This is a genomic window from Halorubrum ruber (assembly GCF_018228765.1).
GTDB classification, from domain to species: Archaea; Halobacteriota; Halobacteria; order Halobacteriales; family Haloferacaceae; genus Halorubrum; species Halorubrum ruber.
In genome coordinates, this window is sequence record NZ_CP073695.1 from 227,385 (window position 1) to 339,077 (window position 111,693).

At 69.2% G+C, this 111,693-nt stretch carries 105 protein-coding genes, 2 tRNA genes, 3 rRNA genes and 4 pseudogenes (2 of these 114 running past the window's edge); 61 read left to right on the forward strand and 53 right to left on the reverse strand.

Translation table 11 applies throughout. The annotated features are described in order from the left end of the window. Positions 1-761 carry the end of a glucodextranase DOMON-like domain-containing protein gene (locus J7656_RS01065; RefSeq protein ID WP_211554537.1) on the forward strand. It extends 3,058 nt beyond the left edge of the window, so 761 of the gene's 3,819 nt are visible here — the last part of the coding sequence; its start codon lies beyond the left edge, outside the window; the stop codon is at positions 759-761. Between the two features lie 307 nt (positions 762-1,068). After that, positions 1,069-2,217, forward strand: a complete 1,149-nt coding sequence (locus tag J7656_RS01070) for a glutamate-cysteine ligase family protein (RefSeq protein ID WP_044965269.1) — start codon at positions 1,069-1,071, stop codon at positions 2,215-2,217. Positions 2,218-2,277: 60 nt separating this feature from the next. Here the strand turns inward: J7656_RS01070 and J7656_RS01075 are convergent, their stop codons facing one another. From J7656_RS01075 to J7656_RS01085, 3 genes are all read right to left on the reverse strand, one after another. Continuing rightward, positions 2,278-2,613 carry a NifU family protein gene (locus J7656_RS01075; RefSeq protein WP_004599172.1) on the reverse strand — a complete coding sequence of 112 codons (336 nt, stop codon included), beginning with the start codon at positions 2,611-2,613 and terminating at the stop codon, positions 2,278-2,280. Positions 2,614-2,777: 164 nt separating this feature from the next. Next, positions 2,778-3,116: a hypothetical protein gene (locus tag J7656_RS01080; RefSeq protein WP_017341807.1), complete on the reverse strand. Its 339-nt coding sequence runs from the start codon at positions 3,114-3,116 to the stop codon at positions 2,778-2,780. A gap of 90 nt (positions 3,117-3,206) precedes the next feature. Continuing rightward, on the reverse strand, positions 3,207-3,821 hold the full coding sequence (locus J7656_RS01085) for a 2Fe-2S iron-sulfur cluster-binding protein (protein ID WP_017341806.1): 615 nt from the start codon (positions 3,819-3,821) through the stop codon (positions 3,207-3,209). Between the two features lie 145 nt (positions 3,822-3,966). Here J7656_RS01085 and J7656_RS01090 point away from each other — a divergent pair, with 145 nt between their 5' ends. Continuing rightward, positions 3,967-4,449: an RNA-binding protein gene (locus J7656_RS01090; RefSeq protein ID WP_017341805.1), complete on the forward strand. Its 483-nt coding sequence runs from the start codon at positions 3,967-3,969 to the stop codon at positions 4,447-4,449. A 491-nt stretch (positions 4,450-4,940) separates the two neighbouring features. Then, positions 4,941-5,792: an endonuclease/exonuclease/phosphatase family protein gene (locus tag J7656_RS01095; RefSeq protein ID WP_211553817.1), complete on the forward strand. Its 852-nt coding sequence runs from the start codon at positions 4,941-4,943 to the stop codon at positions 5,790-5,792. Between the two features lie 10 nt (positions 5,793-5,802). Here J7656_RS01095 and J7656_RS01100 read toward each other — a convergent pair whose 3' ends face one another. Further along, a complete protein-coding gene (locus J7656_RS01100; RefSeq protein WP_017341803.1) occupies positions 5,803-6,549 on the reverse strand; it encodes a DUF1028 domain-containing protein in 747 nt (248 codons plus the stop codon). A gap of 433 nt (positions 6,550-6,982) precedes the next feature. Here J7656_RS01100 and J7656_RS01105 point away from each other — a divergent pair, with 433 nt between their 5' ends. The 5 genes from J7656_RS01105 (at position 6,983) to J7656_RS01125 (ending at position 15,739) form a co-directional block, all read left to right on the forward strand. After that, on the forward strand, positions 6,983-9,055 hold the full coding sequence (locus J7656_RS01105; protein ID WP_017341802.1) for a PrkA family serine protein kinase: 2,073 nt from the start codon (positions 6,983-6,985) through the stop codon (positions 9,053-9,055). Position 9,056: 1 nt separating this feature from the next. Then, positions 9,057-11,489, forward strand: coding sequence for a kinase anchor protein (locus J7656_RS01110; protein ID WP_211553818.1), 2,433 nt, complete (start codon positions 9,057-9,059; stop codon positions 11,487-11,489). Further along, positions 11,480-12,865, forward strand: coding sequence for a DUF444 family protein (locus J7656_RS01115; RefSeq protein ID WP_211553819.1), 1,386 nt, complete (start codon positions 11,480-11,482; stop codon positions 12,863-12,865). Before J7656_RS01110 ends, J7656_RS01115 begins: the two co-directional genes overlap by 10 nt. Further along, complete coding sequence (locus tag J7656_RS01120) at positions 12,862-14,946, forward strand: SpoVR family protein (protein WP_211553820.1); 2,085 nt, start codon at positions 12,862-12,864, stop codon at positions 14,944-14,946. Before J7656_RS01115 ends, J7656_RS01120 begins: the two co-directional genes overlap by 4 nt. Positions 14,947-15,025: 79 nt before the next feature. Further along, positions 15,026-15,739: a hypothetical protein gene (locus J7656_RS01125; RefSeq protein ID WP_017341798.1), complete on the forward strand. Its 714-nt coding sequence runs from the start codon at positions 15,026-15,028 to the stop codon at positions 15,737-15,739. Positions 15,740-15,764: 25 nt separating this feature from the next. On the opposite strand, the gene J7656_RS01130 is transcribed toward J7656_RS01125, so the two are convergent. From J7656_RS01130 to J7656_RS01175, 10 genes are all read right to left on the reverse strand, one after another. Further along, positions 15,765-16,460, reverse strand: a complete 696-nt coding sequence (locus tag J7656_RS01130; protein WP_017341797.1) for an alpha/beta hydrolase — start codon at positions 16,458-16,460, stop codon at positions 15,765-15,767. Between the two features lies 1 nt (position 16,461). Further along, entirely contained in the window at positions 16,462-17,076 is a 615-nt protein-coding gene (locus J7656_RS01135; protein ID WP_017341796.1) for a VOC family protein, read from the reverse strand. 124 nt (positions 17,077-17,200) lie between these two features. Continuing rightward, a complete protein-coding gene (locus tag J7656_RS01140) occupies positions 17,201-17,407 on the reverse strand; it encodes a hypothetical protein (protein WP_026046095.1) in 207 nt (68 codons plus the stop codon). 76 nt (positions 17,408-17,483) lie between these two features. Further along, positions 17,484-18,308, reverse strand: coding sequence for a hypothetical protein (locus tag J7656_RS01145; protein ID WP_211554539.1), 825 nt, complete (start codon positions 18,306-18,308; stop codon positions 17,484-17,486). Positions 18,309-18,412: 104 nt separating this feature from the next. Then, a tRNA-Cys gene (locus J7656_RS01150) sits at positions 18,413-18,488 on the reverse strand. Between the two features lie 130 nt (positions 18,489-18,618). Then, positions 18,619-18,740 (reverse strand): 5S ribosomal RNA (gene rrf, locus J7656_RS01155). A 142-nt stretch (positions 18,741-18,882) separates the two neighbouring features. Further along, positions 18,883-21,799: ribosomal RNA gene (locus J7656_RS01160) — 23S ribosomal RNA — on the reverse strand. 272 nt (positions 21,800-22,071) lie between these two features. Next, a tRNA-Ala gene (locus tag J7656_RS01165) sits at positions 22,072-22,143 on the reverse strand. A gap of 175 nt (positions 22,144-22,318) precedes the next feature. Further along, positions 22,319-23,788 (reverse strand): 16S ribosomal RNA (locus tag J7656_RS01170). The 16S, 23S and 5S rRNA genes sit together here with 2 tRNA genes alongside, the layout of an rRNA operon. A gap of 522 nt (positions 23,789-24,310) precedes the next feature. Continuing rightward, entirely contained in the window at positions 24,311-24,640 is a 330-nt protein-coding gene (locus J7656_RS01175; protein WP_044965795.1) for a non-histone chromosomal MC1 family protein, read from the reverse strand. 344 nt (positions 24,641-24,984) lie between these two features. Here J7656_RS01175 and J7656_RS01180 point away from each other — a divergent pair, with 344 nt between their 5' ends. Next, complete coding sequence (locus J7656_RS01180; RefSeq protein ID WP_004599199.1) at positions 24,985-25,188, forward strand: hypothetical protein; 204 nt, start codon at positions 24,985-24,987, stop codon at positions 25,186-25,188. A 97-nt stretch (positions 25,189-25,285) separates the two neighbouring features. Beyond that, positions 25,286-26,341 carry a quinone-dependent dihydroorotate dehydrogenase gene (locus J7656_RS01185; RefSeq protein WP_017343482.1) on the forward strand — a complete coding sequence of 352 codons (1,056 nt, stop codon included), beginning with the start codon at positions 25,286-25,288 and terminating at the stop codon, positions 26,339-26,341. A 30-nt stretch (positions 26,342-26,371) separates the two neighbouring features. Here J7656_RS01185 and J7656_RS01190 read toward each other — a convergent pair whose 3' ends face one another. Together J7656_RS01190 and J7656_RS01195 are read right to left on the reverse strand one after the other, a co-directional pair. Continuing rightward, complete coding sequence (locus J7656_RS01190) at positions 26,372-29,080, reverse strand: valine--tRNA ligase (protein WP_211554541.1); 2,709 nt, start codon at positions 29,078-29,080, stop codon at positions 26,372-26,374. Positions 29,081-29,173: 93 nt separating this feature from the next. Next, complete coding sequence (locus J7656_RS01195; protein WP_017343484.1) at positions 29,174-29,428, reverse strand: DUF7967 family protein; 255 nt, start codon at positions 29,426-29,428, stop codon at positions 29,174-29,176. Between the two features lie 418 nt (positions 29,429-29,846). On the opposite strand from J7656_RS01195, the gene J7656_RS01200 reads away from it, so the two are divergent. Further along, complete coding sequence (locus tag J7656_RS01200) at positions 29,847-30,089, forward strand: ferredoxin (protein ID WP_017343485.1); 243 nt, start codon at positions 29,847-29,849, stop codon at positions 30,087-30,089. Positions 30,090-30,445: 356 nt separating this feature from the next. On the opposite strand, the gene hemB is transcribed toward J7656_RS01200, so the two are convergent. From hemB to J7656_RS01215, 3 genes are all read right to left on the reverse strand, one after another. Continuing rightward, a complete protein-coding gene (hemB, locus tag J7656_RS01205) occupies positions 30,446-31,426 on the reverse strand; it encodes a porphobilinogen synthase (RefSeq protein WP_211553821.1) in 981 nt (326 codons plus the stop codon). A gap of 84 nt (positions 31,427-31,510) precedes the next feature. Further along, positions 31,511-31,675, reverse strand: a complete 165-nt coding sequence (locus J7656_RS01210; RefSeq protein WP_004599205.1) for a DUF6757 family protein — start codon at positions 31,673-31,675, stop codon at positions 31,511-31,513. A gap of 25 nt (positions 31,676-31,700) precedes the next feature. Then, positions 31,701-32,636, reverse strand: a complete 936-nt coding sequence (locus J7656_RS01215) for a PHP domain-containing protein (protein WP_211553822.1) — start codon at positions 32,634-32,636, stop codon at positions 31,701-31,703. A gap of 147 nt (positions 32,637-32,783) precedes the next feature. On the opposite strand from J7656_RS01215, the gene J7656_RS01220 reads away from it, so the two are divergent. Further along, positions 32,784-33,068: a DUF5789 family protein gene (locus J7656_RS01220; RefSeq protein WP_008444580.1), complete on the forward strand. Its 285-nt coding sequence runs from the start codon at positions 32,784-32,786 to the stop codon at positions 33,066-33,068. A gap of 93 nt (positions 33,069-33,161) precedes the next feature. Here the strand turns inward: J7656_RS01220 and J7656_RS01225 are convergent, their stop codons facing one another. Then, positions 33,162-34,211, reverse strand: a complete 1,050-nt coding sequence (locus J7656_RS01225) for a DUF5784 family protein (protein WP_017343488.1) — start codon at positions 34,209-34,211, stop codon at positions 33,162-33,164. Between the two features lie 125 nt (positions 34,212-34,336). Here J7656_RS01225 and J7656_RS01230 point away from each other — a divergent pair, with 125 nt between their 5' ends. After that, positions 34,337-34,504, forward strand: coding sequence for a DUF5786 family protein (locus tag J7656_RS01230; RefSeq protein ID WP_004599209.1), 168 nt, complete (start codon positions 34,337-34,339; stop codon positions 34,502-34,504). A gap of 133 nt (positions 34,505-34,637) precedes the next feature. On the opposite strand, the gene J7656_RS01235 is transcribed toward J7656_RS01230, so the two are convergent. Both J7656_RS01235 and J7656_RS01240 read right to left on the reverse strand, forming a co-directional pair. After that, complete coding sequence (locus J7656_RS01235; RefSeq protein WP_026046237.1) at positions 34,638-35,306, reverse strand: DUF7530 family protein; 669 nt, start codon at positions 35,304-35,306, stop codon at positions 34,638-34,640. Next, on the reverse strand, positions 35,303-36,247 hold the full coding sequence (locus tag J7656_RS01240) for an NAD(P)H-binding protein (RefSeq protein WP_017343490.1): 945 nt from the start codon (positions 36,245-36,247) through the stop codon (positions 35,303-35,305). The genes J7656_RS01235 and J7656_RS01240 overlap by 4 nt, the downstream gene beginning before the upstream one ends. 128 nt (positions 36,248-36,375) lie before the next feature. Between J7656_RS01240 and J7656_RS01245 the strand changes: the two genes are divergently transcribed. The 4 genes from J7656_RS01245 to J7656_RS01260 all read left to right on the forward strand — a co-directional run bounded on the left by J7656_RS01245 (position 36,376) and on the right by J7656_RS01260 (position 39,145). Further along, on the forward strand, positions 36,376-37,290 hold the full coding sequence (locus J7656_RS01245; RefSeq protein ID WP_017343491.1) for an MBL fold metallo-hydrolase: 915 nt from the start codon (positions 36,376-36,378) through the stop codon (positions 37,288-37,290). A 126-nt stretch (positions 37,291-37,416) separates the two neighbouring features. Further along, positions 37,417-38,022, forward strand: a complete 606-nt coding sequence (pspAB, locus tag J7656_RS01250) for a PspA-associated protein PspAB (RefSeq protein ID WP_017343492.1) — start codon at positions 37,417-37,419, stop codon at positions 38,020-38,022. A 14-nt stretch (positions 38,023-38,036) separates the two neighbouring features. Continuing rightward, positions 38,037-38,516, forward strand: a complete 480-nt coding sequence (locus J7656_RS01255; protein WP_017343493.1) for a hypothetical protein — start codon at positions 38,037-38,039, stop codon at positions 38,514-38,516. Continuing rightward, positions 38,513-39,145, forward strand: coding sequence for an IMPACT family protein (locus J7656_RS01260; RefSeq protein WP_211553823.1), 633 nt, complete (start codon positions 38,513-38,515; stop codon positions 39,143-39,145). Before J7656_RS01255 ends, J7656_RS01260 begins: the two co-directional genes overlap by 4 nt. Before the next feature lie 27 nt (positions 39,146-39,172). Here J7656_RS01260 and J7656_RS01265 read toward each other — a convergent pair whose 3' ends face one another. Next, on the reverse strand, positions 39,173-41,089 hold the full coding sequence (locus J7656_RS01265) for a DNA-directed DNA polymerase II small subunit (protein WP_425490623.1): 1,917 nt from the start codon (positions 41,087-41,089) through the stop codon (positions 39,173-39,175). On the opposite strand from J7656_RS01265, the gene J7656_RS01270 reads away from it, so the two are divergent. After that, entirely contained in the window at positions 40,972-42,045 is a 1,074-nt protein-coding gene (locus J7656_RS01270) for a S24/S26 family peptidase (protein WP_017343496.1), read from the forward strand. The two genes, J7656_RS01265 and J7656_RS01270, sit on opposite strands and share 118 nt — an antisense overlap. 45 nt (positions 42,046-42,090) lie before the next feature. Here J7656_RS01270 and J7656_RS01275 read toward each other — a convergent pair whose 3' ends face one another. After that, positions 42,091-44,040, reverse strand: a complete 1,950-nt coding sequence (locus tag J7656_RS01275) for a Cdc6/Cdc18 family protein (protein WP_211553824.1) — start codon at positions 44,038-44,040, stop codon at positions 42,091-42,093. Between the two features lie 848 nt (positions 44,041-44,888). On the opposite strand from J7656_RS01275, the gene J7656_RS01280 reads away from it, so the two are divergent. The 3 genes from J7656_RS01280 to J7656_RS01290 are packed head-to-tail and all read left to right on the forward strand — an operon-like array spanning position 44,889 to position 47,775. Further along, positions 44,889-46,196, forward strand: coding sequence for a CaiB/BaiF CoA transferase family protein (locus J7656_RS01280; RefSeq protein WP_211553825.1), 1,308 nt, complete (start codon positions 44,889-44,891; stop codon positions 46,194-46,196). Further along, the gene (locus J7656_RS01285; RefSeq protein ID WP_211553826.1) at positions 46,196-47,392 is read left to right on the forward strand and encodes a thiolase C-terminal domain-containing protein; all 1,197 of its coding nucleotides are present in this window, start codon (positions 46,196-46,198) and stop codon (positions 47,390-47,392) included. Before J7656_RS01280 ends, J7656_RS01285 begins: the two co-directional genes overlap by 1 nt. Continuing rightward, positions 47,389-47,775 (forward strand): PhlB family protein, encoded by a 387-nt coding sequence (locus J7656_RS01290; protein WP_211553828.1) that lies wholly within the window; start codon positions 47,389-47,391, stop codon positions 47,773-47,775. The genes J7656_RS01285 and J7656_RS01290 overlap by 4 nt, the downstream gene beginning before the upstream one ends. A 121-nt stretch (positions 47,776-47,896) precedes the next feature. Here the strand turns inward: J7656_RS01290 and J7656_RS01295 are convergent, their stop codons facing one another. After that, positions 47,897-48,568 carry a TetR/AcrR family transcriptional regulator gene (locus J7656_RS01295; RefSeq protein ID WP_017343501.1) on the reverse strand — a complete coding sequence of 224 codons (672 nt, stop codon included), beginning with the start codon at positions 48,566-48,568 and terminating at the stop codon, positions 47,897-47,899. A 138-nt stretch (positions 48,569-48,706) separates the two neighbouring features. On the opposite strand from J7656_RS01295, the gene J7656_RS01300 reads away from it, so the two are divergent. The 3 genes from J7656_RS01300 to J7656_RS01310 all read left to right on the forward strand — a co-directional run bounded on the left by J7656_RS01300 (position 48,707) and on the right by J7656_RS01310 (position 51,405). Further along, positions 48,707-50,062, forward strand: coding sequence for an amidohydrolase family protein (locus J7656_RS01300; protein WP_017343502.1), 1,356 nt, complete (start codon positions 48,707-48,709; stop codon positions 50,060-50,062). 60 nt (positions 50,063-50,122) lie between these two features. Further along, positions 50,123-51,007 carry a fumarylacetoacetate hydrolase family protein gene (locus J7656_RS01305; RefSeq protein WP_211553830.1) on the forward strand — a complete coding sequence of 295 codons (885 nt, stop codon included), beginning with the start codon at positions 50,123-50,125 and terminating at the stop codon, positions 51,005-51,007. 125 nt (positions 51,008-51,132) lie between these two features. Then, positions 51,133-51,405, forward strand: coding sequence for a hypothetical protein (locus tag J7656_RS01310; protein WP_211553832.1), 273 nt, complete (start codon positions 51,133-51,135; stop codon positions 51,403-51,405). A gap of 89 nt (positions 51,406-51,494) precedes the next feature. Here the strand turns inward: J7656_RS01310 and J7656_RS15055 are convergent, their stop codons facing one another. Together J7656_RS15055 and J7656_RS01315 are read right to left on the reverse strand one after the other, a co-directional pair. After that, entirely contained in the window at positions 51,495-51,623 is a 129-nt protein-coding gene (locus tag J7656_RS15055; protein ID WP_283091179.1) for a hypothetical protein, read from the reverse strand. A 249-nt stretch (positions 51,624-51,872) separates the two neighbouring features. Beyond that, positions 51,873-52,886 (reverse strand): TatD family hydrolase, encoded by a 1,014-nt coding sequence (locus tag J7656_RS01315; protein WP_211553834.1) that lies wholly within the window; start codon positions 52,884-52,886, stop codon positions 51,873-51,875. Positions 52,887-52,965: 79 nt separating this feature from the next. Here J7656_RS01315 and J7656_RS01320 point away from each other — a divergent pair, with 79 nt between their 5' ends. From J7656_RS01320 to J7656_RS01345, 6 genes and pseudogenes are all read left to right on the forward strand, one after another. Further along, on the forward strand, positions 52,966-54,027 hold the full coding sequence (locus J7656_RS01320) for a WD40/YVTN/BNR-like repeat-containing protein (protein ID WP_211553836.1): 1,062 nt from the start codon (positions 52,966-52,968) through the stop codon (positions 54,025-54,027). Beyond that, positions 54,028-54,495, forward strand: a complete 468-nt coding sequence (locus J7656_RS01325; protein ID WP_017343510.1) for a DoxX family protein — start codon at positions 54,028-54,030, stop codon at positions 54,493-54,495. A 320-nt stretch (positions 54,496-54,815) separates the two neighbouring features. Beyond that, complete coding sequence (locus J7656_RS01330; protein WP_017343511.1) at positions 54,816-55,457, forward strand: Era-like GTP-binding protein; 642 nt, start codon at positions 54,816-54,818, stop codon at positions 55,455-55,457. After that, the gene (locus J7656_RS01335) at positions 55,457-55,879 is read left to right on the forward strand and encodes a DUF2073 domain-containing protein (protein ID WP_017343512.1); all 423 of its coding nucleotides are present in this window, start codon (positions 55,457-55,459) and stop codon (positions 55,877-55,879) included. Before J7656_RS01330 ends, J7656_RS01335 begins: the two co-directional genes overlap by 1 nt. Continuing rightward, on the forward strand, positions 55,880-56,548 hold the full coding sequence (locus tag J7656_RS01340) for an OapC/ArvC family zinc-ribbon domain-containing protein (RefSeq protein WP_017343513.1): 669 nt from the start codon (positions 55,880-55,882) through the stop codon (positions 56,546-56,548). It begins immediately after the preceding gene. 343 nt (positions 56,549-56,891) lie between these two features. Next, positions 56,892-58,072 (forward strand): annotated as a pseudogene (locus J7656_RS01345) (aspartate kinase). A gap of 18 nt (positions 58,073-58,090) precedes the next feature. On the opposite strand, the gene J7656_RS01350 reads toward J7656_RS01345, so the two are convergent. Continuing rightward, positions 58,091-58,534, reverse strand: coding sequence for a hypothetical protein (locus J7656_RS01350; protein ID WP_017343516.1), 444 nt, complete (start codon positions 58,532-58,534; stop codon positions 58,091-58,093). An 88-nt stretch (positions 58,535-58,622) separates the two neighbouring features. Here J7656_RS01350 and J7656_RS15210 point away from each other — a divergent pair, with 88 nt between their 5' ends. Together J7656_RS15210 and J7656_RS01355 are read left to right on the forward strand one after the other, a co-directional pair. Next, a complete protein-coding gene (locus J7656_RS15210; RefSeq protein WP_017343517.1) occupies positions 58,623-58,712 on the forward strand; it encodes a hypothetical protein in 90 nt (29 codons plus the stop codon). Beyond that, the gene (locus J7656_RS01355) at positions 58,712-59,575 is read left to right on the forward strand and encodes a DUF7089 family protein (protein ID WP_017343518.1); all 864 of its coding nucleotides are present in this window, start codon (positions 58,712-58,714) and stop codon (positions 59,573-59,575) included. The genes J7656_RS15210 and J7656_RS01355 overlap by 1 nt, the downstream gene beginning before the upstream one ends. A 31-nt stretch (positions 59,576-59,606) precedes the next feature. Here J7656_RS01355 and J7656_RS01360 read toward each other — a convergent pair whose 3' ends face one another. Continuing rightward, positions 59,607-60,185 carry a DUF7090 family protein gene (locus J7656_RS01360; protein WP_017343519.1) on the reverse strand — a complete coding sequence of 193 codons (579 nt, stop codon included), beginning with the start codon at positions 60,183-60,185 and terminating at the stop codon, positions 59,607-59,609. 252 nt (positions 60,186-60,437) lie between these two features. On the opposite strand from J7656_RS01360, the gene J7656_RS01365 reads away from it, so the two are divergent. Further along, positions 60,438-61,010: a magnesium transporter gene (locus J7656_RS01365; protein WP_017343520.1), complete on the forward strand. Its 573-nt coding sequence runs from the start codon at positions 60,438-60,440 to the stop codon at positions 61,008-61,010. Further along, positions 61,007-61,582 carry a magnesium transporter gene (locus J7656_RS01370; RefSeq protein ID WP_017343521.1) on the forward strand — a complete coding sequence of 192 codons (576 nt, stop codon included), beginning with the start codon at positions 61,007-61,009 and terminating at the stop codon, positions 61,580-61,582. The genes J7656_RS01365 and J7656_RS01370 overlap by 4 nt, the downstream gene beginning before the upstream one ends. A 46-nt stretch (positions 61,583-61,628) precedes the next feature. Here J7656_RS01370 and J7656_RS01375 read toward each other — a convergent pair whose 3' ends face one another. After that, positions 61,629-62,072, reverse strand: a complete 444-nt coding sequence (locus J7656_RS01375; RefSeq protein ID WP_017343522.1) for a DUF2391 family protein — start codon at positions 62,070-62,072, stop codon at positions 61,629-61,631. 66 nt (positions 62,073-62,138) lie between these two features. On the opposite strand from J7656_RS01375, the gene J7656_RS01380 reads away from it, so the two are divergent. The 5 genes and pseudogenes from J7656_RS01380 to J7656_RS01400 all read left to right on the forward strand — a co-directional run bounded on the left by J7656_RS01380 (position 62,139) and on the right by J7656_RS01400 (position 69,591). Then, positions 62,139-62,816: a class I SAM-dependent methyltransferase gene (locus tag J7656_RS01380; protein ID WP_017343523.1), complete on the forward strand. Its 678-nt coding sequence runs from the start codon at positions 62,139-62,141 to the stop codon at positions 62,814-62,816. 567 nt (positions 62,817-63,383) lie between these two features. After that, a pseudogene (locus J7656_RS01385) lies at positions 63,384-65,839 on the forward strand (ATP-dependent DNA helicase). Next, positions 65,836-66,453 (forward strand): KEOPS complex subunit Cgi121, encoded by a 618-nt coding sequence (cgi121, locus tag J7656_RS01390; RefSeq protein ID WP_211553838.1) that lies wholly within the window; start codon positions 65,836-65,838, stop codon positions 66,451-66,453. Before J7656_RS01385 ends, cgi121 begins: the two are co-directional and overlap by 4 nt. Before the next feature lie 343 nt (positions 66,454-66,796). Next, positions 66,797-67,390 carry an IMP cyclohydrolase gene (locus J7656_RS01395; RefSeq protein ID WP_211553840.1) on the forward strand — a complete coding sequence of 198 codons (594 nt, stop codon included), beginning with the start codon at positions 66,797-66,799 and terminating at the stop codon, positions 67,388-67,390. A 96-nt stretch (positions 67,391-67,486) separates the two neighbouring features. Then, positions 67,487-69,591, forward strand: a pseudogene (locus J7656_RS01400) (S9 family peptidase). Positions 69,592-69,607: 16 nt separating this feature from the next. Here J7656_RS01400 and J7656_RS01405 read toward each other — a convergent pair. The 4 genes from J7656_RS01405 to J7656_RS01420 all read right to left on the reverse strand — a co-directional run bounded on the left by J7656_RS01405 (position 69,608) and on the right by J7656_RS01420 (position 71,465). Further along, a complete protein-coding gene (locus J7656_RS01405; protein WP_211553842.1) occupies positions 69,608-69,982 on the reverse strand; it encodes a helix-turn-helix domain-containing protein in 375 nt (124 codons plus the stop codon). 55 nt (positions 69,983-70,037) lie between these two features. Continuing rightward, complete coding sequence (locus J7656_RS01410; RefSeq protein WP_017343532.1) at positions 70,038-70,277, reverse strand: DUF8001 family protein; 240 nt, start codon at positions 70,275-70,277, stop codon at positions 70,038-70,040. Positions 70,278-70,390: 113 nt separating this feature from the next. Continuing rightward, on the reverse strand, positions 70,391-71,077 hold the full coding sequence (locus J7656_RS01415) for a DUF5828 family protein (protein ID WP_017343533.1): 687 nt from the start codon (positions 71,075-71,077) through the stop codon (positions 70,391-70,393). A 127-nt stretch (positions 71,078-71,204) separates the two neighbouring features. Further along, the gene (locus tag J7656_RS01420; protein ID WP_017343534.1) at positions 71,205-71,465 is read right to left on the reverse strand and encodes a DUF8007 family protein; all 261 of its coding nucleotides are present in this window, start codon (positions 71,463-71,465) and stop codon (positions 71,205-71,207) included. 171 nt (positions 71,466-71,636) lie between these two features. Here J7656_RS01420 and J7656_RS01425 point away from each other — a divergent pair, with 171 nt between their 5' ends. Beyond that, the gene (locus J7656_RS01425) at positions 71,637-72,017 is read left to right on the forward strand and encodes a cupin domain-containing protein (protein WP_017343535.1); all 381 of its coding nucleotides are present in this window, start codon (positions 71,637-71,639) and stop codon (positions 72,015-72,017) included. Further along, positions 72,010-72,699, forward strand: coding sequence for a DUF8052 family protein (locus tag J7656_RS01430; protein ID WP_017343536.1), 690 nt, complete (start codon positions 72,010-72,012; stop codon positions 72,697-72,699). The genes J7656_RS01425 and J7656_RS01430 overlap by 8 nt, the downstream gene beginning before the upstream one ends. A 58-nt stretch (positions 72,700-72,757) precedes the next feature. Here J7656_RS01430 and J7656_RS01435 read toward each other — a convergent pair whose 3' ends face one another. Then, complete coding sequence (locus tag J7656_RS01435) at positions 72,758-74,614, reverse strand: carbon starvation CstA family protein (RefSeq protein ID WP_026046240.1); 1,857 nt, start codon at positions 74,612-74,614, stop codon at positions 72,758-72,760. Between the two features lie 398 nt (positions 74,615-75,012). On the opposite strand from J7656_RS01435, the gene J7656_RS01440 reads away from it, so the two are divergent. Then, positions 75,013-76,323 (forward strand): RNA-guided endonuclease InsQ/TnpB family protein, encoded by a 1,311-nt coding sequence (locus tag J7656_RS01440; RefSeq protein ID WP_017343538.1) that lies wholly within the window; start codon positions 75,013-75,015, stop codon positions 76,321-76,323. On the opposite strand, the gene J7656_RS01445 is transcribed toward J7656_RS01440, so the two are convergent. The 3 genes from J7656_RS01445 to J7656_RS01455 form a co-directional block, all read right to left on the reverse strand. Then, entirely contained in the window at positions 76,306-77,274 is a 969-nt protein-coding gene (locus J7656_RS01445; protein ID WP_211553844.1) for an ArsA family ATPase, read from the reverse strand. The genes J7656_RS01440 and J7656_RS01445 overlap by 18 nt on opposite strands. Before the next feature lie 28 nt (positions 77,275-77,302). Continuing rightward, on the reverse strand, positions 77,303-77,599 hold the full coding sequence (locus tag J7656_RS01450; protein WP_017343540.1) for a DUF7990 family protein: 297 nt from the start codon (positions 77,597-77,599) through the stop codon (positions 77,303-77,305). Positions 77,600-77,696: 97 nt separating this feature from the next. After that, the gene (locus J7656_RS01455; protein ID WP_017343541.1) at positions 77,697-77,903 is read right to left on the reverse strand and encodes a hypothetical protein; all 207 of its coding nucleotides are present in this window, start codon (positions 77,901-77,903) and stop codon (positions 77,697-77,699) included. Positions 77,904-78,049: 146 nt separating this feature from the next. Between J7656_RS01455 and J7656_RS01460 the strand changes: the two genes are divergently transcribed. Continuing rightward, a complete protein-coding gene (locus J7656_RS01460; RefSeq protein WP_211553846.1) occupies positions 78,050-79,417 on the forward strand; it encodes a CobW family GTP-binding protein in 1,368 nt (455 codons plus the stop codon). Between the two features lie 27 nt (positions 79,418-79,444). Here J7656_RS01460 and J7656_RS01465 read toward each other — a convergent pair whose 3' ends face one another. Both J7656_RS01465 and J7656_RS01470 read right to left on the reverse strand, forming a co-directional pair. After that, complete coding sequence (locus J7656_RS01465; protein ID WP_017343543.1) at positions 79,445-79,684, reverse strand: hypothetical protein; 240 nt, start codon at positions 79,682-79,684, stop codon at positions 79,445-79,447. 168 nt (positions 79,685-79,852) lie between these two features. Beyond that, complete coding sequence (locus tag J7656_RS01470) at positions 79,853-80,179, reverse strand: hypothetical protein (RefSeq protein ID WP_211553848.1); 327 nt, start codon at positions 80,177-80,179, stop codon at positions 79,853-79,855. Positions 80,180-80,237: 58 nt separating this feature from the next. Here J7656_RS01470 and J7656_RS01475 point away from each other — a divergent pair, with 58 nt between their 5' ends. The 4 genes from J7656_RS01475 (at position 80,238) to thrC (ending at position 82,933) form a co-directional block, all read left to right on the forward strand. Beyond that, on the forward strand, positions 80,238-80,483 hold the full coding sequence (locus tag J7656_RS01475; RefSeq protein ID WP_211553850.1) for a DUF8107 family protein: 246 nt from the start codon (positions 80,238-80,240) through the stop codon (positions 80,481-80,483). A 91-nt stretch (positions 80,484-80,574) separates the two neighbouring features. After that, positions 80,575-81,252: a uracil phosphoribosyltransferase gene (gene upp / locus J7656_RS01480; RefSeq protein WP_211553852.1), complete on the forward strand. Its 678-nt coding sequence runs from the start codon at positions 80,575-80,577 to the stop codon at positions 81,250-81,252. A 74-nt stretch (positions 81,253-81,326) separates the two neighbouring features. After that, entirely contained in the window at positions 81,327-81,542 is a 216-nt protein-coding gene (locus J7656_RS01485) for a DUF7569 family protein (protein ID WP_004599263.1), read from the forward strand. A 107-nt stretch (positions 81,543-81,649) separates the two neighbouring features. Beyond that, positions 81,650-82,933 carry a threonine synthase gene (gene thrC, locus J7656_RS01490; RefSeq protein ID WP_211553854.1) on the forward strand — a complete coding sequence of 428 codons (1,284 nt, stop codon included), beginning with the start codon at positions 81,650-81,652 and terminating at the stop codon, positions 82,931-82,933. 84 nt (positions 82,934-83,017) lie between these two features. On the opposite strand, the gene J7656_RS01495 is transcribed toward thrC, so the two are convergent. Continuing rightward, complete coding sequence (locus J7656_RS01495) at positions 83,018-84,331, reverse strand: hydroxyacid-oxoacid transhydrogenase (protein ID WP_211553856.1); 1,314 nt, start codon at positions 84,329-84,331, stop codon at positions 83,018-83,020. Continuing rightward, positions 84,328-85,134 carry an N-acyl homoserine lactonase family protein gene (locus J7656_RS01500; protein ID WP_211553858.1) on the reverse strand — a complete coding sequence of 269 codons (807 nt, stop codon included), beginning with the start codon at positions 85,132-85,134 and terminating at the stop codon, positions 84,328-84,330. The genes J7656_RS01495 and J7656_RS01500 overlap by 4 nt, the downstream gene beginning before the upstream one ends. Before the next feature lie 176 nt (positions 85,135-85,310). Here J7656_RS01500 and J7656_RS01505 point away from each other — a divergent pair, with 176 nt between their 5' ends. After that, positions 85,311-87,080, forward strand: coding sequence for a sensor histidine kinase (locus J7656_RS01505; protein WP_211553860.1), 1,770 nt, complete (start codon positions 85,311-85,313; stop codon positions 87,078-87,080). Between the two features lie 21 nt (positions 87,081-87,101). On the opposite strand, the gene serA is transcribed toward J7656_RS01505, so the two are convergent. Further along, positions 87,102-88,706, reverse strand: a complete 1,605-nt coding sequence (gene serA / locus J7656_RS01510) for a phosphoglycerate dehydrogenase (RefSeq protein WP_211553862.1) — start codon at positions 88,704-88,706, stop codon at positions 87,102-87,104. A gap of 169 nt (positions 88,707-88,875) precedes the next feature. On the opposite strand from serA, the gene J7656_RS01515 reads away from it, so the two are divergent. Further along, positions 88,876-90,171, forward strand: coding sequence for a hemolysin family protein (locus tag J7656_RS01515; RefSeq protein ID WP_017343552.1), 1,296 nt, complete (start codon positions 88,876-88,878; stop codon positions 90,169-90,171). A 112-nt stretch (positions 90,172-90,283) separates the two neighbouring features. Beyond that, positions 90,284-91,114, forward strand: coding sequence for a DUF7504 family protein (locus tag J7656_RS01520; RefSeq protein ID WP_017343553.1), 831 nt, complete (start codon positions 90,284-90,286; stop codon positions 91,112-91,114). Between the two features lie 96 nt (positions 91,115-91,210). Here the strand turns inward: J7656_RS01520 and J7656_RS01525 are convergent, their stop codons facing one another. From J7656_RS01525 to J7656_RS01540, 4 genes are all read right to left on the reverse strand, one after another. Next, a complete protein-coding gene (locus J7656_RS01525) occupies positions 91,211-92,629 on the reverse strand; it encodes a HEAT repeat domain-containing protein (RefSeq protein WP_211553864.1) in 1,419 nt (472 codons plus the stop codon). An 89-nt stretch (positions 92,630-92,718) separates the two neighbouring features. Continuing rightward, a complete protein-coding gene (thpR, locus tag J7656_RS01530) occupies positions 92,719-93,294 on the reverse strand; it encodes an RNA 2',3'-cyclic phosphodiesterase (RefSeq protein ID WP_211553866.1) in 576 nt (191 codons plus the stop codon). 102 nt (positions 93,295-93,396) lie between these two features. Then, on the reverse strand, positions 93,397-93,804 hold the full coding sequence (locus J7656_RS01535; RefSeq protein ID WP_211553868.1) for a hypothetical protein: 408 nt from the start codon (positions 93,802-93,804) through the stop codon (positions 93,397-93,399). A 432-nt stretch (positions 93,805-94,236) separates the two neighbouring features. Further along, positions 94,237-96,036 (reverse strand): excinuclease ABC subunit C, encoded by a 1,800-nt coding sequence (locus tag J7656_RS01540; RefSeq protein ID WP_211554542.1) that lies wholly within the window; start codon positions 96,034-96,036, stop codon positions 94,237-94,239. Between the two features lie 167 nt (positions 96,037-96,203). Between J7656_RS01540 and J7656_RS01545 the strand changes: the two genes are divergently transcribed. The 3 genes and pseudogenes from J7656_RS01545 (at position 96,204) to J7656_RS01555 (ending at position 99,554) form a co-directional block, all read left to right on the forward strand. After that, entirely contained in the window at positions 96,204-97,826 is a 1,623-nt protein-coding gene (locus J7656_RS01545) for a methyl-accepting chemotaxis protein (RefSeq protein ID WP_211553870.1), read from the forward strand. 115 nt (positions 97,827-97,941) lie between these two features. Then, a pseudogene (locus J7656_RS01550) lies at positions 97,942-99,365 on the forward strand (cytochrome P450). A 3-nt stretch (positions 99,366-99,368) separates the two neighbouring features. After that, positions 99,369-99,554: a hypothetical protein gene (locus tag J7656_RS01555; protein WP_017343560.1), complete on the forward strand. Its 186-nt coding sequence runs from the start codon at positions 99,369-99,371 to the stop codon at positions 99,552-99,554. Between the two features lie 376 nt (positions 99,555-99,930). On the opposite strand, the gene J7656_RS01560 is transcribed toward J7656_RS01555, so the two are convergent. From J7656_RS01560 to mdh, 3 genes are all read right to left on the reverse strand, one after another. Beyond that, a complete protein-coding gene (locus J7656_RS01560) occupies positions 99,931-100,488 on the reverse strand; it encodes a 2'-5' RNA ligase family protein (RefSeq protein ID WP_211553872.1) in 558 nt (185 codons plus the stop codon). A 13-nt stretch (positions 100,489-100,501) separates the two neighbouring features. After that, positions 100,502-100,690, reverse strand: a complete 189-nt coding sequence (locus J7656_RS01565) for a DUF7554 family protein (RefSeq protein WP_017343562.1) — start codon at positions 100,688-100,690, stop codon at positions 100,502-100,504. 67 nt (positions 100,691-100,757) lie between these two features. After that, complete coding sequence (gene mdh, locus J7656_RS01570; RefSeq protein WP_017343563.1) at positions 100,758-101,672, reverse strand: malate dehydrogenase; 915 nt, start codon at positions 101,670-101,672, stop codon at positions 100,758-100,760. Between the two features lie 132 nt (positions 101,673-101,804). Between mdh and J7656_RS01575 the strand changes: the two genes are divergently transcribed. The 3 genes from J7656_RS01575 (at position 101,805) to J7656_RS01585 (ending at position 105,788) form a co-directional block, all read left to right on the forward strand. After that, positions 101,805-102,398 carry a DUF7474 family protein gene (locus tag J7656_RS01575; RefSeq protein ID WP_017343564.1) on the forward strand — a complete coding sequence of 198 codons (594 nt, stop codon included), beginning with the start codon at positions 101,805-101,807 and terminating at the stop codon, positions 102,396-102,398. A 46-nt stretch (positions 102,399-102,444) separates the two neighbouring features. Beyond that, a complete protein-coding gene (locus J7656_RS01580; protein WP_044965945.1) occupies positions 102,445-103,875 on the forward strand; it encodes an MFS transporter in 1,431 nt (476 codons plus the stop codon). 65 nt (positions 103,876-103,940) lie between these two features. Next, positions 103,941-105,788 carry a histidine kinase N-terminal 7TM domain-containing protein gene (locus J7656_RS01585; protein WP_017343566.1) on the forward strand — a complete coding sequence of 616 codons (1,848 nt, stop codon included), beginning with the start codon at positions 103,941-103,943 and terminating at the stop codon, positions 105,786-105,788. Between the two features lie 53 nt (positions 105,789-105,841). Here the strand turns inward: J7656_RS01585 and J7656_RS01590 are convergent, their stop codons facing one another. From J7656_RS01590 to J7656_RS01600, 3 genes are all read right to left on the reverse strand, one after another. Continuing rightward, positions 105,842-106,585, reverse strand: a complete 744-nt coding sequence (locus J7656_RS01590; protein ID WP_004599283.1) for a DNA polymerase sliding clamp — start codon at positions 106,583-106,585, stop codon at positions 105,842-105,844. Between the two features lie 61 nt (positions 106,586-106,646). Next, on the reverse strand, positions 106,647-107,012 hold the full coding sequence (locus J7656_RS01595; protein ID WP_017343567.1) for a hypothetical protein: 366 nt from the start codon (positions 107,010-107,012) through the stop codon (positions 106,647-106,649). A gap of 137 nt (positions 107,013-107,149) precedes the next feature. Further along, positions 107,150-108,559: a phosphoglucomutase/phosphomannomutase family protein gene (locus tag J7656_RS01600; RefSeq protein ID WP_017343568.1), complete on the reverse strand. Its 1,410-nt coding sequence runs from the start codon at positions 108,557-108,559 to the stop codon at positions 107,150-107,152. Positions 108,560-109,117: 558 nt separating this feature from the next. Here J7656_RS01600 and J7656_RS01605 point away from each other — a divergent pair. The 4 genes from J7656_RS01605 to rio1 form a co-directional block, all read left to right on the forward strand. Beyond that, entirely contained in the window at positions 109,118-109,696 is a 579-nt protein-coding gene (locus J7656_RS01605) for an NADPH-dependent FMN reductase (protein WP_211553873.1), read from the forward strand. Positions 109,697-109,799: 103 nt separating this feature from the next. Beyond that, on the forward strand, positions 109,800-110,171 hold the full coding sequence (locus tag J7656_RS01610; RefSeq protein ID WP_017343570.1) for a rhodanese-like domain-containing protein: 372 nt from the start codon (positions 109,800-109,802) through the stop codon (positions 110,169-110,171). A gap of 90 nt (positions 110,172-110,261) precedes the next feature. Beyond that, on the forward strand, positions 110,262-110,816 hold the full coding sequence (hjc, locus tag J7656_RS01615) for a Holliday junction resolvase Hjc (protein ID WP_017343571.1): 555 nt from the start codon (positions 110,262-110,264) through the stop codon (positions 110,814-110,816). 73 nt (positions 110,817-110,889) lie between these two features. Then, a protein-coding gene (gene rio1, locus J7656_RS01620) for a serine/threonine-protein kinase Rio1 (RefSeq protein ID WP_017343572.1) crosses the window boundary here: on the forward strand, positions 110,890-111,693 show its 5' portion. 174 nt of this gene lie beyond the right edge of the window; the window shows 804 of its 978 coding nt (coding positions 1-804); it begins with the start codon at positions 110,890-110,892; the stop codon falls past the right edge of the window.

The window sequence follows — 111,693 nt, forward strand, 5'->3', positions numbered from 1 at the left end:
TCAGCACTGCGCGGATCGGTACCTTCGACGTCGTCGTCCGCGAGGCCGACGGCGGGACCGAACTCGGCTCCGAAACCGTCACGGTCGCGCCCGGTGACCTCGTGGGGCAGCTGAGCGATCCCGCGGGCGACGACGACGGACCCGGCGAGTACGTCTATCCCACGGACGGCGCGTTTCAGGACGGCGCGTTCGACCTGCGCTCGTTCCGCGTGTTGGAGACCGACGAGGAGTACCGGTTCGCCTTCGGCGTCGAGAACCTGTACAGAGGGTTCGGCGGGACGTTCTCGCCCCAGTACTTCGTCGTCTACCTGCGCGATCCCGACGGCGACGGCGGGCGGACGACCGAGCTCGGTGACCTGAGCGTCACCGCCGAGTTCGACGACCCGTGGCAGTACCGGGTTAGCTCCGACGGCTTCGGCGGCGGGACCGTCGTCGACGACGAGGGCACCGGGCTCGGCTCGGTGACCCGGTTCGCCGACCTCGAATCGAACGTCGCCGTCGTCTCGATTCCGAAGACGGCGCTCGGCGGGACAGACATCGCCGACTGGGAGGTCCTCCCGGTCGTTGGCTCGGCGAACTTCGGCGCGTTCCGCGACGTACAGGTCGAGGCCGGCGGGTTCGTCTTCGGTGGTGCCAAAGAGGGCGCGGCCGGCAACGCGCCTCGGGTGATCGACATGATCACGCCGGAGGGAACCTCGCAGGCCGAGGCGCTCGCCTACGACGCCGACACGCTCGCAACGCTGCCGTTCACGTCGCTGTAGGCGGTCAGGGCGGGGTGAGCCGAGAGAGCCGGAAGCGTCGCTCTCACCGGAACGCGCTCGTCCGCTTTTTCCGCGGATCGGGAGGTTTGGCACGAATAGATAAAACTGGTTCAAAAAGAGAGTATGCCAGCTGTTTGTGCGCTTAATTCACGTATTCTTAATCGGAGCCAAACATATCTCACCATTTTTCCGGTGATATTGGCACAAACGTTATTACAGCACAGTGATGATTCGATGGCGTGCTAGTTAATATCACACACTTGCGATCGGACGAGTGGGAGGGAGACGACGGTCCGGCCGGCGAGCCGTGAGCGACGCGGCCGAGGCGGACGGGTCGGGGCGCGGATCGACGGGCGGGACCGGCCCGACGCGACGCAGCGTCGAGGTCGAGTACTGGGTGATCGACGACGACGGGCGGCTCACCGATCCCCGCGGGCTCGTCGACGCGTCTCCCGGGGTCGAGCGCGAGTTCGTCAGCCCGCTCCTCGAGATCAAGACGACGCCGTGCGAGTCGACGGCGGAGCTCCGCGAGGAGCTGTTCGACCGCGTCGGCCGGGTCCTGCGACGGGCCGACGAGCTCGACAAGGGGCTCGTCCCGCTGGCGACGCCGATCCACGACGGCGAGATCGCCGACCGAGAGAGCGAGCGGACGCGGATCCAAGACCGCGTGGTCGGAGACCGCTTCGAGTACGTCCGACACTGCGCCGGCACGCACGTTCACATCGAACAGCGGCCGGGGCATGCGGTCGACCAGCTGAACACCCTCACCGCGCTCGACCCGGCGTTGGCGCTCGTCAGCTCCTCGCCGTACTTCGAACGGGAGCCGCTCGCCGCCAGCGCCCGATCGGTGCTGTACAGGCGGCTCGCGTACGAGCACCTCCCGAAGCAGGGGAAACTGTGGCCGTATCTCGAAGATACCGAGGAGTGGGCGAGGCGGCTCGAACGGCGGTACGAGGCCTTCGTCACCGAAGCGATCGCGTCCGGCTGCGACCGGGAGACGGTCGAGGGCTGTTTCATCCCGGAGGGCGCGGTGTGGGTCCCCGTCAAGCTCCGGGCGGCGTTCTCGACGGTCGAGTGGCGGTCGCCGGACACCGCGCTCCCGAGCCAGGTCGTTCGGCTGGCGGACGACCTCGTCGAGGCCGTCGACCGCGGCGTGAGAACGGAGGTACGGATCGAGGGCGACACGGGGCGTGTGACGGACGACGCGGTCGTGCTTCCGTCGTTCGACGCGGTCGAAGAGCACGTCGAGGCCGCCGTCCGCGACGGGCTCGACTCGGAGGCGGTGCGGTCGTACCTCGGTCGGATGGGGTTCGACGTGGACGCGTACGACCCGCTCTCGGCGGAGCTACGAGGGGCCGGGGCGCTCTCGGCGGCGGAAGCGAGGGAGACGCGGATCGACTACGCGGACCGGTTAAAACGCGACATCGGTCGTCGACAAGCGGTGAGCGGGGACTGAGGCGAGAGACTCGCGCCCGCGCCGCCGAGCGTCACGCGGAGAGACCCGGATAAGTCGCGCTCAGAAGTGGTTCGCGGACTCGGTCTCGTGTTTGAGTTCGCCGCCGCGGCCGCCCTCGACGGTGGAGGCGCCGTTGTCGCCGGAGGAGGCGGTCCGCACGGTGACGTTGTCGACCTCCTCGAAGTCCATGATGAGGTCGCGGCGGATGTTGTCGGCGGTGATGTTCGAGATGCCGCAGCCGGAGCAGGTGCCGCCGAGCTCGACGACGACCTCGCCGGTCTCGGGGTCCGCCTCGCGCACGACGCTCGTGCCGCCGTGCATCTGGATGATCGGCATCTGCCCGACCATCCACTGCTCTACCCGGTCCGCGAGGCTTTCGTCGCTCTCGTCGCTCATTACCTCCAGTACAGCGCCGACGGTATGGAAAGTTGCGGTTTAGGAGCTTTCGAGCGCGGCGAAAGGAACTGTGTCATCGTCGATGAGACGGAACGGCGCCAAGTGGGGCCGCGATCTGTCGGCGGGAGCGTCCGCCGTCGATTCCGGTCGCCGGCGTCGAGCGACTACCGGTCCGGGTCGTCGCCCGAGTCCGCCGACTCGCCGGACTGGCTCGGGAGCCGGGTGGGGTCGGCCGCGTCGTCGCCGTTCATCGAGTCGTCGCGTTCGAGCAGGTACAGCAGGGGGCCGAGCGCGGTCAACACGAGGACGCCGGGCAGGGGCGCGTCGGGGACGAGGACCAGCGTGACGAGGCTCGCGCCGCCGGTGCAGACGACCAGCGCGGCCCAGGCCGCCGGCGAACCGAGGTCGACGCCGACGCGGACCGCGTCGCGGTAGACGGCCGCGGCGATCAGCGCGACGGCGACGCCCCCGCCGCCGGCGACGAGCGCCGTGGTGACGGACATACGATGGGTTGGGACGAGACGCGAAAAAGGGTGTCGCGAGCGAACGCGGTGAGAGAAGACGGGAGCGAGGGCGCGGACGCGCGACCGGCGCTACGGCGCCTCGCCCGTCTCGATGCTGAAGGAGTCGCGGGGGTAGGCGACGCAGGTGAGCGTGTAGCCGTCGTCGATCTCGGCCTCCTCGAGCATCTGCTGGTTGTCGTGCTCGACGAAGTCCTCCGAGGGGCCGTCCGTGATTTGGCCGGCACAGGAGACACACTGGCCCTGCCGACAGGCGTACGGGAGGTCCCACCCCTCGTCTTCGCCCTGTTCGAGGATGGGCTGGTCGTTGGAGAGCTCGACCGTCTCGCCCTGCTTGACGAACTCGACCTCGAAGTACTCCACCTCGTCTTCGGGGATGTCACCGGGGCCAGAGCTTCCGGTGCCGCCCTCCTCGAGCTCGCCCTCCTCGCCCTCGGCGCCGCCGGCCGGGATGGCGCCGCCGCCGCCACCGCCGCCGACCGCGCGGTTGCCCGGCTCCGGGAACTCCGTCTCGGGGACCGCGGACGCGCGGTGTTCGAGGACTTCGTCCGAGATGTCGGTCGTGGGTTCCCACCCCGTCCCTCGCACCGAGGTGACGAGGACCATGAGCAGCGTCGCGATCGCCGCGAGCACGATCGCGGGCGGGTTCACGATCGCCGCGAACACGATCGCCAGTGGGTTGAGCATACGAGGGGATATGGAGAGGTGGATTAAGACCGTTTTGATCGGTCCAACCGGACGAGACCGGCGTGAGGCCGAAACCACGGCGCGATCGCCCGCGCCCACGCCGCGGAGCGGTCCATTTATCGGCCGAGCGGTCGACGGGACGCGCATGGAAGTGAAATCCCGGCACCACCTCCGGAGCGACGAGATCACGGCGATCCAAGAGGCGGTCGCCGACCACCTCGGGGTCGACATCGACGGGGACACCTTCGAGTTCGTCGAGTTCGTCGACGCCGGCTACGAGCTCGTCTTAGTCGACGGCGACCCCGCCGTCTTCTACGTCGACGACGACGAGCCGTTCCTCACGGTTCGGGGCGCGAACGACTACGAGCCGGAGACGGGGGTCGTCACGGTCGACGCCGGCGCGATCTCCTTCGTCTCCGACGGCGCCGACGTGATGCGCCCGGGGATCGTCGAGGCCGACGAAGCGATCCGCGAGGGCGACCTCGTCGTCGTCGCCGAGGAGACCCACGGGAAGGTGCTGGCGGTGGGCCGGGCGATGGTCGACGGCGACGAGATGGTCGGCGACAGCGGGAAGGTGGTCGAGTCGATCCACCACGTCGGCGACGACCTCTACGAGTTCTCGGTCTGAGCGCAGGCGGCGGCGCTATTTATAAATAGAACCGCGGTGGCGCGTGCCTGCGAGGCCGCTTCGCGGCCGAGCAGCACCGCGCGAGGGAGTTAGTCGCCTGAGCGGAGCGAAGGCGACTGACGAGGCTGGGGAGGCGTGAGGTGCCGTGCGGTGCGGGGTGGGACTCGAAGGGGCAGCCGGGAAGCGGCCGTAGGCGACGAAAGCACCACAGCGAGTGAGCGAAGCGAACGAGCGAGGAGCGCAGCGAGCGTACGGCCGCTTCCCGGCTGGGGCTTCGGAGCGGTTTTCGGACCTCGTGGTCGGGGCTTCGAGGCGGTTCTTGGGAACGGTATCGGTCACGTATCGCCGAGCGGCCGGGGCTTCGGGGTGTTCGCCGCTGATCCGAACGCACTCAATTATACATAATCGACAGCACACCCACCGATGACGACCCGAGCGAACGCGTGATCCCTCCGCGCCTTTTAATCGCCTCGCCCGCGACCCCAGAGGTAATGACCGGGATCCGGGTGCTCAGCTACAACGTCCGCTACGCCAACCGCGGCGACCACCACGACGCCTGGCACGACCGCCGCGACGCCGTCGCGCGACTCGTCCGGTTCCACCGCCCCGACGTCGCCGCGTTCCAGGAGCCGCTCCCCGAGCAGCGCGAGGACCTCCGCGAGCGGCTCCCGGCGTACGAGTTCGTCGGGCGCGGCCGCGAGGCCGGCGGCGAGGGCGAGGGGTGCCCGATCGCGGTCCGGAGCGAGCGCTGGGAGATCGTCGACAGCGACACGTTCTGGCTCTCGGAGACCCCGGGAGAGCCCTCGACCGGCTGGGACGCCTCGCACCCGCGGATCGCGACGTGGGCCCGAGTGCGCGCCCGCGACGGCGACGCGAGACTCCTCGTCGTCAACACGCACTTCGACCACGTCAGCGCGCACGCGCGACGCAAGTCCGCCCGCCTGCTCCGCGAGCGGGTGCCGGAGATAGCGGCGGCGAACGGGATCAGCGGCGACTCCGACGAGACGCTCCCGGTCGTCCTCGTCGGCGACCTCAACTGCACGCCGGGGTCGGAGCCGCACCGGGTCCTCGCCGGCGACGACCCGAAACGAGACGAGAAAGACTCCGCGACGCCGGCCGACGACGCCCGCTCGCTCCGCGACGCCGCTGCCGCCGCCGACCTCCGGCACGGCCCGGAGACGAGCCTCACCGACTTCGCTCGCCTCATCGACGGCCGCCGGATCGACCACGCGCTCGTCTCGCCCGATATGGCGGTCGACGCGTTTGCGACACTCGCGGACCGGGACGACCGCGGCCGGTACCCGTCCGACCATCTGCCGATCCTCGCGCGGCTGTCGATGTAGGGAAAGGTCGTTACTCCGTGTCGGCGTCCGTCCCCTCGTCGCCCTCGGCGGCCTCGCCGCTGTCGTCCCCGCCGTCCTCCTCCTCGGCGTACTTCTCCAAGATCGTCTCGTAGCCGCGTTTCGCGGTCTCGTACGTCTCGCGGAGGTCGGCCACCGGCGTCTCGCTCGCGTCGACCCGGAGGTCGTTGTAGTACGGGTCGTCCGCGTCCTCCTCCGTGTTACGCACGAGCAGCGCCGCGGACTGGACTTCGAGGTCTTCCCGTTTGTCGCCGCCCGCTGCGTGCCCGGCCGCGAGGGCGTCGATCAGTCGCTCGGCGAGCGGCGCGTCGCCGTGGGCGTCGGACTCGTAGGCGGCCGCGGTGTCCTCGATCACGTCCTCGCCGGTCAGGAGATTGCCCGCGACGGTGTAGTTCTGTCCCTCGCGGTGGCCATACCAGTCGTTACACTCGTCGCCGGAGAACGCGAACGTCCCGTCGGCGTCGACGCCGTGGAGCTGGCGCTGGGCGCTCCCCTCGTCGGCGTTCAACAGGGCCTCCAAGGCGTCGTCGACCGCGAGCCCGTCGCCGAGGTACTCGATCCCCTTCCGACCCAACTCGACGTTGACGAGCGACTGGGTCGCCACCGCGCCGTCGGACGACGCGAAGGGACACAGCGTGCCGACGCCGGGCAGCCGGGTGGTCACCCCCACGCCGAACCGGACCTGGTCGCCGCCGTCTTCGTCGGTGTACCGCTCGCGAACGCAGATGCTGAACGTCACACGTCCACTGGGTCGGCGTCCCGCAAAAGGGTGGGTTCCGGGGGCGAGCTTTCCGGTTCTCGGGCGGGGGAGCGGCGGAGTGAAACGGCCGGCGCGCGCGAGCGATTCGCGGGGACCCACGCCCGCCGTGGATCTCACGAACCCCGGATAAAACCGGCCGACGGACCGTCACCGATCGGGGCGAATCCGGGGACTGCGACGGTACCGAACGGATCGAGTGGGATGTGAACAGGCGACATACTTATCCGTGGCAATCCCTCTCACATATATAGCCTCGGATACGGGCGAGGCGTTCACCGGCACCGACGCGCACCCCGACGACGCGCCGCTCGGGGGTCGACGAGCTGCCGACACGCGCACGGAGAGCGACAGCTCCGTGCGGCGCGACCCGCGCCGGCGACGCCGACCCCGCCGTCCGAGCGAACGTGATACGATGGCAGACCAACACACGCTCGAACGGCTCAGCGAGGAGTACCGGACGGCGGTCCCCGACGACCTCAGAGCCGCGCGCTCGTTCGACTGGTACCTCGACGCGCTGTACGACGACCCCGAAATCGCGCGGAACGCGCACCAGCGCGTCGCGGACATGTTCGACCACTACGGGACGCGCTACGACGAGGAACGCGGCGTCGTCGAGTACGCGCTCGCCGCCGAGGACCCGCTCCACGACGGCGAGAACGTCTTCTACGGCCGCGAGGTACACGAGGCGATCCACGAGTTCGTCAACAAGGTGAAGTCCGGGGCCCGCGGGCTCGGCCCCGAAAAACGGATCAAGCTCCTCTTGGGGCCGGTCGGCTCCGGCAAGTCCCACTTCGACTGGCTCGTCCGACGGTACTTCGAGGCGTACACCCGCGAGGACGCCGGCCGCATGTACACCTTCCGATGGGTCGACCTCTGTTCGGTGATCGACGATCAGGACCCCGACGACGACGCGGTCCGCTCGCCGATGAGCCAGGACCCGCTCGTCCTCCTCCCGAAGCCGCAGCGACAGGCGGTGGTCGACGACCTCAACGAACGGCTCGATGCCCCCTACACCCTCCGGAACGACCAGCACCCCGATCCGGCCTCGGAGTTCTACCTGAACGAGCTGCTCGCGCACTACGACGACGACTTGGAGCGCGTCCTCGACGAGCACGTCGAGGTCGTCCGGCTGGTCGCCGACGAGAACCGCCGGGAGTGTATCGAGACGTTCGAGCCGAAAGACAAGAAGAACCAGGACGAAACGGAACTCACCGGCGACGTCAACTACGCGAAGCTCGCCGTCTACGGCGAGTCCGACCCGCGCGCGTTCGACTACGCCGGCGCGTTCTGCAACGCGAACCGGGGGCTGTTCTCCGGCGAGGAGCTGTTGAAGCTCCAGCGGGAGTTCCTCTACGACTTCCTCCACGCCTCCCAGGAGTCGACGATCAAGCCGAAGAACAACCCGCGTATCGACATCGACCAGGTGATCGTCGGCCGGACGAACATGCCGGAGTACCGCGAGAAGACCGGCGACGAGAAGATGGAGGCGTTCAACGACCGCACCAAGCGGATCGACTACCCGTACGTGTTAGAGTACGAGAGCGAGGCGAAGATCTACGAGAAGATGCTCGCCAACGCCGACGTGCCCAACGTCCACGTCGAGCCCCACGCCTTGGAGATGGCCGGGCTCTTCGGCGTGCTCACCCGCTTGGAGGAGCCGACCGACGAGACGGTGACGCTCGTGGAGAAGGCGAAGGCGTACAACGGGGAGTTAGAAGACGAGGAGATCGACCGGCGGAAGCTCCGCGAGGACGCCGCCGAGTCCGCCGACGTCGGCGAGGGGATGGACGGCATCTCCGCGCGGTTCGTCGGCGACGAGATCGCGGAGGCGATCATGGACGCCACCCACCGCGAGCGGGGGTACCTCTCGCCGCTGTCCGTCTTCGACCACTTCGAGGCGAACCTCGGTGGCCACGGCTCGATCGCGGCCGAGGACCTCGACCGCTACGAGCGCCTGCTCGACCGCGTCCGCGAGGAGTACCGCGAGCGCGCCATCGAGGACGTGCGCCACGCGTTAGCGTACGACGTCGACGAGCTCCGCCGCCAGGGCGAGAAGTACATGGACCACGTGATGGCGTACATCGACGACGACACCGTCGACGACGAGCTGACCGGGCGGGAGACGGAGCCGGACGAGACGTTCTTACGCGCCGTCGAAGAGCAGCTCGACGTCCCCTCCGACCGGAAGGACGACTTCCGACAGGAGGTGTCGAACTGGGTCTCCCGGCGCGCCCGCGAGGGGCGCGGCTTCGACCCGCGGGAGAACGACCGGCTCCGCCGCGCCCTCGAACGGAAGCTGTGGGAGGACAAGAAGCACAACATCAACTTCTCGGCGCTGGTGTCCGCGACCGACCTCGACGACGAGGACCGGAGCGCGTGGGTTTCGGCATTGGTCGACCGCGGCTACTCCGAGGACGGCGCCGCCGAGGTGTTGGAGTACGCGGGCGCGGCGGTCGCGCGTTCGGAGATCGAGGACGGTGGCTGAGATGAGCGACCGCACCCGATCGGACGGCGAGGGGTTCCTCGACGCGGCCGACGAGGCGCTCCGGGGGGCGTACGACCCGCCGATGAGCCTCGCCTCGTACGTCGACCGCGTGTTGGAGAACCCGACCGCGGCCGCCTCCGGCGCGGGGTACGTCCTCGCGGCCGTCGAGTCGTTCGGAACCCGCGAGGTCCACGAGCGCGGCGAGACGCTCGACCGGTACCGCTTCTTCGACGACCCGGCGAACGACGGCGAACACGCCGTCCTCGGCAACACCCGCGCGCTCAACGGGTTCGTCGACGACCTCCGCGCAGCCGCGACCGGGCGGGGCGGCGACGAGACGATAGTCTGGGTCGACGGGCCGACCGCGACGGGGAAATCGGAGTTCAAGCGGTGCCTAATCAACGGGCTCCGCGCGTTCTCGAAGACGGACGCCGGCCGGCGGTACACCGTCGAGTGGAACGTCACGGGTGCCGGGGCCGGCGTCGGCGGGGGCGGCGGCGCGGGCGCGGCGTCGCTCTCGTACGGCGACGGCGGCGACGCCGGGGAGTGGTACCGCAGTCCGGTCCAGTCGCATCCGCTGTCGGTGTTCCCCGCGGGGGTCAGGGAGTCGATCGCCGACGCGGTCGGCGGCGACGCCTACCCGATCGCCGCCGACGTGGAGCTGGATCCGTTCAGCCGCGAGGCGTACGACCACCTGGAGTCGGCCTGCCGCGAGCGCGGGCGCCGCGACCTCTTCTCGGCGATCACCGACCGGGACCACCTCCGGGTGACCAGCTACGTGGTCGACGTCGGCCAGGGAGTGGGGGTCCTCCACGCCGAGGACGACGGGACGCCGAAAGAGCGGCTCGTCGGCTCGTGGATGGGCGGCATGCTGCGCGAGCTCGACTCGCGCGGCCGGAAGAACCCGCAGGCGTTCAGCTACGACGGCGTGCTCTCGCAGGGGAACGGCGTCGCTACGGTCGTCGAGGACGCGAGCCAGCACGCGGACCTGCTCCGGCGGCTGCTCAACGTCCCCGACGAGCGGCGGGTGAAGTTAGACAAGGGGATCGGGATGGACCTTGACACCCAGCTGATCGTCATTTCGAATCCAGACCTCGACGCGGAGTTAGACCGGCACGCCGAGCGCGGCGACGCCGACCCGCTGAAGGCGCTGAAGCGCCGGCTCTCGAAACACGAGTTCCGCTACCTCACGAACCGCCGGCTGGAGGCGCGGCTCCTCCGCAGAGAGATCGCCGGCGCGACGGCGGTGGAGGGGGCGGGCGACGCGGACGACGCGACGGTCGGAGCGGGCGCCATCGCGGGGGGCGACAGCGGCGACGACGCGGCGGGCGCGCGCGCCGACCCCGGCGCGGCGCCGCTGTCGATCGAGGTCCGGGAGTCGGACGGCGCGGCCGTCGAGCGCGAGATCGCGCCCCACGCGGTCGGGGCCGCCGCGCTGTACGCGGTCGTCACGCGGCTCGACGCCGACGACTCGCCGGGCGACCTCGACCTGATCGAGACGGCGGAGCTGTACGAGACGGGCGAGGTCCGGCGCGGCGACGACGCGGTCACCGTCGACGACGTCACCCTCGCCGCGGGGGACGGCCGTAACGGGATCCCCGTCACCTACGCCCGCGACGCGGTCGCCGACCTGCTCGCGACGACGGCCGACCGCAGCCATCCCGACCTCCCCGTCGAGCACGTCGTCACCCCGACGGACGTGCTCGACGCGATGGCGGACGGGCTCGCCGACGCGCCGGTCTTCTCGCGGGCCGAGGCCGCGGAGTTCGAGGGGCGCCGCGGACCGGTCGCCGAGCGGGTCCGCGAGCGCCAGCGCGAGGACGTGATCGACGCGATACTCGCCGAGGAGACCGTCTCGACGGAGACCGTCGCGGAGTACGTCGAACACGTGTACGCGTGGGACGAGGACGACCCGACCGACCGCGAGCGCGCCGACGAGGCGCCGGACCCGCTCGCGATGAAGGTGTTCGAGACGGAGACGCTCGGGCGGTTCGACGAGAGCGACTACCGCGGGACCGACCCGACCCGCGACGTCGAGCGCTTCCGGCGCGAGCGGGTGATCCGCGGACTCACGCGGTACGCGTGGCGCAACCGCGGCGAGGAGTTCAGCGTCGACGACGTCGACCTCGCAGAGGTGCCGGAGCTGAAGGCGGTGATCGACGCGAACGACCTGGAAGACGTGAAGCGGCGGTTCCCCGACCTCGACCCCGCCGCGTGGGCCGACCCGCCGACCGACACAGAGACGGAGCGCGTGAAGGCCGAGACGGTCGAGCGGCTCCGCGAGCGCGGCTACAGCCGCGCGTCGGCGGAGCTGACGAGTCGGGCGGTGATGGTGGACGTGCGCGAGGAGTGGCCCGACGTCGACGCCGGCCGCGCCGGCGACGAGGGGCCGGACGACGCCGACCGGAACGGGGGTGGTGACCCGTGGGACTGACGGAGGACCGCGAGCGGTTCCGCGAGGTGGGCGAGAGCCGTCGGGAGGACCTCGCGGAGTTCATCAGCCACGGCGACCTCGGCGGCTCCGACGCCGACCGGGTCAAGATTCCGGTGAAGGTGGTCGACCTCCCCGCCTTCGAGTACGACCAGCGGTCGGCCGGCGGCGTGGGGCAGGGCGGCGACGGCCAGCCCCAGCCCGGCCAGCCGGTCGAGCCAGAGCCGGGCGATGGCGACGAGGAGGGCGACCCGGGCGAGGAGGGCGGCGACCACGAGTACTACGAGATGGACCCCGAGGAGTTCGCCCGCGAGCTCGACGAGGCGCTCGGGCTCGACCTCGAACCGAAGGGGAAGCGGGTGGTCGAGGAGGTGGAGGGCGACTTCACCGACACCGCTCGCTCCGGGCCGCGCGGCACCCTCGACGTCGACGAGTTCTTCAAGCGCGGACTGAAGCGGCACCTCGCGACCGACTTCGACGGGGAGTACGTCCGCGAGGGGCTGTTCGTCGACGGCGCCGACGTCGACGACGTCTTCGCGTGGGCGCGCGACCAAGGGATTCCGGTCTCCCGCGCGTGGATCGCCGACGCCGCGGCGACCCTCGAAGACGAGCGGGCCGAGCCGGTCGCGGCGCTCGACCGCTGGGAGAGCTTCGACGCGCTCGACGCCGAAGTCGACCGGGAGCCAGTCACCCACCGGATCCGCCGGGAGGGGCTCGACAGCGTCCCCTTCCGTCGCGAGGACGAGCGGTTCCGCCACCCGGAGGTGATAGAGAAGCGCGAGCGTAACGTCGTCGTGATCAACGTGCGCGACGCCTCCGGCTCGATGCGGGAGACGAAGCGCGAGCTGGTCGAGCGGGTGTTCACCCCGATGGACTGGTACCTCACCGGGAAGTACGACGCCGCCGAGTTCCGGTACGTCGTCCACGACGCGGAGGCGTGGGAGGTCGACCGCGAGGAGTTCTTCGGGATCCAGTCCGGGGGCGGCACCCGGATCTCCAGCGCGTACGAGTTAGTCGAGGAGATCGTCGAGGAGTATCCGTACGACGAGTGGAACCGGTACGTGTTCGCCGCGGGCGACTCCGAGAACGCCGGCAGCGACACGACGGAGAAGGTGATCCCGCTGATGGAGTCGATCGACGCCAACCTACACGCGTACGTGGAGACCCAGCCCGGCGACGGCGCCGCGAACGCCCGCCACGCCGACGAGGTCGAGGCGGCGTTCGGCGACGCCGACGACGTAGCGGTCGCGCGCGTCTCCGAGCCGGACGACGTGACGGACGCGATCTACGAGATCCTCAGCACCGAGGCCGAAGCCGACGGATCCGGGACCGCCGACGGCCGCGCGACCGGGCGGACCGACGGGGGTGAGCGGCGATGAGGAACGACCGGATCGAGGCGAAACGCGAGGCCGAGTCGCTGGACGAGCCGGCCCGCGAGGCGCGCGACCTCGCCGAGCGGCTCGGGTTAGAGCCGTACCCGGTGCGCTACTGGGTGGTCGACCACGACCAGATGAACGAGCTGATCGCCTACGGCGGCTTCCAGCGCCGGTACCCGCACTGGCGGTGGGGGATGAACTACGAGCAACAAAAAAAGAAGGACCGCCACGGGTTAGGGAAGGCGTTCGAGATCGTCAACAACGACGACCCGGCGCACGCGTTCCTCCAGGAGTCGAACTCGACGGCCGACCAGAAGGCCGTCATCACCCATGTGGAGGCGCACGCCGACTTCTTCGCGAACAACGAGTGGTTCGGGCTGTACGCCGACCGCGGCGAGGACGGCCCGAACGCGGCGGCCCGGTTAGAGCGCAACGCCGACCGGATCGCGGCGATCGCGGAGCGGACGGACGTCGACCGCGACGAGGTGGAGCGCCTGATCGACGCCGTGACCGCGTTGGAGGACACGATCGACCAGCACAGCCCGGTCGACGCCGCCCGGTCGGTCGAGGAGCCGGGCGTCGCGGCGGACGTGAGCGACGGGGACGACGACCCGCTGGCGGCGATCGAAGCGCGGATCGACGACCTCGACCTCTCCGAGGAGGTGCGCCGCGACGTGTTCGACGACGAGTGGCTCGAAGCGCGGGGCGAGGGGATCGAACCCGAGGAGCCGCGCCCGGACGTGCTCGCGTTCCTGCGCGACCATGGAAAGCGGTACGACCCGGAGAGCGGCAAGGCGGTCGACCGCGAGCCCTGGGAGACGACCGTCATCGACGCGATCCGCGAGGAGGCGTACTACTTCGCCGGGCAGAAGCAGACGAAGGTGATGAACGAGGGGTGGGCGACGTACTGGGAGTCGGTGATGATGGGCGGCGAGGGGTTCGCCGGGCCCGACGAGTTCCTCACGTACGCCGACCACATGTCCCGGGTGCTCGGCTCGCCCGGGCTCAACCCGTACAAGCTCGGCTTCGAGCTGTGGACGCACGTGGAGCTGCGGGCCGCCCGCCGAGAGGTAACCGACAAGCTGCTCCGCGTCGAGGGGGTGACCGCCGAGAACTTCCACTCGCGGGTCGACCTCGACGAGGTCGCGGCCCTGCTCGAACCGCACCCGGCGATCGCGGGCGCCGGTCCGGCGACGCTCGACGAGCTCGCCGATCTGGCCGCCGCCGGCGACTCTCGCGTGGACGCCGAAGCGGTCGACCGGGCGCTCTCCGCTCGGGACGGCTCCGGCAGCGGTCCCGGTGAGGGCGAGACGGGCGGCGACGGCGACGAGATGGACGTCGAGCGCTACCCGTGGAAGCTGCTCACCCGCGAGGGACTCGCGGAGCGACACTACGTCCTCTCGCGTCCGGAACACAGGGGCGCGCTCCGGAACGTCTCCCGGGAGGCGCTCGAAGAGCAGGCCCGGTACCTGTTCGACGTGGACCGGTACGAGACGGTCGCGGAGGCCGTCGCGGACGTCGACCGCACGGCCGGCTGGGAGCGCATGTTCGAGGTGCGCGAGAGCCACAACGACGTGACGTTCGTCGACGCGTTCCTCACGGACGAGTTCGTCCGCGAGGGGAACTACTTCACCTACGAGTACAGCCGCGCCGCCGAGGAGCACCGCGTCGCCAGCGTCGACGCCGACGACGTGCGGAAGAAGCTGCTCCTCCGATTCACGAACTTCGGGAAGCCAACGATCGTCGTGTTGGACGGGAACTTCCGGAACCGGGGGGAGCTCCTCTTGGGCCACCGGTACAACGGCGTCGCGCTCGACGAGGAGCGCGCGAAGGCGACCCTGAAGCGCGTATTCGAGCTGTGGGGCCGCCCGGTGAATCTCGCGACGATCCGCGTCGAGTACGACGACGGCGAGGTCCGGCGCGCCAAGCGGCGCGGCGAGGAGCCGGAGGGCACCGAGGTCGGCGTGCGGCTCCAGTACGACGGCGGCGAGGTGACGGAACACGACCTCGACGCCGAGACCGAATCCCGGATCGCGGCCGACGACGTCGACTACGACACGAAGCCCGACGACTGGCTGGCGTGAGGCGGCCGCGGGCGGCCCCGATATTCGCCGCTCCGGCCTTCGGACCGACACTTATGGCCGGCGGGCGACAAGGACGGACATGGACGCTCCGGAGACGGAGGCCGCCGAGCGCGGCGCCGACGGATCGCGCCCGCTCCCGGAGGGGACGCCGCTCGCGTTCGCGGACCGGGACCCGACCGCGATCGACGACGCGACCGAGCTGTACCTGCTGGACCGGCACTCGGCCGCGGACGGCACCGTCAGGGTCCAGGTGGTAGACTGGGAGCGCGACGGTGACCTGGTCCGCGTCGCCTACGCGCTCCCGACCGGCGAGCGCCTGCGCGACCGCTACCGCTGGCCGACCGCGGGCCGGTACGACGAGAGCGACTTCCTCGCGTTAGTCCGCGGGCTCGGCTACCCGCCGGGCGCCGCCGACCTGATCGCCGGGGAGTTCGCCCGCGCGCGCAGCGAGAACGGCCGCTGGCGGATCGTGACCGGGCGGCGGTCGGCCGGGGAGCGGGACTCCGACGCTGCGAGCGGCGCGAGCGGCGGGGAGCGGGCCGAACCCGCGACCGTGGCGGGCGAACGCGCCGGCGCGTCCGACGCGCCGTCCGCACTCGGGGAGCGCGTGCGGCGCCTCGACCCGATGGTGACGGGGAGCGCCGCGGTGGTCCTCCTCGTCCTCGCGGTCGTGATCCCGGCGACGCTGGCGACGCTGACGGGGGGACTCACGGCCGCGTCGGCCGCACTCGGCGGAGTCCTCGGGGCCGCCGCGCTGGCGACGCTGCGACTGTCGATCGCCGCGGTGTCGTGACAGGCATTCGAGAAACGGAGCGCGGCTACGGGAGCGACGCGATCAGCTCCGACACCGCCGCGACCTCGTCGTCGTTGATCCCGTGGCCCATCCCCTCGTAGATCCGCTCGTCGACGTCGGCGCCGAGCGCCTCCAGCACCTCGGTCGTCTCGTGGACCCGCTCCTCGGGGATGTGCGGGTCGACGTCGCTGCAGCCGAGGAACGCGGGAGTGCCGGCGAGCGGGCCGTCCCCGTCCGCCGCGTCGCCGTCCGAGAGGTAGTCGTCGACGGCGACCGTCTCGCCGATCAGCCCGCCGCTGAAGACGGCGAGCCCGCCGTAGCGGGTCGGATTGCGGGCGACGAACTCGCTCGCGAGGCAGGCGCCCTGCGAGAAGCCGCCGACGAGGACGCGCTCACGGGCGATCCCGGCGTCGACCGCGCGGTCGACCGCGGCGCCGACCGCCCGGAGGCCGGAACTCCGACCCGGCTCGTTGTCTTCGACCGGGGCGAGGAAGGAGTTCGGATACCAGGTGTTGCCGGCCGCGGCAGGCGCCAACAGCGCGACGTCGCGGTCGCCGGCCAACTGTTCACCCAGGTCGACGACGCTCCGAGCGGTCGCGCCGCGGCCGTGAATGAGTACGAGCGCCGCGTCGGCGTCGGCGAGCGGCGTCCCGGCCGTGACCAGCGGCTCGTCGCCGTGGGGGTCGTCGCCGGCGTTCGGGTCCGGAGCGCTGCCGGTCATCTCAGACCCCCACGCCGGCGTCGGCGTCGGGCAGGTCGTGTTTGTTCACCGGGAGTCCGAGCTCCTCGAGGGCCCCCTCCATGTGGCGGTCCTGCGCGAAGTCGGCGCCGTCCTCCTCGCGGAGGCGCTGCGCGGTCGCGAGCACCTCGCCCTTCCGGTCGTCGGGGATCTCGTACTTGTCGGCCGACAGCTCGATGACGAGCCCGTTGTTGTCCTGGGTGTAAATCGAGTGGAAGATGCCGCGGTCGAACACGTTGTACCCCTTGCCCGCCTCCTCAAGCGCCGCCATGATATCCTCGTACTCGTCGGGCTCGACGCTGAAACACAGGTGGTGGACGGCGCCCGTGTTGACGCGCTGACCGCGCGCGGACGCCCGCTCGTCGCTCACGAACACCGTGAGAATCCGGCCGTCGCCGGTGTCGAAGAAGAGGTGCGTCTGCGAGGGGTCGTCGAGGTTCGGCTGGCGCAACACGAGCGGCATCCCGAGCAGGTCGCGGTAGAAGGCGAGCGTGTCCTCCTCGTTGCTCCCCCAGACCGTGATGTGATCGGTGCCGCTGGTGTGGAACGGTGCGTCCGGGAGCTCCGACGTGACCGGAGCCGGCTTCTCGTCGCTCATACCGATCGAAAGGCGACCGAGGCGTATAAAAGCGAGAGGGACGGGACGGTGACCGGCTGACACCGGTGTTATCCGGCCGACTTCCTCCGAGGAGGTAGCCATCGGACTCCCCTCGGGACCGCCGTCACCGCTGCCAGACGGGCGGGGCGACGCCGAGCGCCCGAACGACGACGGGATACGCGACGGCGATAGCCAAGACGATCAGCAGCGACGCCGCGAGCCCGAGCCCGCCGAGGACGCGCTCGACGACCGCCAGCGCGGCGAACATAGCGACGAACATCACCGCCCAGTGGGGTGCGAGCTGTCGCACCTTCTCCATTGCCGAACTCATGGTCTCGGTAGCGGTCCCGACAGGTAGTGACTGTCGGTTGAACGGAGCGGACCCGAATGAAAACGCCGGTCGGCGGTCAGTACCGCGACGGGATGAACGCCATCCCGGCGAGCATGATCGACGACAGGACCGAGAGGACGAGGACGCGCGAGAGACCGCTGTTGTACTGGTTGAACCGTTCTATCTCGGTGACCTGCGCCTCGTATGCCTCGATGTCGGTCGACATCCGAAGCGTCGACGCGTCGGGGAAGTGCGCGACGTACTCCGTGTCGCCGATCGTCACCGTCGACTGCTGGGCGAGCTCGACCGTCTCCGTCTCGGTGGTCTCCCACACGAGGACGGCCCCGTCGGCCGTCACGTCGTCGATTGTGACCGTCTGCCCGTCGTACTCGAGCGTCTCGCCCGTCGCGTACGACCGCTCTTCGGGCGCGGGGAAGTACTCGTCGACGGGCACCAGCGTCCGATCGCCGTTCTCGTCGGTCACCGCGACATACTCGCCGTCCTCGAGGGTGACCGTCTCGTTTTCCGCATCGTCGTCGGCCTCGAGGATCGCCTGCCGGTCGAGCACCTCGACGAGCGTGAACTCGCTGGCGTTCTCCCCGGCGATCTCGACGCGCCACTCGCGGTCGTCGACCGAGACGGTCGACTCGTTCGCCCACGTTTCGGATGTCTCCGCCGTGAACTCGCGTTCGAGCGTGCCCGAGATGACCATCTGGCCATCGTCGTTCTCGCTTTCAGAGATGCCGGCCACGACGTACGTCTCGTCGCCGACTTCGATCGAGTCGTTTTGCGAGGCGTCAATTTCCGGATTTTCGAGCGCTATCTCCGGACTCTCGGCCGTCGCGGTCAGCGCACCCGCCACGCCCGCAACGGCGAGGAACAGCGCGACAAACACGGCCACAGCGCGTCGTTGCATAGTTCACGCATGGGTCACCCGGTGTTTAACGGTTACTAAGCGGGTCAGTTCGTGGGACCGATCGGCCGGTTCGTCTCGAAAAAGTCGAAAGCCAAGGGCCGGATTTGAACCGGCGTTGGGCGGCTCTGCAGGCCGCTGCGTCTGACCAGACTCTGCCACCTTGGCGCCAAGCGAAGGTACCGCTGTCGAGCGTTTAAGTTTAGCGGTCGGATGCGAGCGCGGTGGCTCGCTGGATATGAAAAAAGCCCACGGACACAACGTCCGTGGGCTTGGTGGGATGGGTCCCGTATGAGTGGGCAGGCGGCGACTCGTGGTTCCCAGAGGATCGCTCACTCCAGTACTTCACGATACGCTGGTGGGCTTAACTTCCGTGTTCGGAATGGGTACGGGTGTTTCCCCACCGCTCTGGCCGCCTTTATGCCGACTCTCGGAGTTGAACCGAGACCCGCTGTAGCCTCTACAGCGAGACGCCTGTGTCGGTCTGGTTCGATACCAACCGTGTATACGTGCGATCCAGATACCGCCTGAACTCATGCGAGTCGTGGCGCGTCAGCGCCAATGAATGTGGCTCGGTCTGTTAGTTCTCGTGGGCTTAACACCTCGTTGCCTCGGTGCGTACACCCCGAGTCTATCGAACTCGTCTTCTACGAGTGACCTCTGTGGTACCTCTTTTCCATGTGGGTTTCGAGCTTAGATGCGTTCAGCTCTTACCCCGTGTCGCGTGGCTACTCGGCATCTGCCCTCTCGGACAACCGATACACCAGTGGCGACCAAACGTAGTTCCTCTCGTACTATACGTTCGTTCACGTCAGGTACCTCACACCCCCAATAGATAGCAGCCGACCTGTCTCACGACGGTCTAAACCCAGCTCACGACCTCCTTTAATAGGCGAACAACCTCACCCTTGCCCGCTTCTGCACGGGCAGGATGGAGGGAACCGACATCGAGGTAGCAAGCCACTCGGTCGATATGTGCTCTTGCGAGTGACGACTCTGTTATCCCTAAGGTAGCTTTTCTGTCATCTACGGGTCCCATTCCGGAACCTCGTAGGTTCGCTAGACCACGCTTTCGCGTCAGCGTTCCTCGTTGGGAAGAACACTGTCAGACCATCTTGTGCTCTTGCGCTCTTCGCCGGATTCCCGACCCGGCTGAGATGATCTTCGGGCGCGCTCGATATCTTTTCGAGCGCGTACCGCCCCAGTCAAACTGCCCGGCTACCGGTGTACTCCTCCCGGAGTGAGAGTCGCAGTCACCGACGGGTAGTATTTCAATGCTGACTCGGTGGCGCGCTAGCGCGCGTACCTGTGTAATGTCTCCTACCTATGCTGCACATCGGCGACCACGTCTCAGCGACAGCCTGCAGTAAAGCTCTATAGGGTCTTCGCTTCCCCTTGGGGTCTCCAGACTCCGCACTGGAACGTACAGTTCACCGGGTCCAACGTTGGGACAGTGGCGCTCTCGTTTATCCATTCATGCAAGCCGCTACTGAAGCGGCAAGGTACTACGCTACCTTAAGAGGGTCATAGTTACCCCCGCCGTTGACGGGTCCTTCGTCCTCTTGTACGAGGTGTTCAGATACCCGCACTGGGCAGGATTCAGTGACCGTACGAGTCCTTGCGGATTTGCGGTCACCTGTGTTGTTACTAGACAGTCGGAGCGCCCGAGTCACTGCGACCTGCTCCGTCGAGAGCAGGCATCCCTTCTTCCGAAGGTACGGGACTAACTTGCCGAATTCCCTAACGTCGGTTCTCCCGACAGGCCTTGCCTTGCGCTGGCAGAGCACCTGTGTCGGATCTCGGTACGGACATCATGCTTGCCTTTTCACGGGCCCTATGTACGGCTGACTTTCGCTATCTCGCGTTTCGCTCGCTTCGTGCCGTGACGGCGTCCACGAGTTTCCACGATTCGACCGGGCGAGTGCCCGGCTCAGCGTTCCACACGGCGTCGGCGTTTACTGCACGATGGCGCTGGAATATTAACCAGCTTCCCGTCGGTGTAGTCAAGTTGTGGTACACCTTAGGACCGGCTAACCCTCGGCTGAACGGCAGTGCCGAGGAACCCTTGCTCTTCAGGCCGTCGAGGTTCTCACCCGACTATCGCTGCTACTGTGACCAGGATTGTCGTTACTGGACGGTCCACACGAGCTCTCGCCCGGGCTTCCATCCGACCAGTACGCCAACCTACGCGGTTGCCCCTGTCAAGGGCACGGCCAGGTCTCGGTGGTAGATTTGAGCCCCGATCATTTTGGGCGCCTCAAACCTCGGCCGGTAAGCTGTTACGCTTTTCTTAGCGGGTAGCTGCTTCTAAGCTCACCTCCCGGCTGTTTAGGGCTTGAGACCACCTTCGAATCGCACTTAATCTACACTTTGGGACCTTAACCCGGCTCTGGGTTGTTCCCCTCACGGTACACAGGCTTACCCCGCGCACCGGACTCCCTTCGTCTGCGGCGCCTGCGGGTTTGGAGTTCGACAGGATGGCCGACTCCTCTCGGAGGCGGGTCATCCAATCGGTAGCTCTACCCCGCGGGCTACCTCGGAAGAGGTCATGCTTCGACATGTTTCGGTTGGAACCAGCTGTTGCCAGGCTCGATGGGCCTTTCACCCCTACACACGAGTCACGAGAGGATATTGTAGAATACCAACTCTAACAGGCCTCCACGTGGCTTTCGCCACGCTTCACCTTGCTCGCGCGTAGATCGCCTGGTTTCGGGTCGCACCCGATTGACTCCCCGCGCTTGAACACGGTGGCCCTCACACGAATGTGCTGCGGCCGTATCGGTTTCCCTGCGCCTTCCCCGGTTCACGGGTTAGACTCGCCAATCAAGTGCACTCCCTGGGTCGTTTTTCAAAACGCACGACACGACGCCGGCTCGTCTCTCTTCCTACTAGAGGATCGCTCCTCGGTCGTTTCGAGAGACGCCTTGTACGCCCTGTCGCTCGATCGCCAGCTGATTTCAGGCCCTATTGCACCGCCCTTCTCGGGGTGCTTTTCAGCGTTCGCTCACGCTACTTGTTCGCTATCGGTCTCGAGGAGTGTTTAGCCTTCTCAGGGGATGCCTGAGATGTTCACAGAGGATATCCGACCCCTGCTACTCTGGATTTGACGCCATCCGTACTGCTCTCTCATACGGGGTTGTCACCCTGTTTCACGCTCCGTTCCAGGAGACTTCTGAGAGAGTGTCGAGATTTGATTGTCAACCCGAACACCACATTGGTCCGAAGACCTTCGGTTTGGGCTGTGTCGCGTTTACTCGCGGTTACTGACGACATCGCTGTTGCGTTCTTTTCCTGCCCTTACTGAGATGTTTCAATTCAGGGCGTTCCCTATTGCGCGTGGCAATTGTTGAACGGATTCCGATTGGGAGATCTCATGTTCTTTCCCTCCATGCGGGTCCCATGAGCTTTTCGCAGCTTGGCACGTCCGTCGTCGGCTCTCGAGCCGAGCCATTCACCAGCTGGCACAGTAGCCAGTAGTGTGTCAGCCAACTCTCCAGAAGAGAGTGCTGACGGTGTCAAGTGACATAGTGTCACCCGACTGTATATGGTTCACTGACGTTCCACGAACTCGGATGAGTTCAGTGGACGTCTGGATCGCACGTATACACGGTTGTCATTGAATCGCCCCGGGTGTGACGGGGCGTTCGTCGAACCCTTCCCATCCGCGGTTTCCCGGGATGGTGCATCGGTCGTCGTGTTCGATCCGAGTCGCGTCTCCCATATAAGGGGACGGATTCGGACCGAACGGACATGGACTCACTGGGATTCGAACCCAGGGCATCCTCCTTGCAAGGGAGGCACTCTACCGCTGAGCTATGAGCCCACCTTCCCGCGAGGGGAAGGTCTGGTGTGTGTCGCGTTTGTGTTGCGAGCCGTGGTCGTTCTAAGGTGTCCAAGCCGGTGGATGGGCGGACGGTACACAGTCCAATGCGAATGAGTAGTGACCGTCGTGGTGACGGTCTAAGGTGAGCTCGCCCAGAGGGCGAGTCTCGGGTCGGTGGAGGTGATCCAGCCGCAGATTCCCCTACGGCTACCTTGTTACGACTTAAGCCCCCTTGCGAAGCCCAGATTCGACGTTCGTGGAACGCCTCATCCGGACCTCACTCGGGTGCTTTGACGGGCGGTGTGTGCAAGGAGCAGGGACGTATTCACCGCGCGCTTGTGACACGCGATTACTACCGAATCCAGCTTCATGTGGGCGAGTTGCAGCCCACAATCCGAACTACGATCGAGTTTCTGAGATTACCGTCTCCTTTCGGAGTAGGAACCCTTTGTCTCGACCATTGTAGCCCGCGTGTTGCCCAGCACATTCGGGGCATACTGACCTACCGTTGCCCGTTCCTTCCTCCGTGTTAGCCACGGCGGTCCCCCTACTGTCCCCAGCTACCTCGCGGTACTGCTGGCAAGTAAGGGTGCGGGTCTCGCTCGTTGCCTGACTTAACAGGACGCCTCACGGTACGAGCTGACGGCGGCCATGCACCTCCTCTCTGAGGCTCGGATAAGGTCATCAACCTGATCGTCATTACCACAGTCGATGCTGGTGAGATGTCCGGCGTTGAGTCCAATTAAACCGCAGGCTCCTCCGGTTGTAGTGCTCCCCCGCCAATTCCTTTAAGTTTCATCCTTGCGGACGTACTTCCCAGGCGGTCTGCTTAGCGGCTTCCCTACGGCACAGCACCCACTCGTAGTGGGAGCCACACCTAGCAGACATTGTTTACGGCCAGGACTACCCGGGTATCTAATCCGGTTCGAGACCCTGGCTTTCGTCCCTCACTGTCGGATCCGTCCTCGCGACGTGCTTTCGCCATCGGCGGTCCGTCCAGGATTACGGGATTTCACTCCTACCCCGGACGTACCCGTCGCGCCTTCCGGTCCCAAGCCACGCAGTTTCTACCGGGCGCCCACCTGTTGAGCAGGTGGATTTCCCGATGGACTTGCGCGGCCAGCTACGGACGCTTTAGGCCCAATAAGATCGGCCATCACTTGGGCTGCCGGTATTACCGCGGCGGCTGGCACCGGTCTTGCCCAGCCCTTATTCTGGTACCACCTTACGGTACCGAAAAGCACAGGCGCTATGCCTGTGCACTTGGGATCCCCCTATCGCACTGTCGTGCAGTGTAAAGGTTTCGCGCCTGCTGCGCCCCGTAGGGCCCGGAATCTTGTCTCAGATTCCGTCTCCGGGTTCTCACTCTCATGACCCGTACCGATTATTGGCACGGTGGGCCGTTACCCCACCGTCTACCTAATCGGCCGCAGCCACATCCTTCGGCGCCGGAGCGTTTGGCACATCACTCATTCCAGTGGTGATGTGGTATACACTATTAGCCTCAGTTTCCCGAGGGTATTGTGTTCCGAAGGGTAGTTTGGCCACGTGTTACTGAGCTATTCGCCACGAGTCTGAACTCGTGCGACTAGCATGGCTAAATCGGATCCCAATAGCAATGGCCTCCGGCAGGATCAACCGGAATGAATATCCTTCGAGCCTGATTCCCGGCTCGAAGGGGGTGTTGGCGGGTGTCAATCTCGTCGAAGACGAGGGTTGACACACCATTGCATTGGTCTGTGTGGTGTCCGGGCCATCCAACGGCTTGGATGACACCGAACGACCACGGCTCACATCAGATCACCGCTTACGCCGGAGCGCAGGGGGCGTGATCCTCATCCTTCGCGGACCTGAACGTACCGGACGACGGGACATAAACCCATCGGAACGGTACGGGTCCAGCGAAACCGGGCCGAGTTGAACGGCCCGAGTCCGCGATGCGTTCTTCGCATTTCTTCGAATGGCCGGGTTGTATTTAACCCCGTCGAACTACCGGCGCCACGTCATGCGATTTCATGCCGAGAGAAGCGGGACAACTGACCGGATCGAGTCGAAGCGAAGGCGAGCCTACCCGGGACAGTAGCTCTGTCGCGACAGGGTGATCAACTCCGAGGTGTTCCGGCCGGTCGACGGCGAAAACGAGAGATCGGAACCGGCGGCCCGAGGGTTACTCGTCGTCGAGGTACTCGATGCCCTGCTTCGAGACGTTGGCCTTGGTGATGTCGTCAAGGTCGTTGAGCCAGAAGTCGTCGTCCGCGTCGTCGACCTCGGGAGCGCCGTCCTTCCAAGCCCATCCCTCGTACTCGTGGACCTTCTGGGTCCCCTTCTCCCGGAGACGAAGCGTCGTTCGCTCCGCCTCTTCCTCGGAGGGTGCCGGCTCGAGCGTCCGAGCCGCTTTGAGCGCCGCCTGACGCGGCATGTTGCCCGAGAACTCACTCGGTTCCGATCCGTCTTCCTCTCGCAGGGCAAAGTTTCGCTTACCGTCTTCACGTACCATGGTTTTGCCTCCGTGTGACACCAGCACACAGTGTGTAATAAATATATCGGGGAAATGAAAGCTGTGCGCCACAATTTTTATATACTACCTCGGTGGCGGCTGGCGATTTGGGGCCTCGAAGCGGAAGCGAAACGGGGTATCGACGACGATTCGCGGAGCGTTCAGCGCGCGCGACACGTCGATTCGGGGGTCGCGAGGCAATTTTGCTCCCCCGTGTCACCGGGAGATCGGTCTCGCCGCCCGTCGTCGGTCGCGACGTGCGCACCCGCGATTCACCGGCGAGCGAGTGCGTGTAAACAACACTTATGTGTCTGCTATGGCGAAGGGCGACAAGCACACCCGCGATGGTCCGCAAAAAGAAGCTCAGCCCCAGTGGCGCCAAGGACGACGACGGGGAGTACCACAACGTCCACGTGAACCTCCACGAAGACGAGCTCGCCGTCGCCGGCATGGAGATCGGCGACGAGGTGTTCGTTCGAGTCCGAGACGGGAAGATAATCATCCAGAAGGCGGACGCCAACCCGGAGCAGCTCGAACACGACTTCTGACGCGGACCGCGGGAGTCCGACGTATGTTCGCCGCCGAGCGATCGCCGCGCGGACCGCGGTCGGCGGATTGATTGTCGCTCGTGACGAGGCCCAGACGATGGGCGCGTACGACCTGTTGAAGCCAGCACTGTTCCGACTGCCGCCGGAGACCGCACACGGACTCGTTCACCGACTGCTCGGCGGCGTCCAGGGGACGCCGGTCACCGACGCGCTCGCCGAGCGGTACGCGGTCGACGACGAGCGGCTCGCGGTCGATCTGTTCGGGTCGACGTTCCCGAACCCCGTGGGCGTCGCCGCCGGGTTCGACAAGAACGCGCACGTCCCGCGGGCGCTGGCGTCGCTCGGGTTCGGACACGTCGAGGTCGGCGGCGTCACCGCGGAGCGACAGCCCGGGAACCCGCGCCCGCGACTGTTCCGGCTGAAAGAGGACGAGGCGCTCGTCAACCGGATGGGGTTCAACAACGAGGGCGCCGACCGGGTGGGCGAACGACTCGACCGCGACCCGCTCCCCGAGGTGCCGGTCGGGATCAACATCGGGAAGTCGAAGTCGACGCCCCTGAGCGAGGCCCCGGACGACTACCTGTACACGTACGAGCGCGTCGCGGACGCGGGAGACTATTTCGTGGTCAACGTCTCCAGCCCGAACACCCCCGGCCTCCGCGAGCTACAGAACCGCGAGGCCTTGGAGCGCATCCTCGGGACGCTCGCCGACGCCGGCGCGGATCCGCTGCTCGTGAAGCTCTCGCCGGACCTCCCGGAGCCGGCGGTCGAAGACGCGCTCGGCGTCGTCGACGACCTCGACCTCGACGGCGTCATCGCGACCAACACGACGACCTCCCGGCCAGATTCGCTGCGGAGCCACAACCGGGCCGAGCGCGGCGGGCTCTCGGGGAAGCCGATCGAGTCGCTCGCGACCGAGCGGGTGCGCTTCGTCGCGGAGCGCACCGACGTCCCGGTGATCGGCGTCGGGGGAATCTCCGACGCCGCGGGCGCCTACGAGAAGATACGGGCGGGCGCTTCGCTGGTCCAGCTGTACACAGGGCTCGTCTACGAGGGGCCAGGACTTGCGCGCGACATCAACGAAGGACTCGTCGAACTGCTCGAGCGCGACGGGTTCGACTCGGTCAACGAGGCCGTCGGCGCGGACCTGTGACCGAGTCGGGAATCGAAATGAGAGACCGGGCTACGCGTCGTTGCGGACGATGACGACGACATCGTCGGCCTGAAGCAGCTCGCCCTCGCCCTGGTACTGCCGCTCTTCCTCGACCGCGAACTCGTCGTCGACGAGCGTGACGCCCGCGACGTGGAGCTCGTCCCCGTCGATCTCGTACTCCTCCCGCGCCAGCGCGGCCTCGATGTCGCCGACCTGGTCGCCGTACTTCGGGCCGACAGTGGCGTAATCGAGGTCAATACCCGTGATCACCGTCTCGACGGGCGCGTCGCCGTCGGGGTGGACCGCGAGGTCGTCGACGTGCATCACGCCGGTGATGTCGTCCTCGAAGCCGCGCACGTCGGCGTACACCTCCACCGCGTCGAGCGTCGCGGTGAGGGGGAGCTGGTTCTCGCTCTTGTACTTCCGGAGCGCGCCCACGACGGCCGTCGCGGCGGTCCCGGCGTCGCGGTCGGCCTCGATACCCAGCGGCTCGGGCCAATCCGTGAGGTGGATCGAGTCGGCCGCGCCGTCGGCGAGGGCAGTCGCCTCCGTATCGGCGGTCGCGGCGTCACTGCTGCCGGTCGCGTCCGCGACGGCGTCCGCGTACATGTCGTGCCACAGCTCCTCGGTGACGTGTGCGAGCAGCGGCGCGAACAGCTTCAGGAACCGGCGGTGCGCGGTCCGGAGCGTGTACGCGGCCGCGTCGTCCTCGCGCTGTTTCGCGATCTCGAGGTAGTCGTCGCAGAACGTGTTCCAGAAGAAGCTCCGGAGCTCGTCGCGGGCCTTCGAGAACGCGCGGTCGTCGAGCAGCTCGGTGAGCCGCTCGACCTCGGCGTCCAGCTCCGCGAGCAGCCAGCGGTCGAGCTCGCGGAGCCCGCCGTCGGGCTCGGCCGGGAACGGCTCCGGCGCGAGCGACTCGACCAGCTTCGAGGCGTTCCACAGCTTCCGGATCAGCTTCTCGCCCGCGCGGAGGTCCTTCTCCTTGAACGGGAAGTCGTCTCCGACGGCGGTGCCGGCCGCCCAGTAGCGCGTGGCGTCGACCGGGAACTCCTCTAAGACCGCCTCCGGCTCGACGACGTTGCCGACCGACTTCGACATCTTCTCGCGGTTCTCGTCGAGGACGTGGCCGTTGATCATCGTCTCCTCGAACGGGACCTCGCCGGTGTGCTCGTAGCACTTGACGAGCGTGTGGAACAGCCAGAAGCTGATGATGTCGTGGCCCTGCGGCCGGAGGTCGAACTGGTACAGCTCCGGATGCTCCATGGTAAACTCCTCGGCCTCCTCGTCCCAGTCCCAGCCGGCGTTGATCAGGGGGGTGAGGCTCGAAGTGGCCCACGTGTCGAGCACGTCGTCCTCGGGCTCGAACCCGTCGTGCCCGCACTCGGGGCACGCGTCGACCGGCGGGTCGTCCGAGAGCGGGTCGACCGGGAGGTCGGCCTTCTCGGCGATGATCTCCTCGCCGCAGTCCTCGCAGTACCACACGGGGAACGGAATTCCAGAGGAGCGTTGCCGGGAGATGAGCCAGTCCCACTGGAGCCCCTCGACCCAGTGCTCGTACCGGGTGAACATCTTCTCGGGGGACCACTCCATCTCCCGACCGACCTCGAGGTACTCGTCGGTCTTGTCGAGCATTTCGATGTACCACTGCTCGGTGACGAGGAACTCGACGCTCGTCCCGCAGCGCTCGTGGACGTTGACGGTGTGGGTGATGTCGCGGCGGTCGAGCAGCGCGCCAGCCTCGTCGAGGTCCTCGACGATGGCCTCGCCGGCCTCGTCGGCGTGGAGCCCCTCGTACCCCTCGGCAACGTCGGTCATGTGACCGGACTCGTCGATGGCGACACGGAGGTCCAGGTCGTGGACCTGGTACCACTCGATGTCGTTCTGGTCGCCGAACGTACAGCACATCACGATCCCGGAGCCCGTCTCCCTGTCGACGCGCTCGTCCGCGATGATCGGCACCTCGTGGCCGAACAGCGGCACCTCGGCGGACTCCCCGACGAGGCCCTGGTTCTCGTCGTCCTCGGGATGGACGAAGACGGCGACGCAGGCCGGGAGGAGTTCGGGGCGCGTCGTCGAGATGACGAACTCCTCGGGGTCGTCGCCCTCGCCGTCACCGCCGCTTCCGGCGACGGAGAACGCGATGTCGTTGAAGTGGCTGGCCTGCTCGTCGTCCTCGGTCTCGACCTGCGAGATGGCCGTCTCGCACTCGGGACACCAGATTGCGGGCGCCTTCTCGCGGTACTCGCGGCCCTGGTCGTAGAGGTCGACGAAAGAGAGCTGGGAGACGCGCTGGACGCGCGGCTCGATCGTCTGGTAGGTGTGGTCCCAGTCGACCGACACCCCGAGCGACTGGACGTTCTCGGTGAACTGCTGCTCGTAGTCGGCACAGACCTCTCGGCACTTCCGTTGGAACTCGCGGCGCTCGAACTCCTGATGGCGGATGTCGAGCTCGTCCTCCGTCAGGCGTTCGGAGGCGATCCCGTTGTCGTCGTAGCCGAACGGGAAGAACGTCTCCCCGCCGTTCATGCGCTCGAAGCGCGCGACGAAGTCCTGGAGGGTGAACCCGTACAGGTGGCCCATGTGGAGGCTCCCCGATACCGTCGGCGGGGGCGTGTCGATGGAGAAGACGGTGTTCGGATCGACCGGGTCGTCGGCGGAGTAGGCGTACGTCTCCTCGTCGACCCAGCGCCGCTGCCAGCGCGGCTCGACGGCGTCGGGGTCGTACTCACCACTGGGCATTTCGGTCACACGTTCCGCCGGTTCCCCCTTAACGGACTCGGTTGTGTGGGGCGGGTTTGCGCGGTCAGGCGCGGGGAGGTGCGGAGCGCGGCGTCAGACCCGATCGTCGAGGTCGTGTTCGGCCGCCATCTTCGACGCCTCGGACGCGAACCGCTCGACCTCCTCTGCCGGGCTCTCGCCCAGCGCGTTCTCCTCGACCTCGCGGCCGGCGGTGATCCCGTCGCCCGTGACGAGCCGCTGTTCGGCCAGCTCCTTCGTGTGCATCCGCTCGCCGTCCTCCGTGGCGTAGGTGAGCCGCACGAGTCCCTTCGAGTCGAACTGCCGGTCGACGAGCCAGACGGTGGGCATGGGCGGGGATGGGTGCCTGCGACGCTTAAAAAGGGCGGTCGAGATCCGAGAGAACGCATGACAACAAGGAGCGATTTGAATGCCGATGCGGTTGGCGCGTGCCGACGAACGCCCGGTAGGGCGTGAGTCGCACGCGCGAGGGAGTCGGTCGCCGAGCGAAGCGACGGCGACCGACGAGGCTGGGGAGGTGAGAGGTGCGGTTGCGGTGCCGTGCGGGGCGGGACTTAAAGGGGCAGTCGCGAGGCCGCCGTAGGCGACGCAAGCACCGCAGTGAGTGAGCGGAGCGAACGAACGAGGAGCGCAGCGAGCGTACGGCGGCCTCGCGACTGGGGCTTTGGAGGAAGTCACCGGCGATCCCTTTCAGATCTCCACACCTCTCGTCGCCACGGCTTTGTACCGTCTCATCTAACCGAGAGCCATGTACGTTGAGTTCGACCGCGACACCTGCGTCGGGATGTACCAGTGCGTCGCCGAGTGGGACGCCTTCGAAAAGGACCTGAACGACGGGAAGGCCGATTTAAAAGGGAGCACCGAGGAGGAAGACGATCTGTTCGTCGTCGAGGTGCCCGACGGCGAGGAGTTCGACGCGAAGTTCGCGGCGCGCGTCTGCCCGGTCGACGCCATCGAAGTGTACGACGACGACGGCGAACAGGTGGTGTAGACGGATCGTGACGATTGGGTTGCCGTTTATAAATATCCGTCTGCGGGTCGAACGAGAACACCATCAAAGCCCCAGCCGTGAGGGCTCGCGCGCCTCGCTGCGCGCCTCGTTCAGTCGCTAACGCTCCTTCACTTCGGTGCTTGCGTCGTCGGGCTTCGCCCTCACGGCTGCCCCTTTGAGTCCCGCCCCGCACAGCACCTCACGCCTCCCCAGCCTCGTCAGTCGCCGTCGCTTCGCTTCGGGCGACTGACTCCCTCGCACGCGCTGCTTCGCGGCCTCCGCTTCGCTCCGGCCGCTCGCAGGCGCGCGCCGGGGTAAATGGTTGAGAAAGAGCGTCTGCTCCCGCCCGATCCTATTTATAAGTGATCGGCAACGTCTTCGGCGAAGTACGTGATGATGAGGTCCGCGCCCGCGCGCTTGAGCGCGGTGAGCGACTCCAGCGCGGTCGCCTCCAGGTCGAGCCACCCCTTCTCCGCGGCGGCGTGGAGCATCGCGTACTCCCCGGAGACGTTGTACGCGGCGATGGGGCGGTCGAACTCCCGCCGGAGGTCGCCGACGATGTCGAGGTACGGGAGCCCGGGCTTCACCATCAGCACGTCGGCGCCCTGTTCGGCGTCGAGCCGCGCCTCGCGGAGCGCCTCGCGGCGGTTCGCGGGGTCCATCTGGTAGTGCCGGCGGTCGCCGAACTCGGGCGCGCCGTCGGCCGCGTCGCGGAACGGGCCGTAGAAGGCGGACTCGTACTTCGCGGCGTAGCTCAGGATGGCGACCTCCTCGTGACCCGCGTCGTCGAGCGCCTCGCGGATCGCCCCCACCTGCCCGTCGGTCATCGCCGAGGGGGCGACCACGTCGGCGCCCGCGTCCGCCTGCGAGACGGCGGTCCGCGCGAGCAGGTCCAGCGTCTCGTCGTTCTTCACGGTGAGCGTCGGGTCCGACTCGGCGGTCTCCTCGATGACCCCGCAGTGACCGTGGTCGGTGTACTCGCAGAGGCAGACATCGCCGATCAGGGTGACGTCGGTCTCCGCGGAGATCCGCCGGATCGCGCGCTGGACGACGCCGTCGTCGGCGTACGCCCGGCTGCCGGACGCGTCCTTCGACTCGGGGACGCCGAAGAGGATGACGGCCTCGACGCCGGTCTCGCGGATCTCGGCGACGCGGTCGACCGCCTCGTCGACCGGGACGCGCTCGTGGCCGGGCATCGTCTCGATCGGCACGCGCTCGTCGGTCGTGGCGTCGATGAAGACGGGCGCGACCAGGTCCGACGCCGAGAGGTCGGTCTCGGCGACGAGCGGGCGAACGCCGTCGGTCCGGAGGCGGCGGGGCCGGTCCGTGAGGTCCATGGAGGGGGTTGGCCCCGCGCGGCCTTTTACCGTTCGTCTCGGCCGCGGGGGACTATCGACGGAGAGAAGCGTCCGGCCGGGCGACTACTCCGAGGACTCGATGTCGATCCGGTCGCGGAGCTCCGCGAGCTCGTCCGACTCGGCGAGCTCCTCGACGCGCTGTTTGAAGTGGGACTCGCAGAGCCCGACGACCACGCCGCCCTGCTCCGCCTCGTACGTGGCCTCCCGGTCGCAGTAGTGACACCGCATACGCCGTACTCCGTTCGGCGCGGGCTTAATCTTGTTCGTCGGGCGCCGCACCGGGGGAGTCCCCGGCCGCGAACTCCCCGACAGAAACCGGCTCGGGTAGCCGCTCGCGGACCGGATCGAACGCCGATTCCGTCAGCCCCGCGACGCCGAGCGTCCGCTCGTGCGCGTCCGTCCCGCCGGTTCTGAGCAGGTCGTTCTCGGCGGCGAGACGGTCGATCCGCGCGTCGTCGACGGCGCGGCCGTACGGGTAGAAGCGTTCGATCGCGTCGATCGCGGCCGACTCGCGGGCGACGTCGAGCGCCTCGTCAACATCCTCGTACCGGAACGGGTGCGCGAGCCCGACGAGCGCGCAGGCGTCCGCGAGCAGATCGAGCCCCTCGTCGAGCGGCGTCACGTCGCGCGCGACGTAACACGGGCCGTCGTTTCCGATCAGCTCGTCGAAGGCCCCGGCGTAGTCGTAGGGCGCGTCCGACGCGTCGATCGCCCGCGCGATGTGCGGGCGCCCGAGCCCGGCGCGGGGCTCGACGTCGAGGTCGACGCCGAGCCGCTCCTCGATCGCGTCGAGGATGGCGGCGCCGCGCTCGCGGCGGTCGCGCTGGAGCCGATCGATCTCCGCGTCGAGCGCGTCGGTGTGCTCGACGCCGTACCCGAGGAGGTCGAGGCGTTCGAAGCCGGCGTCGACGCGCAGTTCGATCCCGCGGACGACCCGGACGCCGTCGCGCTCGACGACCGGCGCGTCGAGCCCGGGGTGAATCCGGTCGTGGTCGGTGACGGCGACCCAGTCGACGCCCGCGTCGCGGGCGGCCGCGGGCACCTCGTCGAGCGTTAAGGTCCCGTCCGAGACGGTCGTGTGCGCGTGGAGGTCGGCGACGACGGGATCGCTGGAGTCGGGGGAATCGTCGGTGACAGCGGAATCAGAAGATTCGGCGGAATCGGCGGAGTCGGCGGGGTCAGCGGACATGGAGGTGAATACCTGCGCCCGACACTAAGCCGCGGCGGTTCCGGGAACCACCGGATTCGAGACGATATAAGGCGATATAAGGTATCCCCTCCGACTAAGGTCGTACATGGACAATCATTAAGAACCATCGGCGGTTTTCATCTGTCGATGCGCTTGAACGGCGTCGACGACCGACTCGAACGGCACCAGTACCCGACCACCTCTGAGGAGATCATCGCGGCTCACGGCAACGCGACCGTAGAGCTCGCGAACGGGTCCGAGCGGCTCGGCGACGTCTTAGAGCGGTTCGGCGACCAGACGTTTGAGGACGCGGAGGACGTGTTCACCACGCTCCGCGCCGGCGTCTGCCACCGCGGCGTCGGGCGCCGGTTCTACTCGGACCGCGACCCGACCACCGACGCGGAGGAGGGACCCTCGCCGGTCTCCTTCTGACGCGCCGAACCGACCAAGGTCCATACCCTTCTTTCGGAGCTCGACCGCGGAGCGGCGGCGCCGCGCGGACGGACTCCCGTGCGAGCGACGCGGCTACGACACGCCGTCGACGACCCCGGAGAGGTCGATCGGGATCGACCCCTTCCGATACCCCTCGATCGAGCCGTCGGGCTCGGCGCGGTAGACGACCGCGGGCTTGTGTCGGACCGCGGGTTCCGCCTCGCGCACGGCGGCCCACTCGTCGGTCGGGAACGACGAGCAGTCGACGAACAGCGTGACGCCGCCGGCGTGGGCCGCGAGCTGGCCGCTCGTCTTCGTCTCGGCGGTGTCGCGGACCGCCGCCACGGGGTCGTTCGCGGAGCGCCCGGCGGTCGGCTGCGGGCGCGTCACCTCGACGAGGTGACCGGTGCCAGTCTCCGGGTCCGTCGCGCGGAAGTCGAGCGAGTGACCCGTCGTCACCTCGATCTCCGGGGTGACCTCGTACCCCGCGTCCGTGAGGATCCGGGCCGCGGTGAACTCGGCGATGGCCGCGCTCATGCGGACGAGGTCCCGCGAGGCGGAGGTCCCGAGCTTCCCGGCCATGACCTCGCGGTACTCGTCGAGCGTTCCCGGCCGGAGCGTCTCCTCGACGAACCCGGTGCCGTCCTCGCGCGTCGCGTCCGGGAACCCGGCCGCGTGGTCGCGGAAGAACGCCCGGCTCGTCGCCGCGCCGTCCTTCGAGCAGAAGACGGGCAGGAAGTACCACGAGACGTGCGGGTAGTCGGCCAGCCACGGCTCGTCGTCGTGAAGCCCGGCGAGCAGCTCCCGCTGCGCCCACCGCGAGACCGGGTACGGCGCCTCGTCGAACCCGTACTTGTCCGTCCGCCAGAGCTCGCTCGGCGTCTCCGTGTTGCCCAGCCAGTACCCGACCGGGCCGCCGTCGGCGCCGGCCGGGGGGTCCGCGTCGTCGTCGGTCCAGCAGAACAGCGCGAACGAGCCGTCGTCCATGTCGAACCGGCGCGCCTCGTAGCCCGGCGGCGGCGCGAACCACGGATCGCCGGCCGTCGCTCCGAGGTTCTCGTCGAGGGGGCGACCGATCTGCGACCGGACCCGGTCCGCGGTCCACCGGCCGGGCGAGCGCCTGAAGCGGAGCGGTTGTGCCACGGGCGTTCGGTATCACGCCGCGGGGTTAATCGATTCCGGTGGACTGACCCGATCGTTCACGGTTTATGATACCTTTGCCGACAGGTATATAACAGGAAACGGCCAAGTGTTGGTGTACCATGTCAATGGGTGCCTATGACGAGGCCGAACACGAGCGTCGGGAGAAGAAGACCAGCGAAGTCGACGCCGACTTCGACGCGGAGCGCCCCGAGTACTCCGGATCGCTGACCTACGACTCGGGCGACTCCACGGAGGCACTCCTCGACAAGTTCGAAGAGCTTCAGGGCAAGTGACGCGGCCGCGGCGACGCCGCGCCTTCTAATTCCATTCTCGACGCCGGTAGCGACGGGTAACGGTCGCGACAGCGGGGAGCGACAGGTAACGGTCGCGACAGCGGGGAGCGACGGTCCGAACGGAACCGAGAGCTCAGGTGAGTAGGATCGCCGCCGTACAGACGAGCGCGACCGCGAGGACGTGACCGACCACCGCGCCGAGTAGCACGGGTTCCGTGAGCAGGAACGGCACGAGCGCCAGTTGGACCGCGGAGAAGCCGATGTTCTCGGCGTCGAGCCGCCGGACGGTCGCCCGCTCCTCGGGCGAGAGGTCGACGTGGACCGCGCGCCACAGCGCGACGACGGCGCTCCACCAAGAGGTGCCGATGCGGTAGGTGAGGTCCCAGAGGACGAGCAGCGTGAGGTAGACGACGGGGATCGGCGGCTGCGAACCGAAGAGCCGGTCGAGGAGGGTGTTCTCCCACGCGAACAGGTACGTCACGAGGGCGATGAACGCTAACACGCCCAACACGATCTCGATGCTCGACCCGAACAGCAGCCGCTTGTGTTCCGGCGGGGTCCCGAGCAGCCGGTTCTTCGCGCCCAACCGGTGCATTTCGACGCTGCCGACCGCCGCGACGACGACCGCGACCGTCCCGGCGGCCACGGCGTTCCAGACCCCGTAGTACCAGCCGAGCGCGACCACGCCGACCTCGAAGATCGCGAACTGGAGCGCGACCGCCAGCGTCCGCGAGATCCCTAACCCGGGGATCCCGCCGACGAGGCTCTCGTACACCCACGTCTCGCCGTACTCGCGGCTCACGACCGGAGCCCCCGGAGCGTCGTCAGCCACGGGCGCTGCGCGTTCGGCGAGTCGGTCAGAGCGCGCGCGACCGCGAGCTCGAACGGGGTTCGCTCGACCGGGACGAGGTCGCGGATGCGGTCGTCCTCGACGATCACGGTGTTCCGGAGCCCCTCGACCAGCGACCGGGCGAGGTAGGGGTTCACGTCAGTGACGAGCCGGAGCCACCGGGCCGACAGCTCCGGGCTCAGCACCGGCACCCTGACGATCCGGAGCCCGCCCCCGAGCTGGCGCCTAGTCCGCCGCAGGATCTCCCCGTAGGTCAACACCTCCGGCCCGCCGATCTCGAAGGTCTCGCCCGCGGTCTCGGGGACGTCGAGCACGCCGGCGAGGTACGCGACCACGTCCGCGATCGCGATCGGCTGGCACAGCGTGTCGACCCACTTCGGCGTGACCATCACCGGGAGCCGCCGCGCGAGTCCGGCGATCACCTCGAAGCTCGCGCTGCCGGCGCCGATGATGATCGCGGCCCGCAGCGTCGTGAGCGCCGGCTCCCCATCTCCCAGGATCCGCTCCACCTCGCGGCGGGAGCGGAGGTGTTCGGAGAGCTCCTCGCGGTCCTCCCCCAGCCCGCCGAGGTAGACGATCCGGTCGACCCCCGCGTCGGACGCGGCCGCGGCGAAGTTGGACGCGCAGTTGCGGTCGCGCTCCTCGTACCCCGGGCCGCCGTCCATCGAGTGGACGAGGTAGTACGCGGCGTCGACGGTCTCGCCGTCGAGTTCGAACGCGGGCGGGAGCGTCTCCGGTTCGAGGAGGTCGCCCTCGACGACCGAGACGCCCTCGGGCGCGTCGTAACCGTCGGCGTCGCGGACGAGCGCGACAACGTCGTGGCCGCGCTCGCGGAGCGTCGGGACGAGCCGGCTCCCGACGAACCCGGTCGCGCCGGTGACGAGCACTCGCATACAGTCCCCTCGGGCGGCGCGACCATAAGCCTCGGCCCGCGCGGCCGACCTCTCCGGGCCCCGAGGTCGCCGCGAGCGCCGGGGGCGCGGACCGATCGCTAGAAGTGCCCCCGGGTCCCTCCTCCGGTATGCGCGCTGGCGAGTTCGAACCGGTCCGCGGCGTCGAGGACCTGTACGTCCACGACACCGGCATGTTCGACACCGACGAGTACGGCGCCGTCTACGTGTACGACGCCGAGCGACCGATCGTGATAGACACCGGAACGGGAGCGAACCGGGAGGCGCTCTTCGAGAGCGTCGAGGAGATCGGAATCGGCCGCGAGGAGCTCGGGTGGATCCTCCCGACCCACGCCCACCTCGACCACGCCGGCGGCGCCGGCTACCTCGCGGAGCGCTACCCGAACGCCGAGGTCCGCGTGCCTGAAAAAGGCGTCCGCCACCTCGTCGACCCCGGGGCGCTCGTCGCGGGCACCAAGTCGGCGGTCGAGGAGCAGTGGGAGTACTACGCGGAGCCGAAGCCGGTCCCCGACGACCGGATCGAGGGCGTCGCCGAGGGCGACCGGATCGACCTCGGGGACCGCGAGCTCGTCGTTCACGACGCGCCCGGACACGCGCCCCACCACGCGGTGTACCACGACCCCGACGCGGACGTCGTGTTCGCCGCCGACGCCGCCGGCATCTACGTCCCCGAGATCGACGCGGTGACCCCGACGTCGCCGCCGCCCCAGTTCGACTTCGAGCAGTGTCTTGACGACATCCGGCTGATCGAGGAACTCGACCCCGACACGCTCTGTTTCGGCCACTTCGGCCCGCGCGACTGCGACGCGGACCTGCTCGGCGAGGCGAAGCGCGCGTACGTCGAGTGGGTCGAGCGCGTCCGCGAGAAGCGCGCCGAGCTCGACGACGACGAGGCGGTCGTCGACCACTTCGAGGCGGCGAGCCGCGACATCGACTACTGGAACCCCGAGCGCGCCAGAGCGAACACGAGTCTGAATGCGCGTGGCGTGTTGACGTATCTCGATCGCGTCGACAGCGAGGAGTGACCCGCGCGGCGAGACGCGGCGGGGACGTGGACCCGCCGATGAGCGCAGACGTGGCCGGACGATGAGCGCGGATACGGACCCGCCGAGAGAAACGCCCTAAACCCCGCCGCACGTAGGCCCGACCAGATGGGCATCTTCGACACGATCCGGGCCGTGCTCGGGACGAGCGCCGAGACCGACGCGACCCGCGAGGCGGACCCCGAGGACCTCTTCGGGATGTCGACCGCGTACATGACGATGGAGGCGGACCTCCGCTACGACCACTGCGGCGAGGCCGCGCTCTGTTTCTCCGGCATGGACAGCACCCGCTTCGACGAGGCGGTCGAGACCGTCGAGGCCATCTTGGAGGCCGGCGAGATAGACACCGGCACCGGCTTCCACCGCCACGAGGACGACCACGGCTACCAGTGGTTCGTCCTGGAGGACGACGACCCCGAGGACCTGGTGACGAGCGTCCACTTCGCGGCCGACCAGTTCATCGAGGAGGGGTTCGGCTCGCGGCTGCTCGCGGCCGTGTTCGGCTTCGAGAACGACGACGGGCCGGTCTACTGGATCTACTCGTTCCGGCGCGGCGCCTACTACCCGTTCGCGCCGCGGGGGACGAGCGACCGGAACCAGCGGGTCGAGTTCAAGCTCCAGTCCGTCCTCGACGGGGAGCTCGGCTTGGAGGACGACGAGTCGTACTGGTACCCGCTGTGGCCCGACGCGCCCGGGAACCACCCGTGGGAGTGAGCGCAGGTGACGACATGAACGACGGCTCGGACGCGGATATTGCCGGGCGGAACACCCCGAAGAAGCGTCTGCTCCGCGGAATCGCCGTCCAGACCGCGGCCGTCGCCGCGGCGGTCCACCTGCTGTGGGCGTGGCCGCGGCTCGGCTCGCCGCCGGACGCGCGCCCGTACTTCTTCCTCGCCGGGAGCGCGCTCGCGGCCGCGGTCGCCGTCGCGACGCTGCGGGGCGGCGAGTACCGCCGGCTGTACGCGCTCGGCGCGGGGACGCTCGGGGCGTTCCTCGGCGGGTTCCTCGCGTGGCACGGGACGGACGCCCCCGCGGCGCTCGCGGCGGAGCCGCTGGCGGTCGTGGCGGTGATCGTCGAGGTCGTCGGCGTCGGCGCCTACCTCGCGCTGTACCGGCTCGCGCCGCCGACGAGCGTCGCCGTCGAGCGCCGACGGGAGGACGAACCGGACGAGGGGAAGGAAGACGGCGAGGAGGAGGAACCGCCGTGACCGACGCGTACCTGACGGTCGCCGAGCGCGCGACCGCGCGGTTCGAGGTCCAGGGCTCCGAGTTCCTCGGGCACGTCGCGCCCGTCGACACGGTCGAGGCGGCGGAGTCGTTCGTCGAGGAAGTCCGCGAGGAGTACGCCGACGCGACCCACAACGTGCCTGCGTACCGGGTCCCCGCGGGCGAGCCCTCCGAGCGCGCGCCGGGGTCGGAGCCGATGCTCAGGGAGTACTCGTCGGACGACGGCGAGCCCACCGGCTCCGCGGGGAAGCCCGCGCTGAACGTCCTCCAGCAGCGCGAGATCCGGAACGTCGTCGCGGTGGTGACGCGGTACTACGGCGGGACGAACCTCGGTGTCGGGGGGCTCGCGCGTGCCTACTCGCGCGCGGTGAAGGAGGGCGTCGACGCCGCGGGCGTGGCCGAGGAGCGGCCGCACCGCACCCTCGTCGTCGAGACGGAGTACGACGACTCGGGGACGGTCCGGGGAGTGATCGAGTCCACGGGCGTCAAGTTCGACGCCGACTACGGTGAGCGCGTGCGGTTCGACCTGAGAGTGCCGGTCGCCGAGGTCGAGGAACTCCGCGAGCGGCTCAACGACGCGACGAGCGGGCGGGTGGAGATCGACCGATAGCGATCGCGAGAGATTCCGGCGGCCCGCCTACGAGAACTTCCGGACCGTCATGTCGAGGGTGTCGAGGTCGAGGATGGGCGCGTAGCCGGCGTCGGGGTCGATGTTGACGGACTTCTGGAAGTCGGTCTGGGCCTGCCAGCAGCCGGAGTTGACAGCGAGCACGTTGTGGTACTTCCCCCAGCCGAGCTTGTGGACGTGGCCGGTGTGGAACACGTCGGGCACGTCCTCCATCACGAGGTAGTCGCGCTCCTCCGGCGCGACGCGGGTGTGACCGCCGAACTGCGGCGCGACGTGGCGCTTCTTTAACAGCTGGTACATCGCCTTGTGGGGCTCGTCGTAGCTGGCCTTCTCCTCGGGGAGCTCCGCGATCACCTCGTCGAGCGAGACGCCGTGGTACATCAGTACCTCGACGCCCTCGACCGAGACGGTGGCCGGGTTCGAGACGATCCGCGCGTCGTGGACGTCCATAATCTCCCGGATCTCGTCGTTGAACCCGGGCTGCGGCTCGGCGAGGCGGACCGCGTCGTGGTTGCCCGGGATCATCACGACCTCGGTGTCCGCGGGCACCTCCTTGAGGTGCTCCGCGAAGACCTCGTACTGCTCGTAGATGTCGACGATCTCCAGCTCCTCGTCCTGGTCGGGGTAGACGCCGACGCCCTCGACCATGTCGCCCGCGAGCAGCAGGTACTCCACGGGGTCGGCCTCCTCGGTGTGGAGCCAGTCGGTGAAGCTGTGCCACGCGTCGGCCATGAACTCGTCGCTGCCGACGTGGACGTCGGAGATCAGCGCGGCCTGAACGTGGCGGTCGGCCCCCCCGGGATGATAAGTGCGAGGGACGTCGGGGAAGTGGAGCGAGTCCGCGAAGAGGATGCCGGCGTCGTCCGCGAGCGTCCCCTCGACGGCGACGCACTCGTCTAAGAGGATCTCGTCGACGACGTCGGCGAGGCCCTTGTCCTTCATCACGAGGGCGGGGAAGGTTCCCGTCGTGTCCTCCAACTCGATCAGCCAGTGGCCGGACTTCGTGGAGCGCACGTCGTTGACGAGGCCGATCATCGCGGCGTCGCTCCCACCCGGCATGTCCGCGATCGCCTCCGCAGGCCGGTGGTTGACGCGGCCGCGGAGGATCTTCGAGAGCCGTTCGTAGCGGTCGCGGAACGTCGTGACGAAGTCGGAGTACTCGCCCGTCCCGGTGCTACGCCCGGTCATGTCGTTTCCGACTTCGAGGTCGCGCAGGTCGGGGCCCCGGGAGCGTTCGGCACCGGTCGACTGCGCGGAGTCAGTGGTTGTGGAGTCGGTAGCGACGGAATCGGTGGTGGTAGAGTCGGCAGTCGGGGAGTCGGCGGTGAGGGAGTCGCTGGCGACGGACTCGGTAGCCCCGGCGTCCGCGACGCCGTTCGTCGCGACTCCGGAACCCGCTTCGGTCTCCGCGGCTTCGGCGCCCGTGGACCCCTTCGTTTCAACTGGAGATTGTCCGGTTTCGTCGGGGACGCGGCCGATTCCTCGGTCTCGGCGATCGCCTCGCGCACGTGGTCGGCGGTGATCCGAAGGGCGTCGTCGGGGGCGCGGTCGACGGCGGCCGCAACGGCGGCGGTCGGATCGGTCGCGCCCGCGAGCAGGGTGACCGCCTCGCGCTCGGCGTTGTAGCCGCGCTCGGCGAGGGCTTTCGCGATCCGGGCGTTCGACTCCAGCGGCACGATACCCGAAAGGAGGGTCGCGGGCAAAACCGTTCCGGAGCCGTCGGAGGGGCCGAGCGCGCGGGGCCGCGAGCGAGGGCGGAATCCGCGCGACCCGGAAGCTTATGAACGGAACCCTCCAAAGGCGACGTAATGGACGAAGGGGATCGGCCGACGGACACCGACGGGTCGGCCGGTCGAGACGAGCGGGTCGAAGACCAATCCGGGGCGGCTCCCGACGAATCGGATGACGTAGTTCCCGACCGGTCAGACCACAATATTTCCGGCCGATCGGACGACGAGGTTTCCGACGAGTCCGACCGCGCGACCTCCGGTGACTCGGACGATGAAACCGATAGCGAGCGCGAAGCCGACCTCGGGGACGAGCCCGAATCATCCAGGGAAGCCGTTGGTTCCGGGGAATCCGACACCGGGAGCGGAGCGCAGGGCGCATCGGAATCGGTCGGAGATCCCGCGTTCGAGACGGAAGAGACGACGACGGCCGACGAGTCGCTGGTACATCGGTTCCGCCACGACCGGGAGGGCGCGCTGATGTGGATCCGGGAGATGCTGGCGAGCGTCGGCGTCGTCCTCCTCGTCGGCCTGCTGCTGTTCGGCGTCAGCGGCGTGTGGCCGCCCATGGTCGCCGTCGAGTCGGGGAGCATGGAGCCGAACATGCAGGTCGGCGACCTCGTGTTCGTCACCGAGCCCGGGCGGCTCGCGCCGGACGCAGCCGAGAACGGCGTCGGCGTCGTCACCCACGAGGTGGGCCAAGAGGTCGACTACCGGACGTTCGGGTCCTACGGGTCGGTGATGATATACACGCCTCCGGGGCGGACCGGGTCACCGATCATCCACCGAGCCATGTTCCACGTTACCGAGGGCGAGAACTGGTATGACCGCGCCGACCCCGAGCACCACAACGCCGTCGACTGCGGGTCGCTCGCCAACTGCCCGGCGCCGCACGACGGGTACATCACCCTCGGCGACAACAACGGCGCCTACGACCAGGCGAGCGGCCTCTCCCCGCCGGTCAGGGCCGAGTGGGTGAACGGGGTCGCGCGGCTCCGAGTCCCGTATCTCGGGTACATCCGGCTGATCGCGACGGGACAGGTGGAGCTGAACGAGGCGATCACGCGGACGGTGGGAAGCGCCCTCCCGGCGGCGATGGAGAGCGGTCTTCCGGCGGTGGATTCGACCCCCGCTTCGTCCGCCACGGCGGCGTGACGCCTGCCGAGACGGGGTTGGCGACGTAGCGATTGACGGACGGGCTCAGTTGTCGAACCGGGCCTGAACGAACGGCTGCGCGTTCTCGATGTCGCCGAGCCGCGAGTCCGACAGGAGGACCGCCTCGGTCTCCTCGACGGGCACCGAGAGGCCCATCTCCTTCGTTCGGCCGTAGCGGCCCTTCGAGACGACGACGGCGTTGACGATCCCCAGCATGTCGAGCTCGCTGATGAGGTCGGTGACGCGCCGCTGGGTCAAGACGTCGGCGTCGATCTCCTCGCAGAGCCGCTTGTAGATGTTGAACACCTCACCGGTGTTGATGTTGTGGACGCCGTTCTTCTCGAGGAGGATGACGGCGAACAGGACGATCTTGCTCTGGGTGGGGAGCGTGCGGACGACCTCGACGACGCGGTCGAGCTCGATCTTGTCCTGCGCCTGCCGGACGTGTTTCTCCGCGACGATCTCGGCCTGCGAGCGCTCGGCGAGCTCGCCGGCGGTGCGGAGGAGGTCGAGCGCGCGGCGCGCGTCGCCGTGTTCCTGCGCGGCGAAGGCGGCGCACAGCGGGATCACGTCGTCGGTGAGCGCGTCGGGCTTGAACGCGGTGTCGGCGCGGTGCTGGAGGATGTCGCGGAGCTGGTTGGCGTCGTACGGTGGGAAGACGATCTCCTCCTCGCCGAGGCTCGACTTGACGCGGGGGTCGAGGAAGTCGGTGAACTTCAGGTCGTTCGAGATGCCCATGATCGAGATGCGCGAGCGGTCGAGCTCGGAGTTCATCCGGGAGAGGTTATAGAGGGTGTCGTCGCCGCTCTTCTCGACGAGCTTGTCGATCTCGTCGAGCATGATCACAACCACGCGCTCGTGGTAGTCGACCGCCTCGAAGAACGTCGAGTAGACGCGGTCGGTGGGCCACCCCGTCATCGGCACCTCCTCCATCTCGTCGGCGTCGTCTTCGAGGGTCTCGATGCGCTCGTCGATCTCGTCGACCGAGTCGAACTCGGTGTCGGCGAGGGCGGCTGCCGCGTCGCGACCGGCCGTGTCCTCGGCGTCCGTCGCGTCCCCTCGGAGGGTTTCGAGCCGCTCTAAGCGGTCGGCGATCACCGCCTGGTTCTCCTCGATAAACGTGTTCGCGAGCTGGGCGAGGACGCGGTACTGGGTGTCGGTCACCTCGCAGTTGATGTACTCGACCTCACAGGGGACGTCGTACTTCTGGGAGGTGGACTCCAGCTCCTGAGAGACGAACTTCGCCGACGCGGTCTTCCCGGTCCCCGTCTTCCCGTAGATGAGGATGTTCGACGGGGTCTCGCCGCGGAGCGCGGAGACGAGGATGGTCGCCATCCGGTTGATCTGGTCGTTGCGGTGCGGGAGTTCGTGCGGGGTGTACGAGGGGCGGAGAACCTCCTTGTTCTCGAAGATCGGTTCGCCGGAGAGGAGGTCGTCGAACAGGCCTTGGTTGTCCTCGTCGTCGTCGTCGAGGACGACGCCGTCAAAGTCGACGTCGGGCGACGACCGGTCGCGACCGCCGTTGTCGAGCCCCGCCGTTTCGGGTCGAGCGTCGGTCGAGATGGAAGGCGTATCGGCGTCCGAGTCGATCGATTCGACGTCTGGCGTATCGTGACTCGTTCCGTCTTCGACGTTGAGGCCGGTATCGGGGTCGGATTCGCTAAGACCGCCGGAGTCGGCTTCGGTTGGGGTGGTCGGATCGGCTTCGGTTGGGGTAGTCGGGTCGGCTTCAGTCGAGTTGTCGCCCCCCGTTTCGGTTGGAGCGTCGGGGTCGAAATCCTCGATATCGGGGTCCTCGATATCGGGGTCCTCGGCTTCGGGATCCTCGTCCTCGGACTCGTCGGTTTCGGAGCCCTCGACGGCGAAGCCGTCGGCGTCGGGAGTCGAAGAGCGGCTGGGCGATGAGTCCTCGGAGTCGCTACTGTGGTCCGATTCGTCGCCGTCGTCCGGGTCGATACCGCCGTCGGCCCGCGGTGTGTGATCGCCTTCGTCCATGTGAACCCCTCTGTTTCAGGTGGAGACAGCCGGGTATGTCGCTTGAGACGCCGTCTCCCGTCGGAAATACGCATTCGCGGTCGGAATCGAGACCGACCACGTCCAGTTGATACAGTCGAACCAGATGAAGAGACGGTACAAAAGTGTTCCTCTCTGGAGTTGAAACGGTCCTCCCTCGCGAAGTATCGGGGCGACGGAGAAGCGGTTCGGGAGCATTCGCGGGTTCGTCGATCGGATCGAAAAGTCGAGGTGAAACGGACGACGGGAGAGGAAACGACCGGGTTCCCCGAGACGATCTCGTCGATAGATCGAGTTTCGGGCGCTCTCGTGACAGGTTCCCATCTGACGCAATCGAGTCGTGCCTACTCGGATCCGGACTGGAAGTTCAGTCGGAGCGTTCCGACTCGCCGGTTTCGGTCCGCGATTTCCAGTTCCGTCGAGTCGACTCGATCGGGGAGACCCCCACACCCCTTTGTTTCGTGTGGAACGGTGAATGGGTGGGTGGGGGTGGTGAGATTGGATTTTAGTACCGGTGGTTTTATATCTAAAACTGTTCAACAGTACCCTCGACAATCTATTCTATATTATATTTTGTTTGTTAGTGTTGTTTTATCCAGCTATAGCTGATGAATTATCTGAGAGAACCGGGATCACCTCCGAACGCCCACCGGACGCCCCCACAGGTTACCGGGTTCCACTCGAAACAAAGGGGTGGGGGGCTCCCAAACGACGGCCATGTGACCGACGAGCCAACGAATATCACGGTCGACGCCGATAGTTTTACCATCCGGTAAACAAACCGTACACGTACCTATGAGACGACTCCGCACGTCGGACGAGGTGGGTAGATGACGGATACCGACGACACCGGTACCGACGACACCGGTACCGACGATACCGGTACCGAAGACGGCGGCACCGGGAGTTCCGCGAGCAGCGGACGAATCTTGGACGGCGTCACCGTTCTCGACCTCTCGACGTTCGTCACCGGCGGCTTCTGCTCGGCAATGCTCGCGAACCAGGGCGCGGAGGTCGTCAAGATCGAACAGCCCGGCTACGGCGACGCAGTCCGCCACTCCGGGCCGCCGTTCATCAAGGGCGAGTCCCCGTACTACTGGACACTGAGTTACGGGAAAAAGAGCCTCGAACTCGACTTGAAGAACGACGACGCGAAGGAGGCGCTGTACGAGCTGGTCGAGGAGGCGGACATCTTCATCCAGAACTTCCGCCCGGGCACCGCGGAGCGGCTCGACGTCGACTACGACACGCTCACTGACCACAACGAGGACCTGATCTACCTCGCGATCTCCGCGTTCGGACAGACCGGTCCGTGGCGCGAGCGGTCCGGGTACGACCTCCTCATCCAGGGGATGAGCGGGATCATGAGCGTCACCGGCGAGGCGGACCGCCAGCCGGTCAAAGTGGGCCTCCCGATGACCGACCTCATCACCGCGATGTGGGCGGCCTTCGGCGCGACGACCGCCCTCTACCGCCGAGAGCGGACGGGCGAGGGCGAGTACATCGACCTCGGTATGCTCGAAGCAACCCTGCCGTGGCTCACCAAGCAGGCCGGCATGGTGTTCGCGGGCGAGGAGACGAAGCGTATGGGAACCAAAGACCCCGTCCTCGCCCCGTACCAGACGTTCGAGACGAAGGACGGGTTCATCAACATCTGTATCCTCAACGAGAAGCTCTGGGGCGAGCTCTGCGAGGCGCTCGACCGGCCCGACCTCCCCGAGGACGACCGGTTCGAGCAGAACGCCGACCGCGTGGAACACCTCGACGAACTCGAGGCCGAGATCGAGGCCACGCTCGCGGACAAGACGACCGACGAGTGGATCGAGGTCATCGCGGAGGACGCCGGCGTCCCCGCCGGCCCGGTGTACAGCGTCGAGGAGGCGCTCAACAGTGAGCAGATCGAGGCCCGGGGCACCGTCACCGAGATCGACCACCCCGAACTCGGCGAGGTCCCTGTGATCGAACACCCGCTCAAGTTCCGCAACGCCGAGAGCGGCTTCGAGCTCCCGCCGCCGCTGCTCGGCGAACACAACCGCGAGGTGTTCCGGGAACACGGCTACTCGGAGGCCGAAATCGACCGCCTCGCCGAACTGGGCGTGTTCGGCGACGACGCCGAGGACGCGGACGCCGACGACTGATGTCGTCGTCCGCGACCGACTCCACCGGCGTCCGCGTCAGCGGCGTCGGCATGACGCCCTTCGAGAGCGACGCCGAGCGCTCGCTCACCGACCTCGCCGCCACCGCCGCCGAGCGCGCGCTCGCGGACGCCGCGATCGACCCCTCAGCCGTCGACGCGCTCCACTTCGGCAACGCCCTCGCCGAAGCGCTCGACGAGAGCGCGGGGCTCGCGAACGCGCTCGCGGCCGCGCTCGGCCTCGACGGCGCGTCCGCGGACCGCATCGAGAACACGAGCGCGACCGGCGCCAGCGCCTTCCACCGCGGCGTCGACCGCATTAAAAAGGGCGACGCCGACGTCGCGCTCGTCGTCGGCGCAGAGAAGATGTCCGCGGGCGACACGCGGGACGTCACGGAGGCGATCAGCCGCCTCGTCCACCGCCGCGAGTACGCGCAAGGGGTCACGCTCCCTTCCTTCGGCGGCCTCGCCGCCGGCGCCTACCTCGACCGCCACGACGCGCCCCGCGAGGCGCTCGCCGCGGTCGCCGCCAAGAACCACGGCAACGCGGTCGACAACCCGGTCGCGCAGTTCCGAAAATCGATCGACGTCGACGACGCGCTCGACTCCCCGGTCGTCGCCGCGCCGCTCCGGCTGTACGACTGCTGTCCGATGTCCGACGGCGCCGCCGCGGTCGTGCTGACGCGAACGGACGAGGACGACTCCGCCGCGGACGGCGGCGCCGAAGCCGGTCCTGCCCCGCGGGTCGCAGGTACCGCGAGCGCCACGGGGACCCACGCCGTCGCCGAGCGCCCGGACCCCCTCTCGATCGAGTCCGTCCGGACCGCCGGCGAGCGCGTCTTCGACAGCGCCGGAATCGGTCCGGACGACGTCGATGTCGCCTGTATCCACGACGCGTTCACCGTCCTCGAACTCATCGAACTGGAGGAGCTCGGCTTCTACGAGCCCGGGACCGCGTGGGAGGCGACGCTCGAAGGCGACACCGCGCTCGACGGCGATCTCCCGGTCAACCCCGGGGGCGGGCTCAAGGCCCGCGGCCACCCCCTCGGCGCGACCGGGCTCTCGCAGATCGTCGAACTCGTGTGGCAGCTCCGGGGCGACCTCCCAGAGAGCCGCCGCGTCGACGGTGCGGAGACGGCGTTCGCGATCAACGTCGCCGGGTTCGGGAACAACAGCGTCTGTACGGTGTTGCGCACGTGACCGACTCCGATCACCCGGTCACCGACCGGCCGGCCGACCGCGACGTCCCCGCGGACCGCGCCTTCGTCTGCGACGACTGCGGCCACCGCTGGTACTACGACCGACGGCGCTGTCCGGCGTGCGGCCACGGCGCCGAGTCGGCCGCGACGGTTCGACTCGAAACGGGGGCGGTCGTCGCGACGACGACGGTCGAGACCACGCCGCCGGACGTCCGCGCGCCGAACCACCTCGCGTTAGTCCGGTTCGACGAGGTCCAACTGATCGCACAGGCCGCCGACGGCGACCTGTCTCCCGGCGATCGGGTTCGATTCGACGGTTCCCACCGGCTTCGCGAGGGACGTGACCGGACCGACCCGCGGCTCGTCGCAGTCGACGACTCCTGACGGCGGGGACCGATTTCGACTGGAAATCGATTCCGACTGGAAACCGATCTCGACGCGAAACCGCTTTCGACTGGAAACCAATCTCGACGTGAAACGCCGGCCAAAAAAGGCAACCGCTCGACTACTCCGTCCGCTCCAGCGACTCGAAGATGAACTCGTCCATCGCCTTCCGGGCCTCCTCGGGCGCATCCTCGTGACCCAGCGAGATCCGGCGCCCGCGCGCGGCGTGGATCACGTCGGTCACCAGTTGGCCCATCCGCTCGGCGTCGACGTCGCGGAAGACGCCTTCCTCGATCCCCTCCTCGACGACTTCGACGATGCTGCCGCGAAGGCGGTCGTAGTGTTCGTTGAACACCTCGCGGTGCTCGCCGTCGTTCTGGGCGTGCGTGTACAGCTCGTGGTACACCTTCATCCGGTCCCAGTGGCTGAACTCCTCGAACTCGGGGCCGAACAGGCACTGGTCGACGCGGGCGCGGAGTTCCGTCCGCGGGTCCGCGTCGCCCTCGACGACCACGCTGCCCTCGTACTGGTCGATGATGTGTTCGAGGAACGAGGACATCAGGTCGTACTTGCCGTCGAAGTGGTAGTGGATCACCTGCCGCGTGAGATCCATCTCCTCGCCGATGTCGCGCATCCGGAGGTCCTTGTACCCGTGCTTGCTCAGCGCGCGGAACGTCGCCTCCATGATCACCTCCTTCGTGTCCTTGGAGGACACCGTCTCGTCGCCGCCGTCGACGTTTTCGCTCGGGGACTCGGCGGACTCGTTCGCCGATCCGCCCTGTGATTCGCTCATACGGACACTCTACGTGTGAGGTACATAATACGATTGCCTCTCTCGGCCTGTGGTTGTCCCCCTCAACCTACGGTCGCCTCTGTCGGCCTTTACCGTCCGGTAAAGTTTTAACCTCTTGGTCAAACCCTATTATCGAACATGACACAGACGATCGTGCGAAACGGGACCGTGGTCTCGCTCGACCCGGACGTGGGGGAGTTCGACGAGGCCGACGTCCTGATCGAGGACGGGGAGATAATCGAGGTCGGCACCGGGCTCTCGGCGTCGAACGCGGAGGAGATCGACGCCGCCGGGAAGATCGTCGTCCCCGGGTTCGTCGACTCGCACATCCACCTCGCACAGACACAGGTCCGCGGGATCGCCGGCGACTGGTCGCTCATGGGCGAGTACTTCGACGACATGCTCGGCAACATCACCGGGCTGTATCAGCCGGAGGACATGTACCTCGGCGGCCTCTTCGGCGCTTTCGAGAAGCTCCACACCGGGACGACGACCGCGCTCGACTGGTCGTACCCCAACACGCTCGAACACGGCGAACGCGCCGTCGACGCGCTGCAGGACACCGGCCTGCGAGCGGTGTACACCTACGGCCCGCCGGGCGACGACGCGGCGAAGTGGTGGTTCGAGAGCGACGTCGGCCTCCCCGAGGAGGAGATCCGCGAGCTCCGCGAGGAGAAGATCCGCGACGACGACCGGCTCAGCCTCGCGCTCGGGCTTCGCGGTCCGGACTTCTGTACCGACGAGACCGCCCGCGGCGACCTCGAACTCGCCCGCGACCTCGGCGTCCTCTCGACGATCCACATGGGCGCGGCGCTGTGGCCGTCCTCGGAGTACGGCGACGACTACCAGGGGTTCGGCTGTATCGAGGACATGCTCGGCCCCGACGTCAACGTCGCCCACGGGAACCACTTCTCGCAGGAGGATATCGATCACGCCGTCGAGCAGGGGGTCTCCTTCTCCTCGACGCCGGAGGTCGAGATGCAGATGGGCCACGGCATCCCCGTCACCGGGAAGGTGCTCGAAGCCGGCGGCCGCCCGGCGTGGGGCGTCGACGTCTGCTCGAACGTCAGCGGCGACATGGGGAGCCAGATGCGGATCGGGATGCAGCTCCAGCGCATGTTCGACAACCAGAAGATCCTCGAGGGCGACGAGGAGGTCACCGAGGTCAGCATCTCCGCGCGCGACACCTTAGAGATGGCCACTGTCGAGGGCGCGAAGGCGCTCGGGCTCGACGACGAGATCGGGACGATCACCCCCGGCAAGCGCGCCGACCTCGTCCTGTTCGACGCCGACGACTTCATGACCGCCCCCAGCCACAACCCGGTCCAGACCGTCGTGTTCCAGGCCGACCCCTCGCACATCGACACCGTCCTCGTCGACGGCGAGGTCGTCAAGCGCGACGGCGAGCTGACGAACCCGAAGGTCGACGAGGAGTTCGACCGGTTCGTCGCCTCCGGCGAGCGACTGCTCGACGAGGCCGGGATCGACCTGTAACGCCCGCTGCGTAGTTTCGCTAACCGAACTCACCCCTTCGACTCACTTCCCTCACTTCACATGCGAATCGGACAATACCGAACGACGGACGCACAGACACCGTGGCCCGGCGTCGCGACCGACGACGGCGTCGTCGACCTCGCCGAGGCCGGCGCCGCCGCCGGGATCCACGTCCCCGCCCGAACCAGCGACCTCCTCGCCGACTGGGAGTGGCGCCGCAAGGCGGACCTCGCGGTCGAGCACGCCGCGGAGACCGGCGTCGGCGTCCGCGACCCCGACGACCTCCAACGCGCCGCCCCCGTCGACGACCCGCAGAAGGTCGTCTGCGTCGGGCTGAACTACCGCGACCACGCCGAGGAGGGCGACAACGAGATCCCCGACGAACCCGTCCTCTTCTCGAAGTTCCCCACCTCGGTCGTCGGCCCCGACGACCCGGTCCGCTGGGACCCCGAGTACACGGAAAAGGTCGACTACGAGGCCGAACTCGTCGCCGTGATCGGCGAGCGGGCGCGTCGCGTCGACCCCGAGGACGCCCTCGATCACGTCGCCGGCTTCACCGTCGGCAACGACGTCTCCGCGCGCGACCTCCAGCACGGTGACGGCCAGTGGGTCCGCGGGAAGAGCCTCGACACCTTCGCGCCGACCGGCCCCGACCTCGTCACGACCGACGAGATCGACGACCCCCACGACCTGGACATCTTCGCCGAGATCAACGGCGAGCGCCTCCAGGAGTCCTCGACCGAGAACCTGATCTTCGGCGTCGACGAGCTGATCTCCTTCTGTAGCCAGGCGTTCACGCTCGAACCGGGCGACCTCGTCTTTACGGGCACGCCGCCCGGCGTCGGCGTCTACCGCGAGCCGCCGGTGCTGCTCGGCGACGGCGATTCGGTCACCATCGGCGTCGAGGGCGTCGGCGAACTCACGAACGAGTTCGAGACGGAGTAGGATCCTCGGCTCGTCGGAGTTTATAAATGATCGCCGGCGTGGCGGCCTCGTTGAAACCGTATTCTCCGGACGCGCTCGTACATCGCTAACCAAACTACAAGTGTCCTCGTGCTGTTACATCGCCAATGGAGGACCTGTACGTCTACACCGGCTCATTCGCCGTAATCGGAACGTCACTAGGAGGGCCAGCGGTAGCGTCGGTCGTCGGTGGCGATCGCGGCATCCCGATACTGCTCATGGCCATCGGTGGGGCTGGAATGCTCGCAGTTGCCGGCTACGAATCGCTTCAAACTGACCCAGAGGAGTTTACTGCCCCTCCTATCGTCCTTCTGGCGTTGGTCGGTGCCGCCTGTCTGACTCTTCTCGGAACAGTACTCCCTGCGGTGACCGGGTTCTAAATGGCTTGGACCGACCGGAATCGGAATGCCTTCTCTGTAGAGAATCTCAACGGAGCCCGTACAGTGAACTTCTCTACAGCTCCGGCCGTTCATTTATAAATAGTTGACCACAGATCGGCGGTGAGTACCTCCAAAGCCCCAGTCGCTCGTTTATAAATATCTGGTCGCAGATCGGTGGCGAACACCGCCAAAGCCCCAGCCGCGAGGACGGCGCACACTCGTTGCGCTCCTCGCTCGTTCGCTCCGCTCACTCGCTGTGGTGCTTACGTCGTCTGCGCCGTCCTCGCGACTGCCCCTTTGAGTCCCGCCCTGCACGGCACCGCAGCCTCACGCCTCCCCAGCCTCGCGGCTCACGCTTCGCGGCTTCGCCGCTCGCGTTCGCCGCGTCCCTCGCGCGTGCTCCTCGCGGCCGCCTTCGGCGGCCACTCGGAGGCACGCGCCACCGCACCGCGGAGTATTTAAATAGTCTATTCTGCCAGCCCGAACACGTCCCGCGGGTTCTCGTACACGACGGTCCGGATGTCCTCGACGTCGATCCCGTAGCGGTACAGCTCGAAGATCGCGCGCTTCACGGCGTACGGGTCCGTGCGCAGCACGTTCGCGGTGTCGGTGTCGATCATGATCCGCTCGGGGCCGTACTCGTCGATGGCGTTCGCCACGTCGGCCGCGTCGACGCCGACGAGCCACGAGTGGCCGATGGTGTAGCTCAGGTAGCAGTCCGTCTCCGCCATCAGGTACGTGGTGTTGTTCGCGTCCGCGTGCGAGGCCACGACGCGCTCCTCGTTGAGGCCGGCGTCGTGTGCGGCCTCCACGTCGCGTTTCACGGCTTCGAGCGCCGGGTTCTCGCCGTCGAGGACCGGGTCGGTGCCGAGGCCCGCGTTCTTCTCGTACCCCGGAGTCACGCCGAGGTCGTCGCGATACTCTCGCTTCGCCTCGGGCGTCGTGTTCGGCGTGTGGAGCAGGACGGGGAGGTCGTGATCTCTCGCCAGTTCCATCTGCGCCTGGACGACCGCCTGCTGTTCGTCGACGTCCCAGCGCTCGACGTGCTGGCTCGGGACGACGCCGGTCTCCCCGACGGCGGCGACCTCGTCGAGCGCGCAGTAGTCGTCCATCGCGGCCAGCAGCTCGTCGGGATTCTCGATCCGGACGCCGGTGTGGACGCCGAGCCCTAACTTCGCCTCGAAGAAGTGGTTTCGCTCGATCGCCCGCCGGCGGTTGACCGCGTCGTCCCACAGGAAGCGGATGTCGCTCGCCTCGACGGGCTTGTAGGGGGTCCAGTGGTACCCCGACGACACCATCACCATCGACCGACACCCCGACAGCGCGTACCGCTCGCGGTCTTCCCACGAGAGCGTGTGCGCGTGGTTGTGCGGGTCGATCCACGGCAGGTTCAGCAGCTCGGTCGGGAGTTCGGGTCCGGACTCGGACTCCTCGAGGTACGCGGCGTCGGTCGGGCGAACGGTGGCGTGCGGCGCGGTCATGCCCCCACCGTCGTCCCCCGGCCACTTAGCGTTTTACAGATTGGTAAAACTTTATTATGCGTCCGACGCACTCTGGGATATGACACTGTTGATCGGGACAGACTCCGGGCTGTACCGAGCCGACGACGTCCCCTTCGAGCGCGACGACCTCGACCCCGTCCTCGACTGCGGGGTCGTCACCGCCGTGAAGTCGTGGGACCACACCGAAGGCGTCTTCGTCGCCGCCTCGACGGGCGCGTACCGCTCGCTCGACAGCGGCGAGACGTGGACCGACCTCGAGGTCCCGCTCGGCGACCGCTTCTGGCACGCCGGCCAGAGCGAGGTGTGGGCGATCCTCGCGACCGCCGACGGCGCGCTGTACGCCGGCACCAACGACCCGTACGTCTTCCGCTCGGTCGACGGCGGGGAGACGTGGACCGAGCAGAAGGGGTTCCGCGAGCTCCCCTCCCGCGGCCACTGGGAGTCGCCGATCGATCCGCACTACGCCCGCCTCCGCGCCCTCGAAGCGGTCCCCGGCCGCCCCGACCACCTCATCGCGGGCGTCGAGGCCGGCGGGATCCACGTCAGCCGCGACGGCGGCCGCACGTGGTCGGACCACCGTGACGCCATCGTCGACGACGTCCACCAAGTCCTCCCCATCTCGGAGGACGTCTGGCTGGCGACGACCGGCTACCTCGACCACAACCTGGAGAACCTCGGGCTCGGCCACGCGGTCGGCGAGGGCGGCCTGTGGCGGACCACCGACGCCGGCGAGTCGTTCGAGCGGCTCGACGTCGGCAACGACTTCTCGTACATCCGCCGCGTGTTCGTCCACGACGGCCGGGTGATCTTCTGCGGCGGCGAGGAGGCGCCCCCCGCGTGGGTGAACGACGACCACGAGGTCGCGCTGTTCGAGTCGACGAACTTCGGGCGCGACTTCGAGCGAGTCTCCTTCCCCGGCGAGCCCCACGAGATCATCGAGACGTGGGCGGTCCACGACGGCGACGTCGTCTGCGGCTCCGGCCTCTTCGACGTGCCCGACGAGCGCGACGACGTAGAGGGCCGGATCATGCGGCGCCTCGACGGCGAGGGCGACGAGGGGCCGACCTACGAGACGGTCGGGCGCGTCGACGCGAACGTCAGCCGGATCGAGGTGGTATAAATGGCGGACGAACCGGACTCTCAATCCGAGGCCGCCGAGCCCGCCGACGGCCGCTCCGGCCGCGACGCCCCCTCGCTGCTCGGCCGCTCGCTGTACGGTGGCGTCCTCGCGTACATGGCCCTCGACGGGTTCAAGAACAACGACAAGCGGGTCGCGGTCGCCGAGGAGAAGGGCGTCCCGATGCCCGACGTGCTCGTCCCGTTCGTCACCGGGATGCTGCTGGTCGCCAACCTCGGGATCGTCCTCTGGCGGCTCCCGCGGGCGGCCGCGGGCGCGCTCGTCTTCTTCTTCCTCGGGACGACGCCCGCGATCCACGACTTCTGGACGATGGAGGGGAAAGAGCGGCAGGGGAACAAGATCAACTTCCTGAAGAACCTCGCCTTGCTCGGCGGCGCCGTCGTCTTCCTCGACGCCGCCAGCGGGAGCGACGGGGATAGCGACGCCGCGGGCGAGCGCGACGAGAAGTAACGCGGCCTCGACGTCCCGGAACGCTCGGTCGCGGACCGTCCGCGAACTCCTCTGGCCCGTCCGCGAACTCCTCTGGCCCGTCCGCGAACTCCTCTGGCCCGTCCGCGGTTTCGTTTCACCTCCGTTTAACTTTCACCGCCTGCCGTCGATTTCGCCGCCGTCCGCCGCCGACGCCCCGGATCGGGATGTCTGACGCAGTTCTTAAGTGAGAGCGGCGAGGACCCTACCGTAATTCCCCGAACAGGCGTCGAGCGTACGGATCGAACGGCGCCGCGCGACGACCGCGGTGTTCGGGAAAACCACACGGACTGGAGGTCAGGATGGGACTGCTCACAAATCTCAGAGACAGCATATCGCGGGTCACGGACGGCCTGTTCGCGGCCGACGAGCCCAAGCGGATCGGGATCTACGGACCGCCGAACGCCGGTAAAACGACCCTCGCCAACCGGATCGCACGCGACTGGACGGGTGACGCCGTCGGCCCAGAGAGCCACATCCCCCACGAGACTCGCCGGGCCCGCCGGAAGGAGAACGTGGAGATCGAGCGCAACGGGCGGACGGTCACCATCGACATCGTCGACACCCCCGGGGTGACGACGAAGGTCGACTACAAGGAGTTCCTCGACCACGACATGGAGAAGGACGACGCCGTCCGCCGGTCGCGCGAGGCGACCGAGGGCGTCGCGGAGGCGATGCACTGGCTCCGCGAGGACGTCGACGGCGTCATCTACGTGCTCGACTCCACGACGGACCCGTTCACGCAGGTGAACACGATGCTGATCGGGATCATCGAGTCGCAGGACCTGCCCGCGCTCATCCTCGCGAACAAGACGGACTTAGAGGGGTCGGACGTCCAGCAGATCGCGAACGCCTTCCCGCAACACGAGACGATCCCGCTGTCCGCGCTGGAGGGCGACAACATGGACGAAGTGTACACCAAAATAGCGGAGTACTTCGGCTGATGCCCGGTCCGAAAGCCAACGTCGACGCCGCGGACGACCCGGACGACGGCGACGACTCCGGTGACGGCGTCCGGATCGACATGATAAGCGGCGCGCGGATGGAGGGGCTCACCGGGATGGAGAAGATCCGGCTCATCCTCGACGGCGTCCGCGACGGCAACATCGTCATCCTCGAAGAGGGGCTCTCCCCCGACGAGGAGTCGAAGCTCATCGAGGTGACGATGACCGAGATCAGCCCCGACGACTTCACCGGGATCGAGATCGAGACGTACCCGAAGGCCGAGGCGGGCGACCAGAGCTTCCTCGACAAGCTGATGGGCCGCGAGTCGACCCAGAAGCTCACCGTCATCGGCCCGGCGAACCGCATCGAGACCCTCCACAAAGACGAGAACCTCATCAGCACGCTCGTCTCCCGCAAGTAGATGCCCCACCAGTGTACCTCCTGCGGCCGGACGTTCCCCGACGGCTCCAAGGAGATGCTGTCGGGCTGTCCCGACTGCGGCGGGAACAAGTTCCAGTTCAAGCCCGCCGGCGCGACGAAGGACCCGACCGCCGGCGCGACCGACGAGGGGGATCAGCCGTCCGGCGCCGCCGGACCGTCCGATTCCGCCGCCGACGCGGCCGACCGGACGCCGCCGACCCCGGACGATCGGTCGGCGCCGACCCCGGAGGAGAGCGGGGCCGACCGCCAGCCGAGCGACCCCGCGGACGCGACGCCGGACGACGGCGCCGCGCGCGCCGACGCCCCGGCCGAATCCGACGGGACGGAACAGATCGCGGACCGGAGCGACGAGGACACCGCGCAGGCGAGCGCCCGCTCCGAGGTGGTGTCGCCGGACGAGCTCGACCGAGCGAGCCGCGACGTCGAGCCCGCCGAGACGCCGCCGGCCGAGGAGGGGCCGGAGCCGGGCATCGATGCGCTCCGGGACGAGCTCAACGACCAGTTCGAGAGCATCCGCATCGTCAGCCCCGGCCAGTACGAGCTCAACCTGATGGAGCTGTACGACAGACAGGAGTACATCATCTCCCTCCAGGAGGACGGCCGGTACGTCATCGAGATGCCCGACGCCTGGGGCATCCAAGACGAGTAGCGCCTCCGTCCGTCTTCCCTGCGCGCGTCCCCTCATCTTCCCTGCGCGCCTCCATCTCGCCTCCCCTGCCCCCTCGCACACCCTGACCCGCGATTCCGAAATGCGCTGATCGTTCGTTTCGTTTTCACCCGCTCACGGCCGCCGCTTCGTGCGGTTCTGTGATTCGGGCGACCCTTGTCGAAGAAGATACTGTTATCCGGCTTCCTCCGCTACGGGGTCGCATGTTAGCCGATCGCTTCCGCCGACCGGGCCGGGACTCCGGCCTCGGTCCGGACCGCGCCGTCGCCCTCGCACCGCCTCGACCGTCTCTCGGAGACCGACCGCACCCCGACGAGGTAGCCGCATGCGCGTAATCGCCAAGTTCGGCGGCACGAGCCTCGGGAGCGGCGACCGGATCGAGCGCGCCGCCGACTCGGTGGCGAGCGCGGTCGCGGCCGGCCACGAGATCGCGGTCGTCGCGAGCGCGATGGGATCGACCACGGACGATCTGCTTGACGACATCACCTTCGAGACGGACGACGCCGACCGCGCGGAGATCGTCTCGATGGGCGAGCGCACCAGCGTCCGCATGCTGAAGGCCGCGCTGTCGGTCCGAGACGTCGACGCCGTCTTCCTCGAACCCGGACACCCCGACTGGCCGGTGATCACGGACGAGCGCGGCGAGGTCGACGTCGCGGAGACCAAGCGTCGAGCCGAGAAGATCGCCGCCGAGATGGACGGGGTCGTCCCGATCATCACCGGGTTCCTCGCGGAGGACCACGACGGTAACGTCACCACGCTCGGGCGCGGCGGGTCGGACACGACCGCGGTCATGCTCGGCAACTACATGGACGCTGACGAGGTCGTCATCGTCACCGACGTGGAGGGCGTGATGACCGGCGACCCGCGGGTGGTCGAAGGCGCCCGCAACGTCGGCCAGATCACCGTCGACGAGCTCCGCAACCTCTCCTTCCGCGGCGCCGAGGTGGTTGCGCCCTCCGCGCTCTCCTACAAGGACGAGGGACTCGACGTCCGGGTCGTCCACTACCAGCACGGCGACCTGCTCCGGGGGGAACCCGGATCGAGGGCGAGTTCGAGAGCCTGATCGACATGCGCGAGGAGCCGCTGGCGTGCCTCACCATCGCGGGCCGGGCGATCCGCAACCGGCCGGGGATCCTCTCCGAGTTGGCGAATGCGCTCCGCGCCGAGGAGATCAACATCGACGCGGTCGCGTCCGGGATGGACTCGGTCACCTTCTACGTCGACGTCGACGTCGCCGAGACCGCGGAGGCGCTGCTCCACGAGGCGGTTGTCACCGACGAGGCGCTCTCCTCCGTCACCGTCGCCGACCCCATCGCCGTGATCCGCGTCACGGGCGGCGAGCTCCCCAACCAGTCGGGCGTCATCCAGGACATCATCGCCCCCATCGCCGAGGCCGGCATCAACATCATCGATCTCATCACGAGCGCCACCTCCGTCGCGGTGTTCGTCGACTGGGACGACCGCGAGGAGGCGCTCGAAATCGTTCAGGACCGCTTCGACTGAGCGGCGACGGATCTCTTCTCAGCCGCCTTCTTCGGGGTCGAACCGGTACCGCGTCGTCGGCGCGCCCTCGATCCGCGGTCCCGAACCGCCCGGCTCGAACCCTGCGGCCTCGGCCGCCTCATCGGCGGTCCCGTCGGTCGGGAGGACGGCCTCGACCGTCATCCCCTCCCGGGTCGCGAACCGCACCGGCTCCTCGAACAGGCGCTCGACCGCGTCGGGGTCGCCCTCGACGTTCGTCACGTGGACGACGCCGTCGCGCACGTCGAACGCGACGAACCCCGCGACCGCGTCGACCGGGGTGTCGGCGTCCGCGTCGTTGCCTCCTCTTTCGGACGCGGCCGCGTCCGTCACCGCGACGCGGACCGAGCGGTCGTGGATCATGTTCCGGACGACGCCCTCGGGCCGGCCCGTCATCGATCCCAGGGCCGCGGCGTCGGCCTCGACCGCGTCACGAACTCGCATACCTCCGCACTCTCGCCCGGTGACATAAAATCGCCGCACGCTCGCCGCGACCGGATGATTTTAACGACCGGCGGACGCAGGAACGCGCATGTCCAAACCAACGAAGATCGTGGTCGGAACGGTCGGCGTCTCGGCCGTCCTCTCGGTGCTCATCATCCTCTCGTACGTCCTCGCCTGATGTTCTCACCCCGGTCGCTCGACGACGACCTCGCGACGGTCCGCGACCGCTACGCGCCGGGAACGCCCGTCCTCGACGTCGACTCCGACTTCGAGACGCTCCCGCCGGCCGCCGCGGAGGACCTCGGCCTCTTCGTCGACGCGCTCGACCCCGCGTCGTACCCCGCCGAGTGGCTTCCCGAAGCGGTACCCGACCTGCTCCGGAAGCACGCGGGGCCCGCGTTCACCGTCGGGCTCCCCGGGGACGGGACGGTCGTCCGGACGACGCAGACCGACCCGCCGACCGTCCTCGTCAAGCGGCGCGCTGAGGGGACCCCGGAGGACTTCCTCGCGTTCCTCATCGCCGAGCGGTTGGTCCAGATCGGCCGCGAGCCGGCCCCGGGATCCGTCGACGCCGGTGGTTCTTCCGGCCTCCCCGAGTCGTTCCTCCCCTTCTTCGGCGAGCGCTACCGCGACCTCGACGCGGCGATCCGCCGCCCGGACTCGGAGACGGGCGAGTCGACGACGGGATTCGGCCCGACCGACGTCTTCCAGGTCGCGAACGCGCTGTTCGACGCGTGGGTCGGGCTCCACGCCCGCGACGAGTTCGCCTCGTGGGAGGGGGAGTACCCCCGGCTGTTCGGCGCGTGGGTCGACGCCGGCGAGCGCCTCTCCGGCCGGCTCGGCGGCCTCTCCGGCGAGGTCGCCCGCGGCGAGACCGAGTTCCCGAGCGCGACGGAGTACGCCTGCTCGGCGGTGAAACACGACCTCGACCTCCCGGCGCCGTACGGCGCGCTCGACACGACCGCCTACCGGGATCGCGGGGCGGACTACGCGGTGGCGTGGGCGGAGAAGACGTTCGCGGCGCTCGTCGACGAGGAGTAAGGGGTCGCGCGGCCCGCGGCGAAGCGGCCGCTCAGACGTCGACGACGACGTTGCCCTCGCCGTCGAGGTCGATGACGCCGTCGAACAGCTCGCGGAACCGGTCGAGCGTCGCGACCTCGTGGACCTCCTCTGAGAGGTGGAAGATGCCGACCGCGTCGTGCTCGTCGAGGAGGGCGAGGATCTCTGCGGCGGCCTCGTACACCGCGTCGTCGTCGGCGTAGTAGGCCATCTCTGTGAGCGAGTCGACAGAGACGCGCCGCTTCCCCTCGTTCTCGGTGAGGAACCGCTCCACGCGGTCGACGACGCCGTCGAGATCGTCCGGCGCGGAGACGTAGTAGACGTCGTCGGACGTGCGCCGCGAGTAGCCGCGCTCGACGGAGAGCGTGTCGAGGATGGTCGCCTTCGTCTCGTCGACGTCGTAGTACTCCAGCTTCTGTTCGACCTCGCGCGCGGTCGTCCGCGTCGAGACGACGAGGAACGCGTCGGTGTCGGTCTTCAGAAAGTCCGTGTCGATCCGGTCCGTCTCGCCGATGCTCGGGTGGACGAGGAGGAGCCCGGTCCCGCCCGGTATCGTCTCCGGCCCGTTCTCGACGGCGAGGGAGTAGTCCATGGGATCGGAACTCGCCGGATCGACTTAACGGTGCGGGCCGGAGCCGTCCAAGACCGTCGGACGCGGGCGGGTCGCTCCCGTCGCGTTCGGTCGGCGTCGCGTCCGTCCGCCACCGACCCCACCGTTTCGTTTGGAGATTCTGATAGTTATGGGACGATCGCTCCCCGAGTCGCTCACGGGCGATCGCGGACCGACGGCGATCGCCCGGCGCGGCGGTCGGTTTTTTTGCCCCGCCCGCCGTCGGTGCGTTCGATGCCCGGGCACGACTCCGCGCGCGAGATCTACCGGCAGGCGCTCCCGGTGATAGCCGTCAGCCTGATTGCCGGGCTGTTCGCGGGGACGATACTCGCCTCCGAGACCATGCGTGCGAACATCGCGGAAGTCCCCGGGCTCCTGCTGCTGCTGCCGGCGTTCCTCGCCACCCGCGGCGGCGTGTACGGCTCGCTCGGCGCCCGGCTCTCGACGGGGCTCCATCAGGGGGTGATCGAGCCGCGGTTCCGGCCGTCCCGCCGGCTCACGAACGCGGTCGTCGCCTCCTTTATCAACGGGATGACCGTCTCCGTGTTCATCGCGGTCGTCACCTATCTCACGCTCGTGCTGTTCGGCGACGGCGGGAGCCTCTTCCAGCTCGTCGGCGTGATGGTCGTCGCCGGCTTCCTCTCGGCGGTGCTGATGATCTCCGTGCTCATCTCGGTCATCTTCGTCGGCTACCGCCGCGGGCTCGACCCCGACAACGTCATCGGCCCGGTCGTCACGACCCTCGGCGACGTGTTCGGGGTGTTCTTCCTCCTCGTCGGGGTGGCCGTCGTGGGGGCCGTCTCGTGACCGAGCCGCAGTCGACCGTCGTCGACGAGTGGTCGATACGCCGGATCGTCCGGACGATGATCCCGCTTTTGGCCGTGCTGTCTGTGCTCCAGCTCGTCTCCGGGACCGTGTTGGAGACGTACGAGGAAGTCCTCCTGCGGTACCCGGCGCTGCTGGTCTTGGTCCCGGTCCAGATCGGGACGGCCGGCAACCTCGCGTCGATCACCTGCTCGCGGCTCACGACGCAGCTGTACCTGGGGACCTACGAGTTCAGCCCCTCGAATCCCGCGCTCCGGGCGAACGCGGGCGCGGTGTTCGCGCTCGCGGCGACCGTCTTCGGCGCGGTGGGGGTCGCCGCGTGGGCGATCGGGCTCGCGCTCGGCGGGTCGCTCGCGCTCGGCCGGGTGCTGCTGATCTCGTTGGTCTCCGGGCTGTGTCTCGCCGTCCTCGTCGTCGTCGCCAGCGTCGCCGCCGTCGAGGCCTCCTACCGGATCGGGCTCAACCCCGACGACACAACGATCCCCGTGGTGACGAACCTCTGTGACATCGCCGGCGTGTTGATCCTCTTCGCGGTCGTCTCGGTCGTCCTCTGACTCGGACCGCGCGGTCGTCCTCTGACTCGGACCGCGCGGGCCCGGATCAGAACACGCTGTCGGCGGTCGCGGCGCCGACGACGCTGAAGAGGGCGCCGAGCGAGACGGCCTTCGCGGTCGTCGCCACCACCTCGCCGTCGCCGATGCCGCCTTCGACGAGGAAGGTGTGCGGCGCGTCGAAGATCAGCGCCAGCAGGAGTACGGAGCCGAACGCGACCGTCATCAGCGAGACGAACCGGGTCGGGATCCCGACGAGGTCCGGCTCCTCGTCGACGTCGCGGCCGGTGTCGGCCCGGTACAGCGCGGCGTAGCCGATCAGGGCGACGAGCGCGGCGGTCACGCCGGCCTGAATCCAGTTCATCCCCGCTGCGAGCACCCACACCTCCTCGGTGACGACGAAGGGCCCCGCGAGCAGGAAGCCGCCGACCGACTGCTGGGCGATGTCCGCCACCCGGAAGTCTGGTCGGCGGAGCGCTCGCGGGCGTTTCATGTCCCCCGTGGGGAGCGGAGCCGGTAAAACACCGCTGTTTTTCAGCGCTGTCCTCCTTCAGCCCGTATGAGCGTTCGCGAGGAGTTCGACGAGTGGGCGGCGAGCGGGAAGGACCGCGGCATGGAGGACCGCCACTGGCACACCGCGAAACACGTCTTGGCGCGGATGCCGGTCGAGGCGGGCGACGCCGTCCTCGATTTGGGTACCGGCTCCGGCTACGCGCTCCGCGCGCTCCGCGAGCGCGGGATCGGGCGCGGCTACGGCCTCGACGGCGCCCCCGAGATGGCGCGCAACGCCCGCGGGTACACCGACGACGACGCGGTCGGTTTCTTGGTCGGCGACTTCGACGAACTCCCCTTCGCCGACGACTCGCTCGACCACGTCTTCTCGATGGAGGCGTTCTACTACGCGGCCGACCCCGTCCATACGCTCGAAGAGGTCCGGCGCGTGCTGAAGCCGGGCGGCACCTTCTACTGCGCCGTCAACTACTTCGCGGAGAGCGAGACGACCCACGCGTGGCAGGAGAACATCTCGGTCGAGATGACGCTGTGGTCCCGCGACGAGTACCGCGAGGCGTTCCGCGAGGCCGGGCTGTACGTCGCAGAGCAGGACGCGATCCCCGACCGCGAGACCGAGATTCCGGAGGCCGCCGAGTTCCCGACCGAGGGGTACGAGACGCGCGAGGCGATGGTGGACCGCTACCGGACGTGGGGGACGCTGTTGACGGTCGGCGTCGCTCCCTGATCTGGGTTCTTAAATAGACATCGCCGGCGCGCTGACAGCCTCCAAAAACTGCGTAGTCTGTTTATAAATAGTTGACTGCGGATCGGCGGAGTACAGATTCAAAGCCCCAGCCGTTTATTTATAAATAGTTGATCGCGGGTCGGTAGAGGCCACCTCCAAAGCCCCAGTCGCGAGGGCGGCGCACGCTCGCTGCGGTCCTCGGTCGCTCGCGGTGCTCGCTCCCTGTGGTCCTTGCTTCGCCTGCGCCGCCCTCGCGACTGCCCCTTTGAGTCCCGCCCCGCACAGCACCGCACAGCGCCTCACGCCTCCCCAGCCTCGTCGGCCGGCCTTCGCTTCGCTCCGGCCGGCCGACTCCCTCGCGCGTGCTGCTCGGCCGCGGGGCGGCCTCGCAGGCACGCAGGGAGGCGCGACGCGCCTCTTGCAGCCGGCGGCTCTGCCGCCGGCGACGCCACCGCGGATCTATTTATAAACAAGCGTCGCAGTCGGCGGTCGCGTCTGCGCTCGCTCTCTCCCCCCTACCGGCCCGTTCCGACGGTTTAAATCGCGTGGGGGCCCCACGGACACGTAATGGAACCGAGTTCGCTCTCCGGGCTCCCCGCGGGCGTCGGCGAGGCGCTCGAAGCGGAGGGCGTCGCGGAGCTGTACCCGCCCCAGCAGGCGGCCGTCGAGGCGGGCGTCGTCGACGGCGAGAGCCTCGTCGCGGCCGTACCGACCGCGTCCGGCAAGACCCTTATCGCCGAGCTGGCGATGCTCTCTTCGATCGAGCGCGGCGGGAAGGCCTTATATATCGTCCCGCTGCGCGCGCTCGCCAGCGAGAAGAAGGCGGAGTTCGAGCGCTGGGAGGAGTTCGGCGTCACGGTCGGCGTCTCCACGGGCAACTACGACTCCGACGGCGAGTGGCTCGCGAGCCGGGACATCATCGTCGCCACCTCCGAGAAGGTGGACTCGCTGATCCGCAACGGCGCGCCGTGGATCGACGACCTCACCTGCGTCGTCAGCGACGAGGTCCACCTCGTCGACGACTCTCACCGCGGCCCCACCCTCGAAGTCACCCTCGCGAAGCTCCGGAAGGTGAACCCCGGCCTCCAAACGGTCGCGCTCTCGGCGACCGTCGGCAACGCGGACGTCATCGCCGACTGGCTCGACGCCGAGCTCGTCGAGTCCGACTGGCGACCCATCGAACTGCGGACGGGGGTCCACTTCGGCAACGCGATCGAGTTCGACGACGGGAGCCAGCGCGAGGTGCCCGTCGAGCGCGGCGAGGACCAGACCGCCCGGCTCGTCGCGGACGCCCTCGACACCGAGGAGGACGGGCAGGGCGGCTCCTCGCTCGTCTTCGTCAACTCCCGGCGCAACGCCGAGTCGTCGGCCCGGAAGCTGGGCGAGGTCACCGCCCCAGACTCACCGGCGACGAGCGCGACCGCCTCCGCGAGCTGGCCGAGGAGATCCGCGGCGTCTCCGACACGGACACCTCCGAGGACCTCGCGGACGCGGTCGAGCAGGGATCGGCGTTCCACCACGCGGGCCTCGCGAGCGAGCACCGCAGCCTGATCGAGGACGCGTTCCGCGACCGGCTGATCAAGTGCGTCTCCGCGACGCCGACGCTCGCGGCCGGCGTCAACACCCCCGCCCGCCGGGTGATCGTCCGCGACTGGCGCCGCTACGACGGGGAGTTCGGCGGGATGCAGCCGCTCGACGTCCTCGAAGTCCACCAGATGTGCGGCCGCGCGGGACGGCCCGGGCTCGACCCCTACGGCGAGGCGGTGCTGCTCGCGAACAGCGCCGACACCCGCGAGGAGCTGTTCGACCGGTACGTCTGGGCCGACCCCGAGCCGGTCCGCTCGAAGCTGGCGGCCGAGCCCGCGCTCCGCACGCACGTCCTTGCGACGGTCGCCTCCGGCTTCGCCGCCACCCGCGACGGGCTCCTCTCCTTCCTCGATAACACTCTCTACGCGACCCAGACCGACGACGAGGGGCGCCTCGCATCGGTGACCGACACCGTCCTCGACTACCTCGAAGTCAACGGCTTCGTCGACCGCGACCGCGACGGCGGGAGCGAGGGGCTCGCCGCGACCGGTATCGGCCACACCGTCTCCCGGCTCTACCTCGACCCGATGAGCGCGGCCGAGATACTCGACGGGCTGCGGACTGTCGTGGACGGCGCGGACGACGAGGGCGCCGAGAGCGGCGAGTTCGTTCCGGCGGACGGCGCCGATGCGGATCTCGACGCGGACGCCGACGACGCCGGGTTCACGACCTACACGCGGGCGGACGACGAGGGGGGCGACCCCGCCGCCGAGCCCGCGGAGTCGGACGACGACGGCCCCGCGGTAACCCCGCTCGGCCTCTACCACCTCGTCAGCCGGACTCCTGACACCTACGAGCTGTACCTCAAGTCCGGCGACCGCGAGGAGTACACCGAGGTCTGCTACGAGCGCGAGGCGGAGTTCCTCGGCGACGTGCCCTCCGAGTACGAGGACGTGCGCTTCGAGGACTGGCTCGCCGCGCTGAAGACGGCCCGCCTCTTGGAGGACTGGGCGAACGAGGTGGACGAGGACCGGATCGCGGAGCGCTACGGCGTCGGCCCGGGCGACATCCGCGGGAAGGTCGACACCGCCGAGTGGCTCCTCCGGGCGGCCGAGACGCTCGCGCGCGACGTGGAGGGAATCGACGGCGACGTCGTCGTTCAGGTGCGCGAGGCCCGCAAGCGGCTGGAGTACGGGGTCCGCGAGGAGCTGCTCGACCTCGCCGGCGTCCGGAACGTCGGCCGCAAGCGCGCCCGCCGCCTCTTCGAGGCCGGCATCGAGAGCCGCGCCGACCTCCGGGAGGCGGACAAGGCGGTCGTGCTGGGCGCGCTCCGCGGCCGCGAGCTCACCGCCGAGCGCATCTTGGAGAACGCCGGCCGCGAGGACCCCTCGCTGGACGGCGTCGACCCCGACCGATCGGCCTCCGCGGCGGCGACCGCGGGCGCGGACGCCGACGGCGACGGCGACGGACAGGCGAGTCTGGGTGATTTCGGATGACTGGCCCCGCTGTCGACGCCGACGAGGAACCGGCGCCCGACCCCGACGGTGAGCCGGCGCCCGAGCCCGCGGTCCGCCTCGTCCGCGGTACCTTCGCCATCGACGACCTCGACGCGTTCCTCGCCGACCTCGACGGGATCGCCGCGGAGACCGGCGCGGTCGTCCAGGCGTTCGACGTCGACCTCGTCGTCTCCCCGACGCAGCTCCGCGAGGCAGCGCGGCTCGCCGCGCGAGCGATCGCCCGCGGCGAGGCGGTCGCGCGCGACCCCGCGGTCGAGGTCCTGCTGTACGCGGCCGGCCGCAGACAGATCGACCGCGCGCTCGAAGTCGGGGTCTCCGAGGGTGAGCGTCCCGCCGTCGTCCTCGTCGCGGACTTCGGCGGCGTGGCCGGCGCCGACCGGTCGACCGCGGACCTCGACGCGGCGGTCGAGGCGGTTCGGGGGCTCGCGATCGACACCGTCGACGACCCGGACGCAGGGGGCTTCCCGACCGAGTTCGACGCGGACCGCGTCCGCGAGTACTACGGCGTCACCGACCGCGAGCTGGCGGCGACGACCGGCGACCTCACCGACGTCGTCCGCGAGCGCGTCGCGCTGCTGGACGTCGAGAAGTGACGGAGATACTCCCGCCCGCCGCCACCCCTTCGTTTCGACTGGAAACCGCGGGACGGGGGCGCCGCTCGGTTCCAAGCGAAGCGGAAGCGAGAGAAGTAGTCCATCCTGGATTCGAACCAGGGTCGTTGCCCCCAGAAGGCAACAGGATTGGCCACTACCCCAATGGACTGCGCACTTTCCGATAGCCAGTACGTCTTTGTAAGCGTTGCGCGTCGCGGCCGCCGTGCGATCGGTTGACGGGACCGTCGCACGCTCCGGTCGCGACGCGGCGGTCGCATCGCCTTCGGATCGCGTTCGTGCGCATATCGACGCGCTTTACACGACCCAATCCGCACGAAGCTGTATGTACGTCGGACGATTCGTCGTCGTCGCGCCCGGGATCGGCGGCTACCGCGTCTCCTCGCGCTCGTTCCCGAACCGCCGGATCCGCGACCGCGACGGGACCCTCACCGTCGGCCCGACGCCGGACGCGCCCGAGACCGACAACCCGTACGTCTCCTACAACTGCGCTCGGGCGGTCGAGACGCCGACCGAGGAGCCCCTCGCCGCCCTCGGCAACGGCTCGCACGTCGACCCGATCGCGGAGAAGTTAGAGCGCGGCTACCCCGCCCGCGACGCGCTCGCGTCGGCGCTGCTCGCGCTCGACTTCGAGAAGGACGACTACGACACCCCCCGAGTCGCCGGCGTCGTCGGCGCGGAGGAGGCGACGATCGGCGTCGTCCGCCGCGACGCGCTGCTCGTCGAGGCCGTCGACGAGCCGACCGTCGTCGCGACCTACGAGACGGATGCCCCCGAGCCGTACGATCTGACGGCCACAGGGGCCGACGCCGTCGCGACCGAACTGCTCGGCGCCGACCTCGAACACCCGGTCTGCGCCGCGGGCGCGACGGTCGACGGCGACGGCGTCTCCCTGGCGTTCGACAACGGCGAGGACTGACCGCGCGCCGTCGCGGGCGCGGGCCGCCCCCGCCGCGGCGACTGACCGCCTTTCCGGCTCCCGACGCCTTTTGCCTCCCCCGTCCGACTGACGCGCATGGAGCGCGTCACCGCCGCCGACTACCACGACCTCGCGGTCCCGTCCGACCCCCGAATCTCGCCGGACGGCGACCGCGTCGCCTTCGTGCGCCGACAGCCGACCGACGACGAGAGCTACGAGACGACGGTGTACCTCGTCGACGTCGCGGGCGAGGATGATCCGCGCCGGCTCACCCTCTCGGAGGGCGCCGACGCCGAACCGCGCTGGAGCCCCTCCGGCGATCGGATCGCCTTCACCTCCACCCGGGGCGCGGCCGACGACCGCCAGCAGCTGTGGGTCCTCCCGCTCGACGGTGGCGAAGCCCGCCGCGTCACCGACGTCGTCGGCGGCGTCTCCTCGATCACGTGGTCGCCCGACGGCGAGCGGATCGCGTTCGTCCAGTCGGTGACCGCGGACGACCGCGAGGCCGACCGCGACCTCGCGGTGCCCGACGAGTACGAGCCCGAGGAACACCCCGACCCGCGCGTCATCGACCGGACCGTCTACCGCGCCGCCGAGCGCTACTTCGACGGCCGCCGCCCCGGCGTGTACGTCGTCGACGCGGACGCGACGGTCGGGGGCGTCACCGACCCCGACCCGGCCGAGTCCGGGGCGGTCACGCGCGTCACCGACCGCGACGCCGACTTCGCCGCGCCTTCGTGGGGCGACGCCGACACGCTGTACTACACCGAGGCGGTCGGCGACGACCCCGACGACTCCGTCGAGATCGCGATACACGCCCACGATCTAGCGGCCGACGAGGCCGAGCGCGTCCACACCACGACCGGGTGGGGCGCCGACCTCGCGGCGACCGCCGACGGCCGCGTCGCGTTCACGCACGCGGAGCCGGAGCAGGTGTCGATGCAGCCGACGGACCTCCGCGTCCTCGACGCGGAATCGGGCGCGGTCACCGACCTCACCGGCGGCATCGACCGCGGGCTCGGCCGCGACACGACGCCCCAGTGGGGGCCGGACGGGGAGACGATCTACTTCGCGACGCCCGACGAGGGGAAGACGGCGCTGTGGCACGTCCCCGCCGACGGGAGCGCCGGCCCCGAGCGCCTGCTCCGACCGGGCACCGTCTCGGGCGCGACCGTCGGCGGCGACGCCGACGCGGGGCCCGAGTCGGTCACCGTCGCGTTCGCCGCCAGCGAGTGGGACCACCCGGGCGACGCGTTCGCGTACGACGCCGCGGCCGACGAGCGGACCCGCCTGACCGAGCTGAACGCCGACTACCTCGCCGAGCGGGCGGTCGGCGAGCCGGAGGAGCTCCTCTTCGAGTCCGACGGGGTCGAGATCCAGGGTGGCTGCTGACGCCCCCGGAACCAGCCACTGATACCGACGAGCCGTACCCGCTCGCGGTCGAGATCCACGGCGGCCCGCACGCGATGTGGTCGACCGCGGGGACGATGTGGCACGAGTTCCAGACGCTTGCGGCCCGCGGCTACGCCGTCTTCTGGTCGAACCCCCGCGGCTCGACCGGCTACGGCGAGGCGTTCATGCAGGCGATCGAGCGCGACTGGGGCGCGGTCACCCTCGACGACGTGATGGCGGGCGTCAAGACGGTCGCCGACCGGCCCGAGGTCGACGCCTCGAACGCCTTCGTCACCGGCGGCTCCTTCGGCGGGTTCATGGCCTCGTGGGCGGTCGGACAGACCGACTACTTCCGCGCGGCCGTCGCCCAGCGCGGTGTCTACGACCTCACCGGCTTCTACGGCTCGACCGACGCGGCGTACAAGCTCGTCGAGGGCGACTTCGACGCGGTCCCCTCCGAGGAGCCCGCGTGGCTCTGGGAGCAGTCGCCGACCGGCCACGCCGACGCGGTCGACACGCCGACCCTCCTGATCCACTCCGAGGACGACACGCGGACGCCGATCTGTACGGCGGAGCTGTACCACCGGATCCTCCGAAAAAACGGCGTCGACACGCGGTTCGTCAGGTACCCCCGCGAGGGACACGAGCTCTCGCGGTCCGGCGAGCCCGCGCATATCGTCGACCGCATCGAGCGCATCGCCCGCTGGTTCGACGGCTACTCCGACCACCACGACGCCGAGCGCGCGCTCGACCGCCCCGAGGACGACGGGCTGACCGCCGGCGCGGAAGACGAGGAAGGGGAGGAGTAGGCGTCTCGGCCGAGGGTCAGCGATCGTCCGGGTCGAACCCGTCGATCGCGTCGTGGACGTCCGCGACCCACTCGTCGAGCGCGTCGTGGAGTCGGCGCTTGGCCTCCGGGACCGGAGTCGCGGTGTACTGGTAGACGTAGCCGCCGGAGTCGAGCAGCCGCCGCCGGCGCTCGACGAGCCCCTTCTCCCGCAGGGTCGACAGCGACCGGTTCACGTTCGACCGGTCGCGGTCGAGCGCGTCGGCCAGTTCCGAGACGGTGCTGCCCGGGTACTCGAGCAGTTCGAGGTACGCGCGGCTCTCGTGGTCGCGTACGCCGAAGACGCAGGAGAGGACGTGCTCGAAGGAAGGCGAGGTGTCGCCGACGAGGTCCTCGATCTCGGGATCGCTCATGTCGGTCGATCCGCGCGCGGTGCTGTTAAATACCCGTCACGGCGGCTCGACGCGGTCATTCGTCCGCCGCGTACCCCATCTGGTCGATACAACCCCGCATCCCCGACTCGTCCGCGTGCCGGTGGAGGTTCGTCGGCGTGTCGCAGTGGTACGTCTCCCCGTCGTAGCGGAGGGCGACCTCGTGGTTAGCGCCGGCGACCTCGACGTCGACGAGGATCCGCCGGCCGTCGTTGAGCGCGTCGATGAGTTCGTCGACGGACAGCTCGCCCGCCTCGACTCGGAGTACCTCGCTCATGGGTGTGATACGACGGTCGGCGAGTTAAAGGCGACCGATGTCGCTCGGCCCGCGGCGGCCGTCCCGTCGACGCGGGCGATGCGCCGGCGTGGTCGGCGGGATCGCTCCCGATCTCACGTCGTCGTCGAGTCCGGGCCGCCCTCCTCGGCGGGCGGCTCGACGCCCTCGGCCGCCGCGATGTCGTCGGTCCGCTTCTCGGTCTCGACGTGCCAGCGGTCGATCTCGGACTCGTACTCGCCGAGGACCTCGGAGACCTCCGTTTTCAGCTCGTCGTCGTTGACGTTCACCTCGAAGACGAACGTCTCGCCGTCCTCGGCGCGGGCGACCTCCTGGATATTGGCGCTGACGAGCTCGTTGTCGAAGTAGTACGGCGCCATCTGGGTCATCACGTTGCGGTAGACGGCGTCTTCCACCTTCCGGAGCGCCTTCCGGCTGGCGGAGTCGGCCGCGCGGGCGACGTGCTCGATCGACTCCCCCCAGCTCTCGCGGGCGCTCTCCGTGTCGTTCTCCTCGACCTTCTCGTAGGACTCCGTGAGCTTCTCGCCGGCCGTCTGGAGGTCGTCGCCGGGCGACTGCCCCGCGCGCTCGCCTTTCCCCTCGTCGACGGACGCCTGCGCCGCGGTCTTCTCCGAGACGTCCTCGTCGATGCGCTCGTGGGTCTTGGGACGCCACTCGTCGAACTCGTAGTAGGCGTCGCCGTCGACGCCGACCTCCCGGAGCGCCAAGGCGATCCGCTCGCCGTGTTCGACGACGTCTCCCCAGTCGCCGCGCACCTTGAACCCGGAGATGCTCTCTTCCATCGGTTGCCCTCGCTACGGCACGGACGCGTATAAGTCTCCCCGAACTGACGTGACTCGCCGAGCGCGGCTCGCGGTCTGACCCGTGGCCGACGCCGGCTTGCAGTTGACGCCGACTTCCGGCCGATGCCTACTCTCCGTACGCGATCCGGCGCGCGAACGCGTCGATCCGCGCTTTGAGGTCGCCGAAGTACCCGGCCGGCGAGACGCGCCGGACCGACGACTCGTCGACCTCGATCCGCTCGCCCGAGAACGGGTCGCGCTCGGCCCGCTCTTCGGAGGACTGATCGCTCGACACCGCGCCGACGACGGTCGACATCGAGCAGCGGCCGCAGGCCTCGACCTCAACCGCGCCGTCGTCCCCGTCGGACCGGTCTCGTTCGTCTGCCATGGTCTCTCACGACACGTTACGCCGTGCGTCTTCTTAAAACCGCGCCTAGCTCCCGCTCCCGCCCGTTTCGGACGCTCGATCTCGTCGGCTGCGGCACCGCGTCGACGCCCGGGTCGCCGCCGGCATCCCGCTCCCGACGCCCTTTTTACTCGCTCCGTGGAATGCGTTGGCATGGGATATCGCGTCGTCGACGTCGACTCGGTCGACCCGGAGCCGGACCGACCGTGCGAGTGCCGGAAGCTCTCCGAGCCGGGCGGCCTCGACGCCGCGGCGATCAACCGATTCAGGGCCGAGCCGGGCGAGCAGCTCCCGCTCGCGTACCACTACCACGAGACGCAACAGGAGGCGTTCTACGTGCTCGACGGGACGCTCTCGGTGGAGACGCCCGAGGAGACCTACGAGATTCCCGCGGACGACCTGTTCGTCGTCGACCCCGAGAGCCCGCAGCGCGCGTACAACCCGGCCGACGCCGACGCCCCCGTCACCGTGCTCGCGATCGGCGCGCCGCCGGCCGACGGCGACGCGGTCGCCTACGACCCGGACGATGAGTGAGCGGGCCGGGCCGGAGGGCGGCGACGCGACGGGCGGCGACGCGACGGGCAGCGACGGGACCGCCCCAGCGGGAGGCGACGGCCGCCGCGACCCCGAGGAGCTGCCGGCCGAGATCCGCGAGGCCGTCCCCGACTACGACGACGAGTACCTCGACCGGGTCTCCGACCGGCTGCTGTACAGCTACGACCTCGACCGTGATGTCGTCGTCGACGGCGAGCGCTTCGACATGACGGCCGAGATGCGGGTGCGCAACCAGAAGCAGTTCCTCCACCCGGCGCTGAGCTACGCGGACCACGACATGATGGAGTTCCTGTTCGCTCGGCGCGTCTCGACCCCGTCGGTCGCCGAGCTCGAACGGCTCGTGGAGTTCGCCCACGCGGTGGCTGACGACCGCGTCGAGGCCGACGAGGAACACTACGGGACGGACGTCACCGTCGCGCTCGTCGCGGACCGGATCCCTGACGACGTCGCCGACTTCGTCGACGGGTTCCGCGACCGAACGCTGCTGAAGTTCGGCTACTACGGCCACTACGAGGTGAACCTGATCGTCGTCGCGCCCGACGAGGAGGAGCTGGTCGCGAGCGAGGTCGCTGACGTCGCCGGCGCGTTCCGCCTGTGGGAGGCGGTCGCGGAGCCGGACGAGGGGTTCTTCTCGCGGCTGGCGAAGCGGTTCTGGCGGTAGCGGTCGAAGCGGCGCCGAAAAAACCGTAGAGGGCAGGGGGCGGGGTCGGTCGGCGGCGTCAGTCGTCGCTCGGCTCCGCCGCGGGCCGGTCGCCGCCGCGGACGCTCGTGATGTTGCTGTAGCCGATGCGCACGAGCGACAGCGCGAGGTAGACGAGGACGGCCGCGAGGACGATGCGGACGACCATCGATATCTGGCCGCCGATGCCGGTGACGCCGCCCTGAACGAGGTTGACGAAGAACCACTGATACCCCGCCAGGAACGCCAGGGCGATCACGGTGATCACGACCATGATCGCCATCGGCACGCCCGTGCTGACGAGCTGTTTCGTCTCGTCCCAGTTGGCGAGCCAGACGGTTCCGGTGAGCAGCGCGAGCGCGGCGAGCAGCTGATTCGCGCTCCCGAACAGCGCCCACAGGGTCGCCCACTCGCCGGAGATGACCAGCGCGTACGCGATGAGCCCCTGAATGACAGGATTCGTGTACCGACCGCGGGCGAACGAACCGATGCCGCCCGCGAAGCCGGTCTCGCTCTGGGTCCCCTTCGTCCCGACGATCTCCTCCATCATGTAGCGGCCGAGCCGCGCGGCCGTGTCCGTGGAGGTGAGCAGGAAGCTCACGAGCACCAGCGCCATGAAGGGAGCGCCGTACGCGGTGGGGATGTTCAGGCTCGTGAGGATGATCCCGCCGCCGGTCGCGAAGTTCGGCAGCGCGCCGCCGATGCCGCCGGCCGCGGCGTCGGACGCGAACCCGGCGATGGCGAGCGCGGACAGCGCCGTCGCGGCGAGTAACCCCTCACCGAGCATGCCGCCGTAGCCGATGAGCCGGGCGTCGCTCTCCTTGTTCAGCTGCTTGGCCGTCGTCCCCGAGGAGACGAGCGAGTGGAAGCCGCTGATCGTCCCGCAGGCGATCGTCACGAACAGCATGGGGAACAGCGGATACGGCGCACGGCTGTCGACCCCCATGAACCCCTGGAACGGCTGGATGCTGCTGTCGACGACGAGCGGCTGCGAGGACGTTCCGAGCACCGTGCCGACGATGATCGCCACCAGCGCGCCGCCGACGCCCGCGTACAGCAGGAACGACGACAGGTAGTCGCGCGGCTGGAGCAGCGTCCAGACCGGGAGCGCGCTGGCGATCACCGCGTATATCAGGATGACGGGCACCCACGCGGCCGTGTTGCCGCCGAGCGCGCCCGCGCCGGGAACCCACGAACCCGTGCTCCCCTCGAAGAGGACGAACGTGCCCGCGGCGTGGGAGGCGTCGCCCGCCAGCTGGAAGAACGCGAACGGGTACTGGATGCCGACCCACACGCCGGCGAACACGCCGGCGACGAACACGACGGTCCCGGGAATGAACGGCCCGTCGAGCTGGTAGAGGTACACGCCGAACACGACCGCGAGCCCGATGTACACGAAGCTCGCGGTCGCCGCCGACGGGAACGCGTTCAACACTATCCCGACGACCAGCGCGAACACGGCGACGACGAGGATGATCGTGAGGAACGCGAACCACAGCAGCAGGTTCTTGCCGCGTTCCCCGACGTACTGCCCGACGATGTAACCGATCGAGCGCCCCTCGTGGCGGATCGAGCTCGACAGCGAGATGAAGTCGTGGACCGCGCCCATCAGCGGGTTCCCGATCGCGACCCACAGCAGCGCGGGGACCCATCCCCAGATCGCCCCCGCAGTGATCGGGCCGACGATCGGCGCGCCGCCCGCGATGCTCGAGAAGTGATGCCCCAGTAGTACCGGCTTCTTCGACGGTACGTACTCCTGTCCGTCTTCGTACTTGTGTGCCGGCGTCTCCCGCTCGTCGTCGAGGTCGACGAACTGCGAGAGGTACCGCGAGTACCCCATGTACCCCACGGTGAACGTGCCCAGCACGGCAACGACGATCCAAATTACACTTGTCATAGGTTCCCTCCCTCGTGATATCGGTTCACTATGTTCAACTTAAACGTTACCTTCGTTCATGATGGTTAACGTCAATATCTGCCGGTCGCGCCGGGGGCGTCGCCGAAACCCGGTTCTTTTCTCTGACTCACCGGTAAAATTCGTGCTATCGGCGCTCCGATCGACCTCGCGCGCGCTTTGAGTCTCCCGGTTCGGTCCGGTGGAACCGCTCCGCCGCGAGAGAGCGAGGCCGGCTCGCCGCCCGCGTTCCGCGCGTCACAGAGGAACGAGGAGGAAGCCCACGGCTTCAGCCGTGGGAGGAATCCGACTCCCCGCAACATACCACGAGCGATAGCAACTTGACTCCCCACTACCAGCCGCAGACTTTATGAATAAATAGATTAACATGTGAAATACAGATGGAGGATGTGATTCGCACCGTCAAAGTCAAACTTGACGTGCCCGAGGGGCGGTGCGACGACCTCCATCAGACGAAAGAGCAGTTCCTCCACTGTGCGAACACGACCGCAGCATGGGCGTGGCGACACCCGGACGAGCACTGCGTCACCTCAAAACAACAAGCCGAAACCGCGCTTTACGACCGACTTCGCAATGAAACGGAGCTGACTGCGAACCTCGTTCAGAAGGGGATTCGACGCGCTATCGAGGCCACAAAAAGCGGTGTTGCCCGACTCAAAAAGGGCGAAACCACTAGTCAGCCGCAGTTCGACGCGTGGAGCGTCGTCTACGACAAGCGTTCCGCGACGTTCCACCGCGACCACGTCTCCCTTTCGACGGTGAACGGGCGTGTCGAGTGTGAGTACGTGATTCCTGACGATCCTGAGGAGACACCGATCGGCGAGTACCTACTGAACGAGGACTACGAGTTCCGGATGTCCACGCTCCAGTACGACCGCTCGAGCGAGGCGTTCTACCTCCACGCGCGAATGCGCCGCACCACGGACGAGCAGGACGAGAACAAACAGCCCACGGCTGCTTCTTCTGACGCCGAGCACAGAACAGTCCTTGGCGTCGATCTGAACGTGGACGGCTCGCTCGCCGTGACGTCGACGGGTGCGTTCATCGGGAACGCCGACGAGATGAATCATCGACGCCGCGAGTTCGAGAAGACGCGCGGGTCGATGCAACAGACGGGTACGCGGTCGGCGCACCTGTCGATCCAGTCGATGGACGACCGAGAACACCGCTGGATACAGGACGAACTCCACCGCGCCTCGAACCAGATTCTCGACGAAGCTCGCAACCACGGGTGTACGCACATCGCGTTCGAGGATCTGACAGACATCCGCGACCGGATGGCTGGTGCGAAGCGATTCCACGCGTGGGCGTTCCGACGCTTATACGAGTACGTCGAGTACAAAGCGGAGATGCTCGAGATTGAAGTCGAGCAGGTGAGTCCCGCATATACGTCTCAGCGGTGTTCGAGGTGCGGCTTCACACACGAGAGAAATCGGGGGTCGAAACACCAGTTCGCGTGTCAGAAGTGCGACTACGAGCTGAACGCGGACTACAACGCGAGCAAGAACATCGCTCGGAAACTGTTGAAACGACTCCATTCGGGGCAGACGTCTTCGGATGGAGGCGCACCCTGTCAGTGTGCGCTAAAGTCAGGGACGCTGAACCTGAAGGGCGGATTCACCGCCAGCGTCGATTCGACGACAGAAGGGGAGTCCACTGACAAGCCCACGACTTCAGTCGTGGGTCACTGACGGTTCCACGTCGAGGGAGGCCGCGACGTCGGCGAGCACGTCCCCGCGGACTTCCGTCGTGCGCGACTCGATCTCGGCGACGAGCGGCGGGTCGAACCCCTCGCGGACCTGCGCGAGTCGCTCGCGCTCTGTCTCGACCTTCTCGCGGAGGTAGCGCGCGCCGCGTCCCTCCTCGTCCTCGTCGGGCGACGGCGTGAGCTTGTTCGCCACCAGCCCGCGGACTCGCAGGTCCCGGTCGGTGAACCCCTCGATCGCCCGCGCCGTCTCGTTGACCGAGAGCTGGTCGGGGTTGAACACGAGGAAGAAGGCGGCCTCGTTCCGCATCGTCTCGCCGGCGTACTCGAAGAACTCCTTGCGCCGCTGGAGCCGCTCGATCACGGGGTCGCCCTCCAGCAGGCGCCGGGGCTCCATGTCCCCGACCGCGGCCTTTTCGAACAGGTCGATCGACTGCTTGCGCTTGTACAGCAGCCGGTCGATCCAGTCGCCGAGGAACTCCGGGAGCCCGAGCAGCCGCAGCGTCGAGCCCGTGGGCGCGGTGTCGAAGACGACGCGGTCGTACGGCTCGCTCTCCGTGCGCATCACGTCGACGAACGCGTCGAACAGCGCCGACTCGTACGCGCCGGGCGTCCCGTGGGACATCTCCAGCTGGCGGTTGATCTCCGAGACCATCGCGGCCGACACCTGCTCCGAGAGCGCCTCGCGGATCTCGTCGAGATGCCGCTGCATCTCGTCTTCGGGGTCGATCTCCATCGCGTCCAGCCCCTCGACGCCCGCGACCGATTCCGGCTCGTCGCCGAACTGCTGGTCGAACACGTCCGACACGGAGTGTGCCGGGTCGGTGGAGACGACGAGCGTTCGCACCCCGTCGCGGGCGCAGCGGTGGGCGTACGCGCACGAGACGGTGGTCTTTCCGACGCCGCCCTTGCCGCCGAAGAAGACGAACTGCTCCATCAGTCGCGGGGTAGGTGTCGTCCCGTCATCAGAAGTGGTACTGCTGGCCCTTCCGCTCGATCAGCGTCTCGCGGTCCCACAGCCGCCGCTCCCACGCCTCGAACTCGTCTTCGAGGTACGGGAGCAGCTCGGCGGTGTAGTACGACACCGGCGACGGGATCCCGAACGCGTCCGGGAAACACGCCAGCATGAACTCGTCTTCGGCGTCCTCGGCCTCCTTCTCGATCTTCTCGTAGGCCGGATGCGTGATCATCCCGTGGTACAGGCCCCGGAGCCACTCCTCCAGCGTGGCCCGAAACGTCTCGATCCGGTCGGCTACTGTCATTATCTCTCATGACACTCCACCCGCGTTAAAACCTGTCGCGGTCCGGGGCGGCACAGCCACGGTCCGCGGCACGGATTCGCCCGCGGAGCGCGAGTCGTCAGGCGGTGTTCCCGTCCGTGAGCTCGCTCGACGCCTCGTCGGACTCGGCGTCGTCGTCGTCCAGTTCCGGTCGGTCCTCGTTGCCGGGGCTCGGCGTGTGGATGTCGTCGCCGAGCGCTCCCCAGACGAGATACAGCATCGCGGCGACCATCAGCACGGTCACCGCGACGCTGACGAGCGACACGGCGGAGGCGGACAGAACCATACCGCGAGTTCGACGACCCCAGCCTATCAACGTATCGGCTCGGATCGGCCCGTGGCGGGCCCCGGCGCCCGGTCGTTCCCGCTCGCCGCCCGTCCGCTCCCGCTCGCCGCCCGGGGGTTCAAGAGCGTCGTGGCCGATCCGACCGTATGGACGACCGCATCCCGGTGACCGTGCTCTCGGGGGGACTCGGCGCGGGCAAGACGACCCTTCTGAACCACCTGCTCCGGAACGCCGGCGACCGCGACATCGCGGTCCTCGTCAACGACATGGGCGACGTGAACGTCGACGCGGACCTGATCGCGGAGGAGTCCGAGGTCGACGTCGAGGGCGTCACCGAGCTGTCGAACGGCTGTATCTGCTGTGAGCTGCAAGACGACCTCGAAAGCGCCGTGGTGCGGCTCGCGAACGAGCGCTCCTTCGACGCCCTGGTCGTCGAGTCCTCGGGCATCTCCGAGCCCGCGCCGGTCGCGCGGCTGTTCACGACCGAATCGCGCGCGGCAGCGCGGTACCGCGTCGACGCGCTGGTGACCGTGATCGACACGCGCCAGTTCCTCGACGCGTTCGCCGGCGACGAGACGCCGGAGCGGCGCGTCGATCCGGACGGCGCGGCCGTCGCCGGCCGCGGAAACGACGCCGCGGGCGACGGCCGCGGGAACGACGGCGCGGGCGACGGCGATGCCGACCGCCCACTCTCGGACCTCCTCGTCGAGCAGGTCGAGGTGTCGAACCTCGTCGTCTGTAACAAGGCGGACCTCTGTACCGACGCGGAGATGGACGAGGCGATCGACCTCGTGGGCGCGCTCCAGCCCGACGCGGAGACGGTCGTCGCGGAGTTCTCCGCGGTCGACCCGGACCGGATCCTCGACGTCGGGCTGTTCGACGCGGGCGAGGTCGGCGACCTCCCCGGCTGGAAGCGCGCGCTGACCGACGCCAATTCGGGCGACCACGCCCACGACGGGCACGACGGCGACGGCGCCCGGGACCACGACGGGCACGATGGTGACGGCGACCACACTCACGACCACGACCATCGTCACCCCGACGAGGTGTACGGCGTCACCTCCTTCACCTACCGACGCCGTCGGCCGTTCCACCCGGACCGGATCGCCGCCCTCCTCCGGGACCTCCCCGACGACGTGGTCCGCTCGAAGGGGACGCTGTGGGTGGCCGGCACCGACCAGCGCCAGCAGGTCGGGCAGGCCGGGCGGTCGGTCCGCGTCGAGGCGCTCGGCCCGTGGATCGCGAGCCTCCCGTCGGTCGAGCGCGACATGCTGCGCTCGAACCGCCCGGACTTGGAGTGGGACGACGACCACGGCGACCGGCGGACCGAGTTCGTCGTCATCGGCACCGGGGTCGACGAGGCCGCGCTCGTCGACCGGCTCGACGACGCGCTCCTGACGGACGACGAGCTCGCGGCGTTCGGCGACCCGGGCGTCGGCGACGACCCTGCCGACGTCGACCCCGCCCCGTTCCCGGCCGAGCAGGGCGGGTCGACGGTGCTCCGCGAGCCATGACTCGTTTATAAATCGAGACGTTCGCGCTCAGCAGGCGCAGCCGTGGCCGCTCGCGCGCTCGAAGCGCATCGCGTCGCCGCAGTCCGGACACGCCGGCACCCCCTCGTCGTCGCGGTCGAGCCCCTCGTCGTCGACGTCGACGTCGCGGACCCGCACGCCGCAGTCGTCGCACCAGTACGAACCCTCCGAGCCGTCGTCGCCGGCCACTCCGGGAGCTGTCTCCGTCGAGCCCGCAAGCGCGTCGGTCACCGTGCTGATGAGTCCCATACGACAATGATCCGCACCGATCGACTTAGTCTCCGGGTGTCGTGCGATCGATTCGCACAGCCGATTCGTCGGCTCACGGGACATCGCCGCGTTCCGCTCTCGCCGCCGCGTTCCGCTCTCGCCGCCGCGTTCCGCTCTCGCCGCCGCGTTCCGGTCGTCCCTCTCCCGTCACAGCAGCGGGAGCGTGAGCGCGACCAGCACGACGCCCAGCCCGACCGCCCCGTAGAACAGCCGCTCGACGCGCGGACCCGGCGGGAGGGGACCGGCGTCGAGCGCGGGCGCGCTTCGGACCAACTGTCGGTACGCGAGCGCCGTCGCGCCGGCGAACGCCGCCCCCGACAGCGCCAGCGCGGAGCGCAGCGAGAGCCCGTACGCGAGCCCGTAGATCGGCCCGAACGAGAAGACAACCGTGAACGCGAGCCCCGTCGTCACGAGGAACGGGATCGGGTCGATCGGATCGCCGCGGCGGTTGCGGGGACGGGGCGCTTCGACCATGGCCCTCGTACGTCCCGGACGGACAAGAGCTAAGTGGCGCACACCCGCCAGTCGGCGTATGAGCGCCGAGAAGAGCGCCGACGGGGGGGCCGACGACGACGGGCCGGGGATCCGCGAGGGGGTCGAGCGCTCCTCGGGCGACCCGAAGGTGTTGCTCGCGATGAACGCCGTCCTCTCGACGTGGTTCGCCTGGGTGGTCGTCTGGGGGCTCGACTTCCTCGGCGTGGCGGCGCTCACCGCGGTCAACGTCGCGACGCTGGCGCTGATCCTCTTCGGCGTGACGTACGTGGCCGTGCTTCGCTAGGGGGAGCGCCGCGCCCCCTCGCCGCTTCACGCCGCCCGGCGAACGCTCGATCCGCCACGTTTTAAGGCCGTTCCGGGCGCGATTCCGGACAATGACGATCGAAGACCGCGACGACGCGCACCTCATCACGCACGCGCTGGCGACGGACACCCTCTCGCGGCTGCGCGACGTCGAGACCGAGCAGGTCGCGTTCCGGAAGGGGCTCGTGAAGCTCGGCCGCATCTGCGGCTACGAGATCATCGACGGCGCGATGGAGACGGAGTACGTCCCCGTCGAGACCCCCCTGGCGGAGACGACCGGCGAGCGCGTGAAGGGGCTCGACGACGTGGTGATCATCAACGTCCTCCGCGCCGCGACCCCGTTCGTCGAGGGGCTGTTGAAGGCGTTCCCCCGCGCGAAGCAGGGAGTCATCTCCGCCGGCCGCGACGAGGAGGCCGGGATGACCGCGGACGGCGAGTTCCCGATCACCATCGACTACGTGAAGCTCCCCGAGATCCGGCCGGAAGACACCGTCATCGTCGCGGATCCGATGCTCGCGACGGGGTCGACGATGGTCGCCGTCCTCGACCACGTCCTCGACGAGGCCGACGAGTTCGAGGACCTCTTCGTGCTCTCGGCGGTCTCGGCGCCCGCCGGCCTCGTCCGCGTGAGCGAGGCCGTCCCCGAGGCGGACCTGCTGACGGTCGCCATCGACGACCGCCTCGACGACGACGGGTTCATCGTCCCCGGCCTCGGCGACGCCGGCGATCGGGCGTTCCGGACCGTCTGAGCGGTCGCGTCCCCCCCGAGGCGCCCCGCAGCCGTCGACGTACTTTTAAGAGCCGGCGCCGCGACCGGTACGACATGAGCGACGCGCCGACGACCGAGCCCTGCGACGCCTGCGGCGAGCCGACGACGGACGCGCTCTCGCGGACCGTCCGGCTGAGCGTCGACCGGGCGAACATCGACACCCAGCGGCTCTGCCCCGACTGCTTCGCCGACTGGATCCAGCGCTATCAGGACCGCCTCGGCTCCGGCGGCGACGAGGGCGACGACACCTCCGAGATCATCGTCGACTGAAGGGGACGGACTCGGCTTGCCCGGCGACGACCGAACACCTTCGTTCCGGCCGGCAACGTCCGTTCCGACCGCCCGTCTTAAGCCGCGGCGGAACGGACCTCGACGTAATGGATCTCGCCATCGACGCCCCGGCCCCGGCGGCGCCCGACTGCGCCGCCGACGGGACGTGGCTCGCCTGCATCGAGTGCGACGAGACGTTCGCCCCCTTCGAGGACGTCCGGTACACCTGCGACGACTGCGACGGCCTGCTGGAAGTCCGGTACGCCGACCCGCCGACGTTCGACGAGTTCGGCGCGGGCGCGCCCTCCGACGGCCCGGACCGCGGCGTCTGGCGCTACCGCGAGGCGCTCCCCTTCGACCTGGGCGTCACCCTCCCCGAGGGAGACACCCCGCTCCACCGCGTCCCGCGCATCGAGGAGGCGGTGGGCGTCGACGCGCTCCGGATCAAACACGAGGGGATGAACCCCACCGGCTCGTTCAAGGACCGCGGGATGACCGTCGGCGTCCGCGTCGCGAAGGAACTCGGCGTCGACGCGCTCGCGTGCGCCTCCACCGGCAATACCTCGGCCGCGCTCGCCGCGTACGGCGGCCGCGGCGACATGCAGACGCTCGTCCTCCTCCCGGCCGGGAAGGTCGCCGCCGGCAAGGTCGCGCAGGCGAGCCTCCACGGCGCCCGGATCTTAGAGGTCGACGGCAACTTCGACGCCTGCCTCGACATCGTTCAGGAGCTGGCCGCCCGCGGCGAGGCGTACCTGCTCAACTCGCTGAACCCGTTCCGCCTGGAGGGACAGAAGACGATCGGCTTCGAGATCTTAGAGGAGTTCTACGCCGACTACGGGACGTTCCCGGACCGGATCGTCCTCCCCGTCGGCAACGCGGGCAACACCTCGGCGCTTTATAAAGGGTTCCGCGAGCTCGTCCAGTCGGGGGCGCTCGACGTCGACGACGTGCCCAAGCTCACCGGCGTGCAGGCCGAGGGGGCCGCGCCGATGGTCGAGGCGATCGAGGAGGGGAACGACGAGATCCGGCGCTGGGAGGAGGTCGAGACGCGCGCGACCGCGATCCGCATCGGCAACCCGGTCAACGCCCCGAAGGCGATCCCCGGCATCCGCAACACGAACGGCACCGCCGTCGCCGTGAGCGACGACGAGATAACGGCCGCGCAGCGCCACCTCGCCAGCGAGGGCGTCGGCGTCGAGCCCGCCTCCGCGGCGAGCCTCGCGGGCCTCAAGAAGCTCCGGCGCTCCGGCGTCGTCGACGACGACGAGCGGGTCGTCTGCCTGACGACCGGCCACCTCCTCAAGGACCCCGACGCCGCCTACGAGGCCGGCGGCGACCCGGAGCCCGTCCCGAACGACGCCGACGCGGTCCTCGACCATATCAGAGGATAACTGCCGACCGGAACGCCGACGACATCGAGCCGTTCGTCCCGGTCGCCACTTACTAACGCGGAGCGTCTCCCACTCTCAGAGCCTTTACTCCCAGTTGTGTAGCGCGTCCCGGAACACCGCCTCGGCGTCCTCCTTCGTCACGGGCCGCGGGTTACACCGGAGGAGTCGCTGCTGGCTCTCGACGGTGCTCTCGGCGAGTACGCCGATGTCGTCGTCGGTGATCCCGGCGAGCTCGTTGAGTCCGCTCGGGAGCACGTTGAGGTCGCGCTGGAGCCGCACGAACTCCTCCCGGGCCTCGTCGGCGGCCTCGCGGGTGCTCATTCCCGAGGTGTCGGCGCCGAGCATCTCGGCCACCTTCGCGAACCGGGGCGGGTCGCTGGCGACGTTGTAGCCGAGGGTGCTCGCGGGCGTGAGCGCCGCGATCGTCTCCCCGTGGTAGGTGTGGTAGTTGTTGCCGACGGGGTACGCCATCGCGTGGGCGAGGCTCGCGCCGGCGGTGAGCCCGGCGATCGCGCCGAACAGCGCGCCCTTCAGCATCGCGCCGCGCGCCTCGACGTCGTCGCCGTTGTTGACGACGCGGCGCACGTTCGAGGAGAGCAGGTCGATCGCCTTCTCGCTGAACATCTCCGTGAAGCCGGTCCGGCCGGCGTACACCGGGCGGTCGGCCGGGTCCTCCGGCCGGAGCAGGTCGTCGTAGCGGTGGGTGGTGTACCCCTCGATCGCGTGGCCGAGCGCGTCCATCGCGGTCTTCGCCGTGAGGTCCGGCGGCAGCGTGGTGGTGAGCGTCGGGTCGAGCACCGCGGCGTCGGCGCGGACGTGCGGGCTGGAGATCCCCTCCTTGATGTTCTTCTCCGGCACCGAGAGGATCGCGACGGGGGAGATCTCGGAGCCGGTCCCCGCCGTCGTCGGCAGCAGGATCAGCGGCGGGCCGGACTCGGTGAGGTCCTCGCCCGCGCCGGTCGGCGCGGCCACGTAGTCGAGCACGTCGCCGCCGTTCGCGATGACGGCGCGGGTCGCCTTCGCGGTGTCCATGCAGCTCCCGCCGCCCAGCCCGAGGTAGAAGTCGTACCCGTCGTCGCCCATCTCCTCGCGGACGAACGCGATACACTCCCGGACCGCCTCGATGCTGGGCTCGCGCTCGACGCCGTCGTACACGTCGACGTCGAGGCCGTCGGCGGCCAGCTCGTCCGCGACGCGGTCGACGTGGCCCAGCGAGACGAGGTCCGAGTCGGTGACGATCAGCCCGCGCTCGTCGCCGTCGAGCCCGAGCTGACCGAGCTGGTACCCGAGCTCGTCGGCCGCGCCCGCGCCGACGCGGACCGCCGGCATCTGGACCTCCCAGACCGTCTCGGGCGAGAGCTCGTGCGGCTCGGCGGAGACGGAGCGCTCGTAGCTCACACTCCCCACCCCGGCTGGATCGCCGCGAACTGCTCGGGATCGTGGCCGAACACGACCTCGGCGTCGTGGCGCCGCTCCAGCTCGCGGATCCGGTTCAGGCTCTCGGCCCACTCCGTCTTCCCCCACACGAGCGGGCCGCCGAGCGGCGTCCCCGCCTCGTAGTTCTCGTCCATGTACACCTGATCGCCGGTGAACACGAGCGTCCCCTCGTCGTCGAGGTGGATCACGCTCCCGGTGAGGCCCGGCGTGTGGCCGGGGAACCGGACGAACTCGAGGTCGGTGAAGTGCTCCTCGCGGTCGCGGTGGAGCACCCGCCAGTTCAGGTCGTGGTCGAAGTCGTCGAGGACGTACGCGCTGCTCCCCTCGTCCGTCTTCGCGCTGTAGTAGGCGAACTTCAGCTCCTCCTCGTGGACGTAGACGGGCGTGTCGGTGCCCGCGAAGAACTCCAAGCCGCCCGCGTGGTCGAGGTGGAGGTGGCTCTGGAACACCGCGTCGATGTCGTCGAGCGAGTAGCCCGCCGCCTCAAGATCGTCGTCGAGGCGGTGCTCGCTCGCGTCGTGCGGGTAGAACGCCTGGACGAGCCCCTCCGGCCAGTGACCGTCGGCGGCGTCGTGGTGCGATCCGGTGTCCCAGAGGATCGTCGCCTCCGGGTGGTCGATGACGAGGTTCCACACCGGGATCTCCCCGTACTCGGTGTCGGGATTCGGCTCGTCGTGGCTCCCGATGGTGTTCGCCTCCATCATGTAATTCATATCGCAGTACAATCCGCCGCGGTCGATGACGTGGACCTCAGCTTCCACCATACGGATCCGCATTCTTAATGATAGTTCATAAACATACCTCTCGGACGGGAGTCGCCGACCCTCGACCCCGGCGGTCGCCCGGGTTCGACGCGTCTCGCGCGGGCCGCGCCGCCGATATTCAGGCGCGATACGCCGACGGTTTGTATTATATAGTGGCGTATTGAACAACAAACGAGTTGATAGACGTCTCGCTGACGGCGCCGCTCGCCGCGCTCGCCGCGGCCGTGGCCGCCGGCGCCACCGTAGCCACGTTCGAGTACCGCGACGAGCCGGGCGGACTTGCCGCGGTCGCGTTCATGGGTGCGATCTTCTGGTGGTCCGCCGGGCTGTTCGGCGAGGCGGTCGCGGCGACGGAGGCCGGCAAGGTGTTCTGGCTCAACGTCCAGTACCCCGCGACCGCCGTCGTCCCGGTCGCGGCGGTCGCGTTCGTCGCGTCGTACCTCGGCTACGACGCGTGGATCTCCCGGCGTCGGCTGCTCGTCCTGGCGGCCCCGCTCGCGGCGCTGACGCTGCTGAGCTGGACGAACGACTACCACGGGCTGGTCCGGACCGGCACCGACCTCGTCGCGTACGGCTCCGAGACGGTGCTGGTCCGAGAGCTCGGTCCGGCGTGGTGGGCCGGCTGGCTCTACTCGCAGTGCCTGCTCGTCGCGACGTTCGCGACGCTCGCGTACGGCGTGTACGACTCGGCGCCCGCGTTCCGCGCGTCGGCCGGACTGCTGCTCGTCGGCGCCGGCGCGCCGTGGGCCGCGCAGTTCGTCGTCCTCGGAGGCGGGCCCGCGTTCCGGCCCGAACTCCTGTTCGTGCTCACGGGCGTCGCTTTCACCGTCGCGGTCCGACGCGGGCGGACGCTCGGCGTGACGCCGGTCGCCCGGCAGGTGACGCTGGAAGCGGTCCCGGACCCGATCGTCGTCGTCGACAGGAGCGGCCGGATCGCAGACACGAACCCCGCCGCCCGCGCGTGGCTCGGCGACGATGTCGCCGTCGGCGCTGCGGCCGCGGACGCGCTGGCGAGCGCCCCCGAGGTCCACGCCGCGTACCGGCGCGGCGCGGCCCCCGACGAGCCCCTCCCCGTCGAGGTCGACGGGGAGACCCGCTTCGTCTCGCTTTCGGCCGTCCCGCTCCCGACGCTCGGTAGCCGCTCGCAGGGGACGGTGTTATTGTTACGGGACGTGACCGACTCGGAGCGCAACCGGCGGGATCTGGAGGTGGCGAACGACCGGCTCCAGACGCTGACGCACGCGCTGGCGCACGACATCAAGAACCCGCTGGCGGTCGCGGACGGGTTCACGGACCTCGCGACCGCGGGCGACGAGGCGGCGATCGAGCGCGTCGAGGGGGCCCACGACCGGATCTTCGAGATCGTCGACGAGACGCTCGCGGCCGTCGACCACCCGGACCCCGACGAGGCCGCCGAGCCGTTCTCGTTCGCGGCGCTGGCCGAGGAGGCGTGGCGGACCGCGGAGACGGGGACCGCGACGCTGACTGTCGCGGGCGACGGGTCGTACGCCGCGGACGAGGCCGCGGCCCGGAGCGTCTTAGAGAACCTCTTCCGGAACGCGGCGGTCCACGCCGGGACCGGTCCGACCGTGACCGCCGTCGCGCTCGACGGGGGCTTCGCGGTCATCGACGACGGCCCCGGGATCCCGCCGGCGGAGCGCGACCGCGTCTTCGAGCGCGGCTACACGACCGCGGACGACGGCACCGGGATCGGTCTCGCGTCCGTCGCGACGCTCGCCGCGTCGCACGGGTGGACCGTCGGGGCCGGGCGGGGCCGGGGCGAGACGGATGCGATCCCCGACGGAGGGACGACGGATGTCGGCGACGGCGCGGCGTTCGTCGTCGGCTTCGGCGACCGGCCGGTCGAGGAGATCGCGGTGTCGGTCGTCGCGGACCCGGACGCGCTCGTCGCGCCCTCGGGAGCGCTCGCGTCCGGAGAACAGTAGCCCGCTCGGCGGACCGTCGCGTTACTCGTCGGCGCGCTCGTCGGCGCCGTCCAGCGTGATCTCGGTGATCTCCACCACGCGGTCGTCTGCGAGCAGCTCCTCGATCGCGGCGTCGGGAACGGCCGAGTCGAGGTTGTAGACGGTGAGCGCCTCCCCGCCCTGCGTCTCGCGGCCGTTGAACATCCCGGCGATGTTGACGTCGTGGTCGCCGAGGACGGTGCCGATGAGCCCGATGACGCCCGGCTCGTCGGTGTTGCGCGCGACGAGCATGTGGCCGTACGGAACCGCGTCGACGCGGAATCCGTCGATCCGGACGATGCGGGCGTCCTCGCCCGCGAACAGCGTCCCCTCGACCGCGATCTCGTCGTCGCCGTTGCGCACGGTGACGCGGACGAGGCTCTGGAAGTCGTCGGTCTGGCGCGTCTTCGACTCGGTCACCTCGATGCCGCGCTCCTCGGCGAGCCGCGGCGCGTTCACCGCGTTCACCTGCCACTCTAAGGGCTCGAAGACGCCCTTCAGCGCGCTCGCGGTGACGAGATCGACGTCCTCCGCGGCGATGTCGCCCTCGTAGGTGGCCTCCACCTCGGTGATCCGGCCGTCGAGCAGCTGTGCGGCCACCTTTCCGGCGGTCTCGGCCACGTTGATGTACGGTTCGATCCGCGGGAATGCGCTCTCGTCGACGGAGGGCGCGTTGAGCGCGGTCAGGACGGGCTCGTCGTCGAACGCCGCGAGGACGGCCTCCGCGGTGTCGACCGCGACGTTCTCCTGGGCGGCCTCCGTCGAGGCGCCGAGGTGGGGGGTCACGACGATCTCCTCGACGTCGAGCAGCGGCGAGTCCTGGGGCAGCGGCTCCTCGGCGAAGGAGTCGAGCGCGGCGCCCGCGAGGACGCCGTCGTCGACCGCCTCGGCGAGCGCGTCCTCGTCGACGATGCCGCCGCGGGCGCAGTTGATCAGGTAGCCGCCCTCTAACTGGGCCAGCTCGGCCTCCCCGATCATCCCCTCGGTCTCGGGGAGGAGCGGGGTGTGGATCGTCGCGAAGTCGCCGGCCGCGAGCGCGTCGTGGAGGTCCTCGACGAGCTCGGCGCCCATCCGGTCGGCGCGCTCCTCGGAGATGTACGGGTCGTAGACGACGAGGTCCATCCCGAGCGAGTCGAGGCGCTTGGCGACCTCCTGGCCGACGCGGCCGAGGCCGACGATGGTGAGCGTCTTGTTGTTCACCTCGGTGCCGAGGAACTCGCCTTTCGCCCACTCGCCGCCGACGAGGCGCCCGTGGGCTTGCGGGATCGAGCGCGCGACGGCGAACGTCATCGCGACGGTGTGCTCGGCGGCGGCGCGGACGTTCCCCTCGGGGGCGTTCGCGACGATGACGCCGTGGTCGGTGGCGGCCTCGATGTCGATGTTGTCGACGCCGATGCCGGCGCGGCCGACGATGACGAGGTCGCTCGCGGCCTCGAAGACGGCCTCGTTCACGTCGGTCCCAGACCGCACGATCAGCGCGTTCGCGTCGGCGACGGCGTCGAGCAGGTCGTCCCCCTCGCTCTCGTAGTCGGTGACGACCTCGTGGCCGGCGTCTCTGAGTCGGTCCAACCCCGCGTCCGCGATGGGGTCGGTCACGAGTACCTTCATGCCGAAACGCACCCGCGGCGCGGGGTTAACGCTTTCCGAATCGCGCCGTTTTGCCGCCCGGACGGATCCGCGCTCGTGGGTATCGACCCCTCCGTTTCCGGTGGAGAATGCGCGTTCGTGGGTATCACCACGTCGGTACTCCCTTTTATACCCGGCCGCATGTGACAGTATGGACCTCACGATCGCGTTCGTCGGCGTCGGCGCCATCCTCGCGCTGACCGCGGTGAGCGCCTTCTTCTCCAGTTCGGAACTCGCGGTGTTCTCCGTGCCGACCCACCGGATCGACTCGCTCGTCGCGACCGACGTCCCTGGCGCCCGGGCGCTGTCGGCGCTGCGCGACGACTCGCACCGCTTCCTCGTCACGGCGCTGGTGAGCAACAACGTCGCCAACATCGCCGCGGCGTCGGTCGCGACCGCGGTGTTCGTCCGGTTCGGCTTCTCCGGCGGCGAGGCGGCCACGGGGTCGACGCTCGTCACGTCGCTCTTCGTCATCGTCTTCGGCGAGATCGCGCCGAAGTCGTACGCGGTCGCGAACGCCGAGAAGCACGCGCTCCGCGTCTCACGGATCGTCGTCGCGATCCAGCGCGTCCTCCGCCCCGTCCTGTACGTGTTCGAGGCGCTCTCCGGGGTCGTCAACCGCTTCACGGGGGGCGAGTCCGCGATCGAGTCGTACCTCACCCGCGAGGAAATCGCGACGCTCGTGCGGTCGGGCGAGGCCGCGGGCGCGCTCGACCCCGACGAGGGGGCGATGATCCGCGGCGTCCTCGACTTGGAGACCACGACCGTCGACGCGGTGATGGTCCCCCGGACCGACGTGGTCGCGCTCCCGCGGACGGCGACGCCGGCGGACGCGCTCTCGCGGGCCGCGAGCGAGGGCGTCACCCGGATGCCCGTCTACGGCGAGAACCGCGACGACGTGGTCGGCATCCTCGACGTCCGCGACGCCATCCGTGCGAACGAGGCGGGCGCCGACCTCGCGAGCGCGCTCAGCGAGCCGACGTTCGTCCCCGAGACGAAGCCGCTCGACGAGCTGTTCGCGGAGATGCGCACGAGCGAGGCCCGAATGGTGATCGTCGTCGACGAACACGGCGCAGTCGTCGGGATCGCGACCTTAGAGGACCTCTTCGAGGAGGTCGTCGGTGAGCTGGTCGGTCGGTGGGAGACGGACGCCGTCGACGTGGTCGCGCCCGACGCCGCCGTGGTCCGCGGCTGGACGACGGTCGCCCACCTCAACGAGACGCTCGGGCTCGCGCTGCCAGCGGACGCGGGCGCCGAGACCGTCGCGGGCCTGATAACTCGACAGCTCGGGCGGCTGCCGTCCGAGGGCGACCGCGTCGCGGTCGGCGACGTCACGCTCGCCGTCACCGGCGCGACCGCGACGCGGGTCACTCGGGTACGCGTGGAACACGCCGACGAGAACGGGTTCGCGTCGGGGGTGGGCGACGGGTCGGTCGATTCCGCGTGACCGCCGTCGTCGCGCCCGTCGCGCCCGCCGGGCCAGCCGCGCGCGGCGGCCGGCCACACATAACACAACATACATGTGCTTCCGACGGGTCTCGTGAGGTACGTTCTCGACCATGGTGAGCCGCTGGGCGTGTGACCGGTGCGGGTTCGTCGCGTGGACGCGGGACCGCTCGGAGATGGCCGACGTGACGGGGTCGCACCTGCTCGCCCACCACTCGGACGCCCTCTCGAAGTCGGACTTCCGCGTGAGCTGGGACTGTCCGTACTGCGCCACCGCGAAGACCGCCTACGACACCGACGGCGCCGTCGCCGAGTTCAAGACGCACCTCCACGAGCACGTGGTCGACCGGATCGCCGGCGGGACGCACGTGGCGGACCTGGTGGGCTGGGACGGCGTCGTTCGCGTCGACGCACCGGCGGCCGGCGACGAGGCCGACCCGCTCCGGACGCACTTCCACGGCGCCGCGGGGCTGGCGGTGGCCGTGACTCCCACCCCGGAGCGGTTAGTGCGCGCGCTCGACGGGGCTCTCGACGCGTGGCCCCGGCGGACGGTTATCGTCTCGACCGGCGAGTACGACTTCGAGGCGACGCCCGACGTCGACTTCGAGGGACGCAACGCCGAGATCGTCGAGCTCGACCCGCGCCTCTCCCCCGACGAGGTCGGCGAGACGGTCTCGCGGATCCTCGACGCCAACCACGAGCCCGGCGAGCGCGTCTCGCTGGAGGTGAGCGTCTTCCACCAGATCGTCGCCGCCTTCGACGTCGAACGCGCGGTGGCGTTCGTCCGCATGCTCGCCGCGCGCCTCGGGGACGCGGGGGGCGTGTTACAGCTGTACGTCGACGCCGACGCGGACCGGAACGTCGCCACCGTCCTGAACTTCCTCGACGAGACCATCGACCTGACGGTCGCGGTCGACGACGGCCGGTTCGTTCGCCGGCCGTAGGCTCGGGTTTCGCGGCGCCCAGGCGGTCGACGCGGATTCCGTCGCTAGCGCGTCCGCGTCTGCGGACGCCCGGTCCCCAGCCGTCTCGTCGATCGGTCACTCGTTGTAGCTCTCGGTGTAGTCCGCGGGCCAGCGGACGTACACGTACTCCACGTGGCGGTCCGCGGCCGCCTCGACGACGGCCCGCTTGAACCGCCGCAGCACCGCTCTGGCGCGCTCCCGCGCCGCCTCGGCGGCGGCCTCGTCGCTCGCGAGCGCCCGCAGGTTCCGCTCGACGTCGACGCCGAGCGGGGACTCGGTCGCGCCCTCTGAGGGGTCCTCCTCGGTCGCGTCCGCCGAGACGATCCGCGGCAGGTACGCGGCGGCGAGGTCCGCGACTAGCCGGTCGCGGTGGTCGAGCGCGTCGATCAGCCATTTGACGGCCGCCGACCGGTCGGCGGCGGTCGGGTCCGCGGCCTCGAGGAGCTCACAGTACAGCCACGCCGCGTACCGCTTGGTCTTCGCGTCGACGCGCTCCCGCGATCCGGAGGTCACGCCTTCCCGCGACCCGGCGGCGTCCCTGCTCTCCGCGGCCCGGTCGGCCGCGGTTCGCTCCGCGGCGACCGCCCGGAACGCCGCGAGCGGGCCGTCGGCCTCGAAGGGTCGCTCGGCGAGGAGGCGGTCGCGAACGTCGCCCGCGGGGACCGCGTCTGCCTCGGCGACCACCGCGGCGACGGACCTCGCGGCCGCCCGGCGGACCGCCTCGGCGGGGTCCCGTAGCGACCCGATCAGTACCCCGGTCGCGTCCCGTCGGTCGAGCGCTCCCAGTCGGTCGACGGCGGCGAGGCGGAGCCGCTCGTTCCCGCGCCGCGCCGCGAGCGCGAGCAGTTCGACCGCGTCGGCGCTGTCAATCGCGACGAGCGCGTCGAGCGCGGCGCCGCGCACGAGTTCGTTCGGCGCGTTCACCAGCGGTCGGACGGCTTCGACCGCCTCGCCGCCGACCCGCGCGTATCCCCTGACGGCCCGAGCGCGGACCCGCGCGTCGTCGTCGTCGAACGCCTCGCGGAGCCGGCCGGCGGCGCCCTCGTCGCCGACGGCCGACAGCCCGGTCGCGCCGAGCATCCGATACGCGGCCCGGTCGTGTTCCAGCCAGCGCGAGAACGTCTCGGCGACGCCGCGTCCCGCCGCCCGGGAGTCGCCTTCGGCGGCCCGTCGCTCGGCGATCCGCCGCGCTAACCGGTCGACGTGGTCGTCGCCGTGGAAGTACAGCGACTCGATCGCCGCCGCGCGGACGGCCTCGTCGGGATCGCCGAGCGCGGTCTCGAACAGCCCCTCGACGACCCGCTCGGCGGCGGCGCTCATCGAACTGGAGGGGTTGCCGAGCGCCTCGGCCGCCTCGCGCCGCGTCGACGCGTCGAACCGCCGGTCGAGCCGCGCCACCGCCGGGGGGCCACCGTCGGTCGGACGGCCGCTCCGCCCGGCGCCGCCGCTCCCCGCCGATCCCGTAGCGCCCTCCGATCGCGGCCCGTCGTCCATCTGTGAACCCCTCTCCGATCCGGTACGTTAAACGTACGCCCGCGGCTATCAGCGGTGAGAATCTCACCGGAGACGCGTGTCGGAGCGCCTCACCCGAGGTCGAACCCCCGGACGACGTCGTACTCGGGCCCCGACTCGGTCAGCGTCGATCTCATCAGTCGGATCTCGTCGACCGCGAAGCTCCCGATTTCGGGGTCGTCGGCGTCGAGCGCGCCGCGGACCGCCTCGGCGCCGGTCCCGTTCTCGACCCGGGCCAGCGTGACGTGCGGGGTGAACTCGTGCTCTTCCGGGTCGACGCCGAGCGCGGTCGTCTCCGCTTCGAGCGCCTCGTGGAGCGCGGTGAGTTCCTCGGTCCCGCTGTCGACCCCGGCCCAGGCGACGGAGATGTACTCGCGGTTCGGGAAGACGCCGAGGTCGGCGATGGTACATTTAAACGGGCCGACGGCGGCGCGGTCGACCGCGCGCTCGCCGGCCGCGATCACGTCGTCGACCGTCGGTTCGGTCTCGTCGTCGCGTCCGCCGATCTCGCCGAGGAACTTCAGCGTCACGTGGGCCTTTTCGGGGTCGACCGGGTTGACGCCGGCCGCGTCCGCGAACGGGGCCTGCGCGTCCGCGACGGCCGGCGCGAGCGAGTCCGGGAGGTCGACGGCGAAGAACGCGCGCATGGTCGGGTACGGATCGATCGCGGTCGCTTATAAATACGGGATCCCGTCGAACCCCGAGGCGGTTGCTGTCTCCCCCGCACCGACCACTCGGTACGGGGGCGCCTACTCGTCGCGGCACAAGGGTTGCTCACTCGACATTATCGCCCTGATCTCGGCGTCCGTGATCTCGTAGTCGAGTTGGAGACACGACCGCTCGTCCCCCTGACCGAGAAGCGAGCCGGACACCCGCCTGTCTCCCGCCACGGCGTGGTATCCCGACCACTCCCTGTCGCTCTTCGGCTGGAAACTGACCCGCCGGCGCTCGTCCGCGTCGAGGGCGAATTTCCGCCATCGGCCGAGGTCTCCCTCCGATTCCAACACGAAGTGAAACGCGAGAGACGCCTCCGTCCGATTCGACAGATCGAGGCGTACGGTCCGTAATCGCTCCGTATTCAGCCGATCGGTACAACCGGCCGTCCCGACGGCGAGGGCGGCGGCGACGCACGCGAACCCACGGCGAGTGGAGGGCATCGTCTCCGTCTGTTTTCGAGCGAATAAAAAGCCATTCACGGGGAAGATGCGTCGACCCCGGAACTGGCCAGTTCGCACCGGTCTGTGAGTTTCACTTGGGCACGCGTCCGATTTATCCGACCTAACCGAGCCGAAACGAGTGATCGCGGATCGGCAGCGAACGCCTCCAAAGCCCCAGCCGGGCGGCGGGCGCACGCTCGCTGTGCTCCTCACTCGGTCGCTCACTCCGTTCGCTCCCTCGTTGCGGTGCTTACTTCGCCTGCGCCCGCCGCCCGGCTGCCCCTTTGAGTCCCACCCGACCGCGACCGCACAGCACCTCACGCCTCCCCAGCCTCGTCGGCCTCCCTGCGGTCGGCCGACTCCCTCGCGCGGTGCTGTCTCGCGGCCGCCGATGGCGGCCGCTCGCAGGCACGCGCCGACCGCTTCGTTCTTTTATAAGCGTTCGCGAAGCGTGTCGGCGGTCGCATCGCCGACGCCGTCGACGTCGGTGAGGTCGTCGCGGGAGGCGTCGCGGACGTTCTCGACCGAGCCGAACCGCCGGAGGAGGCGGCGGCGCGTCTCGGGGCCGACGCCGGGCACGTCGTCGAGGACGGTCGCCACCTCGTCGCGGACGGTCTGGTGGTAGGAGACGGCGAAGCGGTGCGCCTCGTCGCGCACGCGCTGGAGCAGGTGGAGTTCGGGGGCGTCCTCGTCCCACCGCCGGGTGCCGGTCGGGGTGACGACCATCTCCTCGGCCTTCGCGAGGGCGACGACGGGGACGTCCCAGCCCGTCTCCGCGAGGGCGTCGCGGGCGGCGCCCAGCTGCCCCTCGCCGCCGTCGATCAGGAGGAGGTCCGGGTCGGGCCGGTCGTCGCGGTCCTCGAGCGCGCGCTCGGCGCGCCACCGGACCAGCTCGCGCATGTTCGCGTAGTCGTCGTTGCGGTCGGTGAGCTTCTTCCGGCGGTAGTCGGCCGTCTCCGCGCTCCCGTCGACGAAGCAGACGTCGGAGCCGACCACGGCGGTCCCCTGCGCGTGGCTCACGTCGAACCCCTCGATCCGCTCGGGGCGTGAGATTCCGAGCCGGTCGCCGAGCGCGCCCACGGGATCGTCGCGCCCGCCGCGTTTCCGGGCGTTCTTCAGCGCGAGCTCGACGAGCTTCGCCTCGCGGCCGGCGCCCGGGACCCGGACCGCGACGCCCTCGCCCTCCAGCCAGTCGACCACGTCGGGGTCGGCGGGCCGCTCGGCGAGGAGGACCGCGTCCGGGAACTCCCGCTCGGCGTAGTACTGCGCGAGGAACGCCGCGAGGACGGCCGCGGGGGTGTTGGCGTCGGGGTCGGCGGGGTCCGCCTCGTCCCCACCGCTCGCTGCCGCGTCCCCGCCGCCAGCGTCCTCCACCGCCGCCGCGTCGAGTCGGTGCCGGCTCCGGTCGACCAGCTGGCCGCGCTCGCTGTGGAGCCGGGCCACGCGGGCGGTGTCGCCCTCCACCGCGGCCGCCAGCACGTCGACGGTGCGGTCGTCGGTCCGGTCGCTGACCGCCTCGCCGCCCTCGCCGTGGAACGCCTCCACGGCCTCCAATCGGTCGCGGAGGTTCGCGGCGCGCTCGAACTCGTTCGCCTCGGCCGCGGCCTCCATCCGCCGCCGCAGCGGGTCCGCGAGCGCGCCCGTCTCCCCCTCGAAGAAGCGCCGCGCGGCGGCGACGTCCTCGGCGTACTCCTCGGGGGATATCTCGCCGGTACACGGCGCCGAGCAGATGCCCATCTCGTAGTCGAGACAGGGCCGGTCGCGGCCCTCGTACTTGTGGTCCGAGCAGCCGCGGAGGCCGTACACCTCCCGCACCGCCTTCACCACGGTCTCGACGCGGCCCACGTCGGTAAACGGACCGTACGCGACCGCGCCCGCCTCGGGGTCGCGGGTCACCTCGATCTGCGGCACCTCGTGGTCTGAGAAGGCGACCAAGGGGTACGACTTGTCGTCCTTCAGCCGGACGTTGTACCGCGGCCGGAGCCGTTTGATGAGGTTCGCCTCTAAGAGGAGCGCCTGCGTCTCCGTGTCGGTGACCGCGAACTCGATCCGGTCGGCGCGCTCGACCATCCCGCGGATGCGGCCCGAGCGGGGGTCCGCGTACGACCGCACTCGGTCGCGGAGGTCGAGCGCCTTCCCGACGTACAGCGTCGTCTCGCCCGCGCGGAACTGGTAGACCCCCGGCTCCGTCGGGAGGTCGCGGGCCCGCTCGCGCACCGCGTCGGCGTCCATCGGTCTCGGATCGCCGTAGCCGCCGGACGCCATTGAACGCTGCGGGCCGGGCGCTCCCGACTCGCCGCCGCGGGGCGTCCCCGCCGCCGCCCGGTCTTCTCCGATTATCAAACTCGAATACCGGAACGTACGGTTTATGATGCCGGTTGGGAGACGGTGACGTAGACATGACGGGACTTCGCGAGCGTCTGCGGCGGCTACTCGGACGGGGGACCGACTCTCGGTCGGTCCCCGACGGGGGCGTCGTCGTCGAGAACGGACCCGATTCTGCCGGATCGGCCGACGGGACATCGAATGACGTCGTCGACCGGACCGGCGACCACACGTTCACCGACGCCGACGGCGTGAACCGCGCGGCGACGCTCGCGGGCGCCGGCTTCCAGCAGGTGTTCAACGCCACCAGCGTCCCGACCTTCATCCTCGACTGCGAGGGGAACGTCGCGGAGTGGAACGAGGCGATCGCGTCGCTCACCGGCGTCGAGCGCGAGGAGGCGATCGGCCACGACCACGTCTCGGAGCTGTTCTACCCCGACGGCCGACGGGCCGACACGCTCGCCGACAAGGTGCTCGACGTGCCGGACACCGCCGATGAGGTCCACGGCGTCGAGCGTCGCGAGGCCGGCCGCAACCGCTACCGCGACACCAGCACGATGGTCGACCGCCACGGCGACGAGCGCCACATCGAGTTCACGGCGACCGCGATGTACGACGAGGAGACCGGGGAGCTCGTCGGCGTGACCGAGGTCGTCGTCGACCGGACCGAGAACGTGAACCAGCGCGACGCCACGGGCGAGCTGGTCGCGGAGGTTCGGGAGACCGCGGAGGCGATCGGCGAGGGGGACCTCGACGCCCGCGCGAGCCGCCGCGACTCGTTCGATCACCTCAGCGCCGACCTGGTCCGCGTCATCGACGTCGTCAACCAGATGGCCGAGAACTTAGACCAGCTCTCCTCGGGCGTCCACGAGAAGGCGCGCGACCTCGACGAGACGGTCGAGGAGGCGAGCGCCGCGGCCGCCGACATCGCCGAGAACGTCGACGAGCAGAACGAGCTCCTCGAAGAGAGCGTCTCGGAGATGCAGTCCTTCTCCGCGGGGATGGAGGAGGTGGCCGCGACGGCCGACGAGGTCGACTCCGCCGCGGTCGCGGCGGCCGACGCCGCCGACGAGGGGCTCGACGCCAGCGAGGACGCCCGCGAGGCGACCGAGGACGTCGTCGAGATCGGCGACGAGCTCGTCGAGAGTGTCGGTGCGCTCTCCGAGCGCATGGACGACATCGAGGAGGTCATCGAGGTCATCTCCGACGTGGCCGAGCAGACGAACCTGCTCGCGCTCAACGCCAACATCGAGGCCGCCCGCGCCGGCGAGGGCGGCGACGGCTTCGCGGTCGTCGCCGAGGAGGTGAAGAAGCTCGCCGACGAGACCCGCGGCTACACCGAGGAGATCACGGAGAGCCTCGACAAGCTGCAGGCGCAGTCCGCGGAGACCACCACCGCCGTCGAGCGCTCCCACGAGCGCATCGAGGATGCGGGCACCGAGATCGAGACGGTTCTCGACTCGCTCGAAGAGATCGCCGACGCCGTCGACGAGGCGGCCGCCGGCGTCGCTGAGGTCGCCCGGACCACCGACGACCAGGCCGCGACCGTCGAGGAGCTCACCTCCTCGCTGGAGGCGGTCCGGGAGCGCTCCGACCGCACCGAGGACGCGACCGAGCGCATCGTCGACGCCACCGACGACCAGGAGGCGGCCGTCGACGAGCTGATCGCCCGCGTCGAGCAGCTGGACGCGCGGTAGCGACGCTCACCCACCGAGTCCCGTCGATTTTCGCTCGTCCGTTTCGCTCGTCCGTTTTCGGCTCCTGATTTGCTCCCCGCCGAACGTTTAACCCCGCTCAACCCCCAGAAATCGTATGTCCGTTACGCCGCCCGGACCCCTGGGCGACCCCCTGTTCGGCAACGGTCGCCAGTTCGCGGACGACCCGTTCGGCTTCCTGCGCGCCTGCGCCGACAGCTACGGCGACGTGGTGCGACTGAACCTCGGCCCGAGGGAGACGTACCTGCTCACGAACCCTGCCGATGTAGAGCGCGTGCTCGTCGCCGACGCGGACCGCTACCGCAAGCCGCAGTTCGACGACGCGATGGACACGCTGCTCGGCGACGGCCTCCTGATGAGCGAGGGCGACACGTGGAAGCGCCAGCGCACGCTGGCGAATCCCGCCTTCCACAACCGGCGGATCGGCGCGCTCGCCGGCGTGATGGCCGACCACGCCGAGTCGCACGTCGCCGACTGGGAGGACGGCGACGTCGTCGACCTCCAGCTGGAGTTGGCGCGGCTCACGGTCAAAATCATCGTCACGGCGATGTTCGGCGCGGACATCTCCGACGAGGAGGTGAAGACGGTCCAAGAGAACCTCGAACCGCTCGGCGCCCGGTTCGAGCCGGACCCCCGCCGGTACCTGATCCCGGAGTGGCTGCCGACCCGCGAAAACCGCGAGTTCGACGCCGCGATCGACACGCTCGAATCGGTGATCGATGACATCGTCGCGCGCCGGCGCGGCACGGAGCGCGACCCGAGCGTCGACCCAGCCGGCCCGGACGGGACCGGCGTCCGCGGGCCGCCCGGCGACCCCGACGCCGACCTCCCGATGGACCTGCTATCCGTCCTGCTCCGCGCCCGCGACCGCGGCGAGCAGACCGACGAGAACCTCCGTGACGAGCTGGTGACGATGCTGCTGGCCGGCCACGACACCACCGCGCTCGCGCTCACCTACGCGTTCTACCTCCTCTCGAACCACCCCGAGGCCCGCGAGCGGGTCGCAGGCGAGGCCGATGCGGCGGTCGATGGCAGTCGCGCAGCGGACGACGCGACTGCCGACGGGAGCCCCCTGACTGCGGACGCGGTCCGCGACATGGAGTACACTGAGCGCGTGCTCAACGAGTCGATGCGCCTCTACCCGCCCGTCTACACGCTGTTCCGCGAGCCGAAGCTCGACGTGAAACTGGGGGGTACCGGATCCCCGAGGGGTCGGCGCTGATGGTCTCGCAGTGGGTGATCCACCGCTCCGAGCGCTGGTACGACGACCCCGAGGCGTTCGACCCAGACCGCTGGACATCCGAGCGACGGAGTCAACGCCCCCGGTTCGCCTACTTCCCGTTCGGGGGCGGCCCGCGCCACTGTATCGGGAAGGCGTTCTCGCTTCTGGAGGCAAAAATAATCCTCGCGACGGTCTGCTCGCGGTTCGACCTCGACTACGAGGGGCCGAGCCTCGCCCTGCGCGGCTCGCTGACGATGCATCCGAACCATCCGGTGCCGATGCGGATCCGCGAGCGCTGAGGGATGGCCGGCGACGAGGCGGAGTCGTACTGCGCCCGCTGCGGCGAGCCCCTCTCGCGGGGCCTCGTCGCGAGCGAACAGCGCGCCTGCTGTCTCAACGCGACGCCCATCGCCGGCGTCTGCCCGACGCACGGGCCGGTGGGGCCGCATCACGCGGTTGAGGAGCCAAACGGGGTCGACGACGCGTAGTCGGTCGCGGCCGTCGCTCATTTATATACAGTACCCTTGTCCGGTCGGCGCGTGCCTCCGAGCGTCCGAAGGACGCGAGGAGCACGCGCGAGGGAGTCAGCCGGCCGGAGCGAAGCGGAGGCCGGCTGACGAGGCTGGGGAGGTGTGAGGTGCGGTCGCTGTGCGGTGGGTGGGACTCAAAGGGGCAGTCGCGAGGACAGCACAGGCGACGTAAGCACCGCAGGAACGAGCGAAGCGAGTGACGAGGCGCGCAGCGAGCGTGTGCTGTCCTCGCGACTGGGGCTTTGGCGGTGGTCGCCGTCGATCTGTGGTTGGCCATTTATTAGCGAGCGACTGGGGCTTTGGTGGTAGTCACCGACACCCCGCAATCGATCACTTATAAATCGACGCTCGCCGCGACCTCCCGGAACTCCGGGTCCCACACGTCGAGCGCGTGGACCCGCCACCGGACCGGCTCGAACTCGGCGTCGACGAGGTCGGCGACGACGCCCGGCTCCGGATTCCCACCTCTCGCCAGCGTGATATGCGGCACGTACTCGTCGCCCTCGATCCCCTCGACCGCGCCGAACAACGCACACAGCCGCCGATGGAGCCGAATCAGTTTGTCGCTCTCGACGGCCAGATACACCACCGGCCGCGACCCCGACCGCGGCGCGTCGAAGACGTCGACGCCGGTCACGGCGACCTCGAAGGGGTCGACGCCGGCGAGCGGCCGGCGAAGCCGCTCGCGGAGGCGGTCGAGGGCCTCCTCACGGGGCGGTGCGTCTCCCCGGTCTGCTCGCTCGCCCTCCTCGTCCCGCACGTCTCCGACGCCAAACCGCTTACAGACGAGCGTGCGCCGGTCGCGCACGTGGTCGAAGCCCGTTAGTTTCGGGTGGAGATCGGCCGCGAGCCGCTCCACCGCGGGCGGCAGCGGGACGTTGAGGCTGAACACGTCGGCGTTCGACTCAGATCCGATCGGTGAGGTGTAAGGCGATCACGACGACGAGCGCGACCCCGATCAGCGTCGGAATGGCGTCGAACAGCCAGGAGGCGACCTCGAGGACGGCCCCCACGATCTCCAGGAGAAGCCACGCGATGACGAGCAGCAACACGACTTTCAGGAGGTCGTCGGTGTCGATCTCGGCGCGGTTCATGCTCGGAGGAGCGCGCGGCAGCGGTAAAAATCCGGTGGGTGGCGGCGACCGATTCCCGCGAACGGCCCTACGCGATCTTCTCGTACTGCTCGGAGAGCTTCTCGGCGGCCTCGTCGAGCAGCTCCGACTCGTACTCGTCGAGGTCCCACTCGACGACCTCCTCGACGCCGTCGGACCCGAGCTTCGCGGGCACGCCGAGCGCGGTGTCGTCGTAGCCGTACTCGCCGTCAAGGACGACGGAGCAGGGGAGCACCTCGCCGGTGTCGTTGAGGATCGCCTCGACGGTGTGCGCGACGCCGGTGGCGGGCCCCCACTGCGTGGCGCCCTTCCGGCTGATCACATCCATCGCGGACTCCTGAAGGTCCGCGAGGATCTGCTCCTTCTCGTCGGCGTCGAAGCTCGGGTCGCGGCCGTCGACGCGCACCTTCGAGAAGACGGGCGCCTGCGCGTCGCCGTGCTCGCCGAGGATCGTCGCCTCAACGTTCTTCACGGGCGCGTCGAACCGCTCGGAGAGGACGTAGCGGAAGCGCGCGGAGTCGAGCCGGCCGCCGAAGCCGACCACCTTGTGCCGGTCGCGGTCGCCCGCCTCGTAGAGGTGGCGGTTGAGCAGGTCGACCGGGTTGGAGGTGGTGACGGTGACGAAGTCGTCGTTGTGTTCGGCGAGCGACGAGCCGATGTCCTCCATGATCGGCGCGTTGTCGCCGGCCAGATCGATCCGGGTCTGGCCCTCCTTGCGCGGGATTCCGGCCGTGATCACGACGACGTCCGAGCCGGCGGTGTCCTCGTACTCCCCCTGCCGGACGGTCGTGTTCGAGTCGTAGGCGACGCCGTGGTTCGCGTCGGCCGCCTGCCCGATCGTCGTCTCGCGCTGGTCCGGGATGTCGACGAAGACGAGCTCGTCGACCACGTCGCGCAACGCGAGGTTGTAGCCGGCCGCGGCTCCGACGGTCCCCGCCGCACCGATAACGCTGACCTTTGTCATACCGTCTTGATCCGCGACCGGACGGCGAGTAAACGTTTCGGAACCCCACGAACGTCCGTGCTGGTTCCGGCGCGTCGCTCCCGCCGAACCGTCGCGAAAACCCTAACTCCGGCGGCCGCTCACACCCATCCAGTGCCGACGTTCCGCTACCCGTGTCCCGGCTGTCGGACGACGAACAGCCTTCACGACGCCGACTGCGAGTTCGAGGGCGTGAGCTGGCCGACCGTCGAGAAGGCGTACACGGACCTCCTGTCGGTGCTCTCCGCCGAGCCCGACGGCCTCACGGAGGCGGCGCTGCGGGACGCGATTCCGGCGGACTGGGGCGGGCTCCACAAGGCGGCGCTCGGCGCGCTTCAGCGCGATCAGCGCGTCATCGAGGACGGCGACCGCCTCCGCCTGCTCACCGCCGCGGAGTTCAAGGAGCGCGTCTCCGAGCCCACCCGCGAGCCGATGCGCACCGTCTACGAGCACGGCTCCGTCCCCGGCTGCCACGACAACGCCGTCTTCGCGATGGTGGCGTGGTACGAGATGGTCGGCCTCTCGTGGCCCGAGACCCGCGAGAACGTTATCGAATGGCTCCACGAGTCGGGCGCGTGGGACCGCGGCGGCTTCGAGGAGTCGACCCCCGAGGAGCTCGTCGACGCCAAGCGCCACGTGTACGACGAGGGATACGGCTGGAAGGAGAAGGGACAGGCCGCGAAGCGCGTCATCGAGCGGCACCTGTGACTCGCCGCGGCCGCCCGCTTAAGTCCCCGCGCGACCTCTCACTACCGTGACACACCCGGAAGCCGGTGCGGCGTCGAGCGCGGACGGTCTCGACGAGGTCGGCGCCGCCGACGCCGCGGACGCCGATACCTCCGACGGCGAGAGAGGGGCTGACCGACCCCCGGCCGTCGCCAACCCGCGCCGGGCGCTCGCGGTGGTGATCGGCGTCGTGTTCATCGACCTGGTCGGCTTCGGGATCGTGATCCCCATCCTCCCCTTCTACGTCAGGTCCTTCGGCGTCAGCGACGCCTTCATCGGGCTGCTCGCGGCCTCGTACTCGCTCGCGCAGTTCCTCGCAGCGCCGACGCTCGGCCGGCTTTCCGATCGGATCGGGCGCCGCCCGGTCCTCCTCGCGTCGCTCGCGACCGCCGGCGTCGCGTGGGTGACGTTCGGCTACGCCGGGCCCGCAGGGGCACGGTTCGGCCCCGTCACGGCGCTGGCGACGCTGTTCGCCTCCCGCACGCTCGCGGGCGCCATGGGGGGCAACATCGCCGCCGCGCAGGCGTACGTCGCCGACATCACGCCGCGCGACCGACGGGCGGGCGCGCTCGGCCTCGTCGGCGCGTCGTTCGCGCTCGGGTTCGTCTTCGGGCCGGCGATCGGGGGCCTGCTCGCCGCCGACGCCGTCGTCGCCCGCGCCGACGCCCTCTTCCCGGCGTTCGTCCCGGCCACCGCTTACTCCCTGCCGAGCTTCGCGGCGGCGGGGATGAGCTTCCTCGCGGTCCTCGTCGGGTTCGCCTTCTTGGAGGAGCCGACTCGGACGCGACCGACCGAGGACGCGGACGGGGGCCCGCCGCCCCGCCGGACGACCGCGATCGGGCAGTTCCGCGACGCGCTGGCCTCCGCGTCGCTCCGGCCGCTGACGGTCGCGTACTTCGTCGTCGCGGTCGCGTTCGCGGGCGTTCAGGTGATGTTCATCCCGTACGTCGCGGACGCGTTCGGCTACGACGCGACGAGCGCGGCGTTCCTCCTCACCTACGTCGGCGTCCTCGGCGCGATCAATCAGGGCGTCCTCGTCGGGCGGCTCTCGCGGGTCGTCTCCTCGCGGACGCTCGTCGCCGCCGGGTCAGTCGTCCTCGCCGTCGCGCTCGTGGCCATCCCTGCGACCGGCCTCGTCGACCGCGTCGCCGGCGGCGTCGCTCTCGGCGGCCCGGGCTGGCTCACGCTCCCGCTGGTCGCGCTGCTCGCCGCGCTCGCGGCGCTCTCGCTCGGCAACGCCCTCGTCAACGTCTCGCTGGCGACGCTCGTCTCCGCGTCGGCCGACGACGCCGACCAGGGGGCCGCCTTCGGCGTGACGCAGGGCGCGTCGAGCCTCGGGCGCACTGTCGGCCCGCCGCTGATGGCGGTGCTGTATACGGTCGCCGTCGCGTCGCCGTTCCTGATCGGCGCGCTGCTGCTCGCGCCCGTGGCGGTCGCGTTCGCCCGGGCGGCCGACTGAGCGCGGGCGGACGCCGCCGCCGCCCGCGACAGTTTTACCTCGCGGCTCGCCTTCGGGACCGACACATGTTCGACGCCGTCCCCGCGTGGCCGGTCGTCGGTTCGTTCGCGGGCGGCGCGGGCGCGGTCCTGCTCGCGTGGGCGATCCGCGAACGCCGCGGTCGCCCCGGAGTCGACTGGTTCCTCGCGGTGTTCGCCGCGCAGGCGACGTGGTGTTTCGCCTACGGGACCGGGCTGCTCGTGGCCGACCCGGCCCTCCGTGCCCTGCTCGAAACGGCGACGTGGCTCGGCGTCATCTGGACCGGCGTGGCCTTTCTGGGGTTCGCCTTAGAGTACACCGGTCGGAGCGACGTCGTCCGCGGTCGCCTGTTCGCGACGATCGTCGGCTTCGGCCTCCTCTCGACGCTCCTGCTGGTCACGAACTCCCTCCACGGCGCCTTCTGGACCGACTTCGGACGCGACCCGGTCTTCGGCGTCGAGACCGTCTCCTACGCGCTCGGGCCGTGGGCGTACCTCACCGTCGCCGCGGAGACCGTCCTCGTCGCCAGTGCGGTGTTCCTCCTCGTCGACACCCTCCTGAGCTACGGGCCCCTCTACCGCCGGGAGAGCGCCGCGGTCGCGCTGAGCCCCATCCCGCCGGGGTTCGCCTTGGTCGCGTGGGCGCTGGCGCTCGGCCCGGTCCCCCAGCTCCAGCTCGCGCCGATCATGTTCGTCCCGCACGTCCTGCTCGACGCGTACGCGTTCAATCGGGCGGAGATGTTCGACCGGAACCCGACGACCAGCCGCGCCGCCGAGCGCACCGCCATCGACGACCTGCGGGACCCCATCGTCGCGCTCGGGCTGGACCACCGCGTCGTCCGGCTCAACCCCGCCGCCGAGGCGATCCTCGGCGTCGACGCCGAGACCGCCCGCGACCGCCCGCTCGCCAACTTCCTCGACCTGCCGGTCGGGCTCGACGAGAGAGAGACGGGGGCGTCGGACGGGGACGACTCCGGCGACCCCGCTGATCCCGGCTCCGACGAGAGCGTTTCCCGCGAGACGGTCGAAATCGACGCCGCCGACGGCGCCGGCCGCCGCACGTACGCGGTGTCCGTCTCCCGGCTGACCGACCCAAACGAGACGCACGTCGGCTATACCGTCGTCCTCTCCGACGTCACCGAGCGCGAGCGCCGCCGCCAGCAGTTGGAGGTGCTCAACCGAATCCTCCGCCACAACCTCCGAAATGACGCCGGGGTCGTCCACGGCTACGGTGAGATCCTCCGCGACCGCCTCGACGACCCGGAGCTGGTCCGGATGGCCGACGCCGTCGAGCGCCGCGCGGGTGCGTTGGCCGCGCTCGGCGAGAAGGCCGGCACCGTCGAGCGGCTGCTCGCCGAGACCGACCCCGAGCCGACGGACGTCCGCGAGCTCGTTGACTCGATCGTCTCGGACGCCCGCGAGCGCGACGACGCGGCGACGGTCGAGCTCGACGTCGAGGACGCGGCGGCGACCGACGGCGGCGGAGAGGTCGACTGGACCACGCGCGTCAGGCCGGACGCGCTCCGCGCGGTCGTCGAGAACACCGTGGAGAACGCCGTCGACCACCACGACGGCGAGGGCGTCGAGCGCGAGGACGGCGGGACGTGGGTGCGCGCGTCGCTCCGCCGGGAGGGCGCCCGGGGCGACGGCGGTGCGGCCGCCGACGGCGACGCCCGCTACGTCCTCACCGTCGAGGACGACGGCCCTGGCATCCCGGACCACGAGGTCGAGGCGGTCGAGTCCGGACGCGAGACCGCCCTCGAACACGGGTCGGGGCTCGGGCTGTGGGTCGTCGCGTGGGGCGCCGCCGCGGTCGGCGCCGACGTGGAGTACGCGGACCGGGGGCCGCGCGGAACGCGGGTGACGGTGTCGGTTCCGGTGGTCGCAGCTGAGTGAGGCGAGCAAAAATAAAATAGTCGACACCTACGAAAACAGCGAATTCGGACGTTTCAGTCGCTCTGAATTCGGGGGGCTAACATAAATGTCACATTTCCAAGGCCCTCTGCGAAGCCGTAGTGGAGCTTGACGGGGAACTCCTCGCCGAGCTCGACGGTGACCTCGGCGTCGGAGGGGATCGCCTTGTTCATGTCCTTCAGGTAGTCGAGGCTGAACAGCGAGTCGGCGGGGCCGGCGGTGAGCGCGATGAGGTCCTCGCGGTCGAGCTTGAGGTTGACGTCGTCGGTGTCGCCCTCGGCCTCGATGAAGAACGCCTCGTCGGTCTCGTCGACGCGGAGGCGGATGTGGTCGGAGACCATGTCGGCGGCCTTGATCCCGCGGTCGAGCTGGGCGCCCTCGACGACGATCTCGGAGGCGAGGTCGAGGTCCGGGATGTCCGGCTCCTGGCGGATCGAGTCGGGGTCGATGAGCGCGAGGGTGTACGAGAGGCCGTCGATCTCGATGTGGAGCTTGCGGGTCTCCTCGTCGAGTTCGAGGTGGATCAGGTCGCCGGAGTTGGCCATGCCGGCGATGTCCTCCAAGCGGGCGAGGTTGACGCCGATGACGCCGCCGTCGGCGTCGTACGACTCGAACGCGGCCGCCTCCAGCGTGAGGTCGACCATGCCGACGTTGGCGGGGTCGACGGCCCGGATCGAGAGCTCCTCCTCGTTCAGGCGGATCTTACACTCGTCGACCAACACGCTCACCGAATCGAGCGCGTCCTGAAACGTCGACGCGCCCACGATGGCCTTGAACATATACGTTCAGCTTGGGCGGTATCACCTAAAAAGGCACCCGATCGGAGCGGCGACCGGCCGCTCACAGCGACCGGATGAGACGGGCGACGACGACCGCGAGCGTGACGACGGTCCGCCACAGTCGGAGCCGTTCGAGCCGGTATTCGCGTGCGTCGGGGTCGACCGAGTCGTCGCCCTCGCCGTCCGGTTCGCGGTCGCGTTCGCAGGCCGCGTCACCGTCGGGTCGGTCGGGCGGCGGGTCGGTGGCTCGGTCCGGTTCCTCCCGAGGCCCCCGGTCGGATGCGTCGCGGTCGGTCCCGTCGTAGCTCGGCGGTCCCTCGCGGTCGGCCGCGTCGCACTCGGTCAGCTTCGGTTCGGCGTCGGTGTACTCGGTCAGCTTCGGTTCGGCGTCGGTGCGCTCGGTCGCCGGCAGTGGCTCGTCGATCATGTGGGCTCTCGGCCGCGATAGGCCGTACGCGATGATACGAGGTTAATTTATAAATAAACGAGCCGAACGCAAGGCGAAACTGAAACTCGTGCGAGCGGGCGGGTCCCTCACCGGCCGCCGCCCGTCGTTCGTCTCCCTCAGATCAGGGGCTCGACGAGCTCGCGCCCCTCTGCGAGCAGGTCGTCGACGGCGGCCTCGGAGTCGGCCTCGGCGTACACCCGGAGCTTCGGCTCGGTGCCCGAGGGGCGGACGAGCAGCCACGAGCCGCTTTCCAATAGGAGCTTGAACCCGTCGAGGGTGACGACCTTCGCGACGGGGGAGCCGCAGACGGACTCCGGAATGTGGTCTTCGAGCTCGTCGAGGACGCCTTCCTTCCGGTCGTCGGGGCAGTCGAGCGACACCTTCCCGGCCGCGATGCGCCCGTGCTCGTTGAGCAGGCGGTCGACGCGCGCGTCGAACGGCTCGGCGGCGTGGGTCGCGGCCGCGAGCAGCGCCATCAGCACGCCGTCCTTCTCGCGGACGTGGCCGCGGAGGGTGAACCCGCCCGACTCCTCGCCGCCGAACAGCGCGTCGTGTTCGCCCATCGCCTCGGCGACCCACTTGAAGCCGACCGGCGTCTCGTACACGTCTTCGCCGTGCGCCTCCGCGATGCGGTCGACGAGGAACGTCGTCGAGACGGTGCGGACCGCGGGCCCCGAGTCGGTCTCTAGGAGGCGGTCGTAGCAGGCGGCGTAGAAGAGGTTCGCGTCGAGGACGCCGCGCTCGGGCGTGACGACCGCGATCCGATCGGCGTCGCCGTCGTTCGCGATTCCGAGGTCGACGTCGCTGTCAGGGTTCGTGACGCGCTCGGCGAGCGCTTCGAGGTGTTCGGCCGACGGCTCGGGAGAGTCGCCGCCGAAGGTCACGTCGCGCTCGCAGCGCAGGCGGACGACCTCCGCGCCGGCCGACTCCAGCAGCGCGTCAGTGACGCCGCGCCCGCTCCCGTGCATCGCGTCGTACGCGACCGTGAGCCCGGAGAGGTCGAGCGCGTCGCCGGTGCCGGGGGCGGCGACGCGCCCCACGAGGTCGCGGGCGGCGTCCGCGTGGTCGCTCACGAGGTCGACGCGTTCGATCTCGCCGCGCTCGGCCTCGGGCAGGAGGTCCGGCTCCGCGAGGCGGTCGACGACGTCCTCGGTGACGTCCGGGAGTGCGGGCGCGCCGTCGTGCGGGATGAACTTCACGCCGTTGTACTCGGGCGGGTTGTGCGAGGCCGTGACCATACACGCGCCGGCGAGTCCGCGATCGACGATGGCGTACGCGATGACGGGCGTCGGCGCGTCGCGCTCGGGGAGGAGTACGTCGAAGCCGTTGCCGGCGAGCACCTCGGCGAGGCTCTCTGCGAACCCCTCCGAGGTCTCGCGGGCGTCGTACCCCACGGCGACCGGTTCGTCGTGGCCCGCCGCGTCGAGGTGGTCCGCGACCGCCTGTCCGACGATCCGCACGCGCTCGTCGGTGAAGGTGTCGAGCGTCGCCCGCCAGCCGTCCGTGCCGAAGGAGATCTGATCCATGTCGCCCACGTCGGCGGCGGGGACAATAATGCCCGGTGTCGCTCGCGAGGCTTGCGCGGCCAAATCGATAGCGGCTGTTTATAAATCAACTGCGGTGGCGCGTGCCGGTGAGCGCCCGAAGGGCGCGAATCGCACGCGCGAGGGAGTCGGCCGACCACAGGGAGGCCGACGAGGCTGGGGAGGTGTGAGGTGCTGTGCGGTCGCGGGGCGGGACTCAAAGGGGCAGTCGGGAGGACGCCGTAGGCGACGTAAGCACCGCAACGAGGAAGCGAACGAAGTGAGCGACCGAGTGAGGAGCGCAGCGAGCGTACGGCGTCCTCCCGACTGGGGCTTTGGAGGTAGTCGCCGTCGATCAGGAGGTGTCAGCGTATAGCCGAGCGGCTGGGGCTTTGGCGGTGTTCGCCGTCGATCTCTGGTCTCCCGCTTATAAACAATCGACTGGGATTTAAAAATACGAAACGCTCCCCAGCGCCGCTGACGAACCGCCGCCGATCAGAACTTCGTACCCGGACCGCTTCGATCGCCTCCGTTTTTATTACTCGCCCCCGAACCCGGATTATGACCCGAATCGTCGCCGTCTCCGGCAGTCGGAGCGCGGACAGCACCACCCGGGCCGCGCTCCGCGTCGCGCTCGGCGCCGCGGCCGACGCCGGCGCGGAGACCGACCTGATCGACCTCGCCGCCGTCGACCTCCCGCTGTACCACCCCGACGAGGGCGCGCAGGGCGACAGCGAGGCGCTGAAGCGCCGCGTCCGCGAGGCCGACGGCGTCCTCGCGGGCACGCCCGTCTACCGCGGCTCCTACTCGTCGACGTTCAAGAACTTCCACGACTTCTGCGGCTCCGACGAGTACGAGAACACCGCGGTCGGCCTCCTCGCGACAGCGGGCGGCGGCTCCTACGGCGGCACGCTCGAACACCTCCGCTCGACGTTCCGGAACGTCCACGCGTGGACCGTCCCCCACGAGGTCGGTATCCAGGGCGCCTCGTCGAAGGTCGAGACGGGCGCGGCCGCTGCCACCTCAGACGGCGGGCCGCGGATCACCGACGACGACCTCCGCCGCCGCACCGAGCGGCTCGGGCGAGTCGTCCTCGAACACGCCGAGCGGCTGCGGGAACGCCCGGCGACGGACGCGTGACGGCCGGCGACGGACGCGTGACGGCCGGCGACGGACGCGTGATCGCCGCCACCGACGCGCCGCACCCGGCAGGGATTTCCCCCGCGAGACCGACCCTCCGCCGATGAGTCGCATCCGCCCGGCCGAACTGGACGAGCGCCTCGGCACCGACGACGAGCCGTTCCTGCTGGACATCCGCCCCGAGGCGGACTTCGAGGCCGGCGCGATCGACGGGAGCCGGAACGTGCCGGTGTACGACGAACTCCGCGGCGGCGACGACGCCGCGCTCCGCCGGCGGCTCGACGAGGTCCCCGACGACCGCGAGGTCGTCACCGTCTGTAAGATGGGGATCGTCGCCAAGCGCGCGACTCGCGTGCTCGACGACGCGGGCTACGAGGCGGCGACGCTCTCCGGCGGGATGAGCGGCTGGAACGGGTACGAGCGGGGATCGCTCGGCTACAAGATTCGGTCGCTGTGGTGGCGGCTCCGAGGGTGACGGCCGGCCGCGCGGAACCGGGGCAGTCGGGGGCCGCGACCCGCCGGGCTTTTGCCCGGCTCCCGTCTACGGCCCCCATGACCGAACCGGGTGACGACGACCGTGTCCGCTAACCGGAAGGGGGACCGCCGCGAGCGCGAGCTGGTGAACGCCTTGGACGAGGCGGGGTTCGCCGTGATGCGCGCGCCGGCGAGCGGCTCCGCCACGGAGCGGGAGCTCCCCGACGTGCTCGCGGGCGACGGCGAGACGTTCTACGCCATCGAGGCGAAGTCGAGCGCGGGCGACCCCATCTACCTCACCGGCGAGGAGGTGGAGGCGCTGCTCTTCTTCGCGCGGAACTTCGGCGCGAAGGCGCGGATCGCGGTCCGGTTCGACCGCGAGGACTGGTTCTTCTTCCACCCCGGCGACCTCTACACCACCGACGCCGGTTCCTACCGCGTCAAAAAGGAGAAAGCGCTCGCGGACGGCACCGACTTCCCCGAGTTCGTCGGCGAGACGGAGAAGGTCACGCTCGCGGAGGTCGGCGAGGGCGAGGGCGGCGACGACGCGGCCGCGACCGACCCGGAGACCGAGGAGCGCCGAACGATCTTAGAGGCCGTCCGCGACGGGCACATGCCGGTCGAGGACGCGATGGACGTGCTGTGACCGGCTCGGTGGCGAAGCCGCCGCGGCCCGCGACCCCCTCGCTTATCCCTCGCGGCGCCGAACCCTGCCACGAATGAGCGAGGACTTCGGCCTGCTCGAACCCGCGGACCAGCCCGGCGACGAGTGGGAGCAGCTCGACGTCTCCGACACCGAGTCCGACCGGATCGCCCGGCGGCAGGACCGCGAGTTCGACGAGTTCCGCAAGCGGATCAAAGACACCGAGCAGTTCAAGCTCCAGGAGTCGGTGTTCGACGACGCCACGCTGGCGGCCGTCTACAAGCTGGTCCAGGACGGCTACGTCGACGCCTTCGGCGGGCCGGTGTCGACGGGCAAGGAGGCGAGCGTCTTCGAGGCGCTCGGCGGGCAGGCGGGCGAGCGGCCGGAGCCGGGGTCGGAAGCGGCCCGCGGCGGCCCCGAGGGCGTCACGCCCGAGCGCGAAGTCGCGGTGAAGGTGTACCGGATCAACTCCTCGAACTTCCGGCAGATGCGCGACTACCTGGAGGGCGACCCGCGCTTCGAGGGGATCGCGAGCGACAAGAAGGCGGTCGTGCTGGCGTGGACGCGCAAGGAGTTCGCGAACCTCGAACGCGCGCGGAAGGCGGGCGTCCGGGTGCCCGAGCCGATCGCGGTCCAGCGCAACGTCCTCGTGATGGAGCTCGTGGGGCACGCGGAGGACCGCGCCCGGCGGCTGAGCGAGGTCGACGTGGAGAACCCCGAGACCGCCTACGAGGTCGTCCGCGAGTACATGCGCCGGCTCTACCGCGCCGGGCTGATCCACGGCGACCTCTCGGAGTACAACATGATCATCCACGAGGGCGAACTGGTGATCATCGACCTCGGGCAGGCGGTGACGGTCCACCACCCGAACGCCGGGGAG

Excerpts from the sequence above, each read along its gene's own strand:
- J7656_RS01375 (WP_017343522.1), bottom strand. The coding sequence starts at position 62,072 with ATGAAACGCCCGCGAGCGCTCCGCCGACCAGACTTCCGGGTGGCGGAC.
- J7656_RS01200 (WP_017343485.1), top strand. The coding sequence starts at position 29,847 with ATGTACGTTGAGTTCGACCGCGACACCTGCGTCGGGATGTACCAGTGC.
- J7656_RS01120 (WP_211553820.1), top strand. The coding sequence starts at position 12,862 with ATGAGGAACGACCGGATCGAGGCGAAACGCGAGGCCGAGTCGCTGGAC.
- serA (WP_211553862.1), bottom strand. The coding sequence starts at position 88,706 with ATGAAGGTACTCGTGACCGACCCCATCGCGGACGCGGGGTTGGACCGA.
- J7656_RS01210 (WP_004599205.1), bottom strand. The coding sequence starts at position 31,675 with ATGCGGTGTCACTACTGCGACCGGGAGGCCACGTACGAGGCGGAGCAG.
- J7656_RS01230 (WP_004599209.1), top strand. The coding sequence starts at position 34,337 with ATGGGTGCCTATGACGAGGCCGAACACGAGCGTCGGGAGAAGAAGACC.
- J7656_RS01320 (WP_211553836.1), top strand. The coding sequence starts at position 52,966 with ATGACACTGTTGATCGGGACAGACTCCGGGCTGTACCGAGCCGACGAC.
- J7656_RS01090 (WP_017341805.1), top strand. The coding sequence starts at position 3,967 with ATGGAAGTGAAATCCCGGCACCACCTCCGGAGCGACGAGATCACGGCG.
- J7656_RS01610 (WP_017343570.1), top strand. The coding sequence starts at position 109,800 with ATGAGTCGCATCCGCCCGGCCGAACTGGACGAGCGCCTCGGCACCGAC.
- J7656_RS01445 (WP_211553844.1), bottom strand. The coding sequence starts at position 77,274 with ATGGAGCAGTTCGTCTTCTTCGGCGGCAAGGGCGGCGTCGGAAAGACC.
- J7656_RS01500 (WP_211553858.1), bottom strand. The coding sequence starts at position 85,134 with ATGGTGGAAGCTGAGGTCCACGTCATCGACCGCGGCGGATTGTACTGC.
- J7656_RS01310 (WP_211553832.1), top strand. The coding sequence starts at position 51,133 with ATGGAGGACCTGTACGTCTACACCGGCTCATTCGCCGTAATCGGAACG.
- J7656_RS01285 (WP_211553826.1), top strand. The coding sequence starts at position 46,196 with ATGTCGTCGTCCGCGACCGACTCCACCGGCGTCCGCGTCAGCGGCGTC.
- J7656_RS01415 (WP_017343533.1), bottom strand. The coding sequence starts at position 71,077 with ATGGAAGAGAGCATCTCCGGGTTCAAGGTGCGCGGCGACTGGGGAGAC.
- J7656_RS01330 (WP_017343511.1), top strand. The coding sequence starts at position 54,816 with ATGGGACTGCTCACAAATCTCAGAGACAGCATATCGCGGGTCACGGAC.
- J7656_RS01105 (WP_017341802.1), top strand. The coding sequence starts at position 6,983 with ATGGCAGACCAACACACGCTCGAACGGCTCAGCGAGGAGTACCGGACG.
- J7656_RS01465 (WP_017343543.1), bottom strand. The coding sequence starts at position 79,684 with ATGGGACTCATCAGCACGGTGACCGACGCGCTTGCGGGCTCGACGGAG.
- J7656_RS15210 (WP_017343517.1), top strand. The coding sequence starts at position 58,623 with ATGTCCAAACCAACGAAGATCGTGGTCGGAACGGTCGGCGTCTCGGCC.
- J7656_RS01180 (WP_004599199.1), top strand. The coding sequence starts at position 24,985 with ATGGTCCGCAAAAAGAAGCTCAGCCCCAGTGGCGCCAAGGACGACGAC.
- J7656_RS01295 (WP_017343501.1), bottom strand. The coding sequence starts at position 48,568 with ATGAGCGAATCACAGGGCGGATCGGCGAACGAGTCCGCCGAGTCCCCG.
- thpR (WP_211553866.1), bottom strand. The coding sequence starts at position 93,294 with ATGCGCGCGTTCTTCGCCGTCGACCTCCCGGACTCGCTCGCGCCGGCC.
- J7656_RS01315 (WP_211553834.1), bottom strand. The coding sequence starts at position 52,886 with ATGACCGCGCCGCACGCCACCGTTCGCCCGACCGACGCCGCGTACCTC.
- J7656_RS01410 (WP_017343532.1), bottom strand. The coding sequence starts at position 70,277 with ATGAGCGAGGTACTCCGAGTCGAGGCGGGCGAGCTGTCCGTCGACGAA.
- J7656_RS01300 (WP_017343502.1), top strand. The coding sequence starts at position 48,707 with ATGACACAGACGATCGTGCGAAACGGGACCGTGGTCTCGCTCGACCCG.
- J7656_RS01520 (WP_017343553.1), top strand. The coding sequence starts at position 90,284 with ATGGTGAGCCGCTGGGCGTGTGACCGGTGCGGGTTCGTCGCGTGGACG.
- J7656_RS01600 (WP_017343568.1), bottom strand. The coding sequence starts at position 108,559 with ATGGATCAGATCTCCTTCGGCACGGACGGCTGGCGGGCGACGCTCGAC.
- J7656_RS01595 (WP_017343567.1), bottom strand. The coding sequence starts at position 107,012 with ATGATCGACGAGCCACTGCCGGCGACCGAGCGCACCGACGCCGAACCG.
- J7656_RS01450 (WP_017343540.1), bottom strand. The coding sequence starts at position 77,599 with ATGACAGTAGCCGACCGGATCGAGACGTTTCGGGCCACGCTGGAGGAG.
- mdh (WP_017343563.1), bottom strand. The coding sequence starts at position 101,672 with ATGACAAAGGTCAGCGTTATCGGTGCGGCGGGGACCGTCGGAGCCGCG.
- J7656_RS01195 (WP_017343484.1), bottom strand. The coding sequence starts at position 29,428 with ATGCCCACCGTCTGGCTCGTCGACCGGCAGTTCGACTCGAAGGGACTC.
- J7656_RS01430 (WP_017343536.1), top strand. The coding sequence starts at position 72,010 with ATGAGTGAGCGGGCCGGGCCGGAGGGCGGCGACGCGACGGGCGGCGAC.
- J7656_RS01585 (WP_017343566.1), top strand. The coding sequence starts at position 103,941 with ATGTTCGACGCCGTCCCCGCGTGGCCGGTCGTCGGTTCGTTCGCGGGC.
- J7656_RS01340 (WP_017343513.1), top strand. The coding sequence starts at position 55,880 with ATGCCCCACCAGTGTACCTCCTGCGGCCGGACGTTCCCCGACGGCTCC.
- J7656_RS01130 (WP_017341797.1), bottom strand. The coding sequence starts at position 16,460 with ATGACCGGCAGCGCTCCGGACCCGAACGCCGGCGACGACCCCCACGGC.
- J7656_RS01405 (WP_211553842.1), bottom strand. The coding sequence starts at position 69,982 with ATGAGCGATCCCGAGATCGAGGACCTCGTCGGCGACACCTCGCCTTCC.
- J7656_RS01540 (WP_211554542.1), bottom strand. The coding sequence starts at position 96,036 with ATGGACGCCGACGCGGTGCGCGAGCGGGCCCGCGACCTCCCGACGGAG.
- J7656_RS01485 (WP_004599263.1), top strand. The coding sequence starts at position 81,327 with ATGAGCGACGCGCCGACGACCGAGCCCTGCGACGCCTGCGGCGAGCCG.
- J7656_RS01535 (WP_211553868.1), bottom strand. The coding sequence starts at position 93,804 with ATGCCCTCCACTCGCCGTGGGTTCGCGTGCGTCGCCGCCGCCCTCGCC.
- J7656_RS01555 (WP_017343560.1), top strand. The coding sequence starts at position 99,369 with ATGGCCGGCGACGAGGCGGAGTCGTACTGCGCCCGCTGCGGCGAGCCC.
- J7656_RS01590 (WP_004599283.1), bottom strand. The coding sequence starts at position 106,585 with ATGTTCAAGGCCATCGTGGGCGCGTCGACGTTTCAGGACGCGCTCGAT.
- J7656_RS01440 (WP_017343538.1), top strand. The coding sequence starts at position 75,013 with ATGGAGGATGTGATTCGCACCGTCAAAGTCAAACTTGACGTGCCCGAG.
- J7656_RS01325 (WP_017343510.1), top strand. The coding sequence starts at position 54,028 with ATGGCGGACGAACCGGACTCTCAATCCGAGGCCGCCGAGCCCGCCGAC.
- thrC (WP_211553854.1), top strand. The coding sequence starts at position 81,650 with ATGGATCTCGCCATCGACGCCCCGGCCCCGGCGGCGCCCGACTGCGCC.
- J7656_RS01280 (WP_211553825.1), top strand. The coding sequence starts at position 44,889 with ATGACGGATACCGACGACACCGGTACCGACGACACCGGTACCGACGAT.
- J7656_RS01140 (WP_026046095.1), bottom strand. The coding sequence starts at position 17,407 with ATGAGTTCGGCAATGGAGAAGGTGCGACAGCTCGCACCCCACTGGGCG.
- J7656_RS01380 (WP_017343523.1), top strand. The coding sequence starts at position 62,139 with ATGAGCGTTCGCGAGGAGTTCGACGAGTGGGCGGCGAGCGGGAAGGAC.
- J7656_RS01395 (WP_211553840.1), top strand. The coding sequence starts at position 66,797 with ATGTACGTCGGACGATTCGTCGTCGTCGCGCCCGGGATCGGCGGCTAC.
- J7656_RS01475 (WP_211553850.1), top strand. The coding sequence starts at position 80,238 with ATGAGCGCCGAGAAGAGCGCCGACGGGGGGGCCGACGACGACGGGCCG.
- J7656_RS01305 (WP_211553830.1), top strand. The coding sequence starts at position 50,123 with ATGCGAATCGGACAATACCGAACGACGGACGCACAGACACCGTGGCCC.
- J7656_RS01360 (WP_017343519.1), bottom strand. The coding sequence starts at position 60,185 with ATGGACTACTCCCTCGCCGTCGAGAACGGGCCGGAGACGATACCGGGC.
- upp (WP_211553852.1), top strand. The coding sequence starts at position 80,575 with ATGACGATCGAAGACCGCGACGACGCGCACCTCATCACGCACGCGCTG.
- J7656_RS01095 (WP_211553817.1), top strand. The coding sequence starts at position 4,941 with ATGACCGGGATCCGGGTGCTCAGCTACAACGTCCGCTACGCCAACCGC.
- J7656_RS01365 (WP_017343520.1), top strand. The coding sequence starts at position 60,438 with ATGCCCGGGCACGACTCCGCGCGCGAGATCTACCGGCAGGCGCTCCCG.
- J7656_RS01565 (WP_017343562.1), bottom strand. The coding sequence starts at position 100,690 with ATGAACCGCGCCGAGATCGACACCGACGACCTCCTGAAAGTCGTGTTG.
- J7656_RS01545 (WP_211553870.1), top strand. The coding sequence starts at position 96,204 with ATGACGGGACTTCGCGAGCGTCTGCGGCGGCTACTCGGACGGGGGACC.
- J7656_RS01190 (WP_211554541.1), bottom strand. The coding sequence starts at position 29,080 with ATGCCCAGTGGTGAGTACGACCCCGACGCCGTCGAGCCGCGCTGGCAG.
- pspAB (WP_017343492.1), top strand. The coding sequence starts at position 37,417 with ATGGGCATCTTCGACACGATCCGGGCCGTGCTCGGGACGAGCGCCGAG.
- hemB (WP_211553821.1), bottom strand. The coding sequence starts at position 31,426 with ATGGACCTCACGGACCGGCCCCGCCGCCTCCGGACCGACGGCGTTCGC.
- J7656_RS01110 (WP_211553818.1), top strand. The coding sequence starts at position 9,057 with ATGAGCGACCGCACCCGATCGGACGGCGAGGGGTTCCTCGACGCGGCC.
- J7656_RS01435 (WP_026046240.1), bottom strand. The coding sequence starts at position 74,614 with ATGACAAGTGTAATTTGGATCGTCGTTGCCGTGCTGGGCACGTTCACC.
- J7656_RS01525 (WP_211553864.1), bottom strand. The coding sequence starts at position 92,629 with ATGGACGACGGGCCGCGATCGGAGGGCGCTACGGGATCGGCGGGGAGC.
- J7656_RS01240 (WP_017343490.1), bottom strand. The coding sequence starts at position 36,247 with ATGCGAGTGCTCGTCACCGGCGCGACCGGGTTCGTCGGGAGCCGGCTC.
- J7656_RS01270 (WP_017343496.1), top strand. The coding sequence starts at position 40,972 with ATGGACGAAGGGGATCGGCCGACGGACACCGACGGGTCGGCCGGTCGA.
- J7656_RS01455 (WP_017343541.1), bottom strand. The coding sequence starts at position 77,903 with ATGGTTCTGTCCGCCTCCGCCGTGTCGCTCGTCAGCGTCGCGGTGACC.
- J7656_RS01085 (WP_017341806.1), bottom strand. The coding sequence starts at position 3,821 with ATGCTCAACCCACTGGCGATCGTGTTCGCGGCGATCGTGAACCCGCCC.
- J7656_RS01080 (WP_017341807.1), bottom strand. The coding sequence starts at position 3,116 with ATGTCCGTCACCACGGCGCTCGTCGCCGGCGGCGGGGGCGTCGCCGTC.
- J7656_RS01175 (WP_044965795.1), bottom strand. The coding sequence starts at position 24,640 with ATGGTACGTGAAGACGGTAAGCGAAACTTTGCCCTGCGAGAGGAAGAC.
- J7656_RS01125 (WP_017341798.1), top strand. The coding sequence starts at position 15,026 with ATGGACGCTCCGGAGACGGAGGCCGCCGAGCGCGGCGCCGACGGATCG.
- J7656_RS01470 (WP_211553848.1), bottom strand. The coding sequence starts at position 80,179 with ATGGTCGAAGCGCCCCGTCCCCGCAACCGCCGCGGCGATCCGATCGAC.
- J7656_RS01275 (WP_211553824.1), bottom strand. The coding sequence starts at position 44,040 with ATGGACGAAGGCGATCACACACCGCGGGCCGACGGCGGTATCGACCCG.
- J7656_RS01220 (WP_008444580.1), top strand. The coding sequence starts at position 32,784 with ATGCGCTTGAACGGCGTCGACGACCGACTCGAACGGCACCAGTACCCG.
- cgi121 (WP_211553838.1), top strand. The coding sequence starts at position 65,836 with ATGACTGGCCCCGCTGTCGACGCCGACGAGGAACCGGCGCCCGACCCC.
- J7656_RS01135 (WP_017341796.1), bottom strand. The coding sequence starts at position 17,076 with ATGAGCGACGAGAAGCCGGCTCCGGTCACGTCGGAGCTCCCGGACGCA.
- J7656_RS01185 (WP_017343482.1), top strand. The coding sequence starts at position 25,286 with ATGGGCGCGTACGACCTGTTGAAGCCAGCACTGTTCCGACTGCCGCCG.
- J7656_RS01075 (WP_004599172.1), bottom strand. The coding sequence starts at position 2,613 with ATGAGCGACGAGAGCGACGAAAGCCTCGCGGACCGGGTAGAGCAGTGG.
- J7656_RS01355 (WP_017343518.1), top strand. The coding sequence starts at position 58,712 with ATGTTCTCACCCCGGTCGCTCGACGACGACCTCGCGACGGTCCGCGAC.
- J7656_RS01215 (WP_211553822.1), bottom strand. The coding sequence starts at position 32,636 with ATGTCCGCTGACCCCGCCGACTCCGCCGATTCCGCCGAATCTTCTGAT.
- J7656_RS01605 (WP_211553873.1), top strand. The coding sequence starts at position 109,118 with ATGACCCGAATCGTCGCCGTCTCCGGCAGTCGGAGCGCGGACAGCACC.
- J7656_RS01425 (WP_017343535.1), top strand. The coding sequence starts at position 71,637 with ATGGGATATCGCGTCGTCGACGTCGACTCGGTCGACCCGGAGCCGGAC.
- J7656_RS01255 (WP_017343493.1), top strand. The coding sequence starts at position 38,037 with ATGAACGACGGCTCGGACGCGGATATTGCCGGGCGGAACACCCCGAAG.
- J7656_RS01335 (WP_017343512.1), top strand. The coding sequence starts at position 55,457 with ATGCCCGGTCCGAAAGCCAACGTCGACGCCGCGGACGACCCGGACGAC.
- J7656_RS01245 (WP_017343491.1), top strand. The coding sequence starts at position 36,376 with ATGCGCGCTGGCGAGTTCGAACCGGTCCGCGGCGTCGAGGACCTGTAC.
- J7656_RS01350 (WP_017343516.1), bottom strand. The coding sequence starts at position 58,534 with ATGCGAGTTCGTGACGCGGTCGAGGCCGACGCCGCGGCCCTGGGATCG.
- J7656_RS01460 (WP_211553846.1), top strand. The coding sequence starts at position 78,050 with ATGGACGACCGCATCCCGGTGACCGTGCTCTCGGGGGGACTCGGCGCG.
- J7656_RS01515 (WP_017343552.1), top strand. The coding sequence starts at position 88,876 with ATGGACCTCACGATCGCGTTCGTCGGCGTCGGCGCCATCCTCGCGCTG.
- J7656_RS01420 (WP_017343534.1), bottom strand. The coding sequence starts at position 71,465 with ATGGCAGACGAACGAGACCGGTCCGACGGGGACGACGGCGCGGTTGAG.